Origin of the sequence: Viridibacillus arvi (genome assembly GCF_001274945.1) — a bacterium.
Taxonomy (GTDB): Bacteria; Bacillota; Bacilli; order Bacillales_A; family Planococcaceae; genus Viridibacillus; species Viridibacillus arvi.
This window is the reverse complement of the sequence record NZ_LILB01000008.1, coordinates 173,014-265,170: the sequence shown is the minus strand read 5'-3', so window position 1 is coordinate 265,170 and position 92,157 is coordinate 173,014. Positions and strand designations below refer to the sequence as shown.

Genomic DNA, 92,157 nt, shown 5'->3' with positions numbered 1-92,157 from the left:
GTTCGAGGTGGAAGTGTGGCGACATACGGAGCTGACGAATACTAATAGATCGAGGACTTAACCAAATTTTACTTAACTAACTTCAATGTAATTTATCCAGTTTTGAGAGAATAATAAAAAACTTTTCTAAAATAGCAAAAAACACTTGCTAATCTTTAAAAAAGATGATATAATTATTCTTGTCCTTAGGTAATACAATAGTCTAGTGATGATGGCAAAGAGGTCACACCCGTTCCCATGCCGAACACGGAAGTTAAGCTCTTTAGCGCCGATGGTAGTTGGGGGTTTCCCCCTGTGAGAGTAGGACGTTGCTAGGCGATCATATTATTCCGAAGTAGCTCAGTGGTAGAGCATCCGGCTGTTAACCGGACGGTCGTAGGTTCGAGTCCTACCTTCGGAGCCATTTTTGGAGAGCTGTCCGAGTGGCCGAAGGAGCACGATTGGAAATCGTGTAGGCGAGTAACCTTGTCTCAAGGGTTCAAATCCCTTGCTCTCCGCCATACACATTCTAATTTATTAAATGGCCCCTTGGTCAAGCGGTTAAGACACCGCCCTTTCACGGCGGTAACACGGGTTCGAATCCCGTAGGGGTCACCATTTATAACATTATACGGAGGATTAGCTCAGCTGGGAGAGCACCTGCCTTACAAGCAGGGGGTCGGCGGTTCGATCCCGTCATCCTCCACCATTTAAATTAATAATACCATTATCGCGGGGTGGAGCAGTTCGGTAGCTCGTCGGGCTCATAACCCGAAGGTCACAGGTTCAAATCCTGTCCCCGCAACCAAATGGTCCGGTAGTTCAGTTGGTTAGAATGCCTGCCTGTCACGCAGGAGGTCGCGGGTTCGAGTCCCGTCCGGACCGCCATTTTTTTAAAAAAGAATATTAAATTATTATGGGTCAGTAGCTCAGTTGGTAGAGCATTAGATTGAAGCTCTAAGTGTCGGCGGTTCGATTCCGTCCTGACCCACCATAATAATGCCGGTGTAGCTCAGTTGGTAGAGCAACTGACTTGTAATCAGTAGGTCGAGGGTTCGACTCCTTTCGCCGGCACCATGTTTTTCTGGAGGGGTAGCGAAGAGGCTAAACGCGGCGGACTGTAAATCCGCTCCTTCGGGTTCGGCGGTTCGAATCCGTCCCCCTCCACCATTTTTTTATTTTAGGGGCATAGTTTAACGGTAGAATAGAGGTCTCCAAAACCTTTGATGTGGGTTCGATTCCTACTGCCCCTGCCAATTTAAATTATATAATGGCGGTTGTGGCGAAGTGGTTAACGCACCTGATTGTGGTTCAGGCATTCGTGGGTTCGATTCCCATCAGTCGCCCCATTTAATTTTAAAAATAAAATAATTTAGATATAATAATAATATTATGGCGGTTGTGGCGAAGTGGTTAACGCACCTGATTGTGGTTCAGGCATTCGTGGGTTCGATTCCCATCAGTCGCCCCATATTATTGGGGTATAGCCAAGCGGTAAGGCAACGGATTTTGATTCCGTCATGCCCTGGTTCGAATCCAGGTACCCCAGTTAAATTTGCGGAAGTAGTTCAGTGGTAGAACACCACCTTGCCAAGGTGGGGGTCGCGAGTTCGAACCTCGTCTTCCGCTCCATTTTCTATTTACGGCGGCATAGCCAAGTGGTAAGGCACAGGTCTGCAACACCTCTACCACCGGTTCAAATCCGGTTGCCGCCTCCAATTATTTTTAAATTAACTACATATGTTTTATAATAATATTATGCCGGTGTGGCGGAATTGGCAGACGCGCACGACTCAAAATCGTGTTCTTTCGAGAGTGTCGGTTCGACCCCGACCACCGGTATCAAGGTTTATATAAAAGATTCTAGTACAAGTTACTAGGGTCTTTTTTTGTTGTTTAAATTTCGTTCTGCGAATAGAGAAGTGAATTTAATCAACAGCAATGACTTTTAGTAAATTAACAAAGTTCATAATTGATGGATTAACAATAGTGGGATTTAAGGCACAAGACATTATAGAAGCACATTAGTTCAATGTTAACTATAAAGGCGCAGCGGGTTTCTGCAATGTTTTATGAACTTAAAGAAGAGGGAGAAAACTAAAAAGAGTTTCTCTACTCTTTTTTTATAGTAGTAGTTATAGAAACAAGATCAGGATTTATTGACTTTTATTCTGAAGAAACACATAAAAATTTAACAGGTGTACTTGTAATATTCAACCAATAATGTGGACTACTAGAGTCGATGATAATGGAGTCATGTTCGTTTAAATGATATTCTTCATCATTTATTTGTACGGTCAGCTTGCCATCTAAAACATATAGAAATTCTTTTCCGGGATGAGTAAACTGATTCCCCTTGTTTTCTCCAGGATTTAGAATTATAAGAAGTGGGTTAAAGCCAAGGCCTGTATGATTGACGGACAGGTCCTTGTATATGAATTGGTTGACCGTCATATCCGCACTGCTATTATTTCCCCGAATGACAGTAGGCTGCTTTTGTTCTGTTTCTGTGTTGAAAAAATAACTAGGATTTACTTGAAGTACTTCGGATATTTTCTTAAGTGATTCCAGTGTTAGAGATGATTTCATACGCTCAACTTGTGATAGAAAACTGATGGATAGATCAGTCTTGTCTGCAATTTCTTTAAGGGTTAATTTTCTTTCTTTTCTTAGGCTTTTAATTTTATCTCCAATTGTTTTGTCCATAACAATACCTCATCTCAATTTATGTAAAGTATACATCTTTATATATTTTAAAAAATAAAGTTGACAGAATATTAACTCTAATCTAATGTTAGGTTATTGTAATTTAAGTAATGCTTCAAATATATTGAACTTTCACTTAAATTATAAAACATATGTAATTAAATAACTAGAGTCTCTTTTTATAAGTCATTTTGAAATAATATATTAAAAATTGGATTGGAGAGATTTAAATGATCATTAAAAAAGTATATACAACAGTAGATGTACATGTTGCAGGCGAACCATTACGAATTATAACGGATGGGCTACCTGAGATAAAAGGTGATACTCAATTGGAAAGACGTGCTTATTGCATGGAACATCTTGACTACATAAGAGAAGTACTGATGCTTGAACCGAGGGGGCATCACGGTATGTATGGATGTATTATTACGCCCCCTGCAAGCCCTCATGCAGATTTTGGAGTACTGTTTATGCACAATGAAGGTTGGAGCACGATGTGTGGACATGGAATTGTTGGTGTAATCACGATGGGTATAGAAACAGGTCGTTTCATCGTGACAGAAGAAAATCAGAAATTTATCATCGATAGTCCAGCAGGTGAAATAGTAGCTTATGCAAAATGCAATGGTTCTATTGTGGAAGCGGTTTCTTTCGAAAATGTCCCGTCATTTGTATTGGAAAAGGATATGCCTGTAAGTATTGATGGTTTTGAATTCAATGTTGATATCTCATTTGGAGGTGCTTTCTACGCAGTTGTTAAAAGCAAAGAGATGGGCTTGAAAGTAAATACTAAAGATTTACCTGCAATTCAAAAATGGGGAACAAAAATCAAACGATATATAGAAGATAAAATGGATGTAGTTCATCCACTTGAAAGTGGTCTTAGTGGCATTTATGGTGTTATTTTCTCAGATGATCCAGTAGGAGAGAATGCAGATTTGCGCAATGTGACAATTTTTGCAGATGAACAAATCGACCGCTCACCTTGCGGTACAGGGACGTGCGCAAGACTAGCGAGCCTTTATGCACATGGTGAATTGGAAGAACAGGGAAGCTTTGTTCACGAAAGCATCACAGACGGCCAATTCATTGGAGAGATTCTATCGATTAGCAATGTAGCGGGGTATGAAGCGGTCATTCCAAAAGTTACAGGAGAAGCTTTCTTGACAGGTTTCCACCAATTTTTAGTTGATCCAAGAGACACTTTACCAAGAGGATTTTTATTGGAAGAGATTTGATAGTTTCGTAACGTTAAAGAAAAAAGGAGTGGCCTAGCAAATACAGGACTTGTCATGCCTTCCGTTGCCAAAGAGTTGCAAACAATGGGTGTTAAATATGTAACAGTTGTTCCCGATAATAAGAAAACTGGCAAAACCATTCAGGGTGTCGTTTTATTATCCGATATTGAAACTGGTGAACCGTTAGCTTTGCTTGAAGGCTCTTTTTTAACTCTTATTCGGACAGGTGCTTTATCAGGTGTTGCGACAAAGTTTTTTGCACGTGAGAATGCGAAAGTATTAGGTGTTATTGGAACTGGTGAGCAAGCAAAAGGTTTGTGTGAAGCAGTTTTAGCTGCAAGAGATATTGAAGAAATTTATTTATTTAATCGTAGTGATTCAAAAGCAAAAGAGTTTGCTCAATTCTTAGAAGAAAAGTTTAAAGTGAAAACAGTTCTTTGTGCTAATCCTAATGAAGTGGTACGAAAAGCAGATATTTTAGTGACTGCAACGAGCTCGACAATCCCGGTCTTCACCGAAGCATTGAAACCAGGTACGCACGTAAACGCGGTGGGCTCATTCCGTCCAACGATGCAGGAATTACCGTCAAGTGCAATTGCTTCAGCACATAAAGTTATTGTAGAAGCAAAAGACGCAGATCTGGAAGAAACAGGAGATTTACATATGCCGATTCAAGAAGGAGTATTTTCTGAAACTGGTATTCATGCAGAACTTGGAAAAGTGGTAAGTGGGGAGCGGCCAGGTAGAGAAAATGATGAGGAAATTACCGTTTTTAAATCTGTGGGTCTTGCGATTGCGGATATCGTTGTTGCTAAATATTTGTATGATAAGGCCATTTCGAATAGAGCAGGGGTGCATGTGGAATTATAATTAAATTTATGATAGCGAGTAATGAGGAATTTGAGAAGGTTCCGGTAACATTTTAAGAAATAGATGTTTAGAAGAGAGAGGGGCTAAAAGAGTGCTCCTCTTTTTTTGTGCATTTCTACATATAGACCCCCTAGCAATTTACTAAATGGTAGAAGTTCTGATGTTAACAGTTCTCAATGGAATAAAAGTATTATATTGTAACTTGATTAAAGTGTACTTCCAGCAGACTTATAATACATCGAGAATAAGTAAATCAAGGAATGCTTCTTTATTCGCTTTTCATATATAGAGTTTGATAAAGTAGAGATAAGAAACAGAATATATTATTAGGAGTTTTAAGAAATGAAAATACGACCAAAGAGATTGCAAGTTGGGGATACGGTTGGGATTATTGCGCCTGCTAGTCCACCAAATTTAGAAAATTTAACAAAGTCATTTGCTTTTTTAGAGGAGCTTGGCTTGAAATATGTAATTGGAAAGTCTGTACAACTGAAGAATGGTTATTTGGCAGGAACTGATGAGGATCGTTTATTGGATCTACACGAAATGATTGAAGATCCTAATATTGCTGCTATTTTCTGTGCTAGTGGTGGGTACGGTGCTGCGCGTCTTGCAGAGCGCATTGATTATCAATTACTAGAGGAAAATCCTAAAATCTTCTGGGGATTTTCAGATATTACGTATTTACATACCGCTTTTGGTTTGTATTCTGATATTGTAACTTTCCACGGTCCAACTTTATCAAGTATGGGGCGAGAAGATGTAGCAGAACGTTCTAAGCATATGTTTAAGCAGTTGTTTGAACCAGCTGAGATTCACTATGAAGAGAATATCTCTACACTTACAACAGTGTCTGGTGGGGCTGTAAGAGGGGAACTAACAGGAGGAAATCTAACTCTAATTGTCAGCAGTATTGGTACTAAGTATGAAATCGATACTAAAGGAAAGATATTGCTCATTGAAGATATTGGTTTAGAGCCAGCTCAAATTGATGGTCTACTCAATCAGTTAAAGCTAACACGTAAGCTAGACGAAGTAGCAGGTGTTATTATCGGAGAATTTACAAACGCAGAACCTAGAGATTACGTAGATTCACTCACGATAGATGAAGTGTTTGCTCATTATTTTGGCAATTTAGGTAAACCAGTAGTGAAAGGTTTCAAAATTGGACATTGCGAACCAAATGTAGCAATTCCATTAGGTGTGGATGCAATTTTAGATGCAGATCGTAAGCATTTAGCTATTTTACCTGGTGTTCAGTGATAGCATACAAGTAGATAAATTCAATGCTTTTAGGTATACTCTTCAATCGTTACCTTATAATACAATAACTTCTAGTTAATTAAATTCACTTTAAACAAAAAACATTTTCTAAGTAACTCATCTCTCATAGAGGTGAGTTTTTTTATTTATTTCTATTAGTATATCCATGTATTAATGGAATGAAAAAGTAAATGTACTAATTTATAAATAATTGATATTAAAGTAAATTTCTGTTAATGTATTTTTATAATATTATCAGAATATTATAAAAATGATAGGGGTGGTAGAATGAAGTATTTTTTATCAGTAGACATGGAAGGGATTACGGGTTTACCAGATTACACGTTTGTATCTCAATCAGAAAATAATTATGAACACTCTAGAAAAATTATGACAGATGAAGCCAATGCGATAATAGGAGCTGCTTTTAAAAGTGGAGCGAGAGAAGTGCTAGTAAACGATAGCCATTCCAAAATGAATAATCTGTTAGTTGAAGAATTGCATGAGGATGCAGATTTGATCACAGGAGATTTAAAGCCTCTCTCAATGGTTCAAAACGTGGATGAAACATTTGATGGTGTAATGTTTGCAGGATATCATGCGAGAGCAGGGCAACCTGGAGTAATGAGCCATTCAATGACATTTAGTATTCGAACAATTTTCATTGATGATGTGGAAATTGGCGAAATTGGCTTTAATTCATATGTGGCTGGTTATTTTGGGGTACCAGTTATTTTCCTAGCTGGTGATGATTGTGCTTGTCGTGAGATTGAGGCACTTATTCCTGGTGTTGTAACTGCAGCAGTAAAAGAATCAATTTCAAGATCGGCTGTGAAGACATTACATCCTAAAAAAGCACGAGCGTTGTTAGCTGAAAAAACGGCTGAAGCGATTGCAAAAAAAGATTCAATTAAACCACTTGTACCACCTGCTACACCAACATTACGGATTGAATTCACAAATTATGGCCAAGCCGAATGGGCTGCATTAATGCCAGGAACGAGAATCATTGAAGGAACAACAATGGTAGAGTTTAAGGCAAAAGATATTCTAGAAGCATATAAAGCAATGCTTGTAATGGCAGAGTTGGCATACCAAACACGGTATTGCTGACAAGGAGGAGGGTTTGAATGATTCAATATATTATAAAGCGCTTCTTCATGATGGTTTTAACAGTGTTGCTTATTGCGACATTGACGTTTTTTTTAATGCATGCAATTCCAGGGTCGCCATTTGATGATGATCGTACTTCAAATCCTACAATTCAAGAAAATCTAGAAAAATACTATAAGCTAGATCAACCATTGCCGGTGCAATATGCGAACTATTTAAAGGCTATTGTTACGTTCGATTTTGGTCCTTCGATTAAGAAACCAAATGACTCAGTTAATAGCTTATTGGCCAGGGGATTCCCTATTTCATTTGAGCTAGGGATCATAACGATACTAGTTGCGGTTTTATCAGGGGTAACATTAGGCACTTTAGCAGCACTCCGGCATAACGGAATAATTGATTATCTTGCGATGACTTTTGCGGTTATAGGTATTTCTATTCCTAACTTTATTTTAGCAACTTTACTTATTCAAATTTTTGCAGGTGAACTGAAGTGGTTACCCGCTGCAACTTGGCAAAGCCCGCTTCATATGATTTTGCCTACTTTAGCATTAGCAACAGGACCTATGGCGATTATTGCAAGACTTACTCGCTCTAGCATGTTAGAGGTACTGACACAAGATTATATAAAGATGGCGAGAGCAAAAGGTTTGAAACCGTCTAGAATTATTATCCGGCATGCACTACGAAATGCCATGATGCCTGTCGTGACAATTATGGGAACGATGTTAGCTGGAATTTTAACGGGTACTTTTGTTATTGAACGTATATTTGCAATTCCAGGTATGGGAAAATACTTCGTTGAAAGTATTAATAATCGTGACTATCCCGTTATTATGGGTTCAACTGTTTTTTATAGTGCATTTTTAGTATTCATGCTATTCCTAGTCGATATTGTATATGGCATATTAGATCCGCGTATTAAATTGCACAAAAAAGAAGGTGAATCATCATGACTAATTTAAAAGAAGTTGAAATAAAAGACGAGTGGTTTAAGCCTAAAGCGAAGAATTTGGAAAAGGCTGAAATGGTTGTAAGGCCATCATTATCGTATTGGGCAGATGCTTGGCGTAAGTTAAAAAAGAATAAGCTAGCAATGTTAGGGATGTTTTTTTTAATATTCCTTGCCATTATGGCTATATTTGTTCCGATATTTTCTCCGTATTTAGTTACAGCAACTGATTACCCTAGTCAAAATAAAGCGCCTTCTATGACGCATTGGTTTGGAACGGATGAAGCAGGGCGAGATGTGTTTACAAGAACATGGTACGGCGCCCGAATTTCTTTGTTTGTAGGTTTGATGGCAGCACTTATAGACTTTTTTATAGGTATTATTTATGGCGGTATTAGCGGTTATAAGGGTGGCAAAGTGGATTTAATTATGATGCGTATCATTGAAGTTTTATATGGTCTTCCACATTTACTAGTAGTTATTTTGTTGATGGTCGTAATGGGTTCCAGCTTAACGACAATCATTGTTGCCTTAACAATTACAGGGTGGGTAGGAATGGCACGTATTGTACGTGGCCAAGTGTTGCAATTGAAAAATTATGAATTTGTAACAGCTTCTAAGTCCTTTGGGGCTAAGACTTCACGCATCATACGAAAAAATTTGTTACCAAATACTATGGGACCAATTATTGTACAAATGACACTGACAGTGCCGAGTGCAATTTTTGCAGAAGCCTTTCTAAGCTTTCTAGGCTTAGGTATTAGTGCGCCATTTGCCAGCTGGGGTGTAATGGCAAACGATGCCTTACCGGTTATTTTATCGGGACATTGGTGGAGATTGTTTTTCCCAGCATTTTTTATTTCATTAACGATGTTTGCATTTAATGTTCTTGGTGATGGGCTACAAGATGCACTTGATCCAAAACTAAGGGGGTGAGTGGGATGTTACGTGAACAAGTGCTACACAACAAATCTACGGGGAAGCCAACATTCGAGGGAAAAGAGAGAATGGAAGAAAAAATCTTACAAGTGGAAGATTTACAAGTGACTTTTACTACATTTGGCGGTGTAGTTCAAGCTGTAAGGGGCGTCACATTTGATTTGCATAAAGGTGAGACACTTGCCATTGTAGGAGAATCTGGTTGTGGTAAAAGCGTTACATCAAATGCGATTATGGGATTAATCCCACAACCTCCCGGGAAAATTACAAACGGCAAGGTTGTCTTTAAAGGAAAAGATTTAACTTCTTTTAAAAAATCTGACCTTCGTAAAATTCAAGGGCTAGATGTGTCGATGATTTTTCAGGATCCAATGACTGCATTAAATCCAACGATGACAATTGGAGAACAATTGACTGAGGGGCTACGTACGCATCATAAGATAAGTAGGGTAGAAGCTAAAACTAAGGCTATTGAAATGTTACTACTTGTAGGAATATCAAATCCTAGTGAACGTTTAAATCAGTACCCCCATCAGTTTTCTGGTGGTATGAGGCAGAGAATTGTTATAGCAATTGCATTAATATGTGAACCTACCTTATTAATAGCTGATGAACCAACAACAGCCTTAGATGTAACTATTCAAGCGCAAATTTTAGAACTGTTTGAAGAGATTCAAAAGAAAACAGGCGTCTCCATTATCTTAATAACACATGACTTGGGTGTGGTTGCGAAAATAGCTGATCGGATTGCAGTAATGTATGCAGGCAAGATTATTGAAATAGGTACGAAGCGAGAAATTTTTTATGAACCAACACACCCTTATACAAAAGGATTATTAAATTCAGTCCCTAGACTAGATTTAGTAGAGGAAGAATTAGAGCCAATTGAAGGAACACCACCAGATTTATTTGCACCACCAGCAGGCTGTGCTTTTACAGCAAGATGTCCATATGCGATGGAAGTATGTAATCTTGTATATCCAGTGGCAACATCGCTATCTGAGAAGCATAAGGTAGATTGTTGGTTACAAGATGAGCGTGCTAAGGGTTTATTTAACTGAAAATGGTGAGAGGCACATTGTGCTTAATATATTTCACAAAAGAGTTAAAGGGGGATTATTTATGAAAAAGTGGTTAACAGTTTTATTCGTAGCAGTATTTGCAATTGTTTTATCCGCTTGTACGGCAAATAAAGATGCAGGCAAAGAACCGTCATCCACTGATGGTGGGGGAGATGCCAAGGAAAAAGTCCTTTACTTAAATAACGGTAGTGAACCAACTTCTTTCGATCCGTCTGTCGGTTTTAATGCAGTTTCTTGGAATGCATTAAATAACTTGATGGAAGGTTTAGTTCGCTTTAATGACAAAGATCAACCTGTAGAAGCAACAGCTGAAAAGTATACTGTTTCTGATGATGGATTAACTTATACTTTTACAATTCGAGATGGAGCTAAATGGTCAAATGGGGATGCAGTCACAGCGGGAGACTTTGTTTTTGGATGGCTACATATGCTTGATCCAGAAACAGCATCACCAGCAGCATTCTTAGCTTATCCAATTGATGGCGCTGAAGCATATAACACTGGAGAAGGTAAAGCGGAGGAAGTAGCTATCAAGGCAATTGATGATAAGACATTTGAAGTGAAGCTGAATGCACCAACTGATGCGTTCTTGAGCATAATTACTAATCCAAGCTTCTTCCCGGTGAATGAGAAAGTTGCAACGGAAAATCCAAAATGGTTTGCAGAAGCAGATTCATTTGTCGGTAATGGACCATTCAATTTATCAGAATGGGAGCATGATGTAAAATTCGTATTCAAAAAGAATGATCAGTATTGGGATAAAGACATTGTAAAGCTTGATAAAGTTGATTGGGCAATGGTGAATGATACGAATACTGAATATCAAATGTACAAATCAGATGAGCTAGATGTATCGAGTGTACCAGCTGAGCTAGCTGAACAGTTAAAGAACGATAAAGAGTTACATGTAGAAGACCAAGCAGGCATATACTTCTATCGATTTAATGTAGAGAAAAAGCCATTTACAAACAAAAAAATTCGCCAAGCTTTTGCTAAAGCAGTAGACCAAGAAAATATCGTGCAATATGTAACGAAAAATGGTGAGAAAGCAGCGCATGGTTTCGTAACATATGGCTTTAAAGGTCCAGACGGTAAAGAATTCCGAGAATCAGTTGGAGATTTAGTGTCTTTAGATAAAGAAGAGGCAAAGAAATTATTAAAAGAAGGTATGAAAGAAGAAGGTTGGTCTAAGCTTCCTAAAGTGACATTAACTTATTCAACAAGCCCAGAACACCAAAATATTGCGGTGGCGCTACAAAGTCAATTTAAAGAAGCGCTAGGTGTAGATGCAAAACTTCAAAACGTAGAAGCTAGTGTATTTTTAGCTGAACAAAAAGAATTGAAGCATCAAACATCTCGTTCATCATTCTTATATGATTATGCAGATCCAATCAATGCACTTGAAAGTTTTATTACAGGTTCTCCTATGAACCGTACAGCATGGTCAAACAAAAAGTTTGATAGCTTGATTAAATCTGCTAAACAAGAAACAGATGCAGCAAAACGATGGGAAACTCTACAAGATGCAGAGCGTGTATTAATAGACGAAGCACCTATTGTACCACTATATTTTTATAACCAAGTGTCATTAGAGAAATCTAATATATCTGGTATTGTTCGTCACCCAGTTGGTTATACGGAACTGAAATGGGCAGACAAAAATTAAAAAGTAGCGGTGCCTATTATTGGCACTGCACTTTCTTTAATAAATGAAAGAATGTATATGTTACGTTCCTTGATTTATTTTAGAAAGGGAGGAAATGATGATGAAAAATAGACCTATGAGACTTCAAAAAGGTGACACGATTGGGATTATAGCTCCATCAAGTCCACCAAACCTGGAAAGCCTACAACACTCACTCGCATTTCTTGAAGGGCTAGGTTTGCAATATAAATTTGGTTCATCTGTAGAGAATATTTATGGTTATCTAGCAGGAACAGATGAACAACGGCTAAATGACCTACATACTATGTTCGCGGACCCTACAATTGCTGGCATCATTTGTGCTGGTGGCGGTTACGGCTCAGCACGTTTTACAGATAAAATTGATTTTCAGCTCCTTGCTAATAATCCTAAAATCTTCTGGGGTTATTCGGATATTACATTTTTACATACAGCGATAGGAAAGTACTCTAATTTCATTACCTTTCATGGCCCAATGTTAGCTTCTGATGTTGGTAGACCTACATTCCGTGAAAAATCTGGTCAAATGTTCAAACAACTTTTTCAACCAATGGAGTTACAGTATACAGAGGATTACTCACCATTAGAAACAATGGTCGCAGGAGTGGCAAAAGGAGAAATTACAGGTGGTAATTTAAGTCTTTTATCAAACGGACTAGGAACAGAATTTGATGTCGATACGAGAGGGAAAATTCTATTAATCGAGGATGTAGATGAAGAGCCTTATAAAATCGATTGTATGCTAAATCAGTTGCGACAAGCTGGTAAATTACAAGATGCAGCAGGCTTTATTGTAGGCGATTTTAGTAATACAGAGCCGAAAAAGAGAAAAGTATCATTGTCGCTAGAGGAAGTGTTAACTCACTATTTAGGTGCTTTAAATGTACCAGTTGTAAAGGGCTTTAAAATAGGACATTGTGAGCCTCATTTTGCTATACCTTTAGGTACAGAAGCTATTTTAAATGCGAATGATAAAATTTTAACCATTTTACCAGGGGTACAATAAGTGAAGGGGTGACACGCCATGATTATCCAATCTATTGAGGCATTTCAAGTTGCGGTACCGTTAAAAAAACCATTTAAAACTGCGTTACGAACAGTAACAGTCGCAGAATCCATTTATGTACGTGTAACAGTAGAAGATGGGCGAGTAGGTTGGGGGGAGGCACCACCAACACTTGTCATCACAGGTGAAACTTTAGGTAGTATCCAATATGCAATTGAAAAAGTATATACACCCCTATTAAACGGGCAAGATCTCCGATTTTATGAGCAGGTTTTTCAAAAGCTGCACACTGCTTTGGTGGGAAATACAAGTGCCAAAGCGGCAATAGATATGGCATTATATGATTTAATTTCACAACGAGCAGATCTGCCCCTTTATCAGTTCTTGGGTGGACATAAAAAGGAAATAGAAACGGATTACACAGTAAGTGTAAATGCTCCGGAGGAAATGTCGGCTGACGCAGCAAATTATATTACTAATGGATTTCATGTATTGAAAGTAAAAGTGGGTATTGGTGAAATTACTGAAGATATCGCTAGGATAAAAGCAATTCGGGATGAAATTGGCTATGCAACGAAACTTCGACTAGATGCCAATCAAGGTTGGAGTGCAAAGGAGGCTGTATACGCCATATCTAAAATGGAAGACTTAGGACTAGATATTGAATTTATTGAACAACCCGTATTAGCACACGATGTCCATGGTTTAAAATTTGTAACTGACCATACATTAACGCCAATTATGGCTGATGAAAGTGTTTTTTCAGTTCACGATGCAAAAACTATTTTAGAAATGCGTGCAGCGGATTTAATTAATATTAAATTGATGAAAGCAGGAGGAATTTATCAAGCCTTGAAAATCAATGCACTAGCAGAAAGCTATGGGGTGCAATGTATGACAGGTAGTATGATAGAAACCAAAATCGGCATTACCGCTGCAGCTCATTTTGCAGCTAGTCAACCAAATATACAATATTATGACTTTGATGCCCCTTTAATGTTGAATTTTGAGACCATCAAGGGAGGCGTCATATATAAAGAAAGTAAGATTTGTTTTTCAGGACGAAGTGGATTAGGTATTGAAGAAGTTTTAAGGGGGGAACTAGATGACAGCATTACATAATATTTGGCATTGCTCTGTTGCAGTAGCATCTATTTGGACTAAGCCAGAATCAGCTCGAGAAATCGATCAATCAGCTATTACAAACCCCGTACAGCTCGTCAAATGGTTAGAAGCTCTTCCTTATAAAGAGCGTTTAGATTTATGTAATAGTAACAGAATCCAAACGCAGCTATTGTTTGGCGAACCTGTAATGGTAGAGGAAATTCAAGGAGAATGGGCGAAAGTCATTGCCATCTTACAACCTACCCATAAGGATGAAAGAGGCTATCCGGGTTGGGTACCTTTAGCACAATTATCTAAACAACAACTTTCAGATTCAACGGAAAGTATCATTGTGAATGTGGACAAAACACAATTATGGTCTGAAGATGGTACACCACAAATTGTCTTAACTTTTAATACAATATTGCCTGTATTAGGCGACGAAGGACAGTATCATATCGTTGATACTCCAATAGGAAGAGGGAAAGTTTTAAAATCAAGTGCAGCAAAATATACAGGAGATATTGTACAGTCGATGGATAAGGCTGTACAGTTTGGTCTGGGCTATTTGGACTTACCGTACATTTGGAGTGGCATGTCTTCGTATGGCTATGACTGCTCCGGCTTTACTTATAATATGGCAAAGGCTTGCGGTCTACGAATCCCGAGGGATGCAGGTGACCAAGCTACATATGGTGTGGCTATATCAAAGGACAATACAGAGGAATGGCAAGTTGGAGATTTATTATTTTTTGCAGATGAAAAGGGTACAAAGCCTGTGAGGCATGTAGGTTTTTACTACGGTGAAGGACAAATGCTGCATTCTCCACAAACTGGTAAATCAGTTGAACTAATAAAACTTGCAGGGACAATATTCGAGGAAGAGATTTGTGCTGTTAGACGCTATGGACCGGGAGTGAAAACGACATGACAGAAAATGTGATTTTATCGGTACAAAATTTGAAAAAACATTTCGATTTAGGCAAAGGTACCACATTAAAAGCGGTAAATGGCATAAGCTTTGACGTGATGGAAGGCGAGACGTTTGGATTAGTTGGCGAGTCTGGGTGTGGCAAATCTACAGCAGGAAGAACAATTTTAGGGTTGTATAATCGTACAGATGGTAAAGTCCTATTTGAAGATCAAGATGTTCATTCAATGACAGAGAAGGAGCGCAACAACTTCTTGAAAAAGATGCAAATGATTTTCCAAGATCCATATGCATCATTAAATCCACGTTCTACTATTTTTGAAATTATTGCAGAACCAATAGAAATTCATCATTTAAATAAATCGAAAGAAGCACTAAAAGAGAGAGTATATGAATTACTAGAGGATGTTGGTTTGAATCGTGATCATGCCAATCGTTATCCCCATGAATTCTCAGGTGGTCAACGTCAAAGAATAGGAATTGCCAGGGCATTAGCACTTGAACCGAAGTTTATAATTGCCGATGAACCGATTTCAGCTTTGGATGTATCTGTCCAAGCGTCTGTAGTAAAACTATTGCAGAAGCTCCAAAAGGAAAAAGGTTTAACGTATTTATTTATTGCACATGATTTATCGATGGTAAAATATATCTCAAAACGAATTGGCGTTATGTATTTAGGGCAAATGGTAGAATTGACGACAAGTAAACAATTATACAATGAGCCTCTACATCCATACACACAAGCTTTATTATCAGCTATTCCTATCCCTGATCCGGATATAGAAGAGAAAAGGGAACGTATTATTCTTGAAGGGGAATTACCAAGCCCTATCAATCCACCAACAGGATGTGTTTTCCATACCCGCTGTCCAATGGCAAAAGCAGTTTGTGGACAACTACAACCAAAATGGTTAGAAAAAAGTGAAGGGCATTATGTTGCTTGCCATTTATATGATGAAGAAGTACTTGCCATAGAGCAATTTGAGACGATTGCCCACTAAATAACATATAAAAAAATGCGCTCTCCACGAAGGAGGAGCGCGTTTTTTCGTAACGGCAGATCGGGTGATGCTTAACTAATAATTTGTGGGCCATTGCATTGGTTGGTCATTGGTCACAGTTAATAAGTTAAATGGTTATCGGTCATCGGTTTGAATTCAACTAATGAATAAGGTGATCATGCCAGTTACGCCCCGAGGAAGAGTCTCACTGCCTCAAGGTTAGAAATATTTACTATCATCAAAATCGATTTCGATTGTATAGTTTTTTGCATTGATTAAGTTAGATAACTTATGCGCATCCTTCTCAAGTTCTACTGCTTTCAAACGGTATTCCTCAGGTTCAAATAAGGCAACACGATAAACGGTTGTACCGTCAGAATAGCCGTATTGAATTTCCTCTTTTTCTGCTTGAGCAAACTCTTTATAGGTTGCTGCTCTAGCACGAAGTTGTGTTGCCAATTCAATTGCTTCTACAATTGCATACTCTTCACCTTTAAATGAAAGAAAATGATCAATATTCGCACGGTATACTAATTTATCTAATATGCGAATATCTTTTCGAACATCTTCAAGTTCAGTATCTACTTCTGTAAGTAAACGCTTAGAAGGTTTTGGGTCTTCGCCTTTTTCCACTTGTACAAAAGCGACACGTTGTAATTCGGAGGATAGCTCATGTACTTTTTTTGTTAATATGCTTTTCAGTTTTACTGCTTCTGCTAATGTAATAGTACCCACTATAGAACCTCCTTAAATTTCAAGCGATTGTTGATCTTTGAATAATAGACCAGTCGTGAAGTCGCCACCATGCACTTGTGAGAACATTTTACCTGCAGCCGCTAACAATGCATTACTATTTTCTATAGATAAAGATGGACGTAAATAGAATACTTGAAGTGCTTCAACCGTATTCTCCGTTACAGCTGTCCTTTTCGAATCAACAAAGGGGCTACCAAATGGTCCTTTAGCATCTAAAGTGACGAGAATATTATGTAGCGAATTGAAACGTCCGTTTAATCCTTCATAACCCGTTTCCTCATCACCTAGTGTTACAGTGACATTCCCATCTAAATTTTTAACATCATATATTCCAACTGGCATTTCGTATTGTAATGAAAAGAAATTATTTAAATCTACTGCTGAGTGAAATGGCGTTATGTAATTTTGCTTGGCAATACGGCGCATCAAACTTTCAGCTGAATGACGATAGCGGTTTGGGTCAGAACCAAGTGATTTCCAAAGCTTACGCCATTCAGAAATACCCTCTCTCTCAGTGACAGGGGTGTCCTGTAATTCTAGAAATAAGTTCTCTTGATATAACTGTGTACGTCCTTTAATCATTTGAGGAGATTCAGACACGACAATTTTGGTATAATGGATAATGCCGATTTTAAAGTCTGGTACTTTGTTTATTAAAGTAGAATCTAATGCAACTTTTATCATGAACATCACCTATATCTTGTATTTTCACAAGTGTAACATATAGAAAGGAGTAGAACCAAGTGATTGTCAACGACTTACAAGAAGAGCTGATTGAGTACGCAAAAACAATTGGCATAGATAAAATTGGTTTTACATCCGCTGCACCATTTATTGAGTTAAAGAACTTATTGCGTCGACAGCAGGAGCTCAATTTCCAATCGGGCTTTGAAGAATCTGATATTGAAAAACGTACTGAACCAACCCTTTTACTAGAAGAAGCACAGAGTATTATCGCTATCGCAATTGCTTATCCATCACGAATGGAAAATGCACCTAAAGGTAAGCGAGGTGAGCGCAGAGGTATTTTCTGCCGAGCATCATGGGGAATGGATTATCATACAGTACTTCGCGAAAAATTAGCGTTACTTGAAGCATTTCTACAGGAAAAAGTTCCGCAAGCTAAAATGCGATCAATGGTTGATACTGGAGAGTTATCTGACCGGGCTGTAGCCGAACGAGCTGGCATTGGTTGGAGTGCAAAAAACTGTTCAATTATAACTCCGGAATTTGGGTCTTACGTTTATCTAGGAGAAATGATTACGAATATCCCCTTTGCTCCAGACGAACCTATGACTGACCAATGTGGGGATTGTACGCTTTGTATTGATGTATGTCCTACGGGTGCTATTGTGCAAGCAGGTCAATTGAACTCGAGCCGCTGTGTAGCATTTTTGACGCAAACAAAAGGGTTTTTACCCGACGAGTTTCGTGCGAAAATTGGTAATCGAATTTATGGCTGTGATACATGCCAAACGGTTTGTCCAAAAAATAAAGGCAAACTAAATTGGCTACACGATGCTTTTAAGCCAGATCCTGAAATTGCGAAACCTCTACTTGAACCGTTATTAACTATTTCAAATAAGGAATTCAAAGCGAAATTTGGCTATATTTCTGGTTCTTGGAGAGGGAAGAAGCCGATTCAACGTAATGCTATTATTGCTCTCGCTCATTTCAAAGAAGAGTCAGCCATGCCAAAATTGATTGAAGTTTTGCAGAATGACGAACGTCCAGTAATTCGTGGAACAGCTGCATGGGCTATTGGTAAAATGGGTGTAGTAGAAGCAAAAGAAATTTTACAAGTAGCACTACAAAAAGAACAGGATCCTGAGGTTATAATAGAAATAGAAAAAGGATTAGCCTTTTTAGCACAAAAATAAAGGAAGTGTCAAAGTTGTCTTTGCATATCGTTTTATATCAACCAGAAATCCCAGCCAACACTGGTAATATCGCCAGAACTTGCGCAGGTACAAATACAAGCCTACATTTAATTCGACCATTAGGATTTTCAACGGACGACAAAATGTTAAAAAGAGCTGGATTAGATTATTGGCATAGCGTAAATATTACGTATTATGATTCAGCAGATGAATTTTTTGAAAAGAATGATGGTGGTTCATTTTATTATATTGAAACATATGGTGATAAAGCCTATTCAGATTTTAATTTTAGTAACCAAGATGAAGAGATTTTCTTTATTTTTGGAAAGGAAACGACAGGAATTCCAATGGAGTTAATAGAAGGAAACCAAGATCGTTGCTTGCGTATTCCTCAAAGTGATAATATACGCTCATTAAATCTTTCAAATACTGCAGCTATTTTAATCTATGAAGCAATGCGTCAACAAAATTTCCCTGGCTTAAAATAAAAAAAAGACAGCCTGTAAGTAGGTTGTCCTTTTTTATACGATGGATTACTTTTCAGAAGTGCCTTGTTTGTCTTCATATCCACCAGTGAAGATTGCAGTTAAAAATGCTACACAAACACCAAGAATTAAAATTAATTTCATGGAAGTACCCTCCTCATGGTTATAAAAAGTTCTTATCAAGTATAGCCTACTTTGTATAAAAATGAAATATTCACAGTTATAAAATTATGGCAGAAATCGTTCTTTATTATTTGCAATGTGCATATTAATCGAATAGGATGAATGAAAGGTGCTAATAATTCCTAAGTAATGCATTTTTGTTAAAGGAGCGGATAATATGGATAACAATGAAAAGCAACCAGAAAACGGCTCAATGGCAACTTCTATGGAGGAGCTTAAACAATTAGGCAAGCAGATGGATAAAATGCGTGATGGCGAGGAACTTGAGCGTGATGGTCGCATACAAGATCCTGTCCAGTCAGATAAGGCACCATCGATTCATCCACGTGATTAAAAAATGCCCATTGCATCTAAATATGCAGTGGGCATTTTTGTGTATGATTAAGATAAGAAAGTTAATTGGAATGCAAACAAAATAGCAAATACATAAAGCAACGGATGTACTTTTTTTGCTTCGCCTTTCGCTATTTTTAAAATAGGATAAGAGATAAACCCGAAGGCAATTCCTGTCGCAATACTTGAAGTAAGTGGCATAATCAAAATAATTAAAAATGCTGGGAAAGCTTCTTCGAATTTTTCCCATTCGATTTCTTTAATAGAACCAATCATCAACGTACCCACGATGATTAATATTGGTGAAGTAATAGCAGATACTCCTGAAATAGCACTAACTAAAGGTCCAAAGAATGAAGCAGCGACGAATAGAATAGCAACAGTTAAACTCGTTAAACCTGTACGGCCACCAGCAGCAACCCCAGCAGAAGATTCAATAAATGCTGTAGTTGGGCTTGTTCCAAACATAGCACCAAAAGTTGTAGCAACTGAGTCGGCTAACAATGCTTTGCGAGCGCGTGGTAATTTACCATCTTTCATTAAACCCGCTTGTTTCGCAACCCCAATCATAGTACCAGTCGTATCAAATAGTGTAACTAAAATGAAAGAAAATACAACGCCGTATAATCCATAAGAGATAACCTGGCCGACTGCTTCAATCGGATTCCAGACTAATATGCCTTCAGGAAGGTGAGGAACTGCAACCACCTTTTCAATATGCAATTGATTTGTTAAAGTTGCAACAATACCTGTAATAAACATACCAATAAATAGGGCACCACTAACATTCCGTACCATTAAAATTACAGTAACGAATAATCCGAATAATGTTAGTAGCACCCCAGGAGAAGTTAAGTCACCTAGCATCACTAAGTTACTTTCACTATCGACAATAATATTCCCCATACGCAAGCCTAGGAAAGCAATAAATAGACCAATACCTGCAGCAATTGCCCGTTTTAAATTCTCAGGAATTGCTAAAATTAGTTTTTCACGTAGTGGTGTTAGTGATAATAGAACGAAAATAATACCTGATACAAAAACAGCAGCAAATCCAGTTAAATAATCGATGCTGCCTTCTGATGATACGACGATTGAATAAGTAAAATATGCATTCAACCCAATACTTGGACCGATAACAAGTGGATAATTCGCAAATAGCGACATCCATAAAGTACCTATAACGATAGCGATAATAGTCGCTATGAAAACTTGATCAAGTGGAACCCCAGATGCAGATAACATACTTGGATTTACAACAACAATGTATATCATAGTAAAGAATGTAGTTATTCCTGCTATAAGTTCCGTCTTAACATTCGTTCCATTTTCCTTTAAACGAAACATTTTAATACCCTCTTTCATGAAAATAAACAATTTTTATAACAATAAATACGATATTTATGCATTTTTGAGAAATAACAAGAATATATTAATGATTTCTATTTGAGAAATCAACTGTTTTCCTAAAGTCTTTATTCTCGAAATAATTTGATTACATTTGTATAATGAAATTAATCAATTAGAAGGAGTTGTGCGATGTGTTGAATATTACATCTACAAAAACACTACATAACGGCGTGGAAATGCCACGTTTTGGACTTGGTGTGTACAAAATGACTGATCGTGAAGAAGCGATTCAAGCGATGACCACTGCAATTGATACAGGGTATATCGCAATTGACACAGCTTCACTATATAACAATGAAGTAGAGGTCGGGGAAGCAGTCAAAGCTTCTAATGTGAGACGTGAAGATTTATTCATTACATCAAAAGTTTGGAACGCTGATCAGGGATATGATGAAACTTTACGTGCTTTCGAGACTTCATTAAAGAAATTAGATATGGATTACTTAGATTTATATTTAACTCACTGGGCAGTACCTGGTAAATTCAAAGACACATATCGTGCAATTGAACGTTTATATGATGAAAAACTACTTCGCGCAACAGGTGTTTCTAACCATCAAATTCACCATCTAGAAGAAATATTTGCTACTGCTAATGTCAAACCAATGGTCAACCAAATTGAAGTGCACCCATACTTAACGCAAGTAGAAGTACGTGACTTCTGTACAGCAAATGACATCGCCGTTACAGCATGGTCTCCATTAGCTAGAGGTAAAATTATAGATGATGCAACTATCACTAGTATTGGCCAAAAATACGGAAAATCTGCAGCACAAGTAGTAATTCGTTGGCATTTACAGCTGGGTAATATTGTTATTCCAAAATCAGTAACGCCAAGCCGTATAAAAGCAAACGCTCAAGTATTCGATTTCGAACTTACAAACGAAGACATGCAACTGATTAGCGCACTAAACAAAGACGAAAGAACAGGCGCAGATCCGGATAACTTTAGTTTTAAATTTTAATGTTGAAGGCTTTCGCCAAGTTGCAACGTAATAACGCTTGAAACGTATATTTAGGTACGTTTTAGGGAATGTGTTAGAAGGAAAAATAATAAAAAACGCGAGAAGAAAATGTTGTGTTTTCTTCTCGCGTTTTTTTATTTTATTGCTTGAGAAGCGCTATAGCCGTAGTGAGAAGCGCTAAAGCTTGGGTGAGTAGAGCTAAAGCCGGAATGAGAAGCGCCAAAGCTTGGGTGAGTAGAGCTAAAGCCAGCGAGTAGCGCCAAAGCCAGAGCGAGTAGCGCTAAAACTGGAGCAAGTAGCGCCAAAGCCGTAGTGAGAAGCGCTAAAGCCGTAGTGAGTAGAGCTAAAGCCGTAGTGAGTAGAGCTAAAGCCTGAATGAGTAGAGCTAAAGCCAGTNCTAAAGCCTGAATGAGAAGCGCCAAAGCTTGGGTGAGTAGAGCTAAAGCCAGCGAGTAGCGCCAAAGCCAGAGCGAGTAGCGCTAAAACTGGAGCAAGTAGCGCCAAAGCCGTAGTGAGTAGAGCTAAAGCCTGAATGAGAAGCGCCAAAGCTTGGGTGAGTAGAGCTAAAGCCAGCGAGTAGCGCCAAAGCCAGAGCGAGTAGCGCTAAAACTGGAGCAAGTAGCGCCAAAGCCGCAGTGAGAAGCGCTAAAGTCGTAGTGAGTAGAGCTAAAGCCAGTGAGTAGCGCCAAAGCCAGAGCGAGTAGCACCAAAGCCGTAGTGAGTAGAGCTAAAGCCAGTGAGTAGCGCCAAAGCCAGAGCGAGTAGAGCTAAAGCCAGAGTGAGTAGCGCCAAAGCCAGAGCGAGTAGCGCTAAAACTGGAGCGAGAAGCGCCAAAGCCGAGGCGAGTAGCGCTAAATCCAAATAAAGTAACACCAATCCCTACCCAAATCCCCCAATAAAAAAAGTACCTCCAAGCAATAAACCGCTCAGAGATACCTTATTAATATTTATTGATCAATAATCTCCATTTTCTTATCTGTGAATGGATGAGTAAATTGGAGTTTTCTAGCGTGTAGAGAATAATCGCCAGATGCTGTTTCTCTTGCATCATATAAAGTATCTCCGACAATTGGGTGACCGATATGTGAAAGATGTACACGAATTTGATGCGTACGTCCTGTTTCTAATACAAGATTGACGATTGTTGAATATTGCAGATGACGTACAACTTCAAAGTTTGTAATAGCCATTTGACCTTCTGGTGCAACGCGACGGCGGGTACCATGGTGACGGTCTTTCGCAATAGCTTCACGAATTGTCCCTTTGCGCTCTTTCATATGACCTTGAACTTCTGCTTCATATACGCGAAGGATTTTCTTCTCTTCTAATAAACGGTCGAAAATGGATTTTGCAATTGGGTGTTTTGCAACGAGTAAAAGTCCAGCTGTACCTTGGTCTAGTCGATGCACATGCTCCGCGTATACTCCACCTTGTTCTTGTATATAATTCATAACATGATTCATACAAGTGAAGCGATCCCAAACGTCATTTGGATGTGTAGCCATACCTTTTGGTTTAGAAACGATTAAGCAATGTGGGTCTTCGTATACTACTTTAACTTCGCATTCACGAGTTGCTTCATATGAAGATTCTGGTACATCCATAGATATGACAATTTCCATACCTTTTGGACGGGGATCTTTCCATTGTAGAAGTTCGCCGTTTGTATCTGAAATAGCTTTTGTCATACGTAATTCGTGTACGATTTTTTTTCCTAGCTTCCATTGTTCACGTAGTAGTTCTTCGATAGTTTGGTTATCTTGTAGAATAGTGAATGTCCAAGATTGTTTCATTATTATTCCTCCATTAAAAAGAAGGATTACGTTGTTTGTACAACATAATCCTTTCTAGTTGTATTATTTCACGAGATCAGTTTGTTTTAGGAATGCTTCGAAAGTAGCTTTGTCTGCATCGCCTGCCATACGCTGAATCTCTTTACCATCTTTAAAATAAGAAAGTGTTGGTGTGCCTTTGATGCCGTACTTGTCATATGAATTTTCATACTCCAGTAAGTTCAATTGATCGATGTGTACACCTAATTTTTTTGCTAATGGCATTAATTTAGGTGTTGCAGCTCTACAATGTGTACACTCTGGACTGAAGAAGTATACCACTGTTGGGTCGCCTTTAGATAGCTTTTTCTCAAGTTCTGTCGGTGTAATGATGTTTTGATAGTTTTTATCACTAAGTAGATCAATTGTAGATTGTTTTAAATCGTTAGTGCCGTAAGGATTATCTTTTAATTTCGCTTCATTTCCTTGGTAGTTTAAGACGATGATTAGTCCAAATATGACAACAATTACTCCAGCAATGATGAGTAGCTTTTTCAATTATTTTTCCTCCTTAGATGCTTTTAACATGTAAAAACTTGCTCCTGCGATTAAGACGAATGCTGTTAATGCAAGGAATGGAATGGTAATGAAGCCAAACCAGTTGATGTATTGACCTGTACAAGGTACACGACCACATGTTATTGCAGAGCTAGATAAAAATTCGAATTTTTGAATACCATAATGGTAGATAGAAATACAGCCACCGATTATAGAGAAAACAGCTAAAGTTACAGCAATACGTGCATTTTTTTGGATATAAGCTACGGTTGTAATGATGACAATCGGGTACATTAAAATACGTTGATACCAACAAAGCTTACAAGGTTCGTATTGTTGAATTTCTGAAAAAAATAGGGAGCCTAGCATTGCGACCAATGAGACAATCCAGATGAATAGTAAACTATTCTCAATTTTTTTTGACATACAAATATCTCCTAGTATTAGAGTATTTCCCTTTGAATTATAGAGGGAATGCATATATATGTAAAATATTATATCCTTAATAAAAACTTCTCTTTTATACATTAATCTGATGAACTGCACACAATGATAATAGTTATTATACCAATGATAAACTAGTTGGCTATAAATTATACAAAAATGAAGATACAGTCAATTCTAATTATCACCATATATAAGTAGTACAATTACTTAATGATGTTTGAAAAGGTTTGACTCGTCAATTTTATTGGAAATCTGTCATTAAAGGACAGGACAATTCTAATTATGAGGTTGAGAGTTCAATAGTGCGCTCATTTGAAAGAGCTTCATCCAAACCAATATCGTTTACAATATTCAAAAGAATAATAAGTTTTAACCACTTTATTTTATGAGTAGAAATGGTGGTTTTTTTATTTTCTCGGTCAAAAGAATGAGAGCTATTTCATGCGAATGTATGACAGGCAGTGGTATCATAGTAGGTACAATATATTTATAGCTGGAAAAAGGAAGGAGGCAATTACATGCAGCAAAATGATCATTCGAACATTAGTTTACTCAAGGAAATTGCCGAACTTCTAAATGAAGAAACTGAAATTCAAGCAATGTTGCAAGGTGCTCTGAGAAAGTTTTTAGCAGGGACGAATTTTGAAACAGGTTGGGTATTTTTTATTAATAAAAAAGGTAGACATGAGCTCATAGCGCATGAAAACTTGCCACAAGCTTTAAAGCATAATAACTGTCACTTTTTAGAAAAAGGTGGTTGTTGGTGCGTATCACGTTATCGGAATAATGAATTAAAAAAAGCTTCGAATATTATTGAATGTCAACGCATTGAAAGCGCCAATGCTGCTGAACTAGAGGGGGATGGCGGGATTACCCATCATGCCACAGTACCCTTGCAATCTGGACAAGAGCGTTTTGGGCTATTAAATGTAGCTACTCCAAATACCGTCAGTTTTTCTGATGATGAGCTAGCTCTTTTAGAATCAGTTGCCTTCCAAATGGGATCCGCAATAAAACGAATTTTACTAACAAAACAAGAACAGCAAATGGCACTAGTTGAAGAAAGAAATCGATTAGCGAGAGATTTACATGATTCAGTGAATCAATTATTATTCTCTGTTACTTTAACATCTCGTGCCGGAATTGAAATGGCTGAGCAACCAGAAATGAAAGAAACGTTTAAGGAAATTCAGAATTTAACACAAGAAGCCTTAACAGAAATGCGTGCTTTAATTTGGCAATTACGCCCTAAAGGTTTAGAAAGTGGCTTAATGGAGGCGATTAAAGGTTATGCTGAAATGCTAGGTCTAAATCTTTCTGTGAATGTATCGGGTGTTTTACAATTGCCTTCTCGTGTGGAAGAAACGTTATTTCGTATTACTCAAGAAGCACTAAACAACGTACGAAAGCATTCAGGTGTTAAGGATGCAGAAATTTTCGTCATTATTACACAGACAGATGTGTTATTAGTTATTAAAGATGAAGGTAGAGGATTTCAAGTTGACTCTCTTGTAAAATTACCATCAATCGGTCTGCAAAGCATGCGAGATCGTGCAAAAGCACTTGGCGGTAAGGTTGATTGGGTGAGTAATTTTGGAAGAGGAACGGAAATTTTAATCCGTCTACCATATTAAGGGGGATTTCGATGATTAGAGTATTAATCGCAGACGATCACCATGTTGTAAGAAGAGGATTATTGTTTTTCCTGAAAACGCAAAAGGACATAGAAGTTATTGGTGAAGCTCAAAATGGTAAGGAAGCAGTAGCATTAACGTCTGAATTAAAGCCGGATATCGTTTTAATGGATTTAGTTATGCCTGAATTAGATGGTATCCAAGCTACAAAACGTATTAAGGCAAAATTTCCTGACACGCAGGTACTAATGCTGACGAGTTTTTCGGATAGTGACCATGTCATTCCTGCAATTGAAGCAGGGGCTGCAGGTTACCAGTTGAAGGATATTGAACCAGATGAACTGGTGACATCAATCCGCAGAATAATGGCAGGAGAAAATACATTGCATCCACAAGCGACAACTCAACTTATTAAAAGTCGAGAGATGCAAGAAGATTTGCCACATATGAAGCATACTTTAACACCTCGAGAACGTGATGTTCTAGCTGAACTAACAAAAGGTAAGAGTAATAGAGAAATTGCATCCTCACTTTTTGTTACAGAAAAAACTGTAAAGACGCATATTTCAAATATTTTTTCAAAATTGGAAGTACAAGATCGTACCCAAGCTGCACTTTATGCTGTCAAACATGGGTTAACTGAATCGAGTGAGCAACAATAGAAGAAAAAGCTGTCCCTTAGTCATCGAAATGACTGATAGGACAGCTTTTTTTAACGTTTTTTTTGTGGTTTTTGGCGTAAGGTTTTTGAAACCTGTTTCCATTTATTACGTTCAGCAATTTGTGCTTGAGCGTTTGTTTTTCTTTCAATATAAGCCAATTCTCGCTTTAACTTTATATAGCTATTGTATCGTTCGTTTGTTAGTGTACCCTCATGAATTGCATTTTGTACTGCGCATCCAGGTTCACGCTTGTGCTCACAATCTCTAAAGCGGCACTGAGACGAAAGTTCTTCTATATCTTTAAAACTGCTATCTAAGCTTTCACCTTGATCCCATAACTGGAATTCACGCATTCCCGGGGTATCAATTAATAATCCACCACCTGGAATCTTGAATAATTCTCTATGTGTTGTCGTATGGCGACCTTTATCATCATCCTCACGAACTTCTTGGACGAACATTACTTCAGTGCCACATAGTGCATTGGTTAAAGATGATTTACCAACACCAGATGATCCTAAAAGTGCAGCTGTCTTAGCATCAACTAATAATTGTTGAAGCTCATTAATGCCTTCACCAGTAAAACTACTTACTGTATAAATGGGTACACCAAAAGCAACAGATTCTGCTTGTTGAATAAAAGGTGTGACATCTTCACAGAGATCTTTTTTCGTTAATACGATGATTGGTGTGGCACCTGAATCCCAAGCAGCGATTAAATAGCGCTCTAATCGTCGAAGATTAAAATCTAAGTTCAAACTCATGATTAAAAAAACGATGTCAACATTAACTGCGATTAATTGTTCCGCAGTGGTTAATCCAGCGACTTTACGAGAGAATAAAGAGGTACGCGGTAATACGGCATGAATAATCGCTTTTTCTTCACCAGGCATCTGTTCAACTAATACCCAATCACCGACTGCAGGGAAGTCGCGACGTTCAAAAGCAGTATGTTGGAAGCTGCCTGATGGACTAGAAAGCCATTCACCTTGTTCCGTGATAACACGGTAGGAGTGCTTATGCTCTAGCAATACACGTCCGGGAATTGTTTTTGCTAATTTATTTGAAGCTTGGGCAATTTTATACTTTTCTTCCCAAGTTGTATTCCAGCCGAAATCTTGTAATTTTGTCATTTGTAAATCCTCCTATTGTGTGTGTAGAGATATTGAGCTGAGGCGGTTATATTTCTTGAAAGGGTCCTCAGCACATTAAGATATCCAGCTTCACACGCCAGCTACTCAAGTCACTTCGGTCTCTCGGCACAAGACAAAAAGCGTCTTGAGTTCGATTCCTCCAGTGCCAGTCGTAGCTAAACGGTCGTGTTCAGCATTTAATTAAGATATCCAGCTTCACACGCCAGCTACTCGGGTCACTTCGGTCTCTCGGCACAAGACAAAAAGCGTCTTGTGTTCGAGCCCTCCAGTGCCAGTCGTAGCTAAACGGTCGTGTTCAGCATTTAAAATAAAAAAAACTGTAGCTGCAAATCGGCAGCTACAGTTTATACACGCACAATAAAAGAAAGTATCCTTAAAAAGCATACGGATGGCGAGTATTTTGTAACAAACCGATTTGCGTTGATGCAATGCTCATTAAATTTGTCATAAAACCTCACCTGCTTTCCTTAAAGTTGTTATTAGATTAACAAAATGGAAAAACAAAGTCAACATAAATATTCAATTATTATCAAAAAATTACATTAAACCAGTATTATGTTCATGTACTAAGCCATCTGGTTCAATATGCACAAGTACTACTGTCAATGGTTTTGCTAGACGAATTGTATTTTCAATATCTTCGGTAATTTGATGACTTTTCCAAACATTTAGTTCAGGATTAACAGTGACTGTTAAATCTACAAATACCATATTTCCATGATTACGTCCTTTAAAATCTATGAGATGAATAACACCATCTACATTACGGACAAGAGTAGATAACGTTTCAACCTCTTCTTCGTCAAAGCCGTCAGTTAATGTATGAACAGCTTCAAAAAATATTTCGTAGGCTGTTTTAATTATGATAATACCAACGATAATGGCGGTAATGGAATCAATTATCGGAAAACCAATAATAGCACCTAAAATACCAATTGCAGTACCAAAACTGACAAGTGCATCTGAACGATTATCAAGAGCAGCTGCTTTTACAGCCGAACTTTTCGTGCGTTCAGATAACTTTAAATTATAACGATAAACACCGTACATAATGACACCACTAATAATAGCGACAACTGCTGTTAGCAGGGAAGGAGAAGAGTGGTTGTTCTCGATAAAACTTTTGCCTGAATTAAATAATACTTGTAGTCCAACGACTGCCATGATAAATGATGCGATAAGGGAAGCAACCGTTTCAGCTCTTAAATGACCATAGTGGTGATCACCATCTGGTGGCTTTTGTGAAATACGTAATCCAATCAGAACTGCAACAGAAGCGATAATATCTGTTGTATTATTTAGTCCATCAGCTTTTAATGCAGTAGATGCACCTATAAAACCAATTGTTAGCTTTGCGGTGCTAAGTATGAGATAAGTGGCAATGCTTAGCCAAGCACCTCTTTCCCCTTGTCTTAAATTTGTGTATAACTCCACAATGTTTCCCCCTTGCAAAATTTCTAGGCAATACAAAACGACGCACACTATTATTAGTGTGCGTCGTTTCTTGTTAAATTTTCATAATTATTCTTCAGAAGATGAGTTTGTATCTTCTAGTGATTCATTGTTGGATTCATCTGGTAACTTAATAACTTCTAAGTATAAGATATGATGACCATCTACTTCTTTTACGATAAATTCATAGCCTTGTTCAATAATTGCTTCGCCTTTAACTGCATCGAAGTTTTTGGTCATAAACCAACCGCCGATAGTATCGATATCATCTTCATTGATGTCAATTTTAAGGAAATCATTTACGTTTTCAATTAACATTTTGGCATCAAAGATAAAATGGTTCTCATCAACTTTACGAACTTCAGGAATCTCGTCTGCATCAAACTCGTCTCGAATATCACCGACAATTTCCTCGATAATATCTTCGATTGTTACAAGTCCAGATGTACCACCGTATTCATCCATTAAAATAGCCATATGAATACGTTCTCGTTGAATTTTCAACAATAAGTCACTAACTGGGATTGTTTCGATGACGCGAATGATCGGTTGCATATATTCCGTTACTAATTTTGAACCATTAGTTGGGTCTTTAATGTAAGCAGTTAAAAGGTGCTTCATATTGACGAGACCTATAATATGGTCTTTGTCTCCATCAATAATAGGGTAGCGCGTATACTGCTCAACACCCATCACTTCGAAAACTTCTTTAAGAGTCATTTCTTTTTCAATACCAATGATTTCAGTACGAGGTACCATAATTTCTTTGGCAATACGATCGTCGAATTCAAAAATGCTATTCACATATTTATATTCAGACTGATTTATTTCACCGCTTTTCAAACTATCCGATAAAATCATACGCAATTCTTCTTCGGTCATTGCCACTTCTGATTCAGATACATCCTTTAAACCGAAAAGTGATGACAATGAACGAGCAGAGAAGTTTAATGCTTTAATAAAGGGATACATGATGTTGTGGAACGTAATTAAAGGACCTGCTGTTGCTAATGCTACAGATTCTGCCTTCTGAATGGCTAATGTTTTTGGTGCTAATTCACCAACTACAACGTGAACAAATGTCACGATGGAGAATGATAATACGAAGGATAGAACAGATGTCACACTTCCTTCAAGTGCAAACAAATCAAATATCGGTCTCAATAAAATCGATATTGTTTCTTCACCGAGCCAACCAAGTCCTAAAGAAGTAATTGTAATTCCCAACTGACAAGCGGATAAATATTCATCTAAATTAGATACTACTTTTTTTGCTTTTAATGCGTTTTTGTTACCTTCAGCTATAAGCTGATCAATTCGAGTTGTTCTGACTTTAACGATAGAAAATTCAGTTGCTACGAAAAAAGCCGAACATGCGATCAAGACAGCAAATGCTGTCAACCGTATGGCTATGTCCAAAGACTTCCTTTGTTCCAGACCCAAATGAGGGGAGAGAACAAAGTGTACACCTCCTGTGATATAAAAAATAGTTAAGTAATACAATGATATGACAACTAAGTTGAAAAAACAAATCATCTACATAATTTAAATTGGCTATTAATAATAATTGTTTATTGAAGTAAGAAATATCGTCAAAAGTAAGAATATAATTAAATTACCCAATTTATTCTAAAAGTATTGACAATTCAAAATTCGGAATGCTAATATTGAGAGGCACTAAATAATTTATGGAAAAGGAGGTATGGATTATGAAAAAGTTAAGAAGTTTATTTAGACAATTAAATAATGAATCCACACCTACCTATTCAGCAATTAATTCTGTAATTTAACTTTTATAAATAATTGGTATGGGTGTAGATACCTGTATCTTTTTTCAAAAGCGTATGCTCTGAAAGGGGTGTGCGCTTTTTTTGTTGCCTTTTTAAGTGAATTACGAGTGCAAAATTCTAAAAGGAGAGCTGAATATGTTTATTCAAAAGCGGAAAAAGAAATTTAACAAGGATTCGATTGAAGACGGTTAGTGTAAAAATAGAATAGGAAAGTAGGAATAAAAATGTTTGAGGTCTTATTTAAATTAAAATGGTTTTTTAAAGAAAATCGAAAGCGTTACGCAATAGCTATCGCATTGTTACTAGTGGCTAATGTAATTGAAGTGACGCCACCTTGGATTATTGGTCAATCGATTGATGCAATCCATTCAGAAACATTAACAAGTCATTCTCTTATGTTTTATATTGCTGCGATGCTAGTTATTTTGGTGTTGTCGTATGTAGTTAACTTTATATGGCAATATCAATTATTTGGTGGAGCGAATGTAATTGAACGTAAACTTAGATCAAAGCTCATGACAAAATTTTTGAAAATGTCTCCACCTTTTTATGAAAGAAATCGTACAGGAGATTTGATGGCGAGAGCGACAAATGATTTACGAGCTGTTTCTGAAACAGCTGGTTTTGGTATTATGACGTTAATTGATTCGACATTATACTTACTAACAATTTTACTAACAATGGGATTCCTTGTTTCGTGGAAGCTAACGATAGCAGCAATATTGCCATTACCGATATTAGCAATCGTTATGCAAATTCTTGGTAAGAGAATTCATGAGCGCTATATGAAAGCTCAAGACGTGTTTGGTGAAATGAATGATAGTGTACTTGAAGCTGTAGAGGGTGTTCGTGTTGTTCGTGCATATGTTCAAGAACGTGCTACAGAGCAGCAATTTAGTGAAATGACAGAAGATGTTTACAAAAAAAATATGCATGTCGAGAAAATCGATGCATTATTTAATCCAATTACAAAGATTTTAACAGGTCTTAGTTATATGATTGGTCTTGGTTTTGGTGCTTATTTAGTGTCTAAGCAAGAGATGACTTTAGGTGAGCTAGTTACATTTAATGTGTATCTAGGTATGATCGTATGGCCAATGTTTGCGATTGGAGAACTCATCAATGTTATGCAACGTGGGAATGCTTCACTTGATCGTGTACAGGAAACATTAGACGAAAAAGAAGATGTTGTTGATCCAAAAAAGCCAACAATCATTCAAAATCCAGAGTCTATCGTTTTCAAAGATGTTACATTCCAATATCCACAATCATCTTCTATTAACCTGGCAAACCTTGAAGTTTCTTTGAAAAAGGGTCAAACACTTGGGATTGTTGGGAAAACGGGTAGTGGAAAGACAACGGTCGTTAAACAGCTATTACGAGAATATCCAAATGGAGAAGGTGATCTATTTGTCTCAAATAGTCCTATTCATGATCAAACAAAAGAACAGGTTCGTAACTGGATTGGATATGTACCTCAAGACCACGTACTATTTTCTAGAACAGTGAAAGAGAATATTTTGTTTGGTAAATCAAATGCGACAGAGGACGAATTACATGAAGCAATCCGTTTAGCAAACTTCGAGCGTGATTTAGAAATGCTACCACTCGGTTTGCAAACATTAGTTGGAGAAAAAGGGGTTTCACTATCAGGAGGGCAAAAGCAACGTATTTCAATTGCTCGTGCATTAATTCGTGATCCAGAAATATTAATATTAGATGATTCCTTGTCAGCAGTGGATGCTAAAACAGAAGCAACAATTATTCAAAATATCCAAACAGCTAGAAGTGACAAAACGACTATAATTGTGACACACCGTTTATCAGCAATTCAACATGCGGATTGGGTCATTGTATTAGAGGATGGTCGTATCGTTGAAGAAGGTACACATCAAACATTGCTTGAAGATGAGGGCTGGTACAAAGAACAGCATGACCGTCAGCAAGTTGAGGGGGTGAAATAATGGGTACTGGTAAACGATTATTTCAATATGCTTTAATGTACAAAAAGCTACTTATTTCAGGCCTGTTATTATTAGCTATTGCAGTTGCCGCAGACTTAGCGGGACCGTTAGTAGCAAAGAAAATTATTGATGATCATATTGCAAAAGCAGAAGTCGCAGGTATTGATTTTCAGCCGATTGCAATTTTATTGGCTGTATTCTTCGGATTAGCAGTTGTTGCGGCTATTTTTAGATACGGTCAGTATCTTTTACTTCAAATGGGTGCAAATCGTATAATTCAAAAAATGCGCAATGAAGTCTATGAGCATATCCAAACATTGCCGATTCGCTATTTTGATAATTTGCCTGCTGGAAAAGTGGTTGCGCGTGTTACAAATGATACGGAAGCTATTCGTGATTTGTTTGTAACGGTTGTCTCACAGTTTGCCGCGAGCTTTATGACGATTTTCGGGATTTATATCGCATTATTCTTCCTTGACTGGAAGATGGCATTAATCGCATTATTTGTTATTCCAATTTTAATTGTTTGGACGATTGTGTATCGTAAGTATGCTTCTAAGTACAATCATATTGTTCGAGGAAAAGTATCTGATATGAACGGTATGATCAACGAATCAATTAATGGAATGACTATTATTCAAGCTTTTAGTCGCGAAAAACAAATTGAGGATGAATTTGCGGCACTAAATGAAGAGCATTATCGTTATCAAAATAAGCTACTTATATTAGATGCAGCTACATCTCACAATTTAGTAGGCGTTATTCGTTCGCTTACATTTGTCCTTTTTATCTGGTACTTTGGCAGTGCTGAAATGAATGGTGCAGCTGCTATTTCAGTCGGTATGCTATATGCTTTTGTTGACTATATTACACGTTTATTTAATCCTGTAACTGGTATTGTCAATCAGTTGGCTCGCTTAGAAAGAGCGAACGTTGCAGCTGAGCGTGTCTTTGAATTATTAGATCAACCAGGGGAGCCTGTAGTCGATAAACGTATACCACGATATAAAGGAAATGTTCGCTTCGAGCATGTGTGGTTTGCTTATAAGGAACAAGAATATGTGCTGAAGGATATTGATTTTGAAGCGAAGCAAGGGGAGACAGTCGCGCTTGTTGGTCATACGGGCTCTGGTAAAAGTTCTATCATGAATTTACTTTTCAGTTTTTATGACGTTTCAAAAGGTGCGATTACAATTGACGGTATCAATATTAAAGAGCATTCACGTCAAACCATCCGAGAGCATATGGGAATTGTATTGCAAGACCCTTATCTATTTACGGGTACGATTGAATCGAATGTTAGTTTAGGAGATCCTAGGATTACGCGTGACACCGTACAGAAAGCATTGGATGCAGTTGGTGGTGAACGCGTCTTGAAAAATTTACCGAAAGGTCTAGATGAACCTGTGATTGAGAAAGGAAGTACATTATCTTCCGGGCAACGTCAGTTAATTTCATTCGCCAGAGCGCTTGCCTTTGACCCAGCGATATTAATCCTTGATGAAGCTACTTCCAATATAGATACGGAAACTGAGGAAATCATTCAGCACGCAATGGATGTATTGAAAAAGGGGCGTACGACATTTATCATCGCACATAGACTTTCTACTATTAAGAATGCAGATCGCATTCTAGTATTAGACCGTGGTGAAATTGTAGAACAGGGTACTCATGATGAGCTACTGAAACAAGGTGGGCGTTATGAACAAATGTATAAACTGCAATCAGGTGAAAAAAATATTAGTTAATATGAAGACCCTTTAATTGCTCAAACAATTGAAGGGTCTCTTTTAATGAGGAAATCAGTTCATTATAGTGGTGATGAAAATAGAAAGAACAGCACAAAAGGTAATAGTGGTAAGCCAGTTCAATTTTGAAGTGGTTTCCAAAAAGACATTTAATATGCCACTAATAAGTAGTGACACAAAAAAAGAGAAGAATAAATAATAGACTACTTCGGGCATACAAACGTTTCCTCCGAATCAAGAAATATAATGAGTTTATTTAATTAAGAATAGTGTATTTGAAGCATGTAGCTATTGCAAATTTTTGCCGATACTCGTATATTTAGGGAGACGAATTAATTAGTTGTGTGAAAGTAGGTGTCAATCCTGAGCTGGTGGCAAGATTGGTTACAAAGTATCAAATCTTTTAATCGAAATATAAAGTTGTTCATGGTTGGGAATATACTTATTCAAATTGGAATGGGCATATTCAGTGTAATGTACAATTTATATATTAAGGAATTAGGTATGAAGGAAGCTGTTAATGGAAATGTTATTGCGATGACAGCTTTAGCAACAGCTATTATGCTAATTCCAGCCGGTCTTTTAAGTGATCGATTTGGACGTAAGTGGGCGCTTATTATCGGAACAGGATTAACAGCAATTACATTTTTCTATAGAAGTATTGTCACTGTTGAACAACCGATGCTTTGGTCAGCATTTGCAACAGGTATTGTGTGGGCAGTAGCTCAAGTTTCAGGGGTACCGTTTTTAGCTGAAAACTCCAAGGCTTCTGAAAGAATGAAATTATTTAGTATTCACTTTTCGATCATGACAATTGCCGGTTTTATTGGGAATTTACTTGGTGGAGTTGTGGCTGACTGCGCAAGCTTTCTTATGAATTTGTCAGCTGTTGAAGGGATTCGGGTATCACTATATAGTGGGGTCGCATTCTTCGTCATTGGATTATTTCCATTGTTCCGCTTGAAAATGGATAAGAAAGTTGCCATGGAAACAGTAGATTCCATTAAAGATGTCGTAAAAGTATCAGAAAAAAATGCAAGCTTCAAAGAAAATATAAGAATCATTGTATTATTTGGGGTAGCTCAATTGATTATTGGTATAGGATCTGGGCTAGTCATTCCATATTTAAATTTGTATTTCGCTAATCGATTTAATGCATCCAATACATATATAGGACTTATTTTAGCACTAGGATCTGCAATGACAGCTGTTGCAATGTTGATAGGCCCTGCTTTAGTTAAACGTGTAGGTGAAGTTAGAGCTATTATCATATTTCAGTTTTTATCCATTCCGTTTTTATTTTTAACTGCGTTTACGAATTCTTTATATGTAGCATCTATTGGTTTTTTATTCCGCCAAGCATTGATGAATGCAGCGAACCCAATCCAATCGGCTATTGCTATGGAAATTGTGCATGATAAATATAAAGGGTTAGGGAATTCAGTCAATCAGATGGTATTCCAAGTTGGCTGGGCATCAATGGGATTACCGGCTGCCTTTTTTGTTACGAAGTATGGGCACTACTGGGGATATGCTTATACCTTTACAATAACAGGAATATTATATTTAATTGCTTCTACTTATTTTTATTTGGTGTTTGGACGAAATAAAAAACTCGCAGTGGCGTAAAGAAAACTTAAGAAAAAAGAACATCTACTAGTTGTGCGTGATATTAAAACGACTAGTAGGTGTTTTTTATAGTTCTTTCAATAATTATTACGTAATACATCAATTACCATCGCCTTTCTAACATTCGAAAATTCAAATACGATGGTAAAACTGCTATTATAGAAATTAGTGTTTTTAAAAGTGAACCAATTTCGAAGAGAGGAAGATATGTTCATGGGACAAGTAGTAGCTAAAATTGAAACGGTGCGTACAAACCTAATCATGACAAACAAAGCACGTGAAGGAATTTTAGCATGGTCAAAAGATGAGCATGCTTTTTTTCATATTCAAAAATCGTTTTTAGTACATATTGAAAGAATGAGTAATTCTGCACAAGGAGAGACAGCAATTACAATTTATTTTGACAATGTAGCAAATGCAAACCTTGCTGAAAAGCTAGATAGTCAAGTTGCAGTGATGAATTGTATTGTGAAATATGAAGGGCTACTGGCAACTAATTTCCGTGTTATCAGTTCCAGGGTACCTGTTCGTACAAATAGAAGATTTGCTACACAGTTAGAGTTTGTGACAGCCCCTAAGAATACAGTAGGATTGCCAATTGAACTCCATTCTAAAATCCGTCAGTTGCCGATAGCTGAAGAACGTTCAGAATATGTTAGAAAACGTATTTCTAGCTGGGAAGGTTATTTGAAAATTCAAGAGCGCGACGCCACGATAGAGGACATGACAGCATCCTTCTCAAAGCTTTCGGTCAATGAAGACTTCAGTCGTATGACTCTAAATTGTAGTGGTTTAAAGGATAATGAATGGAATAAAGCTAAGGGATTAAGTGCGAAATTTAAAGGCTCTCGAGATGAACTTGGTGAAGTATTAAAAGTGAATCGTGCGAATAGAACAGTAGAAATTGAGCTACGTCCTTATATAAGGGAGCAACTTCGCAAAAATCAGCTAAAACCAAAAACAAAGGAAGTAGTCTTTAGTAATTTTGCTACTTTAAGTCAGATTCGAAGACTACGTAGAGGTTTTGCAGATTTAGAAAAAGGCTTAGCTGCAAATGCTAATTTGGAAAAGATATTATTTGAAGACCGACCTCGAATTCAAGCACCTAAAAAGCGAGCTAAACTGGAGTTTCATAACCGATTAAATGAATTTCAGCAAGAAGCTGTAATTGGTGCAATGTCAGCTGAAGATTTATTTGTTATCCAAGGTCCACCAGGCACTGGTAAAACAACAGTTATCTCAGAAATTTGTCAGCAAAATGCGAAGGCAGGTTTACGTACATTAGTCGCGTCTCAGTCTAACTTAGCCGTTGATAATGCGTTAAGTCGACTGCTTTCAAATAAAGACATTCGCATTTTACGCTTTGGTCGAACAGAAAGTATTGAAGAAGAAGGTAAAAAATTCATTGAAGAAAATGTAGCGGAGTATTGGAGAGAGCAAACGTTACAAGATATCAAGCAGGAGCTAACGATGCATGATAGTCAAGAAACGGAGCTCACTGCAACTTTAGCGACATGTGAGGAAGAACTTCAAAAATTAGAAGACCAGCTAGTGGTTATAAAAGAAAAAATAGTAGAACAACAACAGGCGAAACTCGATTATGAAGTAATAACTGAAGAAATTCAAAAACTAAAAAAAATGTTAGGTACTTATAGAAGAGAGCTTCGGGACCTTGAAGAACATTTTGGAGAAGTAGCAAATAAATACGAACATGTCCTATCGAAGGTAGAAGAGTTAGAGCGTTTTCTTGAAACGAATGAAACCAGTGAAAAATTACTTGAACGGACTAATCGATTAGCCAATGAAATTGAAAAAACTAGAAATCAATTGCTGTTTCGTCAAGCTGAAGAAGAATTGGCTGCTGTTAACGAAGAGCTAAACAATTCTCGTAATGAATACATGACTTGGCAAAAAAATATTTTAGAACTACATCAATTGCAACATGAGTTGAAAAACTTTACTAAAGTTGATGAACTCTCTGAATTTATGCAACAGTACGACATTCCAATGGGTTTCATCATTGAACGCCAGATTAATGCATTAGAGAAAATTAAAAACCAAATGGTAAGTTATCATGATTGGATGTCTGTAAATAATAAGTTGAAAGCAGCAATTGACTATGTAGAAAAGCAAATGGGGCATGCTGCTCAAATTATTTTGCAACAAATTAATGCACGTCCCGAGGATAGCTATTCATCTTATTCGATCCGTGAAGTGCATGAAGCGATAGATTATATGAAGCAGTTTTTAATAACACAAAGAGTTGTAAACCCTGCACAGTTAAAACCACATTTAGAAAGACTTTATTTAAGAAGAAAATTTGTGTGGGAACAAGGTACAATTCTACAACAACTAAAACAAGAAGCTGTTAGATTGTTTGAGATGATCAAGCGAGAAGTGATTAAACAAACAACTGAAGTATTAGCTAATGCACAGCAAAAGAAAAGTACCTTAACGAATAAAGGAATGCTACTAAAAGATAAGCAAGCCCAGCTTCAAAAACGATATGACCAATTAAAGTTAAGCTTGTCTGACGGACCTATCTCTAGCAATTCAGAGCAACTAACCGCAATGTTACACAAATCAGAAGAAGAATTACAGCATGTTAAATCAACCCACCAAGTAGTTTTACGAACCATCCCTCAGTTAGACCAAATGCAGCAACAGCACCAAAAGTTAATGGAAGAAAGAACTACTATAGCTAGTGACCTTGAAGAAAAGAAACTAGCAATTCAAGAGATTAATTCACAAGGGTTAAAGCAGGAAAAGGATTTAAAAGCTCTGGAAGAAATCCTTGATCAAGATTATGAGGACCAACAATTACAAGCAGAATATTCTATTAAAAAGCTTACAGAAAAAATAACAAAACTCCAGCATAACAAAGCACAGTTACCTATTAAACAAGCACTACAAAAACAATGGTATACATTACTACAAGAAGCCAATGAACATGATTTAGATGAAATTAGAAAAATGTATGTACGACATGCCAATGTTATTGGGACAACATGTGTAGCTTCCGCAAGGAAAGAATTTATGGATAACTATCCAACATTTGATGTTGTTATTATTGATGAGGTATCAAAAGCAACACCACCAGAATTGTTGCTGCCAATGTTAAAAGGGAAAAAAATTATACTTGTGGGAGACCATCATCAGTTACCACCATTAGTTGGAGACGATACGTTAGAGGAAACGTTAAAGGCGATTATCGAAGAAAGTGACGCACTAGAAGAAAGCGCTGAGCTAAAAAAATTATTAAAAGAATCTTTATTCGAACGTCTTTTCAAAAATCTCCCTCGAGATAATAAACAAATGCTAGCGATTCAATATCGTATGCATGAGGATATTATGAAGACAATCACCCCTTTTTATGAAAATGAAGATGACCAACTGCAATGTGGTCTAATCGATTCAGATAACGTTCGAGATCATTTCCTAGAGGGGCATTATGTAAAACGAGATGATCACTTATTATGGCTAGATATGCCAAATGAAAAGCCTTATTTTGAAGAACAAATGAAGAATGGTAAAAGTCGTTTCAATCAAGGTGAATTAGATACGATTCGCCATATGCTATTAGATTTAGACCACGCAACTGAAATGGCTAAAGCGGCAGGGAAAATAAAACAAGATGAACGCAAAAGCATTGGTGTTATAAGTTTTTATGGGGAACAGGTTAAGAAAATCGACCGCCTTATTCAGCAAGAACTAAATCTACAACATTTACATCTACGCACGGGTACTGTTGATAAATTTCAAGGGATGGAAATGGATGTTATTATCGTGAGTATGGTTCGTAATACACAACATAAAGGCGGAGATATCGGTTTCGCCAATGATTATCGTAGATTAAATGTAGCGCTATCGCGTGCAAGGGAGCTACTAATTCTTGTAGGTAGTACAGAAATGTTTACACAGAGAGCGAAGCAGAAACATGCGCGAGATATGTATAGTCAACTATTAGAAACGGTGAAAGAACAAAAAGGCCTCCGTGACCAAGACGGAAATGTGAAACAGTAAAATGGAAAGGAGAGCCAAGTATGCAAGCGTTAGAAAAACGATTGAAAAGAGAAGTTTTACAAAATGGTAAAGTAGAAATTTTAAAATCTTCCAACTGGTGCGTGCCAGTGCAATCAATTGATGTCACTTATCAACCAGTAAAGCGATTGAAGATGGATATATTGATGAAAATGATGCTACTGACTTTCCAACAAGCTGAAATTTCAAATGCTAGCGAATTGGGTGAATTACTGTTAGTAGAGGATCTCTTCATTCAAGACCTCCTCATAAATTTAACGAAAACAGGGCTAATTGAAAGAGGAGAGAAATACTATCATTTAACATTTAAAGGCAAAATCCAACTTGAAAATGGCGTATTTGAAGAAGAGCAAGAAATAGAAACACAGCAGTTGCTTTACAGTGCTTGCCACGAAGCATTCTTGACTGCTGAGATTGATCAAATGGATGAGTATGACGAGTTGCCAGATCTATTTCGATATGCTTCAGAGGAACCTGAGGAGACATTAAAATTTGTAGAGGAAGAGTTAATAGAAGTTCTGCAAAATAGCCGTACATCTGAAGACGAAGGTGAAGAACAGACAGTTATTACTGATATCATATCAAAAGAAGCACGTCAGATTAATGATGTACCTTGTCTTGAATTTATCTTATACAACCGTGAACAGGACCTTCTTTTCGTTAGAGTATGGAACACATTGTTATCTCAATGGGATGATAAGTTGGAGAAGCTACTAGTTGAAAAAGAAGTTGTTATGTGGCGAGAAGAGTTATTGAAGGTGTAGTTACTTAGTTAACATTATTGGAAGCATTATTATTAGGGGCCCCTTGGAGGAGTTTTCTATTAATAATGCTTTTTTATTTTGTGGCATAAAGGTTTAATTGTAGTTAAGTAATCGATGATTTTATGAGGGCTTTTGATTCGGGCCTTCCAGTGCTTGTCAGGGCTAAACGGGCCGCTTCAGCATTTAATAAGATATCCAGCTTCAGGCGCTAGCGGCTCGGGTCGTTTCAGTCGGGCGCTCAAAGTCAAAGGGCGACTTTGGCTTCCGCCTTCCAACGACCTCGCAGCTGAACGAGCACCTTCAGCATTTAGTCATACACATGATAAAGCATTAGTTCGTGTATCATTTTTTTTACGGTTGCTTCATTTGGTGGTATTGACCCTGACCAGATGATGGAGCCGTCTTTTTTATATTCGCCTTCGTATCGTTGATGCTTGTAGAAAAAGGCGATTTGCCAGCCTGGTAATTTTGTATTTTCAAATAATGGTTTAAAGCTGAAATGTTGAATCATATGTATACCCCTTTTCATAGTGCCGGTCCCGTTCGCATATAGTGTGAAAAAGCGTATAGGAGATGGCGGTATGTTTGAAGAACAGCTAAAGAAAGCGATTCAAGATGAATATCAGACGTATTATTGGTACAAATCGATGCTTGGGCTGACGAACGATCCCACATGGAAATCTTATATCGAGCATGCAATAATAGATGAGAAGTGTCATTATGAGATGTTCCAACAACTTCATTATATGATGACTGGAGAATATGTACAAAATTTAACGAAAAGACCCCCATGTAAAAACCTTAAAGCTTGTGCAAAAGAGGCAATAGGTGAAGAGCTTGAAGCGACAGATTTATATAAAGAAATGTTTTTGAATACTCCACTTGAACAAGGACAATACCCATTCTTTATCGCTATGCAAGATGAAATGGAGCATGCGATTCGCTTTTCAACAATTTACAATGCTCTATAAATAGTATGAAATCCCTAACTTCAATAGCTATTAATTCTCACCTACTTGACTGTCTGTTATAATGTAGGAGAGTTTTTGAAGAAATGGGTGAAGAATATGGGTGTGTTCGTAACAATACTATTCATGGCTGTCATTGGAGCAGTCATTGGTGGTTTTACGAATCATTTAGCGATTAAAATGCTCTTTAGGCCTTATAAAGCAATTTATATTGGATCTTGGCGTGTCCCTTTTACTCCGGGTTTAATTCCAAAACGCCGAGATGATTTAGCAAGACAACTAGGAAAAACAGTAGTGAATTATTTACTCACACCTGAGACTTTCCGTAAAAAGTTCTTTTCAAATGATATTCGATTGAAAATTGAACAATGGTTAAATGAAAAAATAGAAACAACTTTGTTTACAGATGATAAAACAATCAATGACTGGTTGAAGCAAGCGGGTATTGAAAATATCCACTTAGCGATTGAAGAAAAAGTTGATGCTCTAATCATTGACCAAGTAGATAAAGTACAAAATGTTTTATCTACAAAAACGGTTCGCGAACTTTTACCTGAAAGATGGCAAGAGAAGGCGAATACGAAAATTCCGGATATCGCTCGTTATATTTTAAATAAAGGCGATGTTTATTTTGAATCAGAAGAAGGCTATCAAACGATTAAACGATTAATTGATGATTTCCTTGATACAAAAGGAACGCTTGGTGGCATGATTCAAATGTTCTTAGGTGATTCTTCATCAATAGTTAACAAAGCTCAAAAAGAAATTAAAAAATTTCTTAATGCAGATGGCACATTTGTGCTCGTTTCGAATATGTTAACGAATGAATGGGTTAAATTACAAGACCAAACGGTTACTCAACTAGTTGGCGATTTAGATTTTAATTCTACTACTAAAGCGATTCAAAGCTATGTGAAGAATGAATTGAAAATTGAAAATCGTTTAGATCAGCCAATTGTACATTATTGGACAAATGGTGCCCACTGGATGCAACAAAATGTTGTACCACAGGTTGTTGACAATGCTTTTGTACAAGCAGAAATGAAATTGGAAGATGTTTTAAAACGATTGAATTTAGAAGAAGTAGTACGTGAACAAGTTGACACATTCCCTGTTGAAGTACTTGAGGATTTAGTACTGGGCATTTCAAAAAGAGAATTTAAAATGATTACAGTATTAGGTTTCGTACTTGGTGGTATTATTGGGGTTGTTCAAGGTATTATCGTGACGCTGATTAATTAAAATTGAAAGTAGGGTATCAAAATGATTAACATTTATAATGACATTAACAAGTTAGAAGCAACATTCCGTCAAACGGCAGAATTTGAAGCATTAAAAGCTGCTGTTGAGGAAGTGAAAAACGATTCAGAGGCACTAACATTGTTCCAAAACTTCCGTAAAGTTCAATTGAATTTACAAGAAAAACAAGCAAAGGGCGAACAAATTCAAGAAGATGAATTAACTTATGCTGGAAAAACTGCTCAACTTGCTCAACAAAATAGTAAGATTGAAAAAATGCTTCAATCAGAAATGGCTTTAAGTGGTTTAATTGAAGAAGTAAATCGTACTTTGATTAAACCAATTCAAGAACTATACGCAGAAATCTAATCACGAATATAATCTGTGAGGAATACACCAATACATTAGATTAAGCAAAATAATAAAGAGAATTGAAAAGGAGATACTACAAGAAATTGTAGTATCTCCTTTTTTTATTTTTAAGTAAATTTAATTGACATAGTAATTTCAATTAATAAAGCTTAGTTAGAAACAACAAAATATTAATAAATCAGGTTTTTCTTTAAAGATATGACAATGAATGTACTTAAATATTTTTAGTTTTAGAGTGAAGGAATTACATATGTATGGTGTCCCAAAAATATATAAACGCAATTTTTAATAGGTATAAGTTATTAGGTGCAATGGATTTAATAAGCAAAATTTATTAATCAATTAATAAAGAGAGATTACTAAAATATATTATATTATGTATTGTTTGTAAATTAAGCATCCTAGTTGGATGGGTATTGTAAAATATGTAAACGTTGTCTAGGTAATATAGAATCTATGAGAGGCATACCATATAATCGAAGTGGTTGAACTTAATAGAGATTTTCTATTAGGTAAATACAACCCTAAAAATAGAGAGGTGTGAGATAGTGAGGAATTACAGTTATAAATTTGTAAAACCTTTAACATCATTAGTGTTAGGAGCAACTTTATTAACAAGCGCCGTCATTGCTCCGATAACCAGTGCGGAGGCAGCAGTGTCTTCTAGCTACAAAATTACCAAAGGGAAGCTAGTTTCAAAATCAACTAGCAAAATAGTAAAAGGGTTTAAGACTTACAAAGGTAAGGTTTACAAAGATGGCAAGTTACTAACAGGTTTAAAATCAGGGGTTTATTACAAAAAAGGTGTTAAATCTACTGGTTGGTATAAAGGCAAATGGTACGAAAAAGGTAAAGCATTAACGGGGTTTGGTAAAAACACTAGTAAATTATATATTAATGGAAAGCCCGCAATGGGTAATTGGTATAAAGGTAAATGGTATGAAAACGGAAAAGCTTTAACTGGACTAGGTAAAAATACAGGGAATTTATATGTTAATGGTGTTTTAAACACTGGAAAGTATTTATATAAAAATAAATTATACGATGGTGCAGTTTTAAACAAAGGTCTAAAGTTATATGGAGACAAACTATATAGTGGTGCAGCCTTAAATCAAGGACTAATATTGTTTGAAGGTAAACTATACAATGGCACGGCATTAAATCAAGGTTTAACACTATTTGAAAATAAACTATATAACAATGCAGCATTAAATGTAGGCATCGTACAGTATGGAGGTAAATGGTACAACGGCTCTGGATTAGCGTCGGGAACTATTACAACCCCGGACGGAAAAACAATACAGGTTGAGAATGGTGTTGAAAGTAAACCAGGTAACGGATCGTCATCAGGAAATAATGGTGGAACAAGTGATCATGCCCCAACTGCATCAAGTGTCAAGATTGTTGGAGCTGCAAAAGTAGGTGTAACATTAGAAGTTACTTATACTTATACAGATATAGATAAAGATGTAGAAAAGGGTACAACATTCCAGTGGTATGCAGATGGAAAAGCAATTATTGGCGCAACAACTTCGACATTTAAACTGACAACAGATCATGTAGGTAAAGTAATCTCTGTTCAAGTGACACCCAAAAATGATAAAGCGATAGGAAATGCCGTAACAGCAACTTTACCAAATGTAGTAGTAACTCCTCAATAAAATTAAACGAAACGTTACTTTATAAGCTAGAGAAATATCTAGTGAAATAAGTAGAAATAAACATTTATGAATAGAATATTTAATAAGAAAAAAAACTTCATAATGAATGTTTCTAACTGTTATTTTCCAATTGGTAGGTGTAATTCCTACTCTTGCACAACAGTCTTTTGAAGCAAGTGCCTAATCCTCCTGGACCCAGTGATGCGCTGATCAGCAGAAGGGGTTAAGTCAGGTGAAGTCGTACTCGAAAAACGAGGCGGGGCTCTTTAAAAGACAGCTATGGTTAGGCAGACGAATCCATGTAGGCAGTGTGAGGTAGTGAATGTTGCGAAATGCTAGGAGTTCAACATTCATCCTTATAGATGAAATGATGTAATGGGGGTTAGCAAAATTGACTGTTAAACTAACCATTCTCACAACTGAATAGTGGAGACCTAAGGCTGTCAAAATAAGGGATGGATATAACGGAACGTTTGAAGTTCTTCTTGACGAGGTGAATCAGCACTGAAGAAGCAAGAAGAACGGCAGCGGGTTCGTAGTAGTGATGATTGCTGGCCGTTTGGATTTGTATGGTAACATACGAAAAGGATAAAACCAGCTGGAGCGAAGGAACCCAGTCAGCAGAGTATTCTCTAAATTGCTTATCTCCTCAATAAATAATTCTGAATATTCAATTTGTATAAGTATTTAATTAGGTAGAAAAAAGTGAAAAGACAATATTTCTACTGATAGCACGCCGTATGCGATGAAAGTCGCCTGTACGGTGTAGGCCCGAACCGAAAGCCACAAGATGTGGTATAAGACGGGAATAGCGAAGAAAACTTTACTTTATCATTAATGCATACCAACGACACACATGCACATTTAGATAATATAGCGAAAAGAACAACTGCCATCAAAAATGTTAGAGCTAAAAAGCCAAATTCGTTATTACTAGATGCAGGTGATGTTTTTAGTGGCACGCTATATTTCAATGAATTCCAAGGAAAAGCAGATTTGGAATTCATGAATTTATTACGTTATGATGCAATGACCTTTGGTAATCATGAATTCGACTTAGGCTCAAGTAAAGAAGGGCATCAGGCTTTAGCTGATTTCATCAAAGGTGCAAATTTCCCATTCATTAGTGCCAATGTAGACTTTTCTGCAGATGATCGCTTTAAAGGTCTGTTTACAGATCTAATCTCAAGTAAGCCTGAAAAAGGTAAAATTTATAATGGAATTATTAAAGAAATCAATGGCGAAAAAGTAGGGATTTTTGGTTTAACAACGGAAGAAACGAAGGATATATCAAGCCCTGGCAGTATAGTATTTGAAAATTATATTAAAGAGGCTGAAAATGCAGTTAAAGCGTTTGAAGGGCAAGGCGTCGATAAAATTATTGCTTTGACACATATCGGTTATGATGACAATGCGAAAATCGATAATGATTTAACATTAGCTTCAACAGTTAAGGGCATTGACGTAATTGTTGGTGGGCATAGTCATACACAGTTAGATGAGCCAGTCGTTATAGATCAAGATAATAACAATAAAACAAAAGATCCAACTGTTATTGTTCAGGCGTATCAATATAGTGATTTTTTAGGCACTGTTGATGTTGAGTTTGATAGTAAAGGTAAAGTTATTACAACAAATGGAGAATTGATTAAACTTAGCAGCCTTGCAGACGACGCAGAAGCGGCTAACATACTTAAGAAATACTCTGAACAGATTAAAGAAGTATCTAATAAACCAATCGGAGCAGAAGCGTTAAGTGAACTGACTAACCCAAGAACATCAGACACGGGCCCAAGTGTCCGTAATAGTGAAACAGCACTTGGAAATATCATTACAGATGGTATGTTAGCAAAGGCAAGAGCGCAAACCCAAAATCCTAATATCATTATGGCACTACAAAATGGTGGAGGTATTCGATCAGGTATTGATGCAGGTGAGATCACTGTTGGAGAAGTTATAACAGTACTACCATTTGGAAACACATTAGCAACAATGACGCTTACAGGAGCTGAATTAAAGCAAGCATTTGAAATAAGCTTTAAGGAATCTCCAAAAGAAAGTGGAGGCTTCCTTCACGTATCTGGTGCAAAAGTTGAATTTGATTCATTAAAACCAGTGGGCGAACGAGTTGTATCGATCAAGTACAAAGATACAAATGAAACTTACGTGGATATAAAAGACCAAGAGAGTTATACAGTAGCAACAAATGCCTTCACTGCAAAGGGTGGAGATAAGTATGATGTCTTTAAAAAAGCCTATGAAGAAGGTCGTGTAACAGACTTGGGACTTTCAGATTGGGAAAATTTAGCGGAACATTTAGCGTCTCTTAAAAAAATCAAACCTACACTAGAAGGACGTATTGTAGACGTGAAAAAGGGTGAAGATCCAGATATTAGAATACCAGGTACGGAATTTTCTGGTACTACTGAATCTCCAAAAGTTTACAATGGGAATGTGATCGTTGATATAACAAATGTTTCCTCTTTATCCAATGCGGTAATTAAAGGAAATTTAATCATCACTGGCACATTATCTGAAAATATTACCATTTCTAATATTAAAGTGGAAGGTAACTTAGATTTATCCGCTGTTAAAGGGGATAGTGATAACAGTATTGAGAATATCGAAGTAACTGGTGAAACAATCTTATAATTATTTAACGGAATATTCTGGAATTTAAAGATTTGACTTCCCCATTTAATACATGTTAGCGCTACAAATAAACTCTATAAGTGTAGAAGGAGACTGACTCTATGAGTAAAGGGAACTGGAAAAAGACATTTAATGCTTTGTTGTCGGTAAGCTTAGTGACAAGTTTCATATTGCCTTCACTGTCAACACCTGTTAAAGCTGCAACTACTATGACGGATTTAATTATTTCTGAGTATATTGAAGGAAGTGGTTTTAACAAAGCAGTAGAAATTTACAATGGTACCGGTGCTACAGTTAATTTAAATGACTATACGTTAGAGCTTCATATTAATGGAGCTGCGGCGGCATCTCAAAAAGTGGAATTGGCAGGAACTTTGGAAAATAACGATACGTATGTTGTATATCATAAAGATGCAAATACAGCTATTAAGAGTAAAGGGAATCTTGAAAACTCTTCTGTTGTTAATTTTAATGGTGATGATCCAATTGTTTTAAAAAAATCTAGCGAAGTCGTTGATTCGATCGGACAAGTTGGTTCACAAATTAAATTTGGAGAGAACATGACACTTGTACGGAAGAGCTCTGTGACGACTGGGGACAAGATTATCAATGATGTCTTTAATAGAGAGGCAGAGTGGGCAACTTATCCAATTGATACAACAGAGTATTTAGGCTCTCATATAATGGGTGATACTCCAGTAGAGCCTGGGAATCCAGGGGAAAATACAGTCATTTTAATTGCCGATGCACATGCTAAAGCAATGGGAGAAACTGTAACGATTAAAGGTATCGTCGCTGCAAAGTTAAAGAATACTATTACAGTTCAAGATGCGACTGGTGGTATTGCAGTTCGTCCGGTAAGTTTAAATGCAGTGGTTGGAGATGAAGTCACTTTAACAGGTAAATTAGCAGATTATCGTGGATTGCTTCAATTAGATGGAGCAACGATTGTAGAAAATAAGGAAAATGTAGGAGAACCTCAACCAAAAGTAATTACAGGTGCAGATGTTAAGGAAGAAAACGAATCACAACTTGTGACAGTAAAGAACGTTTCACTTACCACAGTACAAGATGGAGGTAGTTGGGCAAACTTTACTGCGAATGATGGAACAGAATTCATCGTACGGGACGAAACGAATGCTCTAGGTTTAACAGCCAATACGAAATATGATTCTATTACAGGGATTGTTCAACAATTCGATAATGACTACCAAATTATCCCGCGTTCTACAGCAGATATCGTTGTTGATAGTACAACATTAGCGCCTGCTGTAGCTACTCCAGGAAGTGGGACATATGTTAAAGATACAGCTGTCACTTTATCTACAACTAGTGCAAATGCAGAGATGTATTACACGCTAGATGGTACTGATCCAACTATTGCTAGTACCAAATATGAAAAGCCAATCCAAATTACTAAAACTACAACACTTAAGGCCATCGTGAAAGATCAAGATGGTAAATTAAGTGAAGTGTCGACTTTCAATTATACAATCGCAGATCGGTTTGAAATTCATGATATTCAAGGAGATAAACATGTTACTCCATTTAATAATCAAATTGTGGAGGGAATTGAAGGTGTAGTAACTTATTCATTTAAGCTAGGCACTGCAAATTATTATACGATTCAAGCGCCAGATGATATGGCGGATAACAATCCGAATACATCAGAAGCTATTTTACTTTATAGCGGAAACAAATCTTGGCCAATTAAAGTGGGTGATTTAGTATCTGTTACAGGAAAAGTAAGTGAATATGCATACGATGGATATAGTGATCGTCAAGATACAGACTTGAAAACAACTCAAATTAATGTTCGTGATGATCAAGGTGGAAAGGTTACAGTCATTAAAAGTGGTGTTAATCTGCCAGCGCCAATCACTATTAATGAGGATAAGATGTCATTAAAAGCAATCGATAGTGATAATTTATCCGTTTTTAATCCAACAGTAGATGCAATTGATTTCTGGGAAAGTATTGAAGGTATGCGTGTACAAATCGGAAACGTGAAAGCTGTAGCGCCACAAGATAATGGTGACTTGGTGACGGTTCTTGAAAGTGCAAAAACAAATTCACTTCACGGCGGAGTTTTATTTGAGGAAAAGAACCAAAATCCAAATCGTATCCAATTCCGTTTAGAACCAAATGGAACTGCACGTGATTTTGAAGTAGCGACAGGAGATCGATTTAATGGTCCGATTACGGGTATAGTTGGTTATTCATATCAAAACTTTAAAATTTATGCTTCTCTAGAGGACATGAAAGCAGCACATAAAAAAGGAAACGCGACACCTGAAAAAACAACGATTGTCAAAGCAGATGACAAGTTAACGGTTGCTTCCTATAACTTAGAAAATTTTTCCAATAACAAGACTTCAACTTCTGATAGCAAAGCTAGTAAATTAGCTAGAGCAATTGGTATTGATATGCAGAGTCCTGATATCGTTGGTGTGACTGAAGTACAAGATAATAATGGTGAAACTGCAGGAGATAGCAAGGCAGATCAAAGTTATGCAAGATTGATTACAGCTATAAAAGCAGCAAGTGGTGTGGAATATAAATATGTGAACATTGACCCAGTAAACAATCAAGATGGTGGAGCACCAAATGCTAATATACGTGTCGGATTCTTATATAATCCAAATCGTGTGACATTAACTAATGGGAATCCACAAGGGGATGCAACTACTGCAGTAGGTTATGAAAATGGAAAGCTTACTTTGAATCCAGGTCGAATTGATCCAACAAATGAGGCATTTAATAGTAGTCGTAAACCATTAGCAGCACAATTTAATTTCCAAGGTGAGAATGTAGTGGTCATTGCAAACCATTGGAATTCTAAATCAGGTGACACACCATTATTTGGTTCTATTCAACCACCTGTTTATAAAAGTGAAATTCAACGTAAAAAAATTGCACAAATTGTTTCAAATTTTATAAATGATATTAAGGAAAAAAATCCAAAAGAAAATATTATTTCTCTTGGGGATTTCAATGATTACCAATTTACTGAATCTCTAAAAATTCATGAAGGTAAGAATATGACCAATATGATTAATAAAGTAGAAGAATCTGATCGTTACACATACCTTTACCAAGGAAATTCCCAAGTGTTAGATCATATTCTAGTTTCTAATAACTTAGCAAACAAAACCGCAATTGATATCCTTCATATCAATGCTGATTTTACAGATATGGCTGGTCGAGCAAGTGATCATGACCCTGTTATGGTACAAGTCGATTTCGATGAAGAATCAGAAGTTGAACCTGTGAAACCAGAAAAAACGTATGATTTGGTTAATTTTAAAACAAAGAAATTGACTATTACGAAACCAAGTGTTGCCATACATTTAGATGGGGCATCTATCATCACAGAAGGTATCTTATTAAAAAGTAATTATGCAGAACTGAATGGTGCTGGATTCAAAACAACAAAAGTCATAATAGCCCCTAACAAAGAAGGGACTATAATAGACTTAAAAGGTACAGAAATGAAAGAGATAATTATTGATGGACAAAACGTTAGCGAAATAAAAGGCGCAGAAAATATTCAAAGCATTGAGTTTATTAACGGTGCCAAAGCAGAACAAATTAAATTTACAAGTACGAAAGGGGAACCCATTGAGGTTCCTTCTTTCCCTTCTGAAAACAAAGCACCAGTTGTAACGAGTAAAATTCCAAACAAAACGTTAAAGACTGGGGAAAAGGTTTCCGTGTTACTTACAGACCACTTCTCTGATCCTGATGGTGACAAACTAACATTCACTGCAACAAAAGGTACTGTCAATCAAGCGACTGCCACGTTGACACTTTCACTTGAAGAAGGAAGCTATATTATTGGTGTTACAGCTACTGATGGTAAAAAAGAAGTAACAACTAATTTCTCTGTAACTGTTACTGCAGGCGATGTTCCAGCTGACGATTATTATAAAGACGCAATGGGGAAAACTGGTCAAGCTTTAAAAACAGCATTACATGACATTATAGATGAGCATAAACAATTAACTTACGACCAAGCATGGGAAGCGTTAAGAGAAACAGATGAAGACCCAAATAACTCAAATAATGTGATTTTGTTTTATTCGGGAGAATCGCGCTCTAAAACCCGTAACGGAGGAAATGTTGGTGACTGGAACCGAGAACATACATGGGCAAAATCACATGGAAACTTTGGTACAACTAAAGGTCCCGGTACAGATATCCACCATTTACGTCCAACTGATGTTAAAGTGAACAGTAGCCGAGGTAATCTAGATTTTGATAACGGCGGTAGTCCAGTTGCAGGGTGTAATGGTTGTTTTAAGACTTCTAATTCATTCGAACCGCCTAATAGAGTAAAAGGTGACGTTGCCAGAATACTATTATATATGGCAACACGCTATGAACAAGGTGATAAAGTAGATCTCGAATTAAATGAAAAATTGAATAATGGAACTGCTCCATATCATGGCAAGCTTTCTGTATTGTTACAATGGCATTTACAAGATCCAGTCGATGAGTTTGAAATGAACCGAAATAATGTCATTCAAGAATGGCAAGGCAACCGTAATCCATTCATTGATCATCCTGAATGGGTAAAGCTCATTTGGGGAACACAAAGTAACAGCAAAACAGGCACTGTCAACTTAGCATCTTAAGTACTACTGCTCAATAAAATATACGGTGTATAGACATTTGTAAACCCTTTGTTAAGGACATTAATAAGACATTAAATAGCTTTCTAAAACTTCATTCACAGGATACGTCGCTTATTTTCGCTTTCAATTTATGATTTTGATGCAATGAATAAACGCCAATAATGTGAGATAAAAAAAGCCAATGGAAAAAAATTATTTCTGAATACTGTAACAATCATCTTCCTCCGTATCTCTTAAAGGGGAAAATATATAAAATTAAAACCATGTACTGACAATTGTCAGTACATGGTTTTAATTTTACATAGCAGTTAATTTTTTGTTGCGTTATGGATGCGTTCAGAATTCTTCTGAATAGAATTTAGGTTTCCGTTTATATCTCGTACATCTATAAATAATTAATTATTCAGAAATTTTATATTCATAAGTCCAACAATTTTCTCGAAGGATTAATCTGTTGCTAAAACTTGAGTACAAGATTCATCAACAAGATCCTGTAGTTTTTGTGAAGTCATTTTTTAAAGCGCTTCTTGATGGTGCTTTTCATGGGCTTCTAATACAATTAGTTGTTCAAAATTAATGATTTTAAGTTGTTCCTCATGATTAAAATGAGTCTGTTGTACAATTGAGAAAAAGCCATTGAGTAAATCTTGAAAAGCACTCATATACCACTTAGGCTCAAGCCCGATTTTTGCATGGACAAAAGCGATTGTATAACGTTTCTTCATAAATTCTTCATCAATGTGTCCATTGAACATTTCCGAAATATGTCCATTCAAAGCAGTTCTTAAACTATTAATCGAACTGTTTTGATTAATAATTTTACCTAATGAATTTTCTTTTTCGAGATTTTCATAAAACTTTGCTACAATGGATTCAATGTTTTTGACTAGAGTAGGTTTCATAATGCGCAAAGTAGCTAAGTCGTTTTTAGTTAGCTGGATCATATCCATCTGTATATAAATGGACCGGTTGAGAGAATTAGATATAACAATGTTATTAAGTTCTTGAGAAACTAATATTTCTAAAGATGTATTTATAGGCTTTGACTTTCTTGAGAAAAAAGACATTTACTCGCTCCTTTAACATTGTAGTAAGAATGGTATAAAGTTTTTCTATTTTATATGGAAGTAAATACGAAAGAAGTGAATAGATGATATGAAAGTCCTTGGAATTAATGGAGATTACCCTCAGGATTGGGTGCGAGTCTTCAATCATATTACAAATTTGTTTTTTGAGGATTCGAAAGTTTCGAAAACGGAAAAAGATACAGATTTAAATGTTTATTTTGAATGGCATATAGACGCCGATCATACAGTAACAACAACCGCTGAATTACATTCAGATGGTAAAACGTATAAGAGTAAATTTGTTCAAGAGTATACTAATGAAGCAAATGAAAAGGAACAAAATATTCGTTTGAAGAGAGCATTATCTCATGTGCTTTTAGACACACTTGAAAAACTGACGGGTATTCACCAGAAATGGGGTATCTTAACGGGTATACGTCCTACAAAGCTGTATCATAAATTTAGAAAAAGTGGATTAACTGATTTAGAAATTCATACTAAGCTAAAAGAAGAATTTAGACTATCAGATGAAAAAATAACCCTAATGAAAAAAATCGTAGATCGTCAGCTCACGACCATTCCAGATTTAGATACAATAGGTAATGAAGTGAGTATTTATATTGGAATTCCATTTTGTCCTACAAAATGTGCTTACTGTACATTCCCCGCGTATGCTATCCATCGTAAAAATGGACGAGTAGAGTCGTTTTTAGATGGTCTTCATATTGAAATTCGTGAGATGGGTAAATGGTTAAAGAAACGTGATATGAAAATTACTTCTATTTATTGGGGTGGAGGAACACCAACTTCCATAGAAGCAGATGAAATGGATGCATTATATCAAACGATGTATGAATCATTTCCACATGCTGAATCGATTCGAGAAGTCACTGTGGAGGCTGGACGCCCAGATACAATTACTCCTGCTAAATTAGAAGTCTTGAAAAAATGGGGAATTGACCGTATTAGTGTTAATCCACAATCCTATACAGATGAAACATTAAAGGCGATTGGACGTCACCATACAGTCCAGGAGACTATTGATAAGTTTTGGCTTTCTCGTAATATGGGAATGAATAATATTAATATGGATTTAATTATCGGTTTACCAAATGAAGGTCTCGAAGAGTTTGAGAACTCATTAGCTGAAACAGAAAAAATGCAACCGGAATCACTAACTGTGCATACGTTATCATTTAAACGTGCTTCAGAAATGACGCATAACAAACAGAAATATAAAGTTGCAGACCGTGAAACGGCTGAGAAAATGATGCATCGTGCACATGAATGGACTGCAGATAATAACTACGAGCCGTATTACTTATATCGCCAAAAAAATATTTTAGGGAATCTAGAAAACGTAGGATATTCTAAAAAAGGTGAAGAGAGTATATATAACATCGTGATTATGGAAGAAGTTCAAACGATTATAGGACTTGGTTGTGGAGCCTCAAGTAAATTCGTTAACGCAGAAACAGGCAAGATTACTCAATTTCATAACCCTAAAGATCCAGCAGCATATATTATGACATTTGAAGATGCTATTGATAAAAAGCTAGAAATTCTTGATGAACTTTATAAAGAAGAAACCGAATTAATATAAAAAACAGGTGAGCATCTCTACCCAAAGAGATGTTCACCTGTTTTTATTTGTTTCTTAACCAAAGGGCAATTTGAAGAATGATTGCCTCTTGGAATATGGCAGGATTATAACCGGTCAATTCATGTATTTGATTCAAGCGATATGTCAGTGTATGTCGGTGAATACCTAGTTCTTCAGAGCAAATTGTAAGCTGTTGATTATTTGAAAAATAGACAACCAACGTATGTATAAGTTTATTATTTAAACCCTTTAGTGTACGGTTCGTGAATAGCAAAGCTTCCTGAGAGTCACTTTTTTTTAGTAAGGAAAAAACTTCAACTTCATCAAAAAAATTTATCGTTTTTTTTCTGTCACCATACTCAATGGCGTTTTTCGCCATTTCATAAGAGTTAAATGCTTTTTCTAATGTTTGAACTGGTAGACCTATGCCAATTTTGACATTGAAATATTTTTTTACTTGAGTTAACAATATCGTTAATTTATTTACAATCGCTTTAGCATCCATACCAGATACTAAAATGAAATGCTCATTTACTTGATATTTGCCAAAGATGACAGACTCATGAATGAAAAAATCTTCCATATGTTCAACAAAAGATTGGTATGCTGTTAATTTAGGATCGGCATCCAATGTTATCGCATAAAAGGGTGGTGCATGAAAGAAGCCAATTTTAGATAAACGATCATTCATAGCTTTTTGTAACGGCTGTTGAGTCATCAAATCTTCGAAAATCGTTTCACGCAACTTACGTTTCCATTCAGTTTGGGATGCTATAAGCGCTTGGTGAACCATCATTTCAGTAGTTAATTGAACGAGCGGTGCCCATTCTGCAATATCGACTGGATTACCAGTAATGCCAATTACACCTACAAGCTCATTTTGAAAGAAGATGGGCAAGTTTATACCAGGTTTTGCATTTTGAAAAAGATGATTATTTTCCTCAGTAATAACGAGTGTTTTTTCTGTTTCTGCAACAATTCTAGCCCCTCCGTGTATACTTTCTACACGTAATCTATCTCCTGAAGCCAAAATTCGTCCATTCGTATGTACAACGTTTATATTGCGGTGCAAACGTAGCATGGTCTGTTCTACTATTTGGTTCGCTAACTGTTTTGATATCATAATTTTCCTCCGAAGTGTATAAAAACTAGTTGTTATAATACAGGGAATTTATACGTTAAGTATAATGTAAAATACTGAATTTATCACTATAATAATTGTAAGCGCTTTATTTTAGGGGGATTGTTGTGAAAATCGTTGTTAGTCCTGATTCTTTTAAAGGTTCACTTACAGCTACCGAAGCCGCAAAAGCAATGGTAGCTGCTATTCATGAAATAAATCCAGAAATTGAAACTGTACTATTACCTGTAGCAGATGGGGGTGAGGGGACACTAGAGCCACTACTGGAAGTTACAAATGGCCAAATTATTAGTGTAAAGGTACAAGATCCAATAGGTCGACTTGTTGAAGCTGATTACGGCATTTTAGGTAATGGAGAGACTTGTGTCATTGAAATGGCAAAGGCGTCTGGTTTAACGCTTTTGACGAATGACGAAAGAAATCCACTTATCGCTTCAACTTATGGAACAGGACAGTTAATCCGTCATGCATTAGATGCTGGGTTCCGTAAATTTATCATAGGTATTGGGGGAAGTGCTACGAACGATGGAGGTACTGGTATGCTCAATGCACTTGGTATGAGGTTTTTAAATATTGACGGAAAAGAATTAGAACTTGGTGCAGAAGCACTTAGTACGCTTCATCAAATTGATGATTCGTTTTTCGATGAACGCATAAAAGTATCGGAGTTTATTATTGCGTGTGACGTTGATAATCCATTTGTTGGGACGAATGGGGCGACTACTATTTTTGGTCCACAAAAAGGAGTAACACCAGAAATGGTGCAACGAATTGATGATAATTTAACGATTTTAGCAAATAAAATCGAAGCTATCACAGGTGTTGCATTGCACCAGGAACCTGGTGCAGGTGCTGCAGGCGGACTAGGTGGAGCATTTTTAGCATTTTTTCCAGTAGTATTAAAACCAGGGATAGAAGTCGTTATGAAAGCAATTGATTTTCATGGTCAAATTCTAGGGGCATCTTTGATTATAACTGGGGAGGGCAAATCAGATTTTCAAACACTTTCAGGGAAAGCACCCATCGGCGTCGCAAATGCGGCAAAAGAATTACAAATCCCAGTAGCCTTAATTTCGGGGTATGTAGACGATGATAGTCATGTATCACTATCTGAACATTTCTCGGCAATCGCAAGCGTAGTAAATGAATCAATTACACAGCAAGAATCAATTCAAAATGCAGCATTTCATCTGAAAAAGAGAGCGTATGAAACATTACAACAGATTATTAAAAAATTATAGGTTGCAATACTTCTAATGATTGTCCTAAGAGGATTATTTGTCGTTTTAACTACCACGTTATGTTCAATATGCATAGCGTGGTTTTTTATCTAGATGAAACAAGTAAGAATTTTACTACTTGATTATGATAGTTATACCAATAGTGATTTTTTCTTGCATCAAACATTGTAGATTCATTTTGCTTTAAAACAAACTCTTGACCTTCAATACTAACTGTCAATTCACCTTCTACAATGAAAATAAACTCATGTCCATCGTGTGAAAAAGCATTACCTTCATTTTCCCCAGGATTTATCGTCACTAGCATTGGAAGATAAGATGCACCAACTGTACTATTTGATAGGTCTGAATAATGGAATTGTCTATGTTCTTCAGCTAACAATTCATCGTTAGCTTCGAAAAAAATGCTTGGATTTACTCCTAAAGCGTCTGAAATTTTTTTCAAAGATTCCAATGTTACATTCGATTTTCCTCTTTCAACTTGTGATAAAAAGCTAATCGATACCCCTATTTGAGAAGCAAGCTCTTTTAAAGTATATTTTCTTTCTTTACGTATCTTTTTTAATGTAGCTCCAAGAAAATCAAGTGACATTATGCAAAGCTCCTTTAAGTTGTTTATTAGTCCATAATATACAAAATACAAAATAAAATCTTTATAAAAATAAAAATTCACAATATTGACAGAAAATTAAGATGAATATAAAATTAAAGTGACACTTCAATTTTGCAAGGGGGAAAATGTATGGATGCAAAACAGATGAGAAAGATTTGGATTGCTAGTTTGGTAGGTAGTTCTATTGAATGGTTTGATTACTTTTTATACGGAACAGTTGCCGCTTTAGTTTTTAATCAGGTGTTTTTTGTTAATGAGGACCCGACTATAGGATTGTTGCTATCTTATGCATCATTTGCTTTAGCATTTTTTATTAGACCGTTCGGTGGAGTAATATTTAGTCATATCGGGGATAGGATCGGGCGTAAAAAAACATTAGTCATAACGCTAAGTTTGATGGGTGCTGCAACCTTTGGGATGGGGTTATTACCTACTTATCAAGCAATTGGCATTTGGGCTCCAATACTATTGATTACACTTCGATTAGTACAAGGTTTAGGTATTGGTGGAGAATGGGGAGGCGCATTATTACTTGCTGTCGAGTATGCACCTAAAGAGAAAAGAGGCTTATACGGTGCAATTCCGCAAATGGGTGTAACAATTGGGATGGTATTAGGAACAATTGCTTTATCTCTTATGTCGTTACTTCCTGAAGGCTCATTCATGACTTGGGGTTGGCGTGTACCATTTTTAATAAGTGCAGTTTTGGTGTTATTTGGATTATGGGTACGTAAAGGTATTGATGAAACGCCTTCATTTAAAAAGGTAAAAGAATCAGGTGATATACCAAAACTACCAATTGTAGAAACACTGAAAAATTATTGGCGAGAAGTATTAATTGCTATTGGTGCAAAGGTTGTTGAAACAGCCCCATTTTACATTTTTGGTACATTCGTTGTATCATATGCAACTTCAAATTTAGGATTTTCAAGAACAGCTGTTTTAAATTCAGTAATGGTAGCAACAGTTATTACGACTATATTAATTCCTATTATGGGGAGTTTATCGGATAAATATGGTCGAAAAAAACTATATATAGCAGGCACTGTTGGTATGATGCTATATGCCTTTCCTTATTTTTGGATGTTACAGCAACAATCTGTAGCTTTACTTGTAATTGCAACAATCGTAGGGTTAGGTGTTATTTGGGCACCTATTACAGCAGTTCTAGGAACAATGTTCTCAGAAATTTTTGATGCAAAAGTTCGTTATACAGGTATTACTTTAGGCTATCAAATTGGTGCAGCTGTAGCTGGAGGAACGGCTCCGTTAGTTGCAACTGCTTTACTAGTTAATTTTAATAACTCTTATGTGCCTGTTGCATTATATATTATTATTACAGCAATTATTTCTCTATTAGCTATTTGGGCAGTGAAAGATCGTAGTAGAGAGAATTTAGATGATGAAATTCAAAGGGGTTTGCAAGAAGATTCGAAGAAAATTCCATTAGGAACTATAGAGCCGTAATGATACGGCTCACTTTCGGAGGGTATTAAGATGTTGATATTAAACGAAAAACAAATTATGAAAAGTTACAGTATGAAAGATGCTATTGAAGATGTAGCATCTGTATTAAAAGCAAAGGAAGGAAATAAAATTGCTAGTCCGCATCGTACCGTTATTGAATTTCCCGATCGGGATGCTTCGGCATTATATATGCCAAGTGCCGATCTGATAAGTGAAGTAGCGGCAGTGAAAGTGGTAACTATTTTTCCGCAAAACCCTACTAAAGGGATGCCAACGACTCAAGGAGTTATTTTGCTAACAGATGCAGAAAATGGTTCACATATCGCTATGATGAATGCCTCTTATTTAACACGATTGAGAACGGGAGCTTTAAGTGGTATTGCTACGGACTATCTAGCAAAAAAAGATGCCACTGTGTTAACTGTAATCGGAACGGGTGGGATGGCATTTGAGCAAGTGCTTGGAGTAATAGCTGTAAGGTCTATATCGAAAATATTACTTGTCAATAAAACTATATCAAAAGCACATCAATTCGGTGAAAAGTTACAGGCATTTGGTATTACAATTCCTTTTGAAACTGTAGAAGTTGTGGCAGATGCTGTGAAACAAGCTGATATTATTTGTTGTGCTACCAGATCAAATGAAGCAGTTTTAAATGGTGAAGACCTTAAGCCTGGCGTACATATTAATGGAATTGGATCATATTTACCTCATATGCGAGAAATTGATGAAACTTCGATTTTGAAAGCCAGTAAAATTGTAGTGGATGATTTGGATGGTGTAAAAGGTGAAGCGGGTGAATTTATTCATGCGGCTGAAAATGGGGTATGGTCATTTGATGAAACATATTGTGAACTTGGTAGACTTGTTACTCATGATAAAAAGGGGCGAGAAAACAATCATGAGATAACTATTTTTAAATCAGTAGGTGCTGCTTACTATGATTTAGCCGTAGCAAAGGGAGTATATAAAAAGGCTAAGCAACAAAATAGTGGCGTGGAAATTGATGTGTAATTGTATGGAAAAATAATAATTTTAAAAAGCTCTTAAGCAACTGCCACTTGGCAATGCTTAAGAGCTTTTTCTGTAAAAAGTTTTAGTTCTCTAGCTTGATGAGGATATAACCAATGTTTTCTAATACAAATACAATGATTTGGAAGATTAATCATGAATAACCTCATAAGTGAATATGTTAGTTTAAGAGAATTATCACTAAAGGTGGTGTAGCTATGAATGAGAAAGAAGTAAAGAGTCTACTATTAGAGTTGCAAAGTGGTCAGAAGAGTTGGGCAGAAGTAGCTGAACATCGTTATGTGTTTTCGATGATGGAGCATATCGGGTCAACAGATGTTGAACTTCGTGATGAATTAATTTATCAAGTATTTTGGAAACTAATTCATAACGGGCATTTATCTGAAGAATTAATGATAGATATGCTAAATACTGCTCTTAGTGACATTTATTTATTTGATGAAATTGGTGAAAATGGCGTGGATAGCGTCTTTAAACGCTCGTACACAGCATTATTAATTGCTTTACTATTAAATCAAGATTTACACCATCCATTTTTGACAGAAGAAATGATCGGAAAAGTGAAGGACAAGTTAGTTGCATATTTAGATTTGGAAGAAGATATTAGGGGTTATGTTACAAATAAGGGGTGGGCTCATAGTGTTGCAAATACTGCGTATGCAGTGGATGAACTAGTAAAGAACCCAAAGTTAAAAGTAGCCGATTATGATGAAATCTTTCAATCGTTAGTGAATAAGATTTTTACTTCGAAAACAGTGTATCTTTCAAATGAGGATGAGCGAGTAATCATGCCGATACTTACGATGCTTGAAAATGGATTATCTATTGATATAGCAAAAGGACTTTTCGAGCGGATTCCGCCTTTTTTAGCTAAACAAAAAGAGAAAGGATCTACTAAGAAGTTTGTTATTCTACAAGCGAACTGCAAGATGTTTTTAAAAAGCTTCTATTATATAGCTTCTACGGATAAAAAGTATGCTTTTATCGAAAGAAAGATTGAACGCTGTTTGACAGAAATTAGTTGAGTAATTTTTCAAGTTTGTATCGCATTTTACTCAGAACAAAACTGTATTAGAATTTTTCTTATTTGAGATAAAATGCCCTTAAGTAAGCGAATACTATCAAAATTAATATAATTAACCTAAAATGCCTACCTGTAATATGTTACAATTGTTGAGAAATATATGTTCGGAAGGTAGGGAGTTATGGATTTCAAAGTTTTACTAGCAGGCGGAATAATCGCTAGCACATTAGTGATTTCAGGCTGCTCATCTGGTGAGATAGCAGAGAATAAACAGCAAGATAAAAGTGACGTTGCAGTAAATCGAGACTTAATGAATATCGAAATAAAAGTCCCAGCTTCATTTTATGAAGGTGAAGATATAGATGCAATTATTGCAGATGCCAAGGAAAAAAAGAGATATATAAAAGTTGGAAAGAACAGTGATGGTTCTGTGACCTACATTATGTCACGTGAGCAGCACGATACTCTGATTAAGGAAATGAAGGAGAGTACAGCTTCAAATGTAAAAGAAATTGAAGATGATTCGGAAATACCTTCTGTTCTTAAGATTAGCAATAACAGTAATTTCTCTGAGTTTATAATAACCGTAGATAAAAAAGAGTTTGAAAATAGCTTCGATAGTTTTGCGGTATTCTCTTTAGGTATTGCAGGTATGTTCTATCAAGTATTTGACGGAACAGCCGAGGAAGATTTGAAGGTTACTGTCAAAATGAAAGACGCCAAGAATGGTAAAATATTTAACGAAATAATTTATCCAGATGCATTGGATGATATTGGTGAAGAAAATTGAAACCCTTTATAGTAGGTCATTAGCAAAGAATATCAAGCTAATGATCTTTTTGTATTATTGGAAGGGCAGTGTCGACTTATTTTGAATAATTCTTATTATATGTAGCTTGAAATATGCTAGGATAATGATAATACATAAACTTTTATTGTGATGAGGGAGACGATTATTTTGACCATTCGAACGGTAATATTTGACTTAGATGATACTTTACTTTGGGATAAGAAAAGTATTGCGACTGCATTTGAACTTACTTGTAAAAAGGCAGCTGAGCAGGTGACAGTAAATCCTTTTGACCTTGAAGAAACTGTGCGAGAAGCAGCACGCAATTTCTATGCATCGTACCCTACATATGAATATACACAAATGATTGGCATTAACCCATTTGAAGGTCTTTGGGGGACATTTGATGATCCAACAGATGAATTTCAACAATTAAAAAAAGTAGTTCCATCTTATCGTAAAGATTCTTGGACAGTAGGTTTAGCTAAATTAGGGATAGATAATGAGGAACTTGGATCAGAACTAGGGGATTATTTTATCGAGGCGCGTAAGCAATGTCCTTTTGTTTATGAAGAAACATTTGAAGTACTGGATACATTAAAAGGGAACTTTAAATTAATATTATTAACAAATGGTTCACCAAGTTTACAGCATACAAAATTGGAAATTACACCTGAAATCGCTCCTTACTTTGATCATATCGTTATTTCTGGTGATTTTGGTCGTGGTAAACCGGATGCTTCTATTTTCGAACATGTCTTAAAAGTTGCTGAAATTCAAGCGGAAGAAGCTATTATGGTTGGCGATAATTTGATGACCGACATTTTAGGGTCATCGCGTGTTAATATGCGTTCAGCTTGGATTAATCGTGAAGAAAAAGCACCAATAAAAGATGTTACACCAACCTATGAGATTAAATCATTACGTGAATTAATACCTCTACTTAAAACAATCTAATGCTTCGAAAAGCTGTCTATATTTTTTATTAGACGGCTTTTTTTGAAGCTTCATTTAAATACACGAGTTAAAACAACCCGATCCTTTAAAGGATCGGGTTGTTTTTTAGATACATGTGAATTGAAGTCTCTCGGTCAAAAGCTGAAGTGATCCTTTATCCAGTGCTTGTCGGGGGCCAACAGGATGTTGGTCAGATAGTCGTTGCCACAGGACGTGGCGAACTTAGGCTATCTTCCTTTAAGCGGGCCGCTTCAGCATTTAAGAATATCCAGCTTCACACGCCAGCTACTTGGGTCACTTCGGTCTCTCGACACAAGACAAAAAGCGTCTTGTGTTCGAGCCCTCCAGTGCCTGTCGTAGCTAAACGGGCGTGTTCAGCATTTATTATAAATCAATAGTTTTTGCATCAAAGATGTTGTCTTGTACTTTTAGGAAGTCGACGTTTTCGATGTGGTTATCTACTGATAACATCATGATGGCATCTCCGCCTTGGTTTGACCGACCAACTTGCATTGTTGCGATGTTGATGTCTTTTTCTGCTAATAGTGTTCCGACACGGCCGATTGCACCTGGTTTATCAGTATGTTTGATAAATAGTAAGTGGCCGTCTGGTACAACATCAATTACATAGTCATCTACTTTAACGATACGAGCACCAAGACCGTTTAATAGAGTTCCTGTTACTTTATGTGTTTCAGTAGCGGTAACTAATTCAACAGCAATTGAGTTTAAGAAACCTTTTGCTGTAGTAGTTTTATGTTCGTTAATTTTAATTGTGTTACGTTCAGCTAAGTAACGTGCATTTACGTTATTTACGTGGTTGCCTAAATTTCGTTTTAATAATCCTTTTACAGTATTGTTTGTTAATGGACGAACGTCGAAGTTAGCTAACTCACCAGCGAAGTATAGATTGATTTCTTCAACTGCCGCATCTGATAGGCGAGACACGAAAGCACCTAATTTTTCACCAAGGTCGAAGAAAGGTTCGATTTTCGCGATAATGTCTTTAGGAATAGATGGCATGTTCACTGGATTTCGAACAGTACCAATGTTGAAGTAGCTTAGGATATCATGACTTACATCAACAGCAACTGATTCTTGTGCTTCAATAGTAGAGGCACCTAAGTGTGGTGTTGCAATGACTTGAGGTAATTCTAATAGGCGGTTTCCTACAAATGGTTCTTCCTCCATTACGTCAAGAGCAGCACCAGCGACTTTACCTTCAACGATAGCATTATAGAGTGCTTCTTCATCAATAATGCCACCACGAGCACAGTTGATGATACGAACGCCGTCTTTCATTAATGCAAAGATTTCTTTGTTGATCATATGTTTTGTTTCTTTTAATAGAGGTGTATGGACTGTGATAAAGTCAGCTACTTTAACAACATCTTCAACTGAACCGAAGTCTACGCCTAGTTTTTCAGCTTTTTCAGCAGTTAAGAATGGATCGTAAGCAATAACGTCCATGCGATTACCTTTTGCACGGTGTGCCACTTCTTGTCCGATACGCCCGAAACCGATAACACCTAATGTTTTATTTTTTAATTCAACACCGACGAATTTTTTACGATCCCAGCGTCCTTCTTGTAATGACATATGTGCATGTGGAATATGACGAGCAAGAGCCATAATCATTGCAGTTGTATGTTCAGCAGCAGAATTAGTATTACCATCTGGTGCATTTACTACGATAATCCCTTTTTCAGTAGCAGCATCTAAATCGATGTTATCTACACCAACACCAGCGCGGCCGATTAATTTTAAATTATCAGCAGCCTCAATGATGTCACGAGTAACCTTTGTTTGGCTACGAACTAATAAAACATCAAAATCTTTAATTTTAGTCTTTAATTCATCTGGAGTTAAGCCAGTTTCAATAACTATATTTAAATCTAATTTTTTTTCTTGGCGAAGAGGGTAAATACCATCTTCGCTTAGTGGATCACTGATCAAAATGTTAATAGCCATAATTAGTTGTTCGCTCCTTCAAGATAAACTTTTTGTGCTGCTGCTAAACCTTTTCCAAGCTCAATCTCTTTACCAATTTTAACAAGTGCAATTTCGATTGCTGCCAATGTTTGTAGCACATCAGTTGGAGCGCAGTAGCCCATATGACCAACACGGAAGATTTGTCCTTTTAAGTGTTGTTGACCACCTGCTACAGATAGGTTGAAATCAGTTTTTAGTACTTTACGGAATGCTTCAGCATCAAAATCAGCTGGTTTAACAGCCGTAACTGTTGGTGAAGCATCATTATCTGTTGTAAATAGTGGAATATCTAGTGCTTTAAATGCTGCACGTGTCATATCACGCATTAATGCATGACGTTTATATACTTCTTCAAATCCTTCAGCTTCCAGATTTTTAAGTACTTGTTCAAGCCCAAATAGTAAAGATAAAGCTGGTGTGAATGGTGTTGTATCTTTTTCCAAGTTATCGCGGTATTTTGTTAAATCTAAGTAGAATCCTTTTTTAGGGTTATCTTCGATGACTTTCCAAGCACGATCACTTACACCGATAAAGTTTAGACCTGCAGGAAGCATAAAGGCTTTTTGTGAACCGGTTACTAGAACATCGATACCCCATTCGTCCATTTTTGTTTCAATGCCGCCCATGCAAGATACACCATCAACAATTACAAGTGCTTCAGATACTTCATGAACTGCTTTTGCTAATTCGCCAACTGGATTGATAACACCTGTTGATGTTTCGCAATAAGTAGAGAATACAGCAGTAATATCTTGGTGTTCTTTTAAGTAATTTTTTACCGCTGTCGGATTTAACGATGTACCCCATTCAACTGCAAATTCTTCAACGTCAATTTGATATGCTTGGCAAATTTTTGTGAAACGTTGGCCGAATACACCTGTTGCTACAACTAACACTTTATCACCAGGTTTTACAACATTAACGATTGCAGCTTCTAAACCGGATGTACCGCTACCTGTAATCATAAGAACATCTTGTTCTGTACCGAATGCTTTTTTCAAGCCCGGTTTAATGTTTTGGATCATTTTAGATGTTTCTGAACCTCGGTGACCAATCATAGGTTGTGCCATAGCGCGTTCTACGCTTGGTGGAATTGGAGTTGGACCTGGAATTCTTAATAATTGATAATCTTGTAACATGTTAAATCTCCTCTCTTATTTGAAAAACAATTAAAGTATTTGAAAATATAAAAAGCCTTCCGTCCCTTACATAAGATTATGTAAGGGGCGAAAGGCTAAATTAACAGACGCGGTACCACCCTTGGATTACTGTCCACTCTAAAAGGACAGTCTTTGCTATATGCGTAACGTGCATGATTCGTATAGGCATACTTTGGAATGTTCAACCTATCTATTCGGGAGTGGAACCTGCCGCTGAAACCGCTAATTTTCACCAACCATTAGCTCTCTAAAGATTTCAAAATCGGGAAGCATGTCTCCGTCATCATATTTTTTCTGTGTTTTAAATTTAAATCAATATTAATGCTATATTCGGGTAATGTCAACATTGTTTTGGAAAATTAATATAAATTAGGTTTAAATGAGGTGTAAATTAACTTAAAACCGAATCAATTAATCTTTTTATATAAAAATAGTTCGTATTATAGGAGAGGACACTAAAAAGTTGGAATTTGTGTTTTTGGAACTGGTTTTAATGTGGATTGCATTTTAATATGGCTAAGACATTTTTTAATAAGTCTATATAGAATGCATATTCTAGAAGATTTATGATATTAGTGTAATAAAGTGAAGCGTTTTCATGAAAAGACATGTCTTTTCAAATTATCGTTCGAAAATAGTAAACTTTAGTTTGAAATTTTATTGTTAAAACAGTCAATCGTTCGGAATATAGGTAATTCAGATTTTCTTAGTGAAAATTAAAAATGTAGCACAATATCAAAAAGAAAGGTTTAAAGGTGTTTAGAGAAATTAAATTACATACGCAAAATGAAAATTAAAAATAGATATCTTTAAGGGGGAAAAGATAATTTATCCTAATGGTTTACATGAATTATTACTGAAGAATAAAGACTTATTTTCTTGAGTGGCTACTTAAAATTTAGATATTCATAACTCATATTTTAAAAAAATTCTAATTTCTAAGCTACATTTATTGTAAATAGAGGTGTTTAAACATTAGGTGAAGAAATATAATGAAACGTTATTCACTTTAATAGTAAGGAGGGTGAGAGTTATGGATTATGACGTGATAGTCATAGGAGCAGGACTGGCTGGACTCGTAGCTACAGCGGAATTATCGGATCAGGGAAAGAAAGTATTATTACTTGATCAAGAGCCAGAAGCTTCTCTTGGCGGACAAGCTTGGTGGTCTTTTGGTGGATTATTTCTTGTTGATTCACCAGAACAAAGGCGTCTTGGTGTAAAGGATTCAAAAGATTTAGCTTGGAGAGATTGGCTAGGCTTTGCAAAGTTTGACAGAGAGAAAGACCAAGATTACTGGGCTATAAAATGGGCAAAAGCGTATGTTGATTTTGCATCAAGGGAGAAACGCGAATGGTTGCAAAGTTTAGGTATTAGATTCTTTCCTGTTGTAGGGTGGGCAGAACGTCAAGGTAACTCAGTTCCTCGCTTTCATATAACATGGGGAACTGGCCCCGGATTAGTGAAGCCATTTGAAGAAAAATTAAGGGCCGCTATTAAAGCTGGGCTCGTAGACTATAAACCACGTCATCAAGTAGATGAATTGATAACTTCCACTAATGCTGTAACTGGAGTAAAGGGGAAGATTTTAGTGCCTAGTAGTGCTAAACGTGGAGAAGAAAGTGCACGCGATTCAATAGGCAATTTTGAATATAAAGCGAAGGCCATTATTGTCACAAGTGGTGGAATTGGGGCTAATATCGAGTTGGTACGCAAAAATTGGCCACAAAGTTTAGGGGAGGCTCCAGAACGAATGATTTCTGGAGTGCCTGCACATGTAGATGGGCGAATGCTAGATATTTCTGAACGTGTAGGAGGTCGCATAGTTAACAAAGATAGAATGTGGCATTATACAGAAGGAATTCAAAATTGGAATCCCGTTTGGCAAAATCATGGTATTCGCATTTTACCTGGACCGTCTTCACTTTGGTTAGATGCTGAAGGAAATCGTTTTAAAGCTCCTAATTTTCCAGGTTTTGATACCCTTGGTACGTTGGAGGCTATTCAAAAAACTGGCTATGATTATTCTTGGTTTATATTGACGGAGAAAATTATTGAAAAAGAATTTGCGTTGTCAGGATCAGAACAAAATCCGGATTTAACTGAGAAAAATGTTAGGAAAGTGCTTCAACGTATTTTACCTGGGCCGACAAAACCTGTTAAAGCATTTATGGAAAATGGAGCAGATTTTGTGGTGGCTAATAATTTAAGAGAATTAGTGAATGGTATGAACAAAATTGCAGGAAATGAACTAATTCATATTGAACATATTGAAGAACAAATAAAAGAACGAGATGACGAGATAAATAAGAAATTTACGATGGATTTGCAAGCAAAAGCAATTCACGGAGCTAGAAATTATATAGGGGATAAAGTCATTCGTGTGGCTAAACCACATAAACTATTAGATGCTAGTAAGGGGCCGTTAATAGCTGTTCGACTAAATATTCTAACACGAAAAACATTAGGCGGTTTACAGACAGATTTAGATGGCCGAGTGTTAGATGAATCGATGAATCCGATTGAAGGGCTGTATGCCGCTGGGGAAGTTGCTGGTTTCGGTGGCGGAGGCGTGCATGGCTATAGAGCATTAGAAGGAACTTTTTTAGGAGGATGTTTATTTAGCGGTAGGCAGGTAGGACGTGGAGTTTTGAAAGATATAAAAAATAATAATCTTTCGAAAAATAAAGGTATTCTGGAGAAAATAGAGAATATTAATATATGAATAACTGTTCATTTTTAAACAAAGGGGTGTTTTTAATGACATTTGAAACATTAAAATTAGAGAAGAATGGTAGATTGGCTACGTTGACTTTGAACAGGCCAACTGCGATGAATTCTATGAATGAAGTGATGATGAGAGAATTAGCTGAATGCTTTGAAGCGTTAAATGATGATGGGGATATACAAGTGCTCATTATTAAAGGGGAAGGGAAAGTATTTTCAGCTGGTGGGGATATTAAAGCGATGTTGAATGAGGACAGCCCGATGGATATTGACGAAGTAATGGTTGATATTACACGCTTTGTTAAGGCCATATATATGTTACCAATGATAACAATTGCAGCAGTTCACGGGGCATCAGCAGGTTTAGGCTTTAGTTTAACACTAGCTAGTGACATTATCATTGCTGAAGAAACTAGTAAACTGGCGATGAATTTCATTGGAATCGGTCTTATACCAGATGGTGCAGGCCATTTCTTCATGAAGGAGCGTTTAGGCACACCGCTTGCAAAACAGATGATTTGGTCAGGTGACGTATTGCCGGGTCCTGAAGCAAAAAAACTAGGCTTGGTAGATGAAGTAGTGCCTGAAGGGAAAGCTTCTGAACAGGCGGATTTATTAGCGCAAAAATTGTTACAATCACCAGTAGCTGCGATGATTGCTTCAAAGGAAATCTTGCATACACAAAAGTGTGCAGAGCTATCGAATGTGCTCAAAATGGAAGCCGCTGCGCAATCAAAAATGCGTAAAACGGTGGATCATTTAGAGGGTATTCAAGCATTCGTACAGAAACGTACACCGGTTTTCAACGGACAGTAAAAAAATGCCTTTCACAATGTAACTTTTGTGAAAGGCATTTTCATTATGAATGGAACAATATTAATTTGCCAGCAGAGTTTACTAAGCGATGTGTTTGATCAGCCAACCCTTTTTCTTCAACTTGTTGTTGCCCTTTAGTTTTGGCAGTTACATCATCAGCAAATTCCCAAGCTTCGTCAAAAAGTGTTTTACCTGATTTTTCGAACGCTGTAAATCGATACGTTTTCATATTCATCACCTTTTTTTATGAATGTGTATTCATTATACTAGAAAAGTCAGAAAAAACATACAAATCAGTAAAGGGATTTTAATAGTAGTCTATCAGCTATGCCAGAGCTTTTGTAGAGCTTTTGCTATAAATTACCGGAATTTTGTGATAAAATAAGAACAAATATTCGTATCTATTGAAGGAGGAAATCATGTCTACAATTCGATTTTTTCATACTGCTGATTTACATCTAGATAGCCCATTTAAAGGGATGTCAGCACTCCCAAAGGAGCGTTTACAGGAACTTCGTAATAGCACATTTGCAGCATTTGATCGATTCATCCAATATGCTGTAAGAGAACGGCCTGATTTTATTGTCATTGTTGGCGATATATATGATGGAGAAGATCGTAGTTTACGTGCACAAGCTCATTTCCAAAAAGGTATGGAACAACTTTTTGACAAGAATATACCAGTCATTTTGAGTTATGGAAATCACGATCACCTGAATGGGAAATGGACACGCTTCGAATTGCCTCCAAATGTCCATGTACTACCAAAGCAAACAAAGCAAGTGAACTTGCAAATTCGCGAAACTGCAGTTCATATATATGGCTTTAGTTATCCTGATCGGCATGTGACGGAGCCTATGATAAATACATATCCAGTTGCTACAAATAAGGAGGCATTTCATATTGGTATGCTCCATGGAAGCTTAATGGGAAATACAACACATGATGTCTATGCACCGTTTACAAAAGAAGCTTTACTTTCGAAACAATATGATTATTGGGCACTAGGGCATATTCACTTACGTCAAATAATAAATGAACATCCACCGATAGTTTATTCAGGTAATATTCAAAGCCGGCATCGTAAAGAGCGGGGTATAAAAGGGTTTTATGATGTAGAGATGGACCAGCATCGCACAAACCTGGATTTTATACCGACATCAGTGATTGTTTACGATGAATTTGAAGTTAATTGTGATGGTCTTATTCATGCTAATGAAATTTTACAAGCATGTGAAAAGTCGTTGCAACAATTTCGTGATATTAATGGTGCAGGTGTTGTAGAACTAAAGCTTGTGCAACTAGAACCTAGCGCTAAGATGTTATTTGAAGAGAGTACTATAGAAGAATGGCTTGAATTGATACGAGAGAGAGAAGAGTTGAAATCTCCTGCTATCTGGGTACAGTCTGTTCACGTCAATTGGCAAGACTTCATAGTATATGATCCCACTGTTGCAACAGAAGCAGTACTCAATGTTATTGATAGTTGGGACGACAGGCAATGGAAGGAAAAGCTGAAAGATCTCTATCAACATCCTAGAGGAGGCCGTTATTTAGAACCTCTATCTGAATTAGATTTAGAGCAAATATCAGAACAAACAAAAGACTTATTTAAAAACTTAGTATCAAAGAAACTTTAACTTTGAAGTTATGAAGGGAGTGAACAATATGTATATCCACAAATTAGTTATTTTTGGATTCGGTCAACATGAGAATGTAACGATTAATTTGAAACAAGGTATTAATGTATTTTATGGGCTCAATGAAGCGGGAAAAACGACGATTCAGCAATTTATACTTCATATATTATTTGGTTTTCCTCAAAAGAATGCGCAACAGCTCCGCTACGAACCGAAAGCAGGCGGTAAATATGGAGGCCAAGTGCATGTGATAGACGATGAATTCGGAAATTGTATTATTGAGCGAGTGAAGGGGAAAGCGATAGGGGATGTTACGGTCTATTTTGAAGATGGTACAAGAGGGTATGAAGAGGCGTTAGCGAAAATAATACATGGCTATAATCGTGAAGGCTTTGAAGCCATTTTTTCGTTTTCTGTTCACCAATTGCAACAGCTAGAGCATATGTCTGAAGACGAACTAAGTAAAGTATTATTAGCTTCAGGTACAACAGGCATTGATCAGTTAACTAAACTTGAAAAGGATCTTGATAAGAAAATTGGAGAACTCTTTAAGAAATCTGGAAAAAACCCAACGATAAATAAACAGATTGAAGAACTTCGTGAAAGTGATCAGACTCTAAAAGAAGAGCGTAAAAAGCTTGAGGAATATGAACCTACTATTTTAAGGTTACAGCAAATTACAGCAGAACTAGATAATATTAAATCAACTGAATCTATGCAATTGCAAGAACAGCAGAAGTTACATATATTCCGTCAACTTTATCCGCTATTACAAAAGAAGGAACAGGTGGAACAAGAGCTCCGATCAATTTTACAAAGAGGATTTCCGACAAATGGAGTGCAACGTTATGAGTTGTATAAAGACAAAAAACTCGAAGTACAAGCTGTATTAAACCAAGTTCAGCAAGAAAAAGAAGTAATCCAAAAGCAGCTCCAAGCAGATTTTAATGATGAACGATACCAACTATTAAAGAATCTCAATGACCAAGATAGTGAATGGCGCGAGTGGAACTCAAAGGTGAAAAGTTTAGAAAATGATATTGAAATACTACAACAAGAAAAAATCGCTCAATATCGTTTGTTAGGTATTACGGATGGTGAACAGCAACATGCTTTAGAGCAAACGGAAGTTTCTCTTGAGCAGGAAGAATATTTTCGCCAATTAGTAAAGCAATTGGAAGAAAATGAAGAGCAATATCGGTTCGGTCAACGTACTGTAGATCAGCTTCAACAGGAGTTAGCAATAGTCGAACAAAAACTAGACAATCTTTTTGAACAGCAACCGTCTGACTATGAGATAGAACGAGCTGCCAATTGGTCGGCAAAAATACAAAAAGTAGCTGAAGCGAAGGCGACCTTAAATCAAGATGTAAAGGGATTTAAAAATACGAAATCAGTAAAACTCTTAAGTGTAGCGATTGCTATAATAGCTATTCTAATTGGCACTAGTCTATCTAATTGGCTTGTAATCGCAATAGGTATCATTGTAGCTGCTGCATTATGGTTTATTTTGGACAATGGATCAAATGATAATGATTCTGTAAATACAGAAGCTCTTCAACGTGAAATTCGCGAATTTCAATCACAGCAATCTGACATGGAACAACTACTGAAAAAAATTCGCCAATTTGAAGATCGTATTACTCTGTTACAAGAACAATATGATGATAAAAAAGTACAAATGAGAGAAGCCCAACAAGCCGTATCTAAATTCAATATGTATATCGAACAAAGTGAAGAGCAACTTCAACTTTTTTTAAAACGTTTTCAAATAAGCGGCTCATTACAGCCTGAACTTCTAACAGAGCTATTTAGGCAAGTACGTGAGCTCCAGCAAAAAAGCACAAGTATAGTGATGAAAGAACATCAATTAGAGCGACTTTATGCGCTAATAAATGAGCGTATGAAGGATGCCTCATCTGCTTGCGAAATAATTTGTACGAGAGAAAATTTATCCGCTACAGTTCAATCTGTCTTTTTCAAAATGACTGAGCAACAGCAGCTTGTTGTAACTGCTAAAGAAAAACTACAACAATTAGATAATATTATTGATGAGAAGACGAATTTGCATAAATCTTATACAACTGAAATCTTAAATTTATTTGAAGAAGCCGATGTTGAAACAGCCGAGGAATTCTATAAGGCTAACGAGCAATTTCAGCTATATAAAGATAATTCCCTAGCATTAAAACAAGTAGAGGAACAATTGTCAATGTTCGATGAATCAGCTGTCAAAGTTCAATTAAACGATATAGAATCCCAAAGTCTACTTGAGCACATATCAGCTACGCTGCTATCTTTACAAGAAAAAAAAGATAAGTTACTCAGCGAACATGCGGAGCTACAAGCGAAAACAATAGGTCTATTATCAGATGAGAAATATGGTATTCAGATTCAAAAGTTTGAAGAGCAAAAAGCCGCTTTAGCAGAGCGAGCACGTGAATGGGCGATTAATCAAGCAATTGCAACAGCAATACAGGAAACTATGCGTAACTTAAAAGAAAAAAGACTTCCATCAGTTTTGCAAGGAGCAGAACGATATTTTAAACAGTTAACAGGTGGCCGCTATGAGACATTAGAGATAAACTCGGAAAGTGTTTTCGAAGCAGTTGCTGAAGATGGTATGCGCTATACAATAGCTGAATTGAGCCAAGCGACGAAGGAGCAAGCCTATATAGCATTACGATTTGCTTTGGCGGATTCATTACAACAATCTGCACCATTTCCGATTATTATGGATGATCCTTTTGTCCATTTTGATCGTTTGCGCATTGGGAACATGGTACAATTAGTTGATAGTATTCAAACGAAACACCAGATACTCTATTTTACATGTCATGAAAATATGATAGATCAATGGGCAAAATCATTCGTCATTCATGTTTCAAATTTAAAAGGTGAAAGGAGATTGACTTCTATATGAATGGTATAGCATCACTTCAAGTCGGAGAGCCAGTCGATCATTATTTATTAATTAAACAAGCTACAAAAGGCGTTACAACAATGGGGAAGCCATTTATGACGCTTATTTTACAAGACAAGAGCGGCAGTATTGAAGCGAAATTATGGGATACAGGCGAAGAGCATGAAAAACTATATCAATCTGAGGGTATTGTACGTGTCGGTGGAGAAATCCATGATTATCGTGGTAAAGCTCAACTACGTATAAAAGCAATCCGTCCAGTAGCGAATGATGAGGGAGTTTCCGTAGTAGATTTAGTACCTTCTGCAGAGACGCCAAAAGAGGAATTATATGAGCAATTGATGCAGTTCTTCTTCGAAATTAAAAACCCACAAATTTCTCGCATTACTAGACATATATTAAAAGAAAACCAAGATGAAGTTATGACGTTCCCAGCAGCGACAAAAAATCACCATGATTATGCATCTGGTTTACTTGATCACGTTGTATCGATGTTGAAATTAGGTCGAGCAATAGCTGATTTATATCCGACTTTAAATAAGGACTTATTATATGCAGGCATTATTTTACATGATATCGGTAAGGTAGTTGAATTATCTGGACCAGTAGCAACATCATACACTGTCACAGGTAATATGCTAGGGCATATTTCGATTATGGTGACAGAAATTGCGAAAGCCGCAGATACACTTCAAATCGAAGGTGAAGAAGTCATGTTATTGCAACATATGGTGTTATCTCATCATGGTAAAGAAGAATGGGGAAGCCCTAAAAAGCCAATGTTGCAAGAAGCGGAGATGCTTCACTACATCGATAATATCGATGCAAAAATGAATATGCTAACACGTGCTCTAGGTAAAACGGTTCCAGGGGAATTTACAGAAAGACTATTCCCATTGGATAATCGTTCATTCTATAAACCAACAATAGACTAATAAAATAAAAAAGGACCTTTCAGCGATGCTGAGAGGTCCTTTTTACGTACTAAAGGAGGTTTACTGTTAACAGTTACGGAACAGTCCATGGAATGGTTTGTGACATGGCTTATTCGTATTGCAGTGAACTGGATTACCTGGATCAACTACTACGTTTTCAGTAGATTGTGTGTAGTAATGACGCGGTACATTAACAATGTGTTTTCTGTTTACAGTAACTACTGGGTGGATAACTGGAACTTCTCTTTCAACATAGCAATCATTGAACTGATATTGAGTAGGGCATACGACCGGGTGTTGACCGTGATGGCAATGACCGTGTCCGTGACCGTGGCCGTGGCCGTGACCGTGACCGAAACCATGGCAGTGGTGATGGTTGTGACGTTTCAAAGGAATCACCTCCGTTCTAACTTGTTAACTCTATAACATGCGACAAAGTAAAACATTAAGAGGACAGAGGCCCGTAAAAATAAAAAAATACCTGACCCATCGTAATGGATCAAGCACTTTTATCTTGCTAATTATTTTTCTGTAGTAGATTTATTATCTAAAAATTGGCTTAGTGCGTCTTTAAGATCTTTGTCTTTAATCTTCACGTCAGCTTCTTTAATTAATTTAGTAGTTGTTTCAATGAATTTATTTTGAGCTGCTTCAGTTGCAGCAATTTTTTGTTTAATGTCATTTTTGCTTTCTTCTAAAGAAGGAAGGTCTTTAACATCACGCTTGTCCTCTAATTTAATGATGTGATAGCCGTGAGCAGATTTAACTGGTTCACTAATCTCACCTTTTTTAAGAGCATATGAAGCGTCTGTAAATTCAGCAACCATTTTATCTGGACCGAACCAACCTAGTTCACCGCCAGCTTCTTTAGAACCTGGATCTGTAGAGTACTTTTTAGCAAGTTTAGCAAAATCTTCACCTTTATCTAGTTTAGATTTTACTTCTTTAGCTGTTTCTTCATCAGCAACTAAGATATGGCTTGCTTTTACTTCTGTTTTCATACGTTCGTAGTATGCTTCGATATCTTTTTCAGAAATATCCATAGCTTTTTCTTGTAATAAAAGAATACGGACGTAATCTTCTTTGAAATCTTTTTCTGTTAAGCCTTGAGCAGCAAGAGTTTGTTCGAAACTTTCACCCATTGCTTCTTTTTGCTTTTTGAATTCTGCTTCTACTTCTTTATCAGTTATTTTGTATTTATCTTCTAAAACACTTTTGATAACTAATGTTTGAAGTGTTTGTGTACCAGCCGCGCTCTTCATTTCTTGGTACAGTTGTTCTTTAGTAATATTTCCTGCTTTTGATTCTGCTACTACTTCGTCACTTGAATTATTTCCACATGCAGCAAGAGCAAGAACAGATGCTGCTAGTGTAAGTGATAATACTGTTTTCTTCATCTTTAAAATCTCTCCCAACTTTAGTCACTTCTAACTAATGTATTTGTAACTATAACACAAAACGAAAAAAAAAGAAAAAGGTTCCATATTCATTTAGCCTAAAACCCTAAAACATATTTGCATAAGATAGCAAAGAGAAGGGAGGTGCGGGTAATGGGTAATGGTGGTGGATATTCTAATGGTTCAGGCTTTGCTTTACTTGTCGTGTTATTTATTTTGTTAATTATTGTTGGCGCAGCATTTATGTGCTAATTTTTAGGCAATAAGAAAGTCCATTTGCAGTAATGCGAATGGACTTTCTTATTTATTATTTTCACTAATTTGAGGACAGAGGAACTAACTTAATGTTGATAGAACTTATCCAACAAGCTATTTTCAATGCTATAAAATGAATATTGTTTACACAGTAAACAGAATCTCCAAGTAAAATGAGATTAACAAAATAGTAATCAATACATTTATAGTTCGGTATATTTTTGGTTGTTTTTCTTCAGGAATTTCTTTTTGCGCACAAAGTGCATACGTCATCCGGTTGATTTGAAATAAATAAAACACCGAGAATAGGACGACAATGGCAATCATCAAGTCTTTTCCTCCCCTCTATCTACATCATAAGCATAACAAACAAAGAACAGAAATGACAAGTTAATCATCACTGGTTAGATGATGGAACTAAAATTTCAAACCCCTTATCTGTTTCTTCAATCAATGCCGTTTTAGGCGAATGTATAAGATGTTTGACATACAATAGATCAATTAAGCAAAGTCCACAGTGATAAGCCAACAAAATCGAAAAGTAATGTCTAAAGGATGGAAACATTATCGCGCCAATTACTAAAACTAAGTTCAGTAGAATAAATGGTACAAGCAATGCAAAAACATAACGACTTTTTAAAATGGGCTCATGGATACGCATCGATAATACAGGTAAAAAACTATATTGTTTCTCGATGGAAAAGCGCAAACTTTTACGATAACTAAATAACGGCATAAAATGTAGCAGCTTATGAGCAGGGTAAATCATAAAAAAGACCATTAAGAAGAGCGGAAATAAGTGATCTGATAACGGAGCTTCTTTAAATATATTTAATACTATATAAAAAACAGAAAATACGCTAATGACGATTATAGTAGACAATAAAAAAATACGATCGTGGCCGTATTGTTTCTGTACATTAATTGTTTTCCAGCAATGCAAGGTTTAGCATCTCCAATTTCAATATATGATAATCTTCGAAACCTAACATTAATGCTTTTCATAAGGAAAATCAAGTTATTTTATATTAAAAAAAAGATAGCGTTTTCATACCTGAGTATTGAACGATTGGAGCAATACTCAGGTTGAACTCGTTTTGAATATTATTCAATTTTGCGTAATGAACCTTCAAAAATGTCCATGAAATCATCCCCGTAGATATTACGAATAATAGCCATAAGGTCTAATAATTCAGGGAATTTACCATACATTTCTTTTAAAGGAAGTGAACCTTCAAGAACACTATGCTTTGATTGGTTGTAATTTTCTGTCAATTCAACAAGTAATGACTTACCACTTTCGGTGAGCTCAACATATGTATTTCGCTTATCGTCATTACGTTTAGAAAATGCAAGCAATCCACGCTCCTCTAAATTTTTAGAGAAATTAAATGCGGTTGATACGTGCATTACACCAAATTTTGCAATATCAGAAATCGATGCGCCTTCAAGATTAGAAGCAATCCATAATACATGGTGCTCATTGATATTCAAATCATATGGTTTAATCCATGCTTGCCAATCTTTTTCAGCAGCTTTCCAAAGGGCCTTCGATAGCTGGGCGATTCTTTGGCTGTAAAGCATAGCTTCACGAACCGTATACAAGTCTTCAGACATAGCTATCACCAACTTTCGCAATTTTCTAACATTATAACATTATTTGTAAATAATAAACAATCGTTTTCCAATATAAAATAGTACAAAAAATATATTTTTATATTAGTTTAATTACTTTTCTCAAAAAATATACTTTTATCGTATGATTTTATTCATTATTTTTTTGATTTTTACGATTTTGGAATTCTGCTAGATGTTTTTCGATTTCTTCTACAGAGCTTTGTAAAGAAGCAATTTCTTGTTGTAGATTTTCTTGAATAGGCGCTGTCTCAGCTTGCCAAGAAGCAAAAGATTCTTTTGATTCTTCAATCACCTTAGGTATTGTTTGTTGAGCTTCATTTTTTATGTTCTCAATTGACCCTTTAATATCAGCAAGTCTATTTTGAAGATCCTCTTTAGTAGTTTGCAATGATGATCTAAATTCTTTACCTGATTGTGGCGTAGATAAAAGAACAGCTACCATACCACCGATTGCTCCAGTTGTTAAGCCGAGTAAAAATGTAGATGTTTTCATATTATCGTTTCTCCTTCCTACTTTAAACTATGTATATCCTTCTTTTACTATAATAAAACATGATATTCAATAAAAGAAATTAAAACAAAAATTATTTATTATTTATAGCTATTAAAAAGAAGGTCATTATCTATAGTATTGTAGATAGTGACCTTCTGAATTATATTATCTTTTATTTTGGTATTTAGGCATGTGTTAAAGATGTATTAAATTTAGATCGTTTAACCAAATTAATGATGATTGGGTAAATAATAATAAATGCTACGACGTTAATGGCAACAGCAGGTAATACAACTGTTATGAATAATGCTGTAAATGGAATTTTCGCGCCAACAACTAGTATTGCAGAACCTAAGAAAACACTTCCTGAAATAATCGTACCTACACCGGCAAGAACAGCCGATACTGCAATTTTCTGAGCAAACTTTTGTAATAATACAACTGCTGCATAGAAAATAAATGCTGTTACTAATTTGTCGATAATGTTCGGTACAAAGCCAGCTGGGAATGTTGAAAATAAGCCTGAAATCACGCCTGTTGTTATCGCTAATAAGAAAACTTCCTTAATACCAGGGAATAATAAGATGCCGATAAACATCATCGTTAGCATGAAGTCTGGCTTCATACCACCATTAATTCCTGGAATCACGACATATAATGCTGCACCTACACCAACTAAAAGTGCCATTAAAACTAAATTCTTCGTATTCATTTCTCATCTCTCCTATAGCTACACTGAGCTCAACTTTTGTTATTTCCTTCCGTATCCTCGTGATCGGAAGCGAAACTTATACATGATATTACAGGTAAATTATCGTGAAATCAATACTATTATATAATAGTAATAATAAGAAAGTTATCTTATTTATTTAGATGGGCAATAATTTGTTCAGCTAAATCAGCTAAAATTACTGGCGTATATTCATCTGGTTTTGTAGTCCAAGTAGGTTTAAATCCATCTGTTTCATCATATCTTGGAATGAAGTGTAAATGAAAGTGGAATACAGTTTGTCCTGCCGCTTCACCGTTATTATTTACTAAGTTCATGCCAGCTGGGTTGAATGTATCTTTGATAGCATTAGCAATTTTAGGTGCAACGGCAAAGAGATTCGAAGCTACTTCAGAAGACATTTCAAAAATATTTGCCACGTGCTCTTTAGGAATTAATAATGTATGACCTTTTGATAAGGGGCCAATATCCATAAAGGCATAGACAAATTCGTCTTCGTAAACTTTCGTACTAGGAATTGAACCATCGATAATTTTACAAAATAAACAATCGCTCATAAAAAACACACCTTTCATCATTTTGCTTTTTATTTTACCATATTGGTAACTGCTAGATTGCGAAAATTTTGATAAACTGTAAGAAGAATAGGAGTGACGAGGAATGACAGTATTAGAATTACAATCCGTAACAGGTGGTTATACGAGAAAACCTGTTATTCATGATTTATCCTTTACAATTCAACCTGGAGAACTAGTCGGACTAATTGGACTGAATGGGGCAGGGAAAAGTACTACAATTAAACACATTATCGGATTAATGACTCAAAAAAGTGGAGACATTCTTCTAAATGGGATCACAATAAAGGAAAATATGGATCAATATCGTTCCTCATTTTCATATATTCCAGAAACGCCTGTTTTATATGATGAGTTAACTTTGAAAGAACATTTAGAACTAACAGCAATGGCATATGGTTTGGATGAACAAACATTAAAAGAACGCTCTGAACCATTATTAAAAGAATTCCGTATGGAAAAACGATTAAATTGGTTCCCGTCTCATTTCTCAAAGGGGATGCGTCAAAAAGTAATGATTATGTGTGCATTCTTAGTTAATCCATCATTATATATTATTGATGAGCCATTTTTAGGACTAGATCCTTTAGGTATTCAATCATTATTAGATCATATGGATGAAAAGAAAAAAGACGGGGCATCTATATTGATGTCTACACATATTTTATCGACGGCTGAAAAACATTGTGACCGTATTTTATTGTTACATAATGGCCGACTTCGCGCACAAGGGACGATGAATGACTTACGCCAAGCATTCAATATGCCAGGTGCAACTTTGGACGACTTATACATCGCAATGACGAAGGAGCAAGAACATGAATAACTTGCATGATGTGTGGCGTACACGCTTCTTTCATTATATAAATGAAGTGCAAAAGTATATGAAGTATGTCTTTACGGGGCATATGGCAATCGTACTTGTATTCATCATCGGTGCAGGTGGCTATCAATATAGTGAGTGGCTGAAAACCAATCCAGTAGATTTTCCTTCTATATTAGTAACTGCAATTGTATTAGGTTTTCTATTAGCATTTAGCAATCCTACGACTTTAATCCGTGAGCCTGACCAAGTGTACTTATTGCCACTTGAGACAAAGCTTCCAATTTATTTTAAGAAAGCCTTGAATTGGACATTTTGGTCGCAGATTCTTGTCGTTGTTATACCTTTTATCATAGCCCTACCTATGCTAAAGCAAATAGGACAAGTATCTAGTGGAACAATCGGATTAGCATTTGTTATTGTTGTATTCATGAAGTGGTGGAATGTACAAGTTGATTTTGCATTTCGTTGGGCTAATAGAGGACAAGCAGTATGGGGAGATCGCATTGTAAGAGTACTGATTTCTATTACTGTTGTAGCATCAGTGTTATTAATGAATGTATGGATGATGCTTATTGTTGCTATTCCAGTAATCTATTATGGTTTTACTTGGATGAAACAAAAGGCTATGCATCCCTTCCCTTATGAGCATTTCGTAAAACTTGAGCAAAATCGTATGTTGCGTCTTTATCGCTTTGCTAATTATTTTACGGATGTACCGCACATACACGGTAGCATTAAAAGACGTCAGTGGTTGGATGCGCTATATAAAATGGTGCCGTTTAAAAAAGAAAATACACAAGCTTATTTGGTGTTCCGCACTTTCGTTCGTACAGATGACCATTTCTATTTATGGGTACGCTTAACGGCGATAGCTGGAATAGGCGCTTTTATCATTAATATGCCTGTTGCTGTTGGCGTCTTTTTAGCAGCGCTTGCATTTGCGACGACAATTCAGTTGAAGCAAGCATTAATTTCTTCAACAGATTTCAGTATGTATATGTTATATCCATTACCTGCAGTTTATCGTAAACTAGCAGTTCATAAAATTGTTCGAGTAGTAAATATTGTACAAGCGATTATCGTGTTAATTTGTGGCATAGGTAACCCATTATTTTATGTTGGACCTGTGATTATGTTAATCGTTGGAGAGATTACATTACGAATGACAAAATAAAGAAAATCCTGGGACAGTGAAAATGTCTCAGGATTTTTTTGTTATATATTTTGATAATCGAGTACTGCTGCACCTAACGTTTTAGAAGCAATCAACATTGCTTCTTCACGGAAATCGAATTTTGCATGATGATGAGCATATGCAGTTCCTTCAGGCATGGCACCTGTAAAGAAGAATACACCAGGTACCTTTTCTAGATAGTACGAAAAATCTTCCCCAACCATAAGTGGAGCACATTCAACTACTTCATTAACACCAGGAATATCCTTCGCGATATCAAAAAGGAAAGTAGACTCTTTTTCATGATTGACAACAGCTGGATAGCCCCTAATATATTCGAATGTGTAGTCACAATCAGCTGCAAGGCAAGTACCTTTAATAATACGTTCAATTTCAGCTTCAACTAGATCACGGACTTCAGGTAAAAATGTTCTTACAGTACCTGACATTTTAGCTTCTCCTGCAATAACATTAAAAGTGTCTCCTGCGTGGAAAGAACCGATTGTTACTACTGCTGATTTAATAGGGTCTACTCGACGAGAGACGATATGCTGTAAATTTGTAACAAGTTGTGCACCAATTGTTACAGTATCAATCGTATCTTGTGGCATTGCACCATGTCCACCACGACCGTGTATAGAAATTTCGAAGCGATCAGCTGAAGCCATCATAGGACCTGAACGATGTTCGATAGTGCCAAACGGTGTTTGTGACCATAAATGTGTGCCAAATACAGCGTCAACTCCATCCAAGCATCCCGCTTCTACCATAGGTTTTGCTCCACCAGGCGCTATTTCTTCAGCATGTTGATGAATGATAACATATTCACCAGCTAGCTGATCGCGCATTTCATGAAGTGCTTTTGCAAGTTGTAATAATGTGGCTGTATGACCATCATGACCACAAGCATGCATAACACCAGCGACAGTTGATTTATAGGGAACATCGTTTAATTCTTGAATAGGAAGTGCATCAAAATCTGCTCGTAATGCAATTGTTTTACCAGGTTTTGCACCTTTAATGCGTGCAACAACCCCGTTGCCACCAACGTTTGCTTCATAAACAACGCCGAGCTGATCGTAAAATTTTTGTATATACTTAGCTGTTTCAGTCTCATTAAAAGAAACCTCAGGATACATATGTAAATGGCGGCGAATTTGCACCATGTCTTTATAAGAAGCATCTAGTTTATCAAAAAGTTGTAGTTTCATCTGTTATACCTCACTCATAATTAGTATTTTTGATTTGCTTTTATTATAACAAAAAAAGCCGAGCGCTTGACTCGACTTTAGTAATTAATCTTCAGTTTCTTCATTTTTTGCAGTGGTATAAGTTGTTACATACGCTTTACTTGTGAATATGTTGCGATTTTCAATACCTACTGCAGCAACTTGATTTTCAAAAGCGTCTTTATATGCTTTTGATACTTTCCAAGCTTCAAAGGAAGTTGGACCTGACCATTCCGTTAAGACAATATAAGTTTCGGAATTGATAGGTTTAAGTAAACGGTATGCTTTGAAACCAGGATCTGATTCAATTACATGCGAACGACTTAAAAAACGATGTTCAAATAGTGGTCGGCCTTCATCAGAAACAGGTAGATGATTCATTACAAAGAATCCTTTGTCTTCTAATTCATTAATTGAATCGATTACCTCGTAGCTTCTAGGGGTTTGGAATACAGATTTTCCCTCTGTCTCATGTAGCAACATAGAGTTGCCAGAGCCATGTAATACAATCATTTTTTCGTTTGAGTATTTTTTTCGTAAGCTCTCCATAAACTCTGGAGTTCCAGATGTTAAATAAATATTCAATAATAACGCCTCCTATTTAATTTGTGTATTCTTAAAATTAATTAGTTTCAGTGGCTAGCGCTTTCAGCATTCCCTTATACAATATTTAGCCTTAGCTTATATTAATTAAACATTATAATGTGCACAATTAATAATTGTATGTTTGATATATCGATAATAAGTAAAATATATTAAAAGAATTTGAGGTTTTCTAGATTGTCAGACATCTTTGTCGAAAAGATGTCACCAATACAAACATTTTCATGACATTTCGGGCGGAAAACTATACAATAACATGGGAAACGACTATAGTGAAAACGGATACGAAAGTCGAAACGAATAACTTTTTTAAATGAAGGGAATGAATCTATTCATGAGAAAGATTAATGATACGCTTTTACGCGCAGCACGTGGAGAGAGGACAGCCTATACGCCTGTTTGGTATATGCGTCAAGCAGGACGTTCACAGCCTGAATACCGTAAGATTAAAGAAAAATACTCGTTAGAGGAAATTACACATCAACCAGAATTGTGTGCTTATGTGACACATTTACCGGTACAAAATTATAATGTTGATGCAGCCATTTTATATAAAGATATCGTAACACCACTACCAGGTATGGGTGTTGATGTGAAGATTAAAGCAGGTATTGGTCCAGTGATTTCAAATCCGATTCGCTCTGTAAAGGATGTAGAAGCTTTACGCGAATTTAATCCTGAAGAACATGTACCATTCGTGCTTGATACAATAAAACTTTTAACTGAAGAACAATTAGATGTACCGTTAATCGGTTTTGCGGGCGCTCCTTTTACACTTGCGAGCTATATGATTGAGGGTGGCCCTTCTAAAAGTTACAGCTTAACAAAATCATTCATGGTCTCTGAGCCACAAGCCTGGTTCATGTTAATGGACAAGTTAGCGGATATGATTATTGTGGATATTAAAGCGCAAGTTGGAGCAGGGGCTAAAGCATTCCAAATTTTCGATTCATGGGTTGGAGCACTAAGCAAAGAAGATTATCAAATTTTCATTAAACCAGTTATGACAAGAATTTTTACTGAGCTAAAAGAGTTAGATGTTCCGATGATAACATTCGGTGTAGGTGCAAGTCACTTAGCAATGGAATGGCATGACTTACCGGTAGATGTTGTCGGCTTAGATTGGCGTTTGCCGATTAAAGAAGCGCGCGCTATGGGTATGACTAAACCAGTGCAAGGAAACTTAGATCCTACATTATTATTAGCTGATTGGTCTATTATTGAAGAACGTACAAAAGCAATTATTGACCAGGGCTTAGAAGTACCGGGGCATATTTTTAACCTAGGACACGGTGTTTTCCCTTCAGTAGATCCAGATGTTTTAAAACGTTTAACAACACTTATTCACGAGTACAGTGCAGAGCAAGTTAAAGTACGTTCTTAATAAGTAGTAAATAACTTTTTGAGGTGAAATTACAATGAAAAAAACAATGGGCTTATTAGTTATGGCTTATGGTACACCAAACAACGAAGATGAAATTGAAGCATACTATACACATATTCGCCATGGTCGCAAACCTAGCGAAGAATTAATCGAAGACTTACGTAGTCGTTATCAAGCTATCGGAGGTATTTCTCCTCTTGCTGAAACAACTCGTAAACAAGCAGCAGCATTATGTGCTCGTTTAAATGAAGTTCAAGACGAAGTAGAGTACAAATTATATATTGGTCTAAAACATATTGCACCATTCGTAGAAGATGCAGTTGAAGCAATGCATAAAGACGGAATTACTGAAGCTGTTTCCATCGTACTTGCCCCTCACTTCTCAACATTCTCTATTAAATCGTACAATGGCCGTGCGAAAGAAAAAGCAGAAGAATTAGGTGGTTTAACAATCACTTCAGTTGAAAGCTGGTACAAAGAGCCGAAATTCATCCAATATTGGACAGAAAAAATCAACGAAGCGTTTGCTGACATGTCAGAAGAAGAACGTAAAACAGCTTGTCTAATTGTTTCTAACCACTCATTACCTGAGAAAATTGTTAAATTAGGTGACCCGTATGCGGACCAACTACATGAGACAGCTGAAATTCTTCAAAAAGAAACAGGAGTAGAACATATGGAAGTAGGCTGGCAGAGTGCTGGTCAAACGCCAGAGCCTTGGCTAGGACCAGATGTTCAAGATTTAACTCGCGAACTATACCATCAAAAAGGCTTCCGTTCATTTGTTTATACACCAGTAGGCTTTACTGCGGAGCATTTAGAAGTTTTGTATGATAATGATTATGAATGTCGTGTTGTTTGTGAAGAATTAGGCGCTAACTATCGTCGTCCGGCTATGCCAAACGATGATCCATTATTCATCGATGCTATGGTTGATGTTATTAATAAAACGTTATCTCAAGCCTAATAGAAAGTGATGATTGATGTGACTGAACAAAAGCAAAGAGTAGCCGTTATCGGTGGTGGGATTACAGGCTTAGCTGCTGCGTTCTATTTGCAAAAAGAGGCTAAAGAAAAAAAACTTCCATTAGAAATAGTACTGATTGAATCTTCTCATCGTTTAGGTGGCAAGATTCAAACTGTACGAAAGGAAAATTTCGTCATCGAACGCGGTCCAAACTCATTTATTGATAACAATAATAGTATGGCCAAATTAGTAAAAGACTTAGGTATCGAAGACCAGCTGATTCGAAGTGAAGCAGGTCAAACGTACATTACTGTCAATGAAAAACTATATCCAGTACCAGCAGGTTCAATTTTAGGGATTCCCACAAAATTATCTTCATTTTTAGCTTCTGATATTGTGTCATGGAGTGGTAAATTACGTGCTACATGTGACCTATGGTTTCCTCGTTCTAGAATACAAGAAGATCAGCCGTTAGGAAAATTTATACGTAGAAGATTCGGTAAGGAAACTGTTGAAAATATTATAGAGCCGCTTTTATTAGGTGTTTCTGCTGGAGATATAGAACAGCTTAGTTTGGAAGCGACTTTTCCAGAACTAATTGAAATGGAAAAAGAATATAGAAGTTTAATGACAGGTATGAAAAAGGCACTTTCTGAGATCTCTCATGATGACTCGAAGGGTATTGAAGAGCAGCGTTCATTCCAAACTTTTATAAATGGTCTTGAAACGTTGATAGAGGCATTAGAGGGACAACTTATAGATACAACTATATTAAAAAGTGTCAAAGTTGAATCGATTGCAAAAACAGCGCATCAAGTCACATTATCTTTGAATAATAAGTCCTCAATTACCGCAGACGCAGTAATTTTAGCTACACCACATCTTATAAGTCAAAAAATGTTTGCCAAACAAGGATTATTACAAGGATTGCAAGATATTCCACTAACAACTGTTGCTTCCGTTTCGATGGCATTTCCCATTGAAGCAATGAATGAAAGTTTTACTGGCACTGGACTAACTGTTGCGCGTAATAGCGATTTTTCAATTACATCTTGTTCATGGGCACATCGAAAATGGCCGTCATTTGTTCCAGCGGGCTATGCTTTATTGGAAGTCTATGTAGGACGTTCAGGCGATGAAGCGATTGTTGAATTATCGGATAGTGAGATTGAAAAGATTGTCTTACAAGATTTAAATAGAGTGATCCCACTAAAAGGAAGTCCATTATTTACGGTTGTTTCAAGATGGAAAGAAGCTATGCCTCAGTATAAAGTTGGCCACGCTCAGCGTGTGGAATTAGCTAAACAAGAATTAAATGAACATTTTCCTACAATGAAGTTGGTAGGGAGTTCATATGAAGGAACAAGCTTACCTAATTGTGTTGACCAGGCTAGAAGCGCAGTGGATGAGTTATTAATAAAGTTATTTGAATAATGGAGTCGTTCTTTTCGTTGGTTTAAAGATACCTACAGAAGAGCGATTTTTTTTGACCTTTTTTATTTGAGGCGTCTTCCACATTTCTAATTTGTTCACAATTTACTTAGCTTTCTTTCATTATTATTTCACATTTATACAGTATGATGAAAAGGGAGGGGGGATGGAGTTGAGAAAGCGTATTACGGTTATCATATTATTTGTCTTATTACTCCTTTTTGGATGTGGAAAGGATGCATACCCAGCGATTCCAGCAGATTCTTCCTTTATCGCAGCTGTCAATATACAGCAGCCTTCAGTAACTTTTGTAAACAAAGAACTTAAGATTTTTGCTACTTGGCAATTAGAGAAAGCCTACACAGGTGCTACTTTGATTGGTCAGCAATATTTACTACTTTATGGTAATCAGCTAGAGAGTGCGGACGTTTATAATTTAAGTACCGGTAAAGTGGTGTATTCTATTGCAACTGGTGTTGGAGTAACGAATGCTATCTATGCACCAAATAAGAAAATACTCTACATATCAAATGGCAAAACGAACCGTGTTACGGCTTATACTAATCAAGGTGAGCAAATTGCTGAGCAGAAAGTTGGTAATTATCCGATGTCGATGGTTACCCACGGACAAAATTTGTATGTAGTTAATTATAAAGATACAAAACTTTCTGTCCTTGATGCAGAGTCTCTGGAAGTGAAAGATAAGTGGCAAATTCCAAAGTCCTCTCATGGGATGATTATTTTAGAAAAAAGAAAAGAATTATGGCTTGGTGGACACGGTGCAGGTATGAAACCGAATACGTCTGTCGATATTTTTGATATAAATAAGGGGCAGAAGGATCGTGAACTTTCACTACCAATGATGCCAATTGGTTTTGCGATTGACGATGACCGAATATATGTTGTCAGTCATGGGCAAAGTCAGTTATATGAAGTAAATGACGAAGGTCATGTATTAAGTGCGCAAGAAATTGGTGCTAATCCATTTGCGGTGCAACTTTTTGAACAATATGTCGTAGTGGCAGGGTACGATGATCAAACTTTATACTTTATGAAAAATAATGAAGTTACAAAGAAAGTAAAAGTTGATAAAGGACCATTTCAATTGATTGTAAGGGAGATGAGCGAATGACATCCATTCTAATTGTAGATGATGAACGAGATATGAGGAATTTAATCCATATGATGTTAAAAAAGTCAGGATTTCAAACACTACAAGCTGAAAATGGTAACGTTGCTATAACAACCTTCGCTCAAGTGAAAGTCGATTTAGTATTGCTCGATGTTATGATGCCAGGTATAAATGGCTTCCAAGTATGCGAAGAAATTCGTAAAACATCGACTGTACCAATCATTTTCCTAACTGCAAAGGACGCAAATGAGGACAAGGTAAAAGGTTTAACGATTGGTGCAGATGATTATATTGTAAAACCATTTACATCAACAGAACTTGTAGCCCGAATAATAGCCGTGTTACGTCGTACGGGAAATGCTCCAGTGGAGATGCAAGTAAAGCATTTATGTAAAGGAACAATTGATTTAGACGAGGTATCCAGAAAAGTATTTGTATCTGGAAAAGTAATCCCCCTAACGTTAAAAGAATTTGACTTATTACATTTATTTATGACAAATGAAAATACGGTTTATACTCGTGAACAATTATTAGTGAGTTTATGGGGTTTAGATTATGCAGGGGGAACAAGAACAGTAGATACGCATATTAAAACACTTCGATTAAAACTAGGGAAAGAAGCTGGTCAATTTATTCATACAGTATGGGGGCTAGGCTATCGTTTCGAGGTAAGAATATGAAAAAACTGTCCACGCGTATTTGGGCTATGATTTTAATCTTCTTAACGCTAACGGTTCTTTTTATGTACATACTAACCCATTTTTTATATGAACGATTGTACGTTAAGGATGCGGAACAGTCGATGATTGATGTTGGGGAGAAATTGGCGACGATTTATGAAGGTGGAAAAGTAACCGATGAATTAATCGCGCAAATTGATAATTACAACAACTACTCAAATGTCTCTGTATTTGCAGTTAAGAATCCACGTGAACTAAGTGCTTGTGTACCATTTGATATTGATTATAAAACATTGATTGGTGCAGAAGAGCGACAGCAACTTTTACAAGAACAAACTGTCACCAAAATGGGATATGAGGAGCGCTTCGATCGCCAAATTATTTCTGTCATTATTCCGCTGACAGATCAAAATCGTTTAGAAGGTATTATTTATATATATTTCCCGTTAGCGAAAATATCAGAATTGGCATCTAAAGAAGTTATTTTTTTATTAGGTAGTGCAGCAGTATTTTTAATAATTGTAGGTTTTGGTATTTATAAAGGAATAGGTCATATTATGAAACCTCTTAATGCATTGCAAAATGCTGCAGAGAAAATGGCTGAAGGAAATTATGAAATGAGAGTCCAAGTTACATCAAAGGACGAAATAGGCAAGTTATCAAAAACCTTTAACAAAATGGCGACTGCTATTCAAGAAAATGATGAGTTGCAAAAGAGTTTTTTAGCTACTGTATCACATGAATTACGAACACCTATAAGTTATGTGAAAGGATACGGAGAAGCTATTCAAGAAGGTTTAATTCCTGAACAAGAACAGCATGAAACGATTTCCTTAATCGTCCGAGAAGCTAATCGTATGGAAAAGCTGACAAATGAATTGTTACAATTATCACGAGCAACTAACTTATCTGAACCGATTGCGTTATTTCCGTTACCACTCGCAGAAACAATTCGTGAGGTAGTGCTATTAACGGAGCAACAAGCGCTTAAAAAGGACATGAAAGTGAATATAGATGTTAGTGAGGATATCATTGTTAATGCAGATGAAGAGAAATTAAAGCAAATTCTCATTAACTTGATTGAAAATGCAATACGTTACTCTAATAAGAAGACATCAATAGAAATTAATGCAAAAACGAATGGACGTTTTGTAAGCATTCAAATACAAGATCATGGTATCGGGATTCCAGCGGAGGACTTACCTCATGTAACAGAGAGGTTTTATAGAGTAAATAAAGCGAGAAGCCGTAGTGATGGCGGAAGTGGATTAGGTCTTTCAATAGTTGACCAGCTTGTTAAATTGCATGAAGGTACTTGGCAAATTGAAAGTGAGTTTGAAAAAGGAACAACAATTACAATACAAATACCAATGGTAGAGGAGTTTTAATAATGAAGAAATGGATGATGGGGTTATTAGTAATTACAGGTTTACTTGCAGGGTGTAATAATGATGACAAACAAGAAGACCATTCGTCAAATAATGAAGG

At 36.4% G+C, this 92,157-nt stretch carries 78 protein-coding genes, 16 tRNA genes, 1 rRNA gene, 1 pseudogene and 1 other annotated feature (1 of these 97 only partly in view); of the genes and pseudogenes, 69 read left to right on the top strand and 27 right to left on the bottom strand.

Annotated elements, in window-relative coordinates:
- Window positions 1-201: 201 nt before the first annotated feature.
- The 17 genes from rrf to AMD00_RS20100 all read left to right on the top strand — a co-directional run bounded on the left by rrf (window position 202) and on the right by AMD00_RS20100 (window position 1,821).
- Window positions 202-317: ribosomal RNA gene (rrf, locus tag AMD00_RS20180) — 5S ribosomal RNA — on the top strand.
- Between the two features lie 11 nt (window positions 318-328).
- Window positions 329-403: transfer RNA gene (locus tag AMD00_RS20175), tRNA-Asn, on the top strand.
- 5 nt (window positions 404-408) lie between these two features.
- Window positions 409-500: transfer RNA gene (locus tag AMD00_RS20170), tRNA-Ser, on the top strand.
- A gap of 22 nt (window positions 501-522) precedes the next feature.
- Window positions 523-597 (top strand) — tRNA-Glu (locus tag AMD00_RS20165).
- Between the two features lie 15 nt (window positions 598-612).
- Window positions 613-688: transfer RNA gene (locus AMD00_RS20160), tRNA-Val, on the top strand.
- 22 nt (window positions 689-710) lie between these two features.
- Window positions 711-787: transfer RNA gene (locus tag AMD00_RS20155), tRNA-Met, on the top strand.
- Between the two features lie 3 nt (window positions 788-790).
- Window positions 791-867 (top strand) — tRNA-Asp (locus AMD00_RS20150).
- A 30-nt stretch (window positions 868-897) separates the two neighbouring features.
- Window positions 898-973 (top strand) — tRNA-Phe (locus AMD00_RS20145).
- A gap of 7 nt (window positions 974-980) precedes the next feature.
- Window positions 981-1,056: transfer RNA gene (locus AMD00_RS20140), tRNA-Thr, on the top strand.
- Window positions 1,057-1,065: 9 nt separating this feature from the next.
- A tRNA-Tyr gene (locus AMD00_RS20135) sits at window positions 1,066-1,149 on the top strand.
- A 12-nt stretch (window positions 1,150-1,161) separates the two neighbouring features.
- A tRNA-Trp gene (locus tag AMD00_RS20130) sits at window positions 1,162-1,235 on the top strand.
- Between the two features lie 17 nt (window positions 1,236-1,252).
- Window positions 1,253-1,328, top strand: a tRNA-His gene (locus tag AMD00_RS20125).
- 46 nt (window positions 1,329-1,374) lie between these two features.
- Window positions 1,375-1,450: transfer RNA gene (locus tag AMD00_RS20120), tRNA-His, on the top strand.
- 6 nt (window positions 1,451-1,456) lie between these two features.
- Window positions 1,457-1,528 (top strand) — tRNA-Gln (locus tag AMD00_RS20115).
- 8 nt (window positions 1,529-1,536) lie between these two features.
- Window positions 1,537-1,611 (top strand) — tRNA-Gly (locus AMD00_RS20110).
- Between the two features lie 12 nt (window positions 1,612-1,623).
- Window positions 1,624-1,697: transfer RNA gene (locus AMD00_RS20105), tRNA-Cys, on the top strand.
- A 42-nt stretch (window positions 1,698-1,739) separates the two neighbouring features.
- A tRNA-Leu gene (locus AMD00_RS20100) sits at window positions 1,740-1,821 on the top strand.
- A gap of 324 nt (window positions 1,822-2,145) precedes the next feature.
- Here the strand turns inward: AMD00_RS20100 and AMD00_RS20095 are convergent.
- The gene (locus tag AMD00_RS20095; RefSeq protein ID WP_053418799.1) at window positions 2,146-2,685 is read right to left on the bottom strand and encodes a helix-turn-helix domain-containing protein; all 540 of its coding nucleotides are present in this window, start codon (window positions 2,683-2,685) and stop codon (window positions 2,146-2,148) included.
- A 230-nt stretch (window positions 2,686-2,915) separates the two neighbouring features.
- Here AMD00_RS20095 and AMD00_RS20090 point away from each other — a divergent pair, with 230 nt between their 5' ends.
- The 12 genes and pseudogenes from AMD00_RS20090 (at window position 2,916) to AMD00_RS20035 (ending at window position 15,871) form a co-directional block, all read left to right on the top strand.
- Entirely contained in the window at window positions 2,916-3,926 is a 1,011-nt protein-coding gene (locus AMD00_RS20090) for a proline racemase family protein (protein ID WP_053418798.1), read from the top strand.
- A gap of 39 nt (window positions 3,927-3,965) precedes the next feature.
- Window positions 3,966-4,796: pseudogene (locus AMD00_RS20085) on the top strand (NAD(P)-binding domain-containing protein); the annotation flags it as partial.
- Between the two features lie 342 nt (window positions 4,797-5,138).
- A complete protein-coding gene (locus AMD00_RS20080) occupies window positions 5,139-6,059 on the top strand; it encodes a S66 peptidase family protein (RefSeq protein ID WP_053418796.1) in 921 nt (306 codons plus the stop codon).
- 288 nt (window positions 6,060-6,347) lie between these two features.
- Complete coding sequence (locus tag AMD00_RS20075; protein ID WP_053418795.1) at window positions 6,348-7,172, top strand: M55 family metallopeptidase; 825 nt, start codon at window positions 6,348-6,350, stop codon at window positions 7,170-7,172.
- Between the two features lie 17 nt (window positions 7,173-7,189).
- Window positions 7,190-8,128, top strand: coding sequence for an ABC transporter permease (locus AMD00_RS20070; RefSeq protein WP_053418794.1), 939 nt, complete (start codon window positions 7,190-7,192; stop codon window positions 8,126-8,128).
- Window positions 8,125-9,060 carry an ABC transporter permease gene (locus AMD00_RS20065; RefSeq protein ID WP_053418793.1) on the top strand — a complete coding sequence of 312 codons (936 nt, stop codon included), beginning with the start codon at window positions 8,125-8,127 and terminating at the stop codon, window positions 9,058-9,060. The genes AMD00_RS20070 and AMD00_RS20065 overlap by 4 nt, the downstream gene beginning before the upstream one ends.
- A gap of 71 nt (window positions 9,061-9,131) precedes the next feature.
- The gene (locus AMD00_RS20060; RefSeq protein WP_053418980.1) at window positions 9,132-10,124 is read left to right on the top strand and encodes an ABC transporter ATP-binding protein; all 993 of its coding nucleotides are present in this window, start codon (window positions 9,132-9,134) and stop codon (window positions 10,122-10,124) included.
- A gap of 61 nt (window positions 10,125-10,185) precedes the next feature.
- A complete protein-coding gene (locus tag AMD00_RS20055) occupies window positions 10,186-11,811 on the top strand; it encodes a peptide ABC transporter substrate-binding protein (RefSeq protein ID WP_053418792.1) in 1,626 nt (541 codons plus the stop codon).
- A gap of 100 nt (window positions 11,812-11,911) precedes the next feature.
- A complete protein-coding gene (locus tag AMD00_RS20050; protein WP_053418791.1) occupies window positions 11,912-12,835 on the top strand; it encodes a S66 peptidase family protein in 924 nt (307 codons plus the stop codon).
- Window positions 12,836-12,853: 18 nt separating this feature from the next.
- Window positions 12,854-13,957, top strand: coding sequence for a dipeptide epimerase (locus AMD00_RS20045; RefSeq protein WP_053418790.1), 1,104 nt, complete (start codon window positions 12,854-12,856; stop codon window positions 13,955-13,957).
- Window positions 13,941-14,870, top strand: a complete 930-nt coding sequence (locus AMD00_RS20040) for a C40 family peptidase (protein ID WP_053418789.1) — start codon at window positions 13,941-13,943, stop codon at window positions 14,868-14,870. The genes AMD00_RS20045 and AMD00_RS20040 overlap by 17 nt, the downstream gene beginning before the upstream one ends.
- Complete coding sequence (locus AMD00_RS20035; RefSeq protein ID WP_053418788.1) at window positions 14,867-15,871, top strand: ABC transporter ATP-binding protein; 1,005 nt, start codon at window positions 14,867-14,869, stop codon at window positions 15,869-15,871. Before AMD00_RS20040 ends, AMD00_RS20035 begins: the two co-directional genes overlap by 4 nt.
- A 219-nt stretch (window positions 15,872-16,090) precedes the next feature.
- Here AMD00_RS20035 and AMD00_RS20030 read toward each other — a convergent pair whose 3' ends face one another.
- Entirely contained in the window at window positions 16,091-16,606 is a 516-nt protein-coding gene (locus AMD00_RS20030; RefSeq protein WP_053418787.1) for a DIP1984 family protein, read from the bottom strand.
- Window positions 16,607-16,618: 12 nt separating this feature from the next.
- Window positions 16,619-17,308, bottom strand: a complete 690-nt coding sequence (locus tag AMD00_RS20025; RefSeq protein WP_053418979.1) for a B3/B4 domain-containing protein — start codon at window positions 17,306-17,308, stop codon at window positions 16,619-16,621.
- A gap of 62 nt (window positions 17,309-17,370) precedes the next feature.
- Between AMD00_RS20025 and queG the strand changes: the two genes are divergently transcribed.
- The 3 genes from queG to AMD00_RS23630 all read left to right on the top strand — a co-directional run bounded on the left by queG (window position 17,371) and on the right by AMD00_RS23630 (window position 19,509).
- Entirely contained in the window at window positions 17,371-18,507 is a 1,137-nt protein-coding gene (gene queG / locus AMD00_RS20020) for a tRNA epoxyqueuosine(34) reductase QueG (protein ID WP_053418786.1), read from the top strand.
- Window positions 18,508-18,521: 14 nt separating this feature from the next.
- Window positions 18,522-18,995 carry a tRNA (uridine(34)/cytosine(34)/5-carboxymethylaminomethyluridine(34)-2'-O)-methyltransferase TrmL gene (gene trmL / locus AMD00_RS20015; RefSeq protein ID WP_038189061.1) on the top strand — a complete coding sequence of 158 codons (474 nt, stop codon included), beginning with the start codon at window positions 18,522-18,524 and terminating at the stop codon, window positions 18,993-18,995.
- A 337-nt stretch (window positions 18,996-19,332) separates the two neighbouring features.
- On the top strand, window positions 19,333-19,509 hold the full coding sequence (locus tag AMD00_RS23630; RefSeq protein WP_169786375.1) for a hypothetical protein: 177 nt from the start codon (window positions 19,333-19,335) through the stop codon (window positions 19,507-19,509).
- A gap of 47 nt (window positions 19,510-19,556) precedes the next feature.
- Here AMD00_RS23630 and AMD00_RS20010 read toward each other — a convergent pair whose 3' ends face one another.
- The gene (locus AMD00_RS20010) at window positions 19,557-20,855 is read right to left on the bottom strand and encodes an NCS2 family permease (protein ID WP_053418785.1); all 1,299 of its coding nucleotides are present in this window, start codon (window positions 20,853-20,855) and stop codon (window positions 19,557-19,559) included.
- A gap of 197 nt (window positions 20,856-21,052) precedes the next feature.
- On the opposite strand from AMD00_RS20010, the gene AMD00_RS20005 reads away from it, so the two are divergent.
- Window positions 21,053-21,883, top strand: coding sequence for an aldo/keto reductase (locus tag AMD00_RS20005; protein WP_053418978.1), 831 nt, complete (start codon window positions 21,053-21,055; stop codon window positions 21,881-21,883).
- Window positions 21,884-22,322: 439 nt separating this feature from the next.
- Here the strand turns inward: AMD00_RS20005 and AMD00_RS23620 are convergent, their stop codons facing one another.
- The 4 genes from AMD00_RS23620 to AMD00_RS19985 all read right to left on the bottom strand — a co-directional run bounded on the left by AMD00_RS23620 (window position 22,323) and on the right by AMD00_RS19985 (window position 24,639).
- The gene (locus AMD00_RS23620) at window positions 22,323-22,469 is read right to left on the bottom strand and encodes a hypothetical protein (RefSeq protein ID WP_211258679.1); all 147 of its coding nucleotides are present in this window, start codon (window positions 22,467-22,469) and stop codon (window positions 22,323-22,325) included.
- Window positions 22,470-22,830: 361 nt separating this feature from the next.
- Window positions 22,831-23,676 carry an RluA family pseudouridine synthase gene (locus AMD00_RS19995; RefSeq protein WP_053418783.1) on the bottom strand — a complete coding sequence of 282 codons (846 nt, stop codon included), beginning with the start codon at window positions 23,674-23,676 and terminating at the stop codon, window positions 22,831-22,833.
- A gap of 63 nt (window positions 23,677-23,739) precedes the next feature.
- Window positions 23,740-24,213: a thioredoxin family protein gene (locus tag AMD00_RS19990; RefSeq protein WP_053418782.1), complete on the bottom strand. Its 474-nt coding sequence runs from the start codon at window positions 24,211-24,213 to the stop codon at window positions 23,740-23,742.
- Complete coding sequence (locus AMD00_RS19985) at window positions 24,214-24,639, bottom strand: disulfide oxidoreductase (RefSeq protein WP_053418781.1); 426 nt, start codon at window positions 24,637-24,639, stop codon at window positions 24,214-24,216.
- Window positions 24,640-25,178: 539 nt separating this feature from the next.
- Here AMD00_RS19985 and AMD00_RS19980 point away from each other — a divergent pair.
- Complete coding sequence (locus AMD00_RS19980) at window positions 25,179-26,294, top strand: GAF domain-containing sensor histidine kinase (protein WP_053418780.1); 1,116 nt, start codon at window positions 25,179-25,181, stop codon at window positions 26,292-26,294.
- 11 nt (window positions 26,295-26,305) lie between these two features.
- The gene (locus AMD00_RS19975; RefSeq protein ID WP_038189051.1) at window positions 26,306-26,956 is read left to right on the top strand and encodes a response regulator transcription factor; all 651 of its coding nucleotides are present in this window, start codon (window positions 26,306-26,308) and stop codon (window positions 26,954-26,956) included.
- A 50-nt stretch (window positions 26,957-27,006) separates the two neighbouring features.
- Here AMD00_RS19975 and rsgA read toward each other — a convergent pair whose 3' ends face one another.
- The 3 genes from rsgA to AMD00_RS19960 form a co-directional block, all read right to left on the bottom strand.
- Window positions 27,007-28,089, bottom strand: a complete 1,083-nt coding sequence (gene rsgA, locus AMD00_RS19970) for a ribosome small subunit-dependent GTPase A (RefSeq protein ID WP_053418779.1) — start codon at window positions 28,087-28,089, stop codon at window positions 27,007-27,009.
- A 558-nt stretch (window positions 28,090-28,647) separates the two neighbouring features.
- On the bottom strand, window positions 28,648-29,544 hold the full coding sequence (locus tag AMD00_RS19965; protein ID WP_053418778.1) for a cation diffusion facilitator family transporter: 897 nt from the start codon (window positions 29,542-29,544) through the stop codon (window positions 28,648-28,650).
- 87 nt (window positions 29,545-29,631) lie between these two features.
- Window positions 29,632-30,963 carry a hemolysin family protein gene (locus AMD00_RS19960; RefSeq protein ID WP_053418977.1) on the bottom strand — a complete coding sequence of 444 codons (1,332 nt, stop codon included), beginning with the start codon at window positions 30,961-30,963 and terminating at the stop codon, window positions 29,632-29,634.
- A 613-nt stretch (window positions 30,964-31,576) separates the two neighbouring features.
- Here AMD00_RS19960 and AMD00_RS19955 point away from each other — a divergent pair.
- The 5 genes from AMD00_RS19955 (at window position 31,577) to AMD00_RS19935 (ending at window position 41,498) form a co-directional block, all read left to right on the top strand.
- Window positions 31,577-33,316, top strand: coding sequence for an ABC transporter ATP-binding protein (locus tag AMD00_RS19955; RefSeq protein WP_053418777.1), 1,740 nt, complete (start codon window positions 31,577-31,579; stop codon window positions 33,314-33,316).
- The gene (locus tag AMD00_RS19950; RefSeq protein WP_038189047.1) at window positions 33,316-35,064 is read left to right on the top strand and encodes an ABC transporter ATP-binding protein; all 1,749 of its coding nucleotides are present in this window, start codon (window positions 33,316-33,318) and stop codon (window positions 35,062-35,064) included. The genes AMD00_RS19955 and AMD00_RS19950 overlap by 1 nt, the downstream gene beginning before the upstream one ends.
- 360 nt (window positions 35,065-35,424) lie before the next feature.
- Window positions 35,425-36,693, top strand: coding sequence for an MFS transporter (locus AMD00_RS19945; RefSeq protein WP_211258685.1), 1,269 nt, complete (start codon window positions 35,425-35,427; stop codon window positions 36,691-36,693).
- A 213-nt stretch (window positions 36,694-36,906) separates the two neighbouring features.
- Window positions 36,907-40,716 carry an AAA domain-containing protein gene (locus AMD00_RS19940; protein ID WP_053418776.1) on the top strand — a complete coding sequence of 1,270 codons (3,810 nt, stop codon included), beginning with the start codon at window positions 36,907-36,909 and terminating at the stop codon, window positions 40,714-40,716.
- 20 nt (window positions 40,717-40,736) lie between these two features.
- Entirely contained in the window at window positions 40,737-41,498 is a 762-nt protein-coding gene (locus AMD00_RS19935; protein WP_053418775.1) for a hypothetical protein, read from the top strand.
- Between the two features lie 307 nt (window positions 41,499-41,805).
- Here the strand turns inward: AMD00_RS19935 and AMD00_RS19930 are convergent, their stop codons facing one another.
- Window positions 41,806-42,009: a YheE family protein gene (locus AMD00_RS19930; RefSeq protein WP_053418774.1), complete on the bottom strand. Its 204-nt coding sequence runs from the start codon at window positions 42,007-42,009 to the stop codon at window positions 41,806-41,808.
- A 43-nt stretch (window positions 42,010-42,052) separates the two neighbouring features.
- On the opposite strand from AMD00_RS19930, the gene AMD00_RS19925 reads away from it, so the two are divergent.
- The 6 genes from AMD00_RS19925 to AMD00_RS19900 all read left to right on the top strand — a co-directional run bounded on the left by AMD00_RS19925 (window position 42,053) and on the right by AMD00_RS19900 (window position 53,027).
- Window positions 42,053-42,469: a ferritin-like domain-containing protein gene (locus AMD00_RS19925; RefSeq protein ID WP_245639567.1), complete on the top strand. Its 417-nt coding sequence runs from the start codon at window positions 42,053-42,055 to the stop codon at window positions 42,467-42,469.
- A gap of 96 nt (window positions 42,470-42,565) precedes the next feature.
- Window positions 42,566-43,708: a DUF445 domain-containing protein gene (locus tag AMD00_RS19920; RefSeq protein ID WP_053418975.1), complete on the top strand. Its 1,143-nt coding sequence runs from the start codon at window positions 42,566-42,568 to the stop codon at window positions 43,706-43,708.
- A 21-nt stretch (window positions 43,709-43,729) separates the two neighbouring features.
- On the top strand, window positions 43,730-44,074 hold the full coding sequence (locus AMD00_RS19915) for a YlbF family regulator (protein WP_053418772.1): 345 nt from the start codon (window positions 43,730-43,732) through the stop codon (window positions 44,072-44,074).
- 551 nt (window positions 44,075-44,625) lie between these two features.
- Window positions 44,626-45,738: a hypothetical protein gene (locus AMD00_RS19910; RefSeq protein ID WP_053418771.1), complete on the top strand. Its 1,113-nt coding sequence runs from the start codon at window positions 44,626-44,628 to the stop codon at window positions 45,736-45,738.
- 837 nt (window positions 45,739-46,575) lie between these two features.
- Window positions 46,576-48,390 (top strand): bifunctional metallophosphatase/5'-nucleotidase, encoded by a 1,815-nt coding sequence (locus tag AMD00_RS19905; RefSeq protein WP_053418770.1) that lies wholly within the window; start codon window positions 46,576-46,578, stop codon window positions 48,388-48,390.
- A 101-nt stretch (window positions 48,391-48,491) separates the two neighbouring features.
- Window positions 48,492-53,027, top strand: coding sequence for an endonuclease (locus AMD00_RS19900; protein WP_053418769.1), 4,536 nt, complete (start codon window positions 48,492-48,494; stop codon window positions 53,025-53,027).
- Window positions 53,028-53,542: 515 nt separating this feature from the next.
- On the opposite strand, the gene AMD00_RS19895 is transcribed toward AMD00_RS19900, so the two are convergent.
- Window positions 53,543-54,094 carry a protoglobin domain-containing protein gene (locus AMD00_RS19895; protein ID WP_053418768.1) on the bottom strand — a complete coding sequence of 184 codons (552 nt, stop codon included), beginning with the start codon at window positions 54,092-54,094 and terminating at the stop codon, window positions 53,543-53,545.
- An 88-nt stretch (window positions 54,095-54,182) separates the two neighbouring features.
- On the opposite strand from AMD00_RS19895, the gene AMD00_RS19890 reads away from it, so the two are divergent.
- On the top strand, window positions 54,183-55,697 hold the full coding sequence (locus tag AMD00_RS19890) for a coproporphyrinogen III oxidase (protein WP_053418767.1): 1,515 nt from the start codon (window positions 54,183-54,185) through the stop codon (window positions 55,695-55,697).
- A 43-nt stretch (window positions 55,698-55,740) separates the two neighbouring features.
- Here the strand turns inward: AMD00_RS19890 and AMD00_RS19885 are convergent, their stop codons facing one another.
- Window positions 55,741-56,820 carry a CdaR family transcriptional regulator gene (locus AMD00_RS19885; RefSeq protein ID WP_053418766.1) on the bottom strand — a complete coding sequence of 360 codons (1,080 nt, stop codon included), beginning with the start codon at window positions 56,818-56,820 and terminating at the stop codon, window positions 55,741-55,743.
- Window positions 56,821-56,945: 125 nt separating this feature from the next.
- Here AMD00_RS19885 and AMD00_RS19880 point away from each other — a divergent pair, with 125 nt between their 5' ends.
- Window positions 56,946-58,079, top strand: a complete 1,134-nt coding sequence (locus AMD00_RS19880; RefSeq protein ID WP_053418765.1) for a glycerate kinase — start codon at window positions 56,946-56,948, stop codon at window positions 58,077-58,079.
- Between the two features lie 85 nt (window positions 58,080-58,164).
- Here the strand turns inward: AMD00_RS19880 and AMD00_RS19875 are convergent, their stop codons facing one another.
- Entirely contained in the window at window positions 58,165-58,671 is a 507-nt protein-coding gene (locus tag AMD00_RS19875) for a helix-turn-helix domain-containing protein (RefSeq protein WP_053418764.1), read from the bottom strand.
- A 150-nt stretch (window positions 58,672-58,821) separates the two neighbouring features.
- Between AMD00_RS19875 and AMD00_RS19870 the strand changes: the two genes are divergently transcribed.
- The 5 genes from AMD00_RS19870 to AMD00_RS19850 all read left to right on the top strand — a co-directional run bounded on the left by AMD00_RS19870 (window position 58,822) and on the right by AMD00_RS19850 (window position 63,962).
- A complete protein-coding gene (locus AMD00_RS19870; RefSeq protein ID WP_053418763.1) occupies window positions 58,822-60,159 on the top strand; it encodes an MFS transporter in 1,338 nt (445 codons plus the stop codon).
- 30 nt (window positions 60,160-60,189) lie between these two features.
- The gene (locus AMD00_RS19865) at window positions 60,190-61,173 is read left to right on the top strand and encodes an ornithine cyclodeaminase family protein (RefSeq protein WP_053418762.1); all 984 of its coding nucleotides are present in this window, start codon (window positions 60,190-60,192) and stop codon (window positions 61,171-61,173) included.
- Window positions 61,174-61,388: 215 nt separating this feature from the next.
- A complete protein-coding gene (locus AMD00_RS19860; protein ID WP_053418761.1) occupies window positions 61,389-62,216 on the top strand; it encodes a DUF2785 domain-containing protein in 828 nt (275 codons plus the stop codon).
- Between the two features lie 180 nt (window positions 62,217-62,396).
- The gene (locus AMD00_RS19855) at window positions 62,397-63,005 is read left to right on the top strand and encodes a hypothetical protein (protein WP_053418760.1); all 609 of its coding nucleotides are present in this window, start codon (window positions 62,397-62,399) and stop codon (window positions 63,003-63,005) included.
- Between the two features lie 168 nt (window positions 63,006-63,173).
- Window positions 63,174-63,962, top strand: coding sequence for an HAD family hydrolase (locus tag AMD00_RS19850; RefSeq protein WP_053418759.1), 789 nt, complete (start codon window positions 63,174-63,176; stop codon window positions 63,960-63,962).
- Between the two features lie 384 nt (window positions 63,963-64,346).
- On the opposite strand, the gene serA is transcribed toward AMD00_RS19850, so the two are convergent.
- A complete protein-coding gene (gene serA / locus AMD00_RS19840; RefSeq protein ID WP_053418757.1) occupies window positions 64,347-65,933 on the bottom strand; it encodes a phosphoglycerate dehydrogenase in 1,587 nt (528 codons plus the stop codon).
- 2 nt (window positions 65,934-65,935) lie between these two features.
- Window positions 65,936-67,093 (bottom strand): pyridoxal-phosphate-dependent aminotransferase family protein, encoded by a 1,158-nt coding sequence (locus AMD00_RS19835; RefSeq protein ID WP_053418756.1) that lies wholly within the window; start codon window positions 67,091-67,093, stop codon window positions 65,936-65,938.
- 80 nt (window positions 67,094-67,173) lie between these two features.
- Window positions 67,174-67,407, bottom strand: a binding site (T-box leader).
- A gap of 740 nt (window positions 67,408-68,147) precedes the next feature.
- On the opposite strand from AMD00_RS19835, the gene AMD00_RS19830 reads away from it, so the two are divergent.
- On the top strand, window positions 68,148-69,839 hold the full coding sequence (locus AMD00_RS19830; RefSeq protein ID WP_053418755.1) for an FAD-binding dehydrogenase: 1,692 nt from the start codon (window positions 68,148-68,150) through the stop codon (window positions 69,837-69,839).
- A gap of 35 nt (window positions 69,840-69,874) precedes the next feature.
- Window positions 69,875-70,657 (top strand): enoyl-CoA hydratase, encoded by a 783-nt coding sequence (locus AMD00_RS19825; RefSeq protein ID WP_053418754.1) that lies wholly within the window; start codon window positions 69,875-69,877, stop codon window positions 70,655-70,657.
- 43 nt (window positions 70,658-70,700) lie between these two features.
- Here AMD00_RS19825 and AMD00_RS19820 read toward each other — a convergent pair whose 3' ends face one another.
- Complete coding sequence (locus AMD00_RS19820) at window positions 70,701-70,886, bottom strand: YhzD family protein (RefSeq protein WP_053418753.1); 186 nt, start codon at window positions 70,884-70,886, stop codon at window positions 70,701-70,703.
- 190 nt (window positions 70,887-71,076) lie between these two features.
- Between AMD00_RS19820 and AMD00_RS19815 the strand changes: the two genes are divergently transcribed.
- The 4 genes from AMD00_RS19815 (at window position 71,077) to AMD00_RS23740 (ending at window position 76,581) form a co-directional block, all read left to right on the top strand.
- Window positions 71,077-72,297 carry a metallophosphoesterase family protein gene (locus AMD00_RS19815; protein ID WP_053418752.1) on the top strand — a complete coding sequence of 407 codons (1,221 nt, stop codon included), beginning with the start codon at window positions 71,077-71,079 and terminating at the stop codon, window positions 72,295-72,297.
- Window positions 72,298-72,325: 28 nt separating this feature from the next.
- Window positions 72,326-75,220, top strand: a complete 2,895-nt coding sequence (locus AMD00_RS19810; protein WP_053418751.1) for an ATP-binding protein — start codon at window positions 72,326-72,328, stop codon at window positions 75,218-75,220.
- Window positions 75,217-76,155, top strand: coding sequence for a 3'-5' exoribonuclease YhaM (gene yhaM / locus AMD00_RS19805; protein WP_053418750.1), 939 nt, complete (start codon window positions 75,217-75,219; stop codon window positions 76,153-76,155). The genes AMD00_RS19810 and yhaM overlap by 4 nt, the downstream gene beginning before the upstream one ends.
- 87 nt (window positions 76,156-76,242) lie before the next feature.
- Entirely contained in the window at window positions 76,243-76,581 is a 339-nt protein-coding gene (locus AMD00_RS23740) for a hypothetical protein (protein WP_211258678.1), read from the top strand.
- A gap of 95 nt (window positions 76,582-76,676) precedes the next feature.
- On the opposite strand, the gene AMD00_RS19800 is transcribed toward AMD00_RS23740, so the two are convergent.
- A complete protein-coding gene (locus AMD00_RS19800; protein ID WP_053418749.1) occupies window positions 76,677-77,552 on the bottom strand; it encodes a peptidylprolyl isomerase in 876 nt (291 codons plus the stop codon).
- Window positions 77,553-77,705: 153 nt separating this feature from the next.
- On the opposite strand from AMD00_RS19800, the gene AMD00_RS23015 reads away from it, so the two are divergent.
- Window positions 77,706-77,804, top strand: a complete 99-nt coding sequence (locus AMD00_RS23015) for a YjcZ family sporulation protein (protein ID WP_083446313.1) — start codon at window positions 77,706-77,708, stop codon at window positions 77,802-77,804.
- Between the two features lie 147 nt (window positions 77,805-77,951).
- Here AMD00_RS23015 and AMD00_RS19795 read toward each other — a convergent pair whose 3' ends face one another.
- From AMD00_RS19795 to AMD00_RS19770, 6 genes are all read right to left on the bottom strand, one after another.
- A complete protein-coding gene (locus AMD00_RS19795) occupies window positions 77,952-78,134 on the bottom strand; it encodes a hypothetical protein (RefSeq protein WP_370588357.1) in 183 nt (60 codons plus the stop codon).
- Window positions 78,135-78,204: 70 nt separating this feature from the next.
- Entirely contained in the window at window positions 78,205-78,750 is a 546-nt protein-coding gene (locus AMD00_RS19790) for a DUF3267 domain-containing protein (RefSeq protein WP_053418748.1), read from the bottom strand.
- Window positions 78,751-78,911: 161 nt separating this feature from the next.
- Window positions 78,912-79,430, bottom strand: a complete 519-nt coding sequence (locus AMD00_RS19785) for an HTH-type transcriptional regulator Hpr (RefSeq protein ID WP_053418974.1) — start codon at window positions 79,428-79,430, stop codon at window positions 78,912-78,914.
- A gap of 142 nt (window positions 79,431-79,572) precedes the next feature.
- On the bottom strand, window positions 79,573-79,938 hold the full coding sequence (locus AMD00_RS19780) for a YtxH domain-containing protein (RefSeq protein WP_053418747.1): 366 nt from the start codon (window positions 79,936-79,938) through the stop codon (window positions 79,573-79,575).
- Between the two features lie 184 nt (window positions 79,939-80,122).
- Window positions 80,123-80,650 carry a tryptophan transporter gene (locus tag AMD00_RS19775; protein WP_053418746.1) on the bottom strand — a complete coding sequence of 176 codons (528 nt, stop codon included), beginning with the start codon at window positions 80,648-80,650 and terminating at the stop codon, window positions 80,123-80,125.
- Between the two features lie 149 nt (window positions 80,651-80,799).
- Window positions 80,800-81,225, bottom strand: a complete 426-nt coding sequence (locus AMD00_RS19770) for an HIT family protein (protein ID WP_053418745.1) — start codon at window positions 81,223-81,225, stop codon at window positions 80,800-80,802.
- 103 nt (window positions 81,226-81,328) lie between these two features.
- Here AMD00_RS19770 and AMD00_RS19765 point away from each other — a divergent pair, with 103 nt between their 5' ends.
- Both AMD00_RS19765 and AMD00_RS19760 read left to right on the top strand, forming a co-directional pair.
- Window positions 81,329-82,069 carry an ABC transporter ATP-binding protein gene (locus AMD00_RS19765; protein WP_053418744.1) on the top strand — a complete coding sequence of 247 codons (741 nt, stop codon included), beginning with the start codon at window positions 81,329-81,331 and terminating at the stop codon, window positions 82,067-82,069.
- Entirely contained in the window at window positions 82,062-83,243 is a 1,182-nt protein-coding gene (locus AMD00_RS19760; protein ID WP_053418743.1) for an ABC transporter permease, read from the top strand. The genes AMD00_RS19765 and AMD00_RS19760 overlap by 8 nt, the downstream gene beginning before the upstream one ends.
- A gap of 41 nt (window positions 83,244-83,284) precedes the next feature.
- On the opposite strand, the gene AMD00_RS19755 is transcribed toward AMD00_RS19760, so the two are convergent.
- Together AMD00_RS19755 and AMD00_RS19750 are read right to left on the bottom strand one after the other, a co-directional pair.
- Window positions 83,285-84,454, bottom strand: a complete 1,170-nt coding sequence (locus tag AMD00_RS19755; RefSeq protein ID WP_053418742.1) for a M20 family metallopeptidase — start codon at window positions 84,452-84,454, stop codon at window positions 83,285-83,287.
- Window positions 84,455-84,538: 84 nt separating this feature from the next.
- Window positions 84,539-85,057, bottom strand: coding sequence for an antibiotic biosynthesis monooxygenase family protein (locus AMD00_RS19750; RefSeq protein WP_053418741.1), 519 nt, complete (start codon window positions 85,055-85,057; stop codon window positions 84,539-84,541).
- Between the two features lie 352 nt (window positions 85,058-85,409).
- On the opposite strand from AMD00_RS19750, the gene hemE reads away from it, so the two are divergent.
- From hemE to AMD00_RS19715, 7 genes are all read left to right on the top strand, one after another.
- Window positions 85,410-86,459 carry a uroporphyrinogen decarboxylase gene (hemE, locus tag AMD00_RS19745; RefSeq protein WP_053418740.1) on the top strand — a complete coding sequence of 350 codons (1,050 nt, stop codon included), beginning with the start codon at window positions 85,410-85,412 and terminating at the stop codon, window positions 86,457-86,459.
- A gap of 34 nt (window positions 86,460-86,493) precedes the next feature.
- Window positions 86,494-87,426: a ferrochelatase gene (gene hemH, locus AMD00_RS19740; protein WP_053418739.1), complete on the top strand. Its 933-nt coding sequence runs from the start codon at window positions 86,494-86,496 to the stop codon at window positions 87,424-87,426.
- 9 nt (window positions 87,427-87,435) lie between these two features.
- Window positions 87,436-88,860 (top strand): protoporphyrinogen oxidase, encoded by a 1,425-nt coding sequence (gene hemY, locus AMD00_RS19735; protein ID WP_053418738.1) that lies wholly within the window; start codon window positions 87,436-87,438, stop codon window positions 88,858-88,860.
- Window positions 88,861-89,029: 169 nt separating this feature from the next.
- Window positions 89,030-89,989, top strand: a complete 960-nt coding sequence (locus tag AMD00_RS19730) for a YncE family protein (RefSeq protein WP_053418737.1) — start codon at window positions 89,030-89,032, stop codon at window positions 89,987-89,989.
- On the top strand, window positions 89,986-90,669 hold the full coding sequence (locus tag AMD00_RS19725; RefSeq protein WP_053418736.1) for a response regulator transcription factor: 684 nt from the start codon (window positions 89,986-89,988) through the stop codon (window positions 90,667-90,669). Before AMD00_RS19730 ends, AMD00_RS19725 begins: the two co-directional genes overlap by 4 nt.
- Window positions 90,666-92,057, top strand: a complete 1,392-nt coding sequence (locus AMD00_RS19720) for a sensor histidine kinase (protein WP_053418735.1) — start codon at window positions 90,666-90,668, stop codon at window positions 92,055-92,057. The genes AMD00_RS19725 and AMD00_RS19720 overlap by 4 nt, the downstream gene beginning before the upstream one ends.
- Before the next feature lie 2 nt (window positions 92,058-92,059).
- Window positions 92,060-92,157, top strand: partial view of a FixH family protein gene (locus tag AMD00_RS19715; protein WP_053418734.1) — the beginning only. Its footprint extends 415 nt past the window's final position; 98 of the gene's 513 nt are visible here — the first part of the coding sequence; the start codon lies at window positions 92,060-92,062; the stop codon falls past the right edge of the window.

Coding starts and splice junctions, on each gene's coding strand:
- AMD00_RS20095 (WP_053418799.1), bottom strand. CDS start 2,685: ATGGACAAAACAATTGGAGATAAAATTAAAAGCCTAAGAAAAGAAAGA.
- AMD00_RS20090 (WP_053418798.1), top strand. CDS start 2,916: ATGATCATTAAAAAAGTATATACAACAGTAGATGTACATGTTGCAGGC.
- AMD00_RS20080 (WP_053418796.1), top strand. CDS start 5,139: ATGAAAATACGACCAAAGAGATTGCAAGTTGGGGATACGGTTGGGATT.
- AMD00_RS20075 (WP_053418795.1), top strand. CDS start 6,348: ATGAAGTATTTTTTATCAGTAGACATGGAAGGGATTACGGGTTTACCA.
- AMD00_RS20070 (WP_053418794.1), top strand. CDS start 7,190: ATGATTCAATATATTATAAAGCGCTTCTTCATGATGGTTTTAACAGTG.
- AMD00_RS20065 (WP_053418793.1), top strand. CDS start 8,125: ATGACTAATTTAAAAGAAGTTGAAATAAAAGACGAGTGGTTTAAGCCT.
- AMD00_RS20060 (WP_053418980.1), top strand. CDS start 9,132: ATGGAAGAAAAAATCTTACAAGTGGAAGATTTACAAGTGACTTTTACT.
- AMD00_RS20055 (WP_053418792.1), top strand. CDS start 10,186: ATGAAAAAGTGGTTAACAGTTTTATTCGTAGCAGTATTTGCAATTGTT.
- AMD00_RS20050 (WP_053418791.1), top strand. CDS start 11,912: ATGAAAAATAGACCTATGAGACTTCAAAAAGGTGACACGATTGGGATT.
- AMD00_RS20045 (WP_053418790.1), top strand. CDS start 12,854: ATGATTATCCAATCTATTGAGGCATTTCAAGTTGCGGTACCGTTAAAA.
- AMD00_RS20040 (WP_053418789.1), top strand. CDS start 13,941: ATGACAGCATTACATAATATTTGGCATTGCTCTGTTGCAGTAGCATCT.
- AMD00_RS20035 (WP_053418788.1), top strand. CDS start 14,867: ATGACAGAAAATGTGATTTTATCGGTACAAAATTTGAAAAAACATTTC.
- AMD00_RS23630 (WP_169786375.1), top strand. CDS start 19,333: ATGGATAACAATGAAAAGCAACCAGAAAACGGCTCAATGGCAACTTCT.
- AMD00_RS20010 (WP_053418785.1), bottom strand. CDS start 20,855: ATGTTTCGTTTAAAGGAAAATGGAACGAATGTTAAGACGGAACTTATA.
- AMD00_RS19995 (WP_053418783.1), bottom strand. CDS start 23,676: ATGAAACAATCTTGGACATTCACTATTCTACAAGATAACCAAACTATC.
- AMD00_RS19985 (WP_053418781.1), bottom strand. CDS start 24,639: ATGTCAAAAAAAATTGAGAATAGTTTACTATTCATCTGGATTGTCTCA.
- AMD00_RS19980 (WP_053418780.1), top strand. CDS start 25,179: ATGCAGCAAAATGATCATTCGAACATTAGTTTACTCAAGGAAATTGCC.
- AMD00_RS19975 (WP_038189051.1), top strand. CDS start 26,306: ATGATTAGAGTATTAATCGCAGACGATCACCATGTTGTAAGAAGAGGA.
- rsgA (WP_053418779.1), bottom strand. CDS start 28,089: ATGACAAAATTACAAGATTTCGGCTGGAATACAACTTGGGAAGAAAAG.
- AMD00_RS19955 (WP_053418777.1), top strand. CDS start 31,577: ATGTTTGAGGTCTTATTTAAATTAAAATGGTTTTTTAAAGAAAATCGA.
- AMD00_RS19950 (WP_038189047.1), top strand. CDS start 33,316: ATGGGTACTGGTAAACGATTATTTCAATATGCTTTAATGTACAAAAAG.
- AMD00_RS19940 (WP_053418776.1), top strand. CDS start 36,907: ATGGGACAAGTAGTAGCTAAAATTGAAACGGTGCGTACAAACCTAATC.
- AMD00_RS19935 (WP_053418775.1), top strand. CDS start 40,737: ATGCAAGCGTTAGAAAAACGATTGAAAAGAGAAGTTTTACAAAATGGT.
- AMD00_RS19930 (WP_053418774.1), bottom strand. CDS start 42,009: ATGATTCAACATTTCAGCTTTAAACCATTATTTGAAAATACAAAATTA.
- AMD00_RS19920 (WP_053418975.1), top strand. CDS start 42,566: ATGGGTGTGTTCGTAACAATACTATTCATGGCTGTCATTGGAGCAGTC.
- AMD00_RS19915 (WP_053418772.1), top strand. CDS start 43,730: ATGATTAACATTTATAATGACATTAACAAGTTAGAAGCAACATTCCGT.
- AMD00_RS19905 (WP_053418770.1), top strand. CDS start 46,576: ATGCATACCAACGACACACATGCACATTTAGATAATATAGCGAAAAGA.
- AMD00_RS19900 (WP_053418769.1), top strand. CDS start 48,492: ATGAGTAAAGGGAACTGGAAAAAGACATTTAATGCTTTGTTGTCGGTA.
- AMD00_RS19895 (WP_053418768.1), bottom strand. CDS start 54,094: ATGTCTTTTTTCTCAAGAAAGTCAAAGCCTATAAATACATCTTTAGAA.
- AMD00_RS19890 (WP_053418767.1), top strand. CDS start 54,183: ATGAAAGTCCTTGGAATTAATGGAGATTACCCTCAGGATTGGGTGCGA.
- AMD00_RS19885 (WP_053418766.1), bottom strand. CDS start 56,820: ATGATATCAAAACAGTTAGCGAACCAAATAGTAGAACAGACCATGCTA.
- AMD00_RS19875 (WP_053418764.1), bottom strand. CDS start 58,671: ATGTCACTTGATTTTCTTGGAGCTACATTAAAAAAGATACGTAAAGAA.
- AMD00_RS19870 (WP_053418763.1), top strand. CDS start 58,822: ATGGATGCAAAACAGATGAGAAAGATTTGGATTGCTAGTTTGGTAGGT.
- AMD00_RS19865 (WP_053418762.1), top strand. CDS start 60,190: ATGTTGATATTAAACGAAAAACAAATTATGAAAAGTTACAGTATGAAA.
- AMD00_RS19860 (WP_053418761.1), top strand. CDS start 61,389: ATGAATGAGAAAGAAGTAAAGAGTCTACTATTAGAGTTGCAAAGTGGT.
- AMD00_RS19855 (WP_053418760.1), top strand. CDS start 62,397: ATGGATTTCAAAGTTTTACTAGCAGGCGGAATAATCGCTAGCACATTA.
- serA (WP_053418757.1), bottom strand. CDS start 65,933: ATGGCTATTAACATTTTGATCAGTGATCCACTAAGCGAAGATGGTATT.
- AMD00_RS19835 (WP_053418756.1), bottom strand. CDS start 67,093: ATGTTACAAGATTATCAATTATTAAGAATTCCAGGTCCAACTCCAATT.
- AMD00_RS19830 (WP_053418755.1), top strand. CDS start 68,148: ATGGATTATGACGTGATAGTCATAGGAGCAGGACTGGCTGGACTCGTA.
- AMD00_RS19825 (WP_053418754.1), top strand. CDS start 69,875: ATGACATTTGAAACATTAAAATTAGAGAAGAATGGTAGATTGGCTACG.
- AMD00_RS19820 (WP_053418753.1), bottom strand. CDS start 70,886: ATGAAAACGTATCGATTTACAGCGTTCGAAAAATCAGGTAAAACACTT.
- AMD00_RS19815 (WP_053418752.1), top strand. CDS start 71,077: ATGTCTACAATTCGATTTTTTCATACTGCTGATTTACATCTAGATAGC.
- AMD00_RS19810 (WP_053418751.1), top strand. CDS start 72,326: ATGTATATCCACAAATTAGTTATTTTTGGATTCGGTCAACATGAGAAT.
- yhaM (WP_053418750.1), top strand. CDS start 75,217: ATGAATGGTATAGCATCACTTCAAGTCGGAGAGCCAGTCGATCATTAT.
- AMD00_RS23740 (WP_211258678.1), top strand. CDS start 76,243: ATGGAATGGTTTGTGACATGGCTTATTCGTATTGCAGTGAACTGGATT.
- AMD00_RS19800 (WP_053418749.1), bottom strand. CDS start 77,552: ATGAAGAAAACAGTATTATCACTTACACTAGCAGCATCTGTTCTTGCT.
- AMD00_RS23015 (WP_083446313.1), top strand. CDS start 77,706: ATGGGTAATGGTGGTGGATATTCTAATGGTTCAGGCTTTGCTTTACTT.
- AMD00_RS19795 (WP_370588357.1), bottom strand. CDS start 78,134: ATGATTGCCATTGTCGTCCTATTCTCGGTGTTTTATTTATTTCAAATC.
- AMD00_RS19780 (WP_053418747.1), bottom strand. CDS start 79,938: ATGAAAACATCTACATTTTTACTCGGCTTAACAACTGGAGCAATCGGT.
- AMD00_RS19775 (WP_053418746.1), bottom strand. CDS start 80,650: ATGAATACGAAGAATTTAGTTTTAATGGCACTTTTAGTTGGTGTAGGT.
- AMD00_RS19770 (WP_053418745.1), bottom strand. CDS start 81,225: ATGAGCGATTGTTTATTTTGTAAAATTATCGATGGTTCAATTCCTAGT.
- AMD00_RS19765 (WP_053418744.1), top strand. CDS start 81,329: ATGACAGTATTAGAATTACAATCCGTAACAGGTGGTTATACGAGAAAA.
- AMD00_RS19760 (WP_053418743.1), top strand. CDS start 82,062: ATGAATAACTTGCATGATGTGTGGCGTACACGCTTCTTTCATTATATA.
- AMD00_RS19755 (WP_053418742.1), bottom strand. CDS start 84,454: ATGAAACTACAACTTTTTGATAAACTAGATGCTTCTTATAAAGACATG.
- hemE (WP_053418740.1), top strand. CDS start 85,410: ATGAGAAAGATTAATGATACGCTTTTACGCGCAGCACGTGGAGAGAGG.
- hemH (WP_053418739.1), top strand. CDS start 86,494: ATGAAAAAAACAATGGGCTTATTAGTTATGGCTTATGGTACACCAAAC.
- hemY (WP_053418738.1), top strand. CDS start 87,436: ATGATTGATGTGACTGAACAAAAGCAAAGAGTAGCCGTTATCGGTGGT.
- AMD00_RS19725 (WP_053418736.1), top strand. CDS start 89,986: ATGACATCCATTCTAATTGTAGATGATGAACGAGATATGAGGAATTTA.
- AMD00_RS19720 (WP_053418735.1), top strand. CDS start 90,666: ATGAAAAAACTGTCCACGCGTATTTGGGCTATGATTTTAATCTTCTTA.